This is a genomic window from Nocardioides sp. CER19 (assembly GCF_029846275.1).
Classification (GTDB): domain Bacteria; phylum Actinomycetota; class Actinomycetes; order Propionibacteriales; family Nocardioidaceae; genus Nocardioides.
In genome coordinates, this window is sequence record NZ_JARVWS010000001.1 from 1,064,687 (window position 1) to 1,177,453 (window position 112,767).

At 71.9% G+C, this 112,767-nt stretch carries 109 protein-coding genes and 1 pseudogene (2 of these 110 only partly in view); 69 read left to right on the forward strand and 41 right to left on the reverse strand.

What is annotated here, in order from left to right; genetic code table 11:
- Positions 1-355: the start of a trypsin-like peptidase domain-containing protein gene (locus tag QDS12_RS05245; protein WP_279877467.1), read on the reverse strand. It extends 1,037 nt beyond the left edge of the window; the window shows 355 of its 1,392 coding nt (coding positions 1-355); its start codon is at positions 353-355; the stop codon falls past the left edge of the window.
- A 64-nt stretch (positions 356-419) separates the two neighbouring features.
- Positions 420-926, reverse strand: a complete 507-nt coding sequence (locus QDS12_RS05250; protein WP_279877468.1) for a MarR family transcriptional regulator — start codon at positions 924-926, stop codon at positions 420-422.
- A gap of 59 nt (positions 927-985) precedes the next feature.
- Here QDS12_RS05250 and QDS12_RS05255 point away from each other — a divergent pair, with 59 nt between their 5' ends.
- A complete protein-coding gene (locus QDS12_RS05255; protein WP_279877469.1) occupies positions 986-3,808 on the forward strand; it encodes a long-chain-fatty-acid--CoA ligase in 2,823 nt (940 codons plus the stop codon).
- A gap of 106 nt (positions 3,809-3,914) precedes the next feature.
- Here the strand turns inward: QDS12_RS05255 and QDS12_RS05260 are convergent, their stop codons facing one another.
- Positions 3,915-5,204, reverse strand: coding sequence for a citrate synthase (locus QDS12_RS05260; protein ID WP_279877471.1), 1,290 nt, complete (start codon positions 5,202-5,204; stop codon positions 3,915-3,917).
- Between the two features lie 263 nt (positions 5,205-5,467).
- Between QDS12_RS05260 and rplM the strand changes: the two genes are divergently transcribed.
- Genes rplM through glmM form a run of 3 tightly spaced genes read left to right on the forward strand, consistent with a single transcriptional unit; the run spans position 5,468 to position 7,810 of the window.
- Positions 5,468-5,911, forward strand: a complete 444-nt coding sequence (rplM, locus tag QDS12_RS05265) for a 50S ribosomal protein L13 (RefSeq protein ID WP_279877472.1) — start codon at positions 5,468-5,470, stop codon at positions 5,909-5,911.
- Between the two features lie 24 nt (positions 5,912-5,935).
- A complete protein-coding gene (rpsI, locus tag QDS12_RS05270) occupies positions 5,936-6,436 on the forward strand; it encodes a 30S ribosomal protein S9 (protein ID WP_279877473.1) in 501 nt (166 codons plus the stop codon).
- Positions 6,437-6,448: 12 nt separating this feature from the next.
- Complete coding sequence (gene glmM, locus QDS12_RS05275; protein WP_279877474.1) at positions 6,449-7,810, forward strand: phosphoglucosamine mutase; 1,362 nt, start codon at positions 6,449-6,451, stop codon at positions 7,808-7,810.
- 119 nt (positions 7,811-7,929) lie between these two features.
- On the opposite strand, the gene coaA is transcribed toward glmM, so the two are convergent.
- A complete protein-coding gene (gene coaA / locus QDS12_RS05280) occupies positions 7,930-8,925 on the reverse strand; it encodes a type I pantothenate kinase (RefSeq protein ID WP_279877476.1) in 996 nt (331 codons plus the stop codon).
- 63 nt (positions 8,926-8,988) lie between these two features.
- Here coaA and glmS point away from each other — a divergent pair, with 63 nt between their 5' ends.
- From glmS to QDS12_RS05300, 4 genes are all read left to right on the forward strand, one after another.
- Positions 8,989-10,833 (forward strand): glutamine--fructose-6-phosphate transaminase (isomerizing), encoded by a 1,845-nt coding sequence (gene glmS, locus QDS12_RS05285; RefSeq protein ID WP_279877477.1) that lies wholly within the window; start codon positions 8,989-8,991, stop codon positions 10,831-10,833.
- The gene (locus QDS12_RS05290) at positions 10,834-11,187 is read left to right on the forward strand and encodes a holo-ACP synthase (RefSeq protein ID WP_279877478.1); all 354 of its coding nucleotides are present in this window, start codon (positions 10,834-10,836) and stop codon (positions 11,185-11,187) included.
- Between the two features lie 121 nt (positions 11,188-11,308).
- Positions 11,309-12,610, forward strand: coding sequence for an aspartate aminotransferase family protein (locus tag QDS12_RS05295; protein WP_279877479.1), 1,302 nt, complete (start codon positions 11,309-11,311; stop codon positions 12,608-12,610).
- Positions 12,611-12,622: 12 nt separating this feature from the next.
- On the forward strand, positions 12,623-14,122 hold the full coding sequence (locus QDS12_RS05300; RefSeq protein WP_279877480.1) for a CoA-acylating methylmalonate-semialdehyde dehydrogenase: 1,500 nt from the start codon (positions 12,623-12,625) through the stop codon (positions 14,120-14,122).
- A gap of 77 nt (positions 14,123-14,199) precedes the next feature.
- Here QDS12_RS05300 and QDS12_RS05305 read toward each other — a convergent pair whose 3' ends face one another.
- Positions 14,200-14,778: a TetR family transcriptional regulator gene (locus QDS12_RS05305; RefSeq protein WP_279877482.1), complete on the reverse strand. Its 579-nt coding sequence runs from the start codon at positions 14,776-14,778 to the stop codon at positions 14,200-14,202.
- A 77-nt stretch (positions 14,779-14,855) separates the two neighbouring features.
- Between QDS12_RS05305 and QDS12_RS05310 the strand changes: the two genes are divergently transcribed.
- The 7 genes from QDS12_RS05310 (at position 14,856) to rimI (ending at position 21,538) form a co-directional block, all read left to right on the forward strand.
- Positions 14,856-15,752, forward strand: coding sequence for an SDR family oxidoreductase (locus QDS12_RS05310; RefSeq protein ID WP_279877484.1), 897 nt, complete (start codon positions 14,856-14,858; stop codon positions 15,750-15,752).
- Positions 15,753-15,827: 75 nt separating this feature from the next.
- Positions 15,828-17,216, forward strand: a complete 1,389-nt coding sequence (locus tag QDS12_RS05315; RefSeq protein WP_279877486.1) for an NAD(P)H-hydrate dehydratase — start codon at positions 15,828-15,830, stop codon at positions 17,214-17,216.
- A 67-nt stretch (positions 17,217-17,283) separates the two neighbouring features.
- Entirely contained in the window at positions 17,284-18,420 is a 1,137-nt protein-coding gene (gene alr / locus QDS12_RS05320; RefSeq protein ID WP_279877488.1) for an alanine racemase, read from the forward strand.
- Between the two features lie 4 nt (positions 18,421-18,424).
- Positions 18,425-19,474 carry an alpha/beta hydrolase gene (locus tag QDS12_RS05325; RefSeq protein WP_279877490.1) on the forward strand — a complete coding sequence of 350 codons (1,050 nt, stop codon included), beginning with the start codon at positions 18,425-18,427 and terminating at the stop codon, positions 19,472-19,474.
- Positions 19,471-20,466, forward strand: a complete 996-nt coding sequence (gene tsaE / locus QDS12_RS05330; protein WP_279877491.1) for a tRNA (adenosine(37)-N6)-threonylcarbamoyltransferase complex ATPase subunit type 1 TsaE — start codon at positions 19,471-19,473, stop codon at positions 20,464-20,466. Before QDS12_RS05325 ends, tsaE begins: the two co-directional genes overlap by 4 nt.
- A complete protein-coding gene (gene tsaB, locus QDS12_RS05335) occupies positions 20,466-21,089 on the forward strand; it encodes a tRNA (adenosine(37)-N6)-threonylcarbamoyltransferase complex dimerization subunit type 1 TsaB (protein WP_279877492.1) in 624 nt (207 codons plus the stop codon). The genes tsaE and tsaB overlap by 1 nt, the downstream gene beginning before the upstream one ends.
- On the forward strand, positions 21,086-21,538 hold the full coding sequence (gene rimI, locus QDS12_RS05340) for a ribosomal protein S18-alanine N-acetyltransferase (protein WP_279877493.1): 453 nt from the start codon (positions 21,086-21,088) through the stop codon (positions 21,536-21,538). The genes tsaB and rimI overlap by 4 nt, the downstream gene beginning before the upstream one ends.
- On the opposite strand, the gene QDS12_RS05345 is transcribed toward rimI, so the two are convergent.
- Together QDS12_RS05345 and QDS12_RS05350 are read right to left on the reverse strand one after the other, a co-directional pair.
- A complete protein-coding gene (locus QDS12_RS05345; protein WP_279877494.1) occupies positions 21,526-23,457 on the reverse strand; it encodes an HAD family acid phosphatase in 1,932 nt (643 codons plus the stop codon). The two genes, rimI and QDS12_RS05345, sit on opposite strands and share 13 nt — an antisense overlap.
- Positions 23,458-23,539: 82 nt before the next feature.
- Positions 23,540-23,959, reverse strand: coding sequence for a DUF2000 domain-containing protein (locus tag QDS12_RS05350; protein WP_279877495.1), 420 nt, complete (start codon positions 23,957-23,959; stop codon positions 23,540-23,542).
- Positions 23,960-24,009: 50 nt separating this feature from the next.
- Here QDS12_RS05350 and QDS12_RS05355 point away from each other — a divergent pair.
- The 3 genes and pseudogenes from QDS12_RS05355 to tsaD form a co-directional block, all read left to right on the forward strand.
- Positions 24,010-24,324 (forward strand): annotated as a pseudogene (locus QDS12_RS05355) (AraC family ligand binding domain-containing protein); the annotation flags it as partial.
- Positions 24,325-24,400: 76 nt separating this feature from the next.
- Positions 24,401-24,826, forward strand: coding sequence for an AraC family transcriptional regulator (locus QDS12_RS05360; RefSeq protein ID WP_279877496.1), 426 nt, complete (start codon positions 24,401-24,403; stop codon positions 24,824-24,826).
- The gene (tsaD, locus tag QDS12_RS05365; RefSeq protein ID WP_279877498.1) at positions 24,823-25,866 is read left to right on the forward strand and encodes a tRNA (adenosine(37)-N6)-threonylcarbamoyltransferase complex transferase subunit TsaD; all 1,044 of its coding nucleotides are present in this window, start codon (positions 24,823-24,825) and stop codon (positions 25,864-25,866) included. The genes QDS12_RS05360 and tsaD overlap by 4 nt, the downstream gene beginning before the upstream one ends.
- A gap of 65 nt (positions 25,867-25,931) precedes the next feature.
- Here tsaD and QDS12_RS05370 read toward each other — a convergent pair whose 3' ends face one another.
- From QDS12_RS05370 to QDS12_RS05390, 5 genes are all read right to left on the reverse strand, one after another.
- Positions 25,932-28,250, reverse strand: coding sequence for an MMPL family transporter (locus tag QDS12_RS05370; RefSeq protein WP_279877500.1), 2,319 nt, complete (start codon positions 28,248-28,250; stop codon positions 25,932-25,934).
- Between the two features lie 99 nt (positions 28,251-28,349).
- Positions 28,350-29,525, reverse strand: a complete 1,176-nt coding sequence (locus tag QDS12_RS05375) for a hypothetical protein (RefSeq protein ID WP_279877501.1) — start codon at positions 29,523-29,525, stop codon at positions 28,350-28,352.
- Positions 29,522-30,034 (reverse strand): SigE family RNA polymerase sigma factor, encoded by a 513-nt coding sequence (locus tag QDS12_RS05380; RefSeq protein WP_279877503.1) that lies wholly within the window; start codon positions 30,032-30,034, stop codon positions 29,522-29,524. The genes QDS12_RS05375 and QDS12_RS05380 overlap by 4 nt, the downstream gene beginning before the upstream one ends.
- A gap of 126 nt (positions 30,035-30,160) precedes the next feature.
- Positions 30,161-31,048, reverse strand: a complete 888-nt coding sequence (locus QDS12_RS05385) for a hypothetical protein (protein ID WP_279877505.1) — start codon at positions 31,046-31,048, stop codon at positions 30,161-30,163.
- Complete coding sequence (locus tag QDS12_RS05390; RefSeq protein WP_279877507.1) at positions 31,045-32,232, reverse strand: SAM-dependent methyltransferase; 1,188 nt, start codon at positions 32,230-32,232, stop codon at positions 31,045-31,047. The genes QDS12_RS05385 and QDS12_RS05390 overlap by 4 nt, the downstream gene beginning before the upstream one ends.
- A 210-nt stretch (positions 32,233-32,442) precedes the next feature.
- Between QDS12_RS05390 and groES the strand changes: the two genes are divergently transcribed.
- From groES to QDS12_RS05405, 3 genes are all read left to right on the forward strand, one after another.
- Positions 32,443-32,736 carry a co-chaperone GroES gene (gene groES, locus QDS12_RS05395; RefSeq protein ID WP_279877509.1) on the forward strand — a complete coding sequence of 98 codons (294 nt, stop codon included), beginning with the start codon at positions 32,443-32,445 and terminating at the stop codon, positions 32,734-32,736.
- Positions 32,737-32,866: 130 nt separating this feature from the next.
- On the forward strand, positions 32,867-34,492 hold the full coding sequence (gene groL / locus QDS12_RS05400) for a chaperonin GroEL (RefSeq protein ID WP_279877511.1): 1,626 nt from the start codon (positions 32,867-32,869) through the stop codon (positions 34,490-34,492).
- Between the two features lie 255 nt (positions 34,493-34,747).
- A complete protein-coding gene (locus QDS12_RS05405; RefSeq protein WP_279877513.1) occupies positions 34,748-35,197 on the forward strand; it encodes a cysteine dioxygenase family protein in 450 nt (149 codons plus the stop codon).
- A 46-nt stretch (positions 35,198-35,243) separates the two neighbouring features.
- Here QDS12_RS05405 and QDS12_RS05410 read toward each other — a convergent pair whose 3' ends face one another.
- Genes QDS12_RS05410 through QDS12_RS05420 form a run of 3 tightly spaced genes read right to left on the reverse strand, consistent with a single transcriptional unit; the run spans position 35,244 to position 38,963 of the window.
- Positions 35,244-36,371 carry an LLM class flavin-dependent oxidoreductase gene (locus QDS12_RS05410; protein ID WP_279877515.1) on the reverse strand — a complete coding sequence of 376 codons (1,128 nt, stop codon included), beginning with the start codon at positions 36,369-36,371 and terminating at the stop codon, positions 35,244-35,246.
- On the reverse strand, positions 36,368-37,744 hold the full coding sequence (locus QDS12_RS05415) for an NtaA/DmoA family FMN-dependent monooxygenase (RefSeq protein WP_279877516.1): 1,377 nt from the start codon (positions 37,742-37,744) through the stop codon (positions 36,368-36,370). The genes QDS12_RS05410 and QDS12_RS05415 overlap by 4 nt, the downstream gene beginning before the upstream one ends.
- A gap of 7 nt (positions 37,745-37,751) precedes the next feature.
- The gene (locus QDS12_RS05420; RefSeq protein WP_279877517.1) at positions 37,752-38,963 is read right to left on the reverse strand and encodes an LLM class flavin-dependent oxidoreductase; all 1,212 of its coding nucleotides are present in this window, start codon (positions 38,961-38,963) and stop codon (positions 37,752-37,754) included.
- A 120-nt stretch (positions 38,964-39,083) separates the two neighbouring features.
- On the opposite strand from QDS12_RS05420, the gene QDS12_RS05425 reads away from it, so the two are divergent.
- Both QDS12_RS05425 and guaB read left to right on the forward strand, forming a co-directional pair.
- Positions 39,084-39,983, forward strand: coding sequence for a GNAT family N-acetyltransferase (locus tag QDS12_RS05425; RefSeq protein WP_279877519.1), 900 nt, complete (start codon positions 39,084-39,086; stop codon positions 39,981-39,983).
- Between the two features lie 139 nt (positions 39,984-40,122).
- Entirely contained in the window at positions 40,123-41,622 is a 1,500-nt protein-coding gene (guaB, locus tag QDS12_RS05430; RefSeq protein WP_279877520.1) for an IMP dehydrogenase, read from the forward strand.
- Between the two features lie 66 nt (positions 41,623-41,688).
- On the opposite strand, the gene QDS12_RS05435 is transcribed toward guaB, so the two are convergent.
- Positions 41,689-43,113, reverse strand: a complete 1,425-nt coding sequence (locus tag QDS12_RS05435) for an MFS transporter (protein WP_279877522.1) — start codon at positions 43,111-43,113, stop codon at positions 41,689-41,691.
- Positions 43,114-43,231: 118 nt separating this feature from the next.
- Between QDS12_RS05435 and QDS12_RS05440 the strand changes: the two genes are divergently transcribed.
- Both QDS12_RS05440 and QDS12_RS05445 read left to right on the forward strand, forming a co-directional pair.
- Positions 43,232-44,053: a helix-turn-helix transcriptional regulator gene (locus QDS12_RS05440; RefSeq protein WP_279877523.1), complete on the forward strand. Its 822-nt coding sequence runs from the start codon at positions 43,232-43,234 to the stop codon at positions 44,051-44,053.
- 17 nt (positions 44,054-44,070) lie between these two features.
- Positions 44,071-44,448, forward strand: coding sequence for an RNA-binding S4 domain-containing protein (locus QDS12_RS05445; RefSeq protein ID WP_279877525.1), 378 nt, complete (start codon positions 44,071-44,073; stop codon positions 44,446-44,448).
- Positions 44,449-44,461: 13 nt separating this feature from the next.
- Here QDS12_RS05445 and QDS12_RS05450 read toward each other — a convergent pair whose 3' ends face one another.
- Entirely contained in the window at positions 44,462-45,250 is a 789-nt protein-coding gene (locus QDS12_RS05450) for a helix-turn-helix domain-containing protein (RefSeq protein WP_279877527.1), read from the reverse strand.
- A gap of 230 nt (positions 45,251-45,480) precedes the next feature.
- On the opposite strand from QDS12_RS05450, the gene QDS12_RS05455 reads away from it, so the two are divergent.
- Positions 45,481-45,927 carry a DUF3224 domain-containing protein gene (locus QDS12_RS05455; RefSeq protein ID WP_279877529.1) on the forward strand — a complete coding sequence of 149 codons (447 nt, stop codon included), beginning with the start codon at positions 45,481-45,483 and terminating at the stop codon, positions 45,925-45,927.
- Here QDS12_RS05455 and QDS12_RS05460 read toward each other — a convergent pair.
- The gene (locus QDS12_RS05460) at positions 45,894-46,628 is read right to left on the reverse strand and encodes a helix-turn-helix domain-containing protein (RefSeq protein WP_279877531.1); all 735 of its coding nucleotides are present in this window, start codon (positions 46,626-46,628) and stop codon (positions 45,894-45,896) included. The two genes, QDS12_RS05455 and QDS12_RS05460, sit on opposite strands and share 34 nt — an antisense overlap.
- 184 nt (positions 46,629-46,812) lie before the next feature.
- On the opposite strand from QDS12_RS05460, the gene QDS12_RS05465 reads away from it, so the two are divergent.
- Positions 46,813-47,625, forward strand: coding sequence for a class I SAM-dependent methyltransferase (locus QDS12_RS05465; protein ID WP_279877533.1), 813 nt, complete (start codon positions 46,813-46,815; stop codon positions 47,623-47,625).
- Between the two features lie 61 nt (positions 47,626-47,686).
- Complete coding sequence (locus QDS12_RS05470) at positions 47,687-48,793, forward strand: GuaB3 family IMP dehydrogenase-related protein (RefSeq protein WP_279877535.1); 1,107 nt, start codon at positions 47,687-47,689, stop codon at positions 48,791-48,793.
- Positions 48,794-48,800: 7 nt separating this feature from the next.
- Here the strand turns inward: QDS12_RS05470 and QDS12_RS05475 are convergent, their stop codons facing one another.
- On the reverse strand, positions 48,801-49,403 hold the full coding sequence (locus QDS12_RS05475) for a TetR/AcrR family transcriptional regulator (RefSeq protein WP_279877537.1): 603 nt from the start codon (positions 49,401-49,403) through the stop codon (positions 48,801-48,803).
- A gap of 109 nt (positions 49,404-49,512) precedes the next feature.
- Between QDS12_RS05475 and QDS12_RS05480 the strand changes: the two genes are divergently transcribed.
- From QDS12_RS05480 to guaA, 14 genes are all read left to right on the forward strand, one after another.
- On the forward strand, positions 49,513-50,268 hold the full coding sequence (locus tag QDS12_RS05480; RefSeq protein ID WP_279877539.1) for an SDR family oxidoreductase: 756 nt from the start codon (positions 49,513-49,515) through the stop codon (positions 50,266-50,268).
- A gap of 5 nt (positions 50,269-50,273) precedes the next feature.
- Positions 50,274-51,056 (forward strand): SDR family NAD(P)-dependent oxidoreductase, encoded by a 783-nt coding sequence (locus QDS12_RS05485; RefSeq protein WP_279877541.1) that lies wholly within the window; start codon positions 50,274-50,276, stop codon positions 51,054-51,056.
- Positions 51,053-52,036 carry an NADPH:quinone oxidoreductase family protein gene (locus tag QDS12_RS05490; protein WP_279877544.1) on the forward strand — a complete coding sequence of 328 codons (984 nt, stop codon included), beginning with the start codon at positions 51,053-51,055 and terminating at the stop codon, positions 52,034-52,036. Before QDS12_RS05485 ends, QDS12_RS05490 begins: the two co-directional genes overlap by 4 nt.
- The gene (locus QDS12_RS05495; RefSeq protein ID WP_279877545.1) at positions 52,033-52,692 is read left to right on the forward strand and encodes an HAD family phosphatase; all 660 of its coding nucleotides are present in this window, start codon (positions 52,033-52,035) and stop codon (positions 52,690-52,692) included. The genes QDS12_RS05490 and QDS12_RS05495 overlap by 4 nt, the downstream gene beginning before the upstream one ends.
- Entirely contained in the window at positions 52,685-53,704 is a 1,020-nt protein-coding gene (locus QDS12_RS05500) for a phosphotransferase family protein (protein ID WP_279877547.1), read from the forward strand. Before QDS12_RS05495 ends, QDS12_RS05500 begins: the two co-directional genes overlap by 8 nt.
- Positions 53,704-54,924 (forward strand): acyl-CoA dehydrogenase family protein, encoded by a 1,221-nt coding sequence (locus QDS12_RS05505; RefSeq protein ID WP_279877549.1) that lies wholly within the window; start codon positions 53,704-53,706, stop codon positions 54,922-54,924. The genes QDS12_RS05500 and QDS12_RS05505 overlap by 1 nt, the downstream gene beginning before the upstream one ends.
- Complete coding sequence (locus tag QDS12_RS05510) at positions 54,921-56,108, forward strand: acyl-CoA dehydrogenase family protein (protein WP_279877550.1); 1,188 nt, start codon at positions 54,921-54,923, stop codon at positions 56,106-56,108. Before QDS12_RS05505 ends, QDS12_RS05510 begins: the two co-directional genes overlap by 4 nt.
- Positions 56,105-57,217, forward strand: a complete 1,113-nt coding sequence (locus QDS12_RS05515) for an acyl-CoA/acyl-ACP dehydrogenase (RefSeq protein WP_279877551.1) — start codon at positions 56,105-56,107, stop codon at positions 57,215-57,217. The genes QDS12_RS05510 and QDS12_RS05515 overlap by 4 nt, the downstream gene beginning before the upstream one ends.
- A gap of 62 nt (positions 57,218-57,279) precedes the next feature.
- Positions 57,280-59,031, forward strand: a complete 1,752-nt coding sequence (locus QDS12_RS05520; protein WP_279877552.1) for a glycerol-3-phosphate dehydrogenase/oxidase — start codon at positions 57,280-57,282, stop codon at positions 59,029-59,031.
- An 87-nt stretch (positions 59,032-59,118) separates the two neighbouring features.
- Complete coding sequence (locus tag QDS12_RS05525) at positions 59,119-60,609, forward strand: hypothetical protein (protein WP_279877554.1); 1,491 nt, start codon at positions 59,119-59,121, stop codon at positions 60,607-60,609.
- A gap of 102 nt (positions 60,610-60,711) precedes the next feature.
- The gene (locus QDS12_RS05530) at positions 60,712-62,328 is read left to right on the forward strand and encodes a succinic semialdehyde dehydrogenase (protein ID WP_279877556.1); all 1,617 of its coding nucleotides are present in this window, start codon (positions 60,712-60,714) and stop codon (positions 62,326-62,328) included.
- A complete protein-coding gene (locus QDS12_RS05535; protein WP_279877558.1) occupies positions 62,325-64,088 on the forward strand; it encodes a GMC family oxidoreductase in 1,764 nt (587 codons plus the stop codon). The genes QDS12_RS05530 and QDS12_RS05535 overlap by 4 nt, the downstream gene beginning before the upstream one ends.
- A 289-nt stretch (positions 64,089-64,377) precedes the next feature.
- Entirely contained in the window at positions 64,378-66,027 is a 1,650-nt protein-coding gene (locus QDS12_RS05540; protein ID WP_279877560.1) for a methyl-accepting chemotaxis protein, read from the forward strand.
- 107 nt (positions 66,028-66,134) lie between these two features.
- Positions 66,135-67,709, forward strand: coding sequence for a glutamine-hydrolyzing GMP synthase (gene guaA / locus QDS12_RS05545; RefSeq protein WP_279877562.1), 1,575 nt, complete (start codon positions 66,135-66,137; stop codon positions 67,707-67,709).
- Between the two features lie 19 nt (positions 67,710-67,728).
- Here the strand turns inward: guaA and QDS12_RS05550 are convergent, their stop codons facing one another.
- Entirely contained in the window at positions 67,729-68,547 is an 819-nt protein-coding gene (locus tag QDS12_RS05550; protein WP_279877563.1) for an ABC transporter permease, read from the reverse strand.
- Complete coding sequence (locus QDS12_RS05555) at positions 68,547-69,563, reverse strand: ATP-binding cassette domain-containing protein (RefSeq protein ID WP_279877564.1); 1,017 nt, start codon at positions 69,561-69,563, stop codon at positions 68,547-68,549. The genes QDS12_RS05550 and QDS12_RS05555 overlap by 1 nt, the downstream gene beginning before the upstream one ends.
- Before the next feature lie 200 nt (positions 69,564-69,763).
- Here QDS12_RS05555 and QDS12_RS05560 point away from each other — a divergent pair, with 200 nt between their 5' ends.
- From QDS12_RS05560 to QDS12_RS05595, 8 genes are all read left to right on the forward strand, one after another.
- Entirely contained in the window at positions 69,764-70,294 is a 531-nt protein-coding gene (locus tag QDS12_RS05560) for a DUF4334 domain-containing protein (RefSeq protein WP_279877566.1), read from the forward strand.
- An 80-nt stretch (positions 70,295-70,374) separates the two neighbouring features.
- Positions 70,375-70,548, forward strand: coding sequence for a CsbD family protein (locus QDS12_RS05565; protein WP_279877568.1), 174 nt, complete (start codon positions 70,375-70,377; stop codon positions 70,546-70,548).
- 66 nt (positions 70,549-70,614) lie between these two features.
- Complete coding sequence (locus tag QDS12_RS05570) at positions 70,615-71,175, forward strand: sugar O-acetyltransferase (protein WP_279877570.1); 561 nt, start codon at positions 70,615-70,617, stop codon at positions 71,173-71,175.
- Positions 71,176-71,191: 16 nt separating this feature from the next.
- Positions 71,192-71,749 carry a TetR family transcriptional regulator gene (locus QDS12_RS05575; RefSeq protein ID WP_279877572.1) on the forward strand — a complete coding sequence of 186 codons (558 nt, stop codon included), beginning with the start codon at positions 71,192-71,194 and terminating at the stop codon, positions 71,747-71,749.
- Between the two features lie 91 nt (positions 71,750-71,840).
- On the forward strand, positions 71,841-72,035 hold the full coding sequence (locus tag QDS12_RS05580; protein ID WP_279877573.1) for a hypothetical protein: 195 nt from the start codon (positions 71,841-71,843) through the stop codon (positions 72,033-72,035).
- A gap of 59 nt (positions 72,036-72,094) precedes the next feature.
- The gene (gene arr / locus QDS12_RS05585) at positions 72,095-72,505 is read left to right on the forward strand and encodes an NAD(+)--rifampin ADP-ribosyltransferase (RefSeq protein WP_279877575.1); all 411 of its coding nucleotides are present in this window, start codon (positions 72,095-72,097) and stop codon (positions 72,503-72,505) included.
- Between the two features lie 213 nt (positions 72,506-72,718).
- Entirely contained in the window at positions 72,719-73,621 is a 903-nt protein-coding gene (locus QDS12_RS05590; protein WP_279877576.1) for a GGDEF domain-containing protein, read from the forward strand.
- A gap of 142 nt (positions 73,622-73,763) precedes the next feature.
- On the forward strand, positions 73,764-74,597 hold the full coding sequence (locus QDS12_RS05595; protein ID WP_279877577.1) for a trypsin-like serine protease: 834 nt from the start codon (positions 73,764-73,766) through the stop codon (positions 74,595-74,597).
- A 38-nt stretch (positions 74,598-74,635) separates the two neighbouring features.
- Here the strand turns inward: QDS12_RS05595 and QDS12_RS05600 are convergent, their stop codons facing one another.
- Entirely contained in the window at positions 74,636-75,040 is a 405-nt protein-coding gene (locus QDS12_RS05600) for a hypothetical protein (protein ID WP_279877579.1), read from the reverse strand.
- A gap of 89 nt (positions 75,041-75,129) precedes the next feature.
- On the opposite strand from QDS12_RS05600, the gene QDS12_RS05605 reads away from it, so the two are divergent.
- The 3 genes from QDS12_RS05605 to QDS12_RS05615 all read left to right on the forward strand — a co-directional run bounded on the left by QDS12_RS05605 (position 75,130) and on the right by QDS12_RS05615 (position 77,876).
- Positions 75,130-75,435 (forward strand): hypothetical protein, encoded by a 306-nt coding sequence (locus tag QDS12_RS05605; protein WP_279877581.1) that lies wholly within the window; start codon positions 75,130-75,132, stop codon positions 75,433-75,435.
- A 362-nt stretch (positions 75,436-75,797) separates the two neighbouring features.
- A complete protein-coding gene (locus QDS12_RS05610) occupies positions 75,798-76,292 on the forward strand; it encodes a VOC family protein (RefSeq protein ID WP_279877583.1) in 495 nt (164 codons plus the stop codon).
- Positions 76,293-76,349: 57 nt separating this feature from the next.
- The gene (locus QDS12_RS05615) at positions 76,350-77,876 is read left to right on the forward strand and encodes an acyl-CoA synthetase (protein WP_279877584.1); all 1,527 of its coding nucleotides are present in this window, start codon (positions 76,350-76,352) and stop codon (positions 77,874-77,876) included.
- A gap of 9 nt (positions 77,877-77,885) precedes the next feature.
- On the opposite strand, the gene QDS12_RS05620 is transcribed toward QDS12_RS05615, so the two are convergent.
- Positions 77,886-78,512, reverse strand: coding sequence for an FMN-binding negative transcriptional regulator (locus QDS12_RS05620; RefSeq protein WP_279877586.1), 627 nt, complete (start codon positions 78,510-78,512; stop codon positions 77,886-77,888).
- Between the two features lie 42 nt (positions 78,513-78,554).
- Between QDS12_RS05620 and QDS12_RS05625 the strand changes: the two genes are divergently transcribed.
- Genes QDS12_RS05625 through QDS12_RS05635 form a run of 3 tightly spaced genes read left to right on the forward strand, consistent with a single transcriptional unit; the run spans position 78,555 to position 79,983 of the window.
- Positions 78,555-78,938 carry a RidA family protein gene (locus QDS12_RS05625; RefSeq protein ID WP_279877588.1) on the forward strand — a complete coding sequence of 128 codons (384 nt, stop codon included), beginning with the start codon at positions 78,555-78,557 and terminating at the stop codon, positions 78,936-78,938.
- A gap of 57 nt (positions 78,939-78,995) precedes the next feature.
- Positions 78,996-79,331 (forward strand): DUF3140 domain-containing protein, encoded by a 336-nt coding sequence (locus tag QDS12_RS05630; protein ID WP_279877590.1) that lies wholly within the window; start codon positions 78,996-78,998, stop codon positions 79,329-79,331.
- Positions 79,309-79,983, forward strand: coding sequence for a UdgX family uracil-DNA binding protein (locus tag QDS12_RS05635; protein ID WP_279877592.1), 675 nt, complete (start codon positions 79,309-79,311; stop codon positions 79,981-79,983). Before QDS12_RS05630 ends, QDS12_RS05635 begins: the two co-directional genes overlap by 23 nt.
- Positions 79,984-80,068: 85 nt before the next feature.
- On the opposite strand, the gene QDS12_RS05640 is transcribed toward QDS12_RS05635, so the two are convergent.
- The gene (locus QDS12_RS05640; RefSeq protein ID WP_279877594.1) at positions 80,069-80,212 is read right to left on the reverse strand and encodes a GPGG-motif small membrane protein; all 144 of its coding nucleotides are present in this window, start codon (positions 80,210-80,212) and stop codon (positions 80,069-80,071) included.
- Between the two features lie 88 nt (positions 80,213-80,300).
- Positions 80,301-80,726 (reverse strand): DUF5709 domain-containing protein, encoded by a 426-nt coding sequence (locus QDS12_RS05645; protein ID WP_279877596.1) that lies wholly within the window; start codon positions 80,724-80,726, stop codon positions 80,301-80,303.
- Between the two features lie 149 nt (positions 80,727-80,875).
- On the opposite strand from QDS12_RS05645, the gene xylB reads away from it, so the two are divergent.
- The 3 genes from xylB to QDS12_RS05660 are packed head-to-tail and all read left to right on the forward strand — an operon-like array spanning position 80,876 to position 84,655.
- Positions 80,876-82,240 carry a xylulokinase gene (gene xylB, locus QDS12_RS05650; RefSeq protein ID WP_279877597.1) on the forward strand — a complete coding sequence of 455 codons (1,365 nt, stop codon included), beginning with the start codon at positions 80,876-80,878 and terminating at the stop codon, positions 82,238-82,240.
- 47 nt (positions 82,241-82,287) lie between these two features.
- Positions 82,288-83,454 (forward strand): xylose isomerase, encoded by a 1,167-nt coding sequence (gene xylA / locus QDS12_RS05655; RefSeq protein ID WP_279877598.1) that lies wholly within the window; start codon positions 82,288-82,290, stop codon positions 83,452-83,454.
- A 16-nt stretch (positions 83,455-83,470) separates the two neighbouring features.
- Positions 83,471-84,655 carry an ROK family transcriptional regulator gene (locus tag QDS12_RS05660; RefSeq protein ID WP_279877599.1) on the forward strand — a complete coding sequence of 395 codons (1,185 nt, stop codon included), beginning with the start codon at positions 83,471-83,473 and terminating at the stop codon, positions 84,653-84,655.
- A 43-nt stretch (positions 84,656-84,698) separates the two neighbouring features.
- Here QDS12_RS05660 and QDS12_RS05665 read toward each other — a convergent pair whose 3' ends face one another.
- From QDS12_RS05665 to QDS12_RS05700, 8 genes are all read right to left on the reverse strand, one after another.
- Positions 84,699-85,934, reverse strand: a complete 1,236-nt coding sequence (locus QDS12_RS05665) for an ROK family transcriptional regulator (RefSeq protein ID WP_279877601.1) — start codon at positions 85,932-85,934, stop codon at positions 84,699-84,701.
- A 31-nt stretch (positions 85,935-85,965) separates the two neighbouring features.
- Positions 85,966-87,261 (reverse strand): ABC transporter permease, encoded by a 1,296-nt coding sequence (locus QDS12_RS05670; RefSeq protein WP_279877602.1) that lies wholly within the window; start codon positions 87,259-87,261, stop codon positions 85,966-85,968.
- 28 nt (positions 87,262-87,289) lie between these two features.
- Positions 87,290-88,066 (reverse strand): ATP-binding cassette domain-containing protein, encoded by a 777-nt coding sequence (locus QDS12_RS05675; protein WP_279877604.1) that lies wholly within the window; start codon positions 88,064-88,066, stop codon positions 87,290-87,292.
- Between the two features lie 124 nt (positions 88,067-88,190).
- Positions 88,191-89,270 carry a substrate-binding domain-containing protein gene (locus QDS12_RS05680; RefSeq protein ID WP_279878468.1) on the reverse strand — a complete coding sequence of 360 codons (1,080 nt, stop codon included), beginning with the start codon at positions 89,268-89,270 and terminating at the stop codon, positions 88,191-88,193.
- Positions 89,271-89,508: 238 nt separating this feature from the next.
- Positions 89,509-91,653: an MMPL family transporter gene (locus QDS12_RS05685; RefSeq protein ID WP_279877606.1), complete on the reverse strand. Its 2,145-nt coding sequence runs from the start codon at positions 91,651-91,653 to the stop codon at positions 89,509-89,511.
- Positions 91,654-91,748: 95 nt separating this feature from the next.
- Complete coding sequence (locus QDS12_RS05690; RefSeq protein ID WP_279877607.1) at positions 91,749-92,780, reverse strand: LLM class F420-dependent oxidoreductase; 1,032 nt, start codon at positions 92,778-92,780, stop codon at positions 91,749-91,751.
- A gap of 215 nt (positions 92,781-92,995) precedes the next feature.
- Positions 92,996-93,859, reverse strand: a complete 864-nt coding sequence (locus QDS12_RS05695) for a phosphotransferase (protein WP_279877608.1) — start codon at positions 93,857-93,859, stop codon at positions 92,996-92,998.
- A gap of 18 nt (positions 93,860-93,877) precedes the next feature.
- Complete coding sequence (locus QDS12_RS05700) at positions 93,878-94,369, reverse strand: DUF6328 family protein (protein WP_279877611.1); 492 nt, start codon at positions 94,367-94,369, stop codon at positions 93,878-93,880.
- Between the two features lie 39 nt (positions 94,370-94,408).
- On the opposite strand from QDS12_RS05700, the gene QDS12_RS05705 reads away from it, so the two are divergent.
- Complete coding sequence (locus tag QDS12_RS05705) at positions 94,409-95,146, forward strand: hypothetical protein (RefSeq protein ID WP_279877613.1); 738 nt, start codon at positions 94,409-94,411, stop codon at positions 95,144-95,146.
- A gap of 7 nt (positions 95,147-95,153) precedes the next feature.
- On the opposite strand, the gene QDS12_RS05710 is transcribed toward QDS12_RS05705, so the two are convergent.
- Complete coding sequence (locus QDS12_RS05710; RefSeq protein ID WP_279877614.1) at positions 95,154-95,696, reverse strand: YbaK/EbsC family protein; 543 nt, start codon at positions 95,694-95,696, stop codon at positions 95,154-95,156.
- 102 nt (positions 95,697-95,798) lie between these two features.
- Here QDS12_RS05710 and QDS12_RS05715 point away from each other — a divergent pair, with 102 nt between their 5' ends.
- Positions 95,799-96,635 carry a glycerophosphodiester phosphodiesterase family protein gene (locus QDS12_RS05715; protein ID WP_279877616.1) on the forward strand — a complete coding sequence of 279 codons (837 nt, stop codon included), beginning with the start codon at positions 95,799-95,801 and terminating at the stop codon, positions 96,633-96,635.
- On the opposite strand, the gene QDS12_RS05720 is transcribed toward QDS12_RS05715, so the two are convergent.
- Complete coding sequence (locus QDS12_RS05720) at positions 96,632-96,871, reverse strand: hypothetical protein (RefSeq protein ID WP_279877617.1); 240 nt, start codon at positions 96,869-96,871, stop codon at positions 96,632-96,634. The two genes, QDS12_RS05715 and QDS12_RS05720, sit on opposite strands and share 4 nt — an antisense overlap.
- A complete protein-coding gene (locus tag QDS12_RS05725) occupies positions 96,871-98,094 on the reverse strand; it encodes a PspC domain-containing protein (protein ID WP_279877619.1) in 1,224 nt (407 codons plus the stop codon). The genes QDS12_RS05720 and QDS12_RS05725 overlap by 1 nt, the downstream gene beginning before the upstream one ends.
- Positions 98,095-98,238: 144 nt before the next feature.
- Here QDS12_RS05725 and QDS12_RS05730 point away from each other — a divergent pair, with 144 nt between their 5' ends.
- Both QDS12_RS05730 and QDS12_RS05735 read left to right on the forward strand, forming a co-directional pair.
- Entirely contained in the window at positions 98,239-99,525 is a 1,287-nt protein-coding gene (locus QDS12_RS05730; protein ID WP_279877621.1) for an ATP-binding protein, read from the forward strand.
- On the forward strand, positions 99,522-100,160 hold the full coding sequence (locus tag QDS12_RS05735) for a response regulator transcription factor (protein ID WP_279877622.1): 639 nt from the start codon (positions 99,522-99,524) through the stop codon (positions 100,158-100,160). The genes QDS12_RS05730 and QDS12_RS05735 overlap by 4 nt, the downstream gene beginning before the upstream one ends.
- On the opposite strand, the gene QDS12_RS05740 is transcribed toward QDS12_RS05735, so the two are convergent.
- Positions 100,126-100,998: a LysR family transcriptional regulator ArgP gene (locus tag QDS12_RS05740; RefSeq protein WP_279877623.1), complete on the reverse strand. Its 873-nt coding sequence runs from the start codon at positions 100,996-100,998 to the stop codon at positions 100,126-100,128. The genes QDS12_RS05735 and QDS12_RS05740 overlap by 35 nt on opposite strands.
- 80 nt (positions 100,999-101,078) lie before the next feature.
- On the opposite strand from QDS12_RS05740, the gene QDS12_RS05745 reads away from it, so the two are divergent.
- Positions 101,079-101,669 (forward strand): LysE/ArgO family amino acid transporter, encoded by a 591-nt coding sequence (locus QDS12_RS05745; RefSeq protein WP_279877625.1) that lies wholly within the window; start codon positions 101,079-101,081, stop codon positions 101,667-101,669.
- A 9-nt stretch (positions 101,670-101,678) separates the two neighbouring features.
- Here QDS12_RS05745 and QDS12_RS05750 read toward each other — a convergent pair whose 3' ends face one another.
- Together QDS12_RS05750 and QDS12_RS05755 are read right to left on the reverse strand one after the other, a co-directional pair.
- Entirely contained in the window at positions 101,679-102,320 is a 642-nt protein-coding gene (locus tag QDS12_RS05750) for an NAD(P)H-binding protein (RefSeq protein ID WP_279877626.1), read from the reverse strand.
- Positions 102,321-102,339: 19 nt separating this feature from the next.
- Entirely contained in the window at positions 102,340-103,359 is a 1,020-nt protein-coding gene (locus QDS12_RS05755) for an LLM class flavin-dependent oxidoreductase (RefSeq protein WP_279877627.1), read from the reverse strand.
- A gap of 71 nt (positions 103,360-103,430) precedes the next feature.
- Here QDS12_RS05755 and pcrA point away from each other — a divergent pair, with 71 nt between their 5' ends.
- Entirely contained in the window at positions 103,431-105,833 is a 2,403-nt protein-coding gene (gene pcrA / locus QDS12_RS05760) for a DNA helicase PcrA (RefSeq protein WP_279877628.1), read from the forward strand.
- 4 nt (positions 105,834-105,837) lie between these two features.
- The gene (locus QDS12_RS05765) at positions 105,838-106,236 is read left to right on the forward strand and encodes a TIGR03668 family PPOX class F420-dependent oxidoreductase (RefSeq protein ID WP_279877630.1); all 399 of its coding nucleotides are present in this window, start codon (positions 105,838-105,840) and stop codon (positions 106,234-106,236) included.
- 204 nt (positions 106,237-106,440) lie between these two features.
- Here QDS12_RS05765 and QDS12_RS05770 read toward each other — a convergent pair whose 3' ends face one another.
- Positions 106,441-107,757: a M23 family metallopeptidase gene (locus tag QDS12_RS05770; protein ID WP_279877633.1), complete on the reverse strand. Its 1,317-nt coding sequence runs from the start codon at positions 107,755-107,757 to the stop codon at positions 106,441-106,443.
- Positions 107,758-108,111: 354 nt separating this feature from the next.
- Here QDS12_RS05770 and sucC point away from each other — a divergent pair, with 354 nt between their 5' ends.
- Positions 108,112-109,278: an ADP-forming succinate--CoA ligase subunit beta gene (gene sucC, locus QDS12_RS05775; RefSeq protein ID WP_279877634.1), complete on the forward strand. Its 1,167-nt coding sequence runs from the start codon at positions 108,112-108,114 to the stop codon at positions 109,276-109,278.
- A gap of 31 nt (positions 109,279-109,309) precedes the next feature.
- Positions 109,310-110,206, forward strand: coding sequence for a succinate--CoA ligase subunit alpha (gene sucD, locus QDS12_RS05780; RefSeq protein ID WP_279877635.1), 897 nt, complete (start codon positions 109,310-109,312; stop codon positions 110,204-110,206).
- A gap of 95 nt (positions 110,207-110,301) precedes the next feature.
- Here the strand turns inward: sucD and QDS12_RS05785 are convergent, their stop codons facing one another.
- Positions 110,302-112,116 (reverse strand): hypothetical protein, encoded by a 1,815-nt coding sequence (locus QDS12_RS05785; protein ID WP_279877636.1) that lies wholly within the window; start codon positions 112,114-112,116, stop codon positions 110,302-110,304.
- 113 nt (positions 112,117-112,229) lie between these two features.
- Here QDS12_RS05785 and QDS12_RS05790 point away from each other — a divergent pair, with 113 nt between their 5' ends.
- Positions 112,230-112,767 carry the start of a DUF6350 family protein gene (locus QDS12_RS05790; RefSeq protein ID WP_279877637.1) on the forward strand. 707 nt of this gene lie beyond the right edge of the window, so 538 of the gene's 1,245 nt are visible here — the first part of the coding sequence; it begins with the start codon at positions 112,230-112,232; its stop codon lies beyond the right edge, outside the window.

Below are 112,767 nucleotides of genomic sequence, written 5' to 3' on the forward strand. Positions count from 1 at the left end.
GGGCGGTCGCCTTGGTCGAGGTGCCCGAGCTGCCGGAGCCGGAGAAGATGCTCGACGTCGACGAGTCGTCGTGGGTGTTGTTCCAGAGCGCCGCGCCGCCGTAGCCGGCACCGCCGCCGACGACCAGCGCCAGCGCCGCGAGGCCACCGATCAGGCCGGCACGCCCGCGCCGGCGGGGAGTGGGCTCGCTGACCGGAGCGGTCGTCGTCTGGTCTCCGAAGAACCAGGGGTTGCCCGAGGGGGGCGGCCCTGAGGGGCCGGGGTAGCCGCCGGCCCCGGAGGAGGTGGGGTACGGCTGCGTGAACTGCTGCGTCGGCTCGGAGGCGCCGGCCGGCTGCTCGGGCTCGTTGGTCATGCCTTCACTGTGCCCGGCGACCCTGTGACCACGCTGAGACCTCTCTAGGTGCCCGGGAAGAGTGTCACTCCTCGAGACGGAGGGTGAGCTTCTTGAGCAGGCGGGCGAGCTCGGTGCGCTCCTGGGTGGAGAGCTCGCCGATGAGCTCGTCCTCCGCGCGGCCCCGCAGGTCCATCGCCCGGCGCCACACCTCGACGCCGGCCTTGGTCGCCTCGACCTGCACGCGGCGACGGTCCTCGGCCGACGTACGTCGCTGGATCCAGCCGGCCCGCTCGAGGGAGTCCAGCCGCCCGGTCATGCCGGCGTTGCTGATGCCGAGGTCCTCGGCGAGGTCGGACGGCGTGGCCTGTCCCGGGGTGTCGCGGATCAGCAGCAGGTGGAGGGTGTCGTACTCGGACTCCTGCAGCCCCGCCGCCTCGACAGCCTCCTGCTTGGACTTCCGGAAGTAGCGCACGATCCGGCTGATCCGCACGATGATCGCCTCGACGTCGTCGTCGAACGCGACGTCGATCCAGTGGTCGCGCCAGCGGGCGACGTGCCGGTCCGCCCAGTCGTCGCGCTCGGGTGCCATGCCCCCATCCTAGAGATAATTCGTTGACGAACCTTTCGCTGACGAACTAACTTGCCTCCGTGTCCATCAGCGCGACCACCACGGCGGCACGCCGGCCGGGGCCCCTGCGCCACCGCAACTTCCGCCTGCTCGTCGCCGGCGCCGCCGTCAGCGCGCTCGGCAACGCGATCACGCCGGTCGCCCTCGCGTTCGCCGTGCTCGACCTCGGCGGCTCCGCGTCGGAGCTCGGCATCGTCGAGGCGGCGTTCGCGGGAGCCGAGGTCGTCACGACGCTGCTCGGTGGCGTGCTGGGCGACCGGGTGTCGCGCAAGCTGATGATGGAGGGGTCGGCAGCAGCGAGCGCGGTCGTGCAGGTCGGCCTGGCGCTGACCCTCATCGGCGGCGTCGCCACCATCCCGCTGCTGACGGTGCTGGGAATGCTGACCGGTGTCCTCTCCGCGCTCAACCAGCCGTCCTCGCAGGCGATGACCCGGCTGACGGTGCCGCCGGAGGACCTCCCGGCCGCGGTCGCGCTCCGGCCGCTCGCGCAGCAGCTCGCCATGGTCGTCGGCGCCGTCGTCGGCGGTGTTCTGGTCGCCGGTGTCGGCACGGGCTGGGCGGTGCTGGTCGACGCCGCCACGTTCGCCTTCGCCGCGCTCTGCTTCTCCCGGCTGCGGATCGCCCACACGAGGCCCGACGGTCCCCGAGCGTCGATGCTGAGCGACCTCGGCGACGGCGCCCGCGAGGTCTTCCGCCACACGTGGCTGTGGTTCCTCATCGTCCAAGCACTCGTCTACCACCTGTTCTACGGCGGCGCTCAGGGCGTGCTCGGGCCCGTCGTCGTCGGCGACGGCATCAGCCGCAGCGCCTGGGGGGCCGCGCTCGGCTGCATGATGGCGGGCTTCGTCGTCGGCGGCCTGGTCTGCCTGCGCTGGCGGCCGCGCCGGGCGCTCTTCGCGGGAGCGATCCTGCTGACGATGACGTCCCTCTTCCCGCTGGCCATGGCGCTGTCGGACCAGCCGCCGGTCATCTGGGCCGGAGCCTTCCTGCACGGCTTCGGGCTGTCGATCTTCTCGGTCTTCTGGGACCTCTCGATCCAGCAGAACGTGCCTGAGGACAAGCTCTCGCGCGTCTACTCGTTCGACATCGTCGGCTCGTTCGTGGCACGCCCCATCGGCCTGGCGCTCACCGGACCGGTCGCTGAGGCCGTCGGCTTCCGCAACTGGCTGCTCGTCGTCGCCGGGGTCCTGTTCGTGGTCGAGGTCGCGGCCCTCTTCTCACGGGAGGTGCGGTCGCTCGAGGTGAGGACCTTGCGACGTCCGTGTGAGGTGGGCCACACTCGCGCCATGACAGCCCCCGAACCACAGTTCGTCGACGACCGGCTCGCCCACTGGGCGAGCGTCAACCCGGACGGAGACTGCCTCACCTACGGCCAGCGGACCTGGACCTGGGCGCAGTTCGACGACCGCGTACGGCGAGTGGCCGGCGGCCTGCGCGACCTCGGCGTCGGGCGGGGCGACGTGGTGGCCTTCCTCGACAAGAACCACCCGGCCTGCGTGGAGCTCAGCCTGGGCGCCGGCCTGCTCGGTGCCGCCAACGCGGTCGTCAACTGGCGACTCGCGGGCGAGGAGGTCGGGTTCACGCTCAACGACTGCGGCGCCACCGTCCTGGTCGTCGGCAGCGAGCTGATGCCGGCGATCGAGGCGATCCGCGGCGAGCTGCCGAAGGTCGAGGCGGTCCTCGAGGTGACCGTCGACGGGGCCGAGGGCGACCCCTACGAGACCTGGCTGGCCGCGTCGGTGCCGGTCGACCGCGACCCCGCCGTCACGCCTGACGACACCTGTCTGGTGCTCTACTCCAGCGGGACGACCGGGCGGCCGAAGGGCGTCATGCTGACGCACCGCAACTTCGTCCGGCACACGATCGCCTCCCACGACGGCTGGGAGTTCGAGCCCGGCGACAAGAACCTGGTCGCGATGCCGCTCTTCCACGTCGGCGGGTCGTCGTACGTCCTCTTCGGGCTGCACGACGGCATCCCCAGCATCATGACGCGCGAGCCGGACGGCCTCTCGCTCGCGACGGCGATCATGCAGGGCGCGAACCGGATGTTCCTGGTGCCCGCCGTGCTGGCCCAGGTCATCCAGTCGGGCCAGCAGGGGATCGACATGTTCGGCAAGCTCAAGAGCTTCACCTACGGCGCCTCGCCGATGCCGCCGCCGCTGCTGCGCGCCGCGATGAAGACCTGGCCGGACATGGACCTCATGCAGGTCTACGGGCTCACCGAGGTGTGCGGCGTCGCCACCCACCTGTTGCCCGACGAGCACCGTCAGGCCGAGGCCGAGGGGCACCCGGAGCGGCTGCTGAGCGCCGGGCGGGCGATCCCGGGCATGGAGGTCCGCATCGTCGACACGGTGACCCTCGAGGACGCTCCGACGGGGGAGCCGGGTGAGATCTGGCTTCGCTCCGAGCAGGTCATGAAGGGCTTCCTCGGACGGCCCGAGGAGACCGCGAAGGTGCTCACCGAGGACGGCTGGTTCCGGACGGGTGACATCGGGCGGATCGACGCGGACGGCTTCGTCTACGTGGAGGACCGGCTCAAGGACATGATCATCAGCGGCGGCGAGAACATCTACTCGCCCGAGGTCGAGCGCGTCCTGGCCGAGCACCCGGCCGTGCTCGAGTGCGCGGTGGTCGGCGTCCCCGACGAGCGGTGGGGCGAGACGGTACGGGCCTACGTCGCCCTCAAGCCGGACCTGGCCGCCACCGGGTCCGACATCATCGAGTTCTGCCGCGAGCGGCTGGCGCGCTACAAGTGCCCGAGCTCGGTGGTCGTCCTCGACGCGCTGCCGCGCAACCCGACCGGGAAGATCCTCAAGCGCGACCTGCGGTCCTCGGTCCTCTGAACGCGTCGAGACCCGGGTTCGCGCCCCTCGAGATCCGGATCGCCGCCCTCGTGGGGGCAGCAATCCGGGTCTCGACGGGCGAGAACCCGGGTCTCGATGAAGGAGGTCAGGCCCAGCGCTGCGAGGCCGGGGTGTAGGTGAGCTCGCGGGCGCCCGTGTAGATCTGCTTGGGGCGGGCGATCTTCTGCTCCTTGTCCTGGGTGAGCTCGAGCCACTGCGCGAGCCAGCCCGGGGTGCGGCCGATGGCGAAGAGCACGGTGAACATCTCCGGCGGGAACTGCAGCGCCTCGTAGATGAGGCCGGAGTAGAAGTCCACGTTGGGGTAGAGCTTGCGCTTGACGAAGTACTCGTCCTCGAGCGCGATCTTCTCCAGCTCCTGGGCGACCTCGAGGAGCGGGTTGACCCCGGTGACCTCGAAGACGTCGTCGCAGGCCTTCTTGATGATCTTGGCGCGCGGGTCGTAGTTCTTGTAGACCCGGTGACCGAAGCCCATCAGGCGCTCGTCGCCGTTCTTCACGCCCTCGATGAAGGCGGGGATCTCGGACTTCGAGCCGATGCGGCGCAGCATCCGGAGCACCGACTCGTTGGCGCCGCCGTGCAGCGGGCCGTAGAGCGCCCCGACGCCGGCCGCGACCGCCGAGTAGGGGTCGACCTGCGTCGAGCCGACGGAGCGGACCGCGTTGGCCGAGGCGTTCTGCTCGTGGTCGGCGTGCAGGATGAAGAGCGTGTCGAGCGCCTTGACGATGCGCTCGTCGGCGGCGTACTTCGGCTCGCTCATCTTGAAGAGCATGGAGAGGAAGTTCTCCGTGTAGGACAGCTCGTTGTCCGGGTAGACGTAGGGCTTGCCCTGCGCGTGCCGGAAGGACCAGGCGCCGAGGGTCGGCATCTTCGCGATCATGCGGATGATCTGGATCGTCCGGTTGTCGGCGTCGCTGATGTTGCGCGACTCGGGGTAGAACGTCGAGAGGGCCCCCACCGACGCCATCAGCATCCCCATCGGGTGCGCGTCGTAGCGGAAGCCCTCCATGAAGCCCTTGACGTTCTCGTGGACGAACGTGTGGTAGGTGATGTTGTGCACCCACTGGTCGTACTCGTCCTTCGACGGGAGCGACCCGTGCACGAGCAGGTAGGCGACCTCGAGGAAGTTCGACTGCTCGGCCAGCTGCTCGATCGGGTAGCCGCGGTACTCCAGGACGCCCTTGTCACCGTCGATGTAGGTGACCGAGCTCCGGCAGGAGGCGGTGTTGACGAACCCGGGGTCGTACACGGCCAGGCCCGGCTGGTCCTCGCCGGCCTTGATCTTGCCGATGTCGGCGGCCTTGATGGTGCCGTCGACGATCGGTACGTCGTACTCCTGTCCGGTGCGGTTGTCGCGGACGGTGAGAGAATCTGTCACGCCCTCACGTTAGCCGCCACGGTTTGCATCGGGTAAGCCGGTGCCCGTCAACTGAGAGGACCCAGGCGGCATCCGCCGTTTTGACCGGTCGTACGGCGGACCGTAGCCTTGTTCGGTCGTGACTCCTGCCGCTCCCCGGCCACCCACGGTCGAGGGGCAGTCCCGGACAGCTTGCTGAGCCGGGCCGTGTTCGTCAGAAGCCACGAGACGCACCACCTCCCCGGCAGCCGTCGGGGAGGACCAACGAACGAATGAGGCACATCGTGGGCACCTATGCTCCGAAGCCGGGCGACATCGAGCGCGCCTGGCACGTGATCGACGCGACCGACGTCCGTCTCGGCCGTCTGTCGGTTCAGGTCGCGAACCTGCTCCGCGGCAAGCACAAGGCGATCTTCGCCCCCAACGCCGACACCGGTGACTTCGTCATCGTCATCAACGCCGAGAAGGTCTCCCTCTCCGGCACCAAGCGGACCACCAAGTTCGCGTACCGCCACTCCGGTTACCCGGGCGGTCTGACGGCCACCCCGATCGGCGAGGTCCTCGACTCGGACGCTCGCAAGGCGATCGAGAAGGCCGTGTGGGGCATGCTCCCGAAGAACAAGCTCGGTCGGCAGATGCTGAAGAAGCTCAAGGTCTACTCCGGCCCGACGCACCCCCACCAGGCTCAGAAGGCCGTCCCGTTCGAGATCAAGCAGATCTCCCAGTAATCGCCGAGGCATAAGGAACTTTTCGTGTCTGAGAACAACGCTGAGGTCGAGGAGACCTTCACGACCGACGAGCAGGGCGTCGCTTACACCTCTGAGAGCGCCCCGTCCGCCGACACCCCGGCCCGCCCGGCGACCATCGCGCCGGCCGGCGCCACCGGTCGCCGCAAGGAGGCCGTCGCCCGCGTCCGCATCGTGCCGGGCACCGGCGTGTGGACCATCAACGGCCGTGCGCTCGAGGAGTACTTCCCGAACGCGCTGCACCGCCAGGTCGCTGCCGAGCCCTTCGCGGCGCTGCAGCTCGAGGGCCGCTTCGACGTCATCGCCCGCATCCACGGCGGCGGCATCACCGGCCAGGCCGGTGCGCTGCGCCTGGGCGTGGCCCGCGCGCTGAACGCGGTCGACGTCGAGGCCAACCGCCCGACCCTGAAGAAGGCCGGCCTGCTCACCCGCGACGCCCGCGTCGTGGAGCGCAAGAAGGCCGGTCTCAAGAAGGCCCGCAAGGCCTCGCAGTTCAGCAAGCGCTGATCTTCGGCCTGCATGGCTCGCCTTTTCGGCACGGACGGGGTCCGGGGCCTGGCGAACGGTGAGACGCTCACCGCTTCGCTGGCCCTGGACCTCGCCGTTTCAGCAGCTCGGGTGCTCGCCGACACCGGCCAGTTCGAGGGGCACCGTCCCTTCGCCGTGGTCGGCCGCGACCCCCGCATCTCGGGTCACTTCCTCGAGGCCGCCGTCGCGGCGGGCCTCGCCTCCGCCGGCGTCGACGTCGTCGACCTCGGCGTGATCCCGACGCCCGGCATCGCCTACCTCACCGGTGAGCTCGGCGCGGACCTCGGCGTCGTCATCACCGCCTCGCACAACCCGATGCCGGACAACGGCATCAAGTTCCTGGCGCGCGGTGGGCACAAGCTCGACGACGCGCTCGAGGACGCCATCGAGTCGCGTCTCGGCGAGGCGTTCGAGCGGCCGACCGGCGCCGCGGTGGGACGCATCAGCTTCCGCTCGACCGCCGTCGAGGAGTACGCCGCCCACCTGGCCACCACGCTCGAGCCCGGCTCTGGCGTCGGATCGCTGTCCGGCCTCACGGTCGTGCTCGACTGCGCCCAGGGCGCGGCCTCCGTCGCGGGTCCGCGCGCCTTCGAGAAGCTCGGCGCGACGGTCATCGCGATCAACAACACGCCGAGCGGCGACGACATCAACGACGGCTGCGGGTCCACGCACCCCGAGCAGCTCCAGAAGGCGGTCCTCGAGCACGACGCCGACGCCGGCTTCGCGTTCGACGGCGACGCCGACCGCTGCCTGGCCGTCGACGCCTTGGGCAGCCTCGTCGACGGGGACCAGATCATGGCGGTCCTCGCGCTCGCCATGCGCGACGCCGGCCGGCTGACCGCCTCGACCCTGGTCGCCACCGTCATGAGCAACCTCGGGCTCCGGCAGGCGATGGCGGCTGCGGGCATCGAGCTGCGGACCACGGCCGTCGGCGACCGCTACGTGCTCGAGGAGATGCGTGCCGGTGGGTTCTCGCTCGGCGGGGAGCAGTCCGGTCACGTGATCATGAGCGAGTTCGCGACCACTGGCGACGGCATCCTCACCGCCCTGCAGGTCGCCCACCGGATGATGGTGACCGGGCAGTCCCTGGAGTCGCTCGCGTCGGTCGTCACCCGCTTCCCGCAGGTGCTGGTCAACGTCCCGGGCGTCGACAAGAACCGCTGCGACGACGCCGAGCTCCTCGCCGCGGTCGCCGCCGAGGAGACCTCGCTCGGTGACGCCGGGCGGGTGCTGCTGCGACCGTCAGGCACCGAGCCGCTCGTCCGCGTGATGGTCGAGGCGCCGACCGTCGACCACGCGACCGCTGTCGCCGACCGGCTCGCGGCCGTCGTACGGGCTCGGCTGTCGCTGTAGGTCTCGCGACGGGTCTCGATACGCTCGCTGGCGCTCGCTACTCGACCGACGACTTCGCTGGTCGAGTAGCCCTCGCGAGGAACGAGCGAGGGCGTATCGAGACCAGCCCCTCCGCGGGGTCAGATCTTGCGCAACCGCACGTAGCGGACCGAGTGGTCCTTGTCCTTGCGCAGCACCAGCGTCGCGCGGGAGCGGGTGGGCAGGATGTTCTGCTGCAGGTTCGGGCCGTTGATGGAGTCCCAGATCCGTTCGGCCTCCGCGATCGCCTCGTCGTGGGTGAGCGCCGCGTACTTGCGGAAGTAGGAGTCCGGGTCGCGGAAGGCGGTCTCGCGCAGCCGCAGGAAGCGGTCGACGTACCACTGCCGGATGTGCGACGTGCCTGCGTCGACGTAGACGGAGAAGTCGAAGAAGTCGGACAGGCCCAGGCTGGTGCGGCCGTCGTCGCGGGCCCGCGCCGGCTGGAGCACGTTGAGTCCCTCGATGATGACGATGTCGGGGGACTTGATGACGACCTTCTCATCCGGCACGACGTCGTAGACGAGGTGCGAGTACGTCGGCGCCTCGACCTCCTCCTTGCCGGACTTGATGTCGACGACCAGCTTGAGCAGTGCGCGGCGGTCGTAGGACTCCGGGAAGCCCTTGCGCTCCATGAGGCCGCGGCGGGCGAGCTCCGCGTTGGGGTAGAGGAAGCCGTCGGTCGTGATCAGCGCGACGTTGGGGTGCTCCGGCCAGTGCGCGAGCATCTGCTGCAGCACCCGGGCGGTCGTCGACTTGCCCACGGCCACCGAGCCGGCGAGCCCGATCACGAACGGGGTGCGCGGGGGAGTGCGCTGGTGCAGGAAGGCCTCCTGCTCGCGGTGCAGCGTGCCGGCCGCCGAGACGTAGAGGGACAGCAGCCGGCTGAGCGGGAGGTAGACCTCGGCGACCTCGGTCAGGTCGATGTTGTCGCCCAGACCGCGCAGCCGCTCGAGCTCGTCGGCGGCGAGCGGGCTGACGGTCTCGTTCGCCAGCTCGGCCCAGGCCTCGCGGCTCAGCTCGAGATAGGGCGACGCCTCGCCGTCGTGGGTGCCGTTGCCGTGCGACGGTCCGTCGGGCTGGGCCTCGGTCGAGGTCATGAACGGTCATTGTTCCAGTCGTGATGCCAGGGCCGTGGTCGCCCCCCTCTACACTCGGCGACCATGTGCGGCATCGTGGGCTACGTCGGGAAGCAGCGGTCCGAAGGCACCGTGATCGACGGGCTGCGGCGGATGGAGTACCGCGGCTACGACTCCGCGGGCATCGCCGTCGTCGCGGACGGCGCCCTGAGTATCCGCAAGAAGGCGGGCAAGCTCGCCAACCTCGACAAGGTGCTGGCCGAGGAGCCGCTGCCCGCGTCGACGACCGGCATCGGGCACACCCGCTGGGCCACCCACGGCGGCCCCACCGACGACAACGCCCATCCGCACACCGGCGCGACCGGCCGGGTCGCGCTCGTGCACAACGGCATCATCGAGAACTTCGCCGAGCTCCGCACCGAGCTCGAGGCCGCGGGCCACACGCTGCTCTCGGAGACCGACACCGAGGTCGCCGTACACCTGCTCGAGGCGGCGGTCGAGGCGGGCGCCGACCTCACGACGGCCATGCAGGACGTCTGCCGGCGGCTCGAGGGCGCGTTCACGTTCGTCGCCGTCGACGCCCAGGACCCCGCGCGGATCGTCGGCGCGCGCCGCAACAGCCCGCTCGTCGTCGGCCTCGGTGACGGGGAGAACTTCCTCGGCTCCGACGTGGCGGCCTTCATCGAGCACACCCGCGACGCCCTCGAGCTCGGCCAGGACCAGGTCGTGACCATCACCGCCGGGTCGGTGGCGGTGACCGGCTTCGACGGTACGCCGACCGAGGGCCGTCGCTACCACGTCGACTGGGACCTCTCGGCCGCCCAGAAGGACGGCCACGACTGGTTCATGCGCAAGGAGATCTTCGAGCAGCCGCGCGCCGTCGCTGACGCGCTGCTCGGGCGCCGCGGCGTCGACGGCCGACTCCAGCTCGACGAGATGCGGCTCTCCGACCAGGAGCTGCGCGACATCGACAAGATCATCATCATCGCGGCCGGCACGTCGTTCTACGCCGGGATGGTGGCGAAGTACGCGATCGAGCACTGGTGCCGCATCCCGGTCGAGGTCGAGCTCTCCTCGGAGTTCCGCTACCGCGACCCGATCGTCGACTACTCGACGCTGGTCGTCGCCATCTCGCAGTCCGGGGAGACCGCCGACACGCTGCAGGCCATCCGGCACGCCCGGGCCCAGCGGTCGAAGGTGCTGGCGATCTGCAACACCAACGGGTCGACGATCCCGCGCGAGTCCGACGCTGTCATCTACATGCACGCCGGGCCCGAGATCGGCGTCGCCTCGACGAAGGGCTACGTCACCCAGCTCGTCGCCTGCTACCTGCTCGCGCTCTACCTCGCCCAGGTCAAGGGCACCCGCTTCGGCGACGAGATCACCCACATCGTCGAGCAGCTCGAGGGCATCCCCGCGCAGATCGAGAAGGTGCTCGCCAAGGCCGACGACATCTACGCGCTCGCCCGCCAGCACGTCGACAGCCGCTCGTTCCTGTTCCTCGGCCGGCACGCCGGCTACCCCGTCGCGCTGGAGGGCGCGCTCAAGCTCAAGGAGCTCGCCTACCTCCACGCCGAGGGCTTCGCCGCCGGCGAGCTCAAGCACGGTCCGATCGCCCTGGTCGACCACGGGCTCCCGGTGCTGTGCATCGTCCCGCCCCAGGGCCGCGACCAGCTGCACGACAAGATGCTCTCCGGCATCCAGGAGGTCCGCGCCCGTGGTGCGCGCACCATCGTGCTGGCCGAGGAGGGCGACGACCGGATCACGCCGTACGCCGACGAGCTGGTCGCCCTGCCGCGCGTGCCCGTCCTCCTGCAGCCGCTCGTCGCCGTCATCCCGCTGCAGCTGTTCGCGTGCGAGCTGGCCACCGCGATGGGCCACGACGTCGACCAGCCCCGCAACCTGGCGAAGTCAGTGACGGTCGAGTAGATGACCGTCATCGGGGTCGGGATCGACGTGTGCGACGTCGACCGGTTCGGCGCGACGCTCGAGCGCACGCCGCGACTCCGGCAGCGTCTCTTCACGCCCGCCGAGGCGGAGCGGCCGCTGGCCTCGCTCGCGGCACGGTTCGCCGCCAAGGAGGCGCTGGCCAAGGCGCTGGGCGCCCCGACCGGGCTCGCCTGGCACGACGCCGAGGTCGTCTCGGAGGCGTCGGGGCGACCCCGCTTCGAGCTGCGCGGGACGGTGCAGGACCGCGCCAAGGAGCTCGGCGTCACGAGCGTGCACCTGTCGCTCTCCCACGACGCCGGCATCGCCTCCGCGATGGTCGTCCTGGAGGGCTGACGCGGACGCGCCCTCCGCCGGTATAGTCGCGGAATGGTGCCCCGAAGCGGTCTTTCGCTGCGGAATCCGCACCTCTTGGCGGTCGACACCGCCGAATCCGTCACGATCGTTGGGGAGAGCGATGAGCGCCGACCTGGACCAGCAGACCCGGAGCCTGGACCGGGCCCACGTCTTCCACTCGTGGTCGGCGCAGGGCGCGCTCGACCCGCTCGTCATCGCGGGTGGGAAGGGCTGCCAGCTGTGGGACCACAGCGGCCGGCAGTACCTCGACTTCTCCAGCCAGCTCGTCAACACCAACATCGGCCACCTCCACCCGAAGGTCGTGGAGGCGATCCAGCAGCAGGCCGCGCTGCTCCCGACCGTCGCTCCGTCGACGGCGAACCTCACGCGTGGGGAGGCGGCCCAGCGGATCGTCGCCCGGGCTCCGGAGGGGTTCTCCAAGGTCTTCTTCACCAACGGCGGCGCCGACGCCAACGAGAACGCCATCCGGATGGCCCGCCTGACCACCGGCCGCGAGAAGGTCCTGTCGACCTACCGCAGCTATCACGGCAACACCGGCGCCGCGATCGTGTCGACGGGGGACTGGCGGCGCCAGCCGAACGAGTACGCCCGCGGCCACGTGCACTTCTTCGGGCCCTACCTCTACCGCTCCGAGTTCTGGGCGACCACGCCGGAGGAGGAGTCCGAGCGCGCTCTGCGGCACCTGCGCCGGGTGATCGAGTCGGAGGGGCCGGCCACGATCGCGGCGATCCTGCTCGAGACCATCCCCGGGACGGCCGGGGTCCTGGTGCCGCCGCCCGGCTACCTGGCCGACGTACGGGCGCTGGCTGACGAGTTCGGGCTCGTCCTGATCCTCGACGAGGTGATGGCCGGCTTCGGGCGCACCGGGGAGTGGCTGGCGCTCGACGCCTACGACGTCGTCCCCGACCTCATCACCTTCGCCAAGGGCGTGAACTCCGGCTACGTGCCGGTCGGCGGCGTGATCATCAGCGACCCCGTCGCGGCGCAGTTCGACGAGCGCGTCTTCCCGGGCGGGCTGACCTACTCGGGCCACCCGCTGGCCGCCGCCTCGGTCGTCGCGACCCTCGACGCGATGGAGGAGGAGGGCATCGTCGCGAACGCGAAGCGGGTCGGCGCCGACGTCCTCGGCCCCGGCCTGCGGGTGCTGGCCGACAAGCACGACGTCGTCGGCGAGGTGCGCGGCACCGGCGTCTTCTGGGCCGTCGAGCTGGTCAGCGACGCCGCGGCCCGGACGCCGCTCGACGGGCCCACGATGGGCCGCATCAAGGCGGGGCTCCTCGAGCGGGGCCTGATCCCGTTCGTCCAGGACAACCGCATCCACGTCGCACCGCCGTGCGTCGTGACCGACGACGAGGCCGCCCAGGCCCTCGCGATCTACGACGACGTGCTCGCGTCGCTCTGAAAGGACCCTGCCATGACCTCCGACCTCCCCGTCATCGACCACTGGATCGCCGGTGCCCCCTCCGCCGGCGGCGACCGGCTCGGCCCGGTCTTCGACCCCGCGCTGGGCGAGGTCGCCAAGCAGGTGCGGCTCGGCACCACCGCCGACGTCGACGCGGCCGTCGCGGCGGCGAAGGAGGCCTTCGCCTCCTGGTCGCAGACGTCGATCGCGAAGCGGACGCAGGTCCTCTTCGCGTTCCGTGAGCTGCTCAACGCCCGGGTCGGTGAGCTCGCCGAGATCGTCACCTCCGAGCACGGCAAGGTGCTGTCCGACGCCGCCGGTGAGATCGCCCGCGGGCTCGAGGTCGTCGAGTTCGCCTGCGGCATCGCACAGCTGCAGAAGGGCGCCTACTCCGAGCAGGCCTCGACCGGCGTCGACGTCTACTCGCTCCGGCAGCCGCTGGGCGTGGTCGGCATCATCAGCCCGTTCAACTTCCCCGTGATGGTCCCGATGTGGTTCTTCCCGATCGCGATCGCGCTCGGCAACACCGTCGTCGTGAAGCCGTCGGAGAAGGACCCGTCGGCGTCGCTCTGGCTGGCCCGGCTGTGGCAGGAGGCCGGCCTCCCCGACGGCGTCTTCAACGTCGTCAACGGCGACAAGGAGGCCGTCGACGCGCTGCTCGTGCACCCCGACGTCTCCTCGATCTCGTTCGTGGGCTCGACCCCGATCGCGCAGTACGTCTACGAGACCGGCACCAGGGCCGGGAAGCGGGTGCAGGCGCTCGGCGGCGCCAAGAACCACATGCTCGTGCTGCCCGACGCCGACCTCGACCTGGTCGCCGACTCGGCGGTCAACGCCGGCTTCGGCTCGGCCGGCGAGCGGTGCATGGCGATCTCCGTGGTCGTCGCCGTCGACTCAGTCGCCGACGCGCTCGTCGAGAAGGTGACCGAGCGGATGGCGACCCTCCGCATCGGCGACGGCCGACGCGGCTGCGACATGGGGCCGCTCATCACCCGCGAGCACCGCGACAAGGTGGCGGCGTACGTCGACCAGGCGAGCGCCGACGGCGCGACCGTCGTCGTCGACGGCCGCAAGGGCGAGTTCGACGGGGCGGCCGACGGCTTCTGGCTCGGCCCGACGCTGGTCGACCGCGTCCCGACGTCGTCGGCGGTCTACACCGACGAGATCTTCGGCCCGGTGCTGTCGATCGTCCGCGTGGCCGGCTACGAGGAGGGCCTGGCCCTCATCAACTCCGGCGCCTTCGGCAACGGCACGGCGATCTTCACCAACGACGGCGGCGCCGCCCGGCGCTTCCAGCACGAGGTCGAGGTCGGCATGGTCGGCATCAACGTGCCGATCCCGGTGCCGGTCGCCTACCACTCCTTCGGCGGCTGGAAGCAGTCGCTGTTCGGCGACACCAAGGCCTACGGCACCCACGGGGTCGACTTCTTCACCCGCGAGAAGGCGGTCACCGCGCGCTGGCTCGACCCGTCGCACGGGGGCATCAACCTGGGGTTCCCGCAGAACTCCTAGCCCGGCCGGGCGGAGTACCCGGTTCACCGGGTACTCCGTCACTCCCGGGGTGCCATGCCACCCCGGGAGTTCCGCTTTCACCGGTGAACCGGGTACTCCGCCGCCACCGCCCGCAGCTCCCCGGCCGCCTCGCGCACGCAGGCGGCGAGGTCGGGTGTGCCGGGCGCGGCGACCCAGCGCTCGAAGGCGACCCTGAAGAGCGCGACGCCGGTCTCGGCGAGCAGGCCGGCGGCGGCCTCCGCCACCCCGCGCTCGCGCAGGGCCTGCGCCGCGGCGGCGCTCAGGGCGGCGAGCTTGAGCAGCTCGCGCTCCTGGAGGCTGGCGTGAGAGGCGATCGCGGCGGCGCGCTGCCGGGCGAACTCGCGGCGCTCCTCCAGCACGTCCCCGCCGGCGGCCATCGCGTCGACCACGACGTCGTACGGCGCCTGCTCCTCGGGCGCCTCGGTGATCGCCGCGACGATGCGGTCCTGCAGCTGGTTGGCGCCTGCGAACAGGACCTCGCGCTTGTCCGTGAAGTAGCGGAAGAACGTGCGCTCGGTGACGCCCGCCCGGCCGGCGATGTCGGCCACCGTCGTCTGCTCGTAGCCGCGCTCCACGAAGAGGTCGAGCGCGGCCTGGCGCAGCCGGCCCGCGGCGTCAGGCTCCCAGCGTCCCATGACGGCCATCCTAGGTGATGACAGTTCCTGACATCACGGCGTATGCTGATGTCAGAAACTGACATCAAGGAGGAACCATGCGCATCTTTCTCACCGGCGCCTCGGGCTGGATCGGGTCCGCCGTCGTCCCGGAGCTCCAGGCGGGCGGCCACCAGGTCGTCGGCCTCGCCCGCTCGGCGGAGTCGGCGGCCGCCCTGTCGGCCGCCGGCGTCGAGCCGCTCTCGGGCAGCCTCGACGACCTCGACAGCCTGCGCGCCGGCGCCGAGGACGCCGACGCCGTCATCCATCTCGCGTTCAAGCACGACTTCTCCGACTACGCGGGCGCCGGCCGGACCGAGCGCGCCGCGGTGGAGGCACTCGGCGACACGCTCGCGGGGTCGGACCGCGCGCTGCTGATCGCGTCGGGCCTCGGCGGCCTGGCCGTCGGGCGCGTCGCCACCGAGGACGACGCCACCCAGCACGTCGACGCGACCTCGCCGCGTGGTGCCAGCGAGCACCTCGCCCTGTCGTACGCCGACCGCGGGGTGCGTGCCGTTGCCCTCCGCTTCGCCGCGAGCGTCCACGGCGACCGCGACCACGGCTTCGTCGCCGAGCTGGTCCGCGTCGCGCAGGAGCGGGGCGTCGCCGGCTACGTCGGCGACGGCGCCAACCGGTGGCCTGCCGTCCACCGCAGCGACGCCGCCCGACTCGTCGCCCTCGCGCTCGAGAAGTCACCCGCGGGGTCGGTCGTCCACGCCGCGGGCGAGGAGGGCATCGCGGCCCGCGACATCGCCGCTGCGATCGGTCGCCGCTTCGACCTGCCGACCGGGTCGATCGAGCCCGAGCGGGCCGACGAGCACTTCGGCTGGATCGGCCGGTTCTTCGGGATCGACATCCCGGCGTCGAGCCGGCTGACGCAGGAGCGCCTCGGCTGGACACCGACCGGGCCCGGCCTGCTCGACGACATCGCGTCCGGGGCGTACGGCCCGCGCTGACGGGTGGGTCGTCGGGCCCGCGGGGTCGGAGACGTCGCGGACCACCCGACCCCGCCGCCCGCTAGCGTGGCCCTCGTGAGGTCAGCCCACACCGTCGAGCAGGTGCGTGCCGCCGAGGCGACGCTGATGGCCAGGCTCCCCGAAGGGGCGCTCATGCAACGGGCGGCCGCCGGCCTTGCGGCGGCGGTCGGCGACTTCCTCGGCGGTGTCTACGGGCGTCGGGTCGTGCTGCTGGTCGGCTCCGGGGACAACGGCGGCGACGCCCTCCACGCCGGTGCGCTCCTGGCCCGTCGAGGGGCGAGCGTCGAGGCGTGGCTGCTCGGCGACCGGACGCACGAGACGGGCCTGGCCGCGCTCCGACGGGCCGGCGGCCGGGTGGCCGCGCCGCGACCGCTCGGCGCAGGAGCCGTGGACGTGGTCGTCGACGGCATCGTGGGGATCGGCGGCCGCCCTGGGCTGCCCGCCCGCGTCGCCGAGGTGGTCATCCCGATCAACCAGGCCATCCCGTTCGTGGCGGTCGACGTCCCGAGCGGCGTCGCCGTCGACTCCGGCGAGGTCGCCGGGATGCACCTGCGCGCCGACCTGACCGTCACCTTCGGCACGCACAAGATCGCGCACCTCGTGGACCCGGCCGCCCGCGCCTGCGGCGCCGTGGAGCTCGTCGACCTCGGCCTCGACCTGCCGCCGGCGCCCGTGGAGGCGCTCGGCGAGGCGGACGTCGCGGCGCTGCTGCCGCGGCCGCGTCCGGACGCGCAGAAGTACGCCCGCGGCGTCGTCGGGGTCCGAGCCGGCAGCACGACGTACCCCGGGGCCGCGCTGCTCGCGGTCGCCGGCGCGAACACGGGGCTGGCCGGGATGGTCAGGTACGTCGGCAGCGCCGCCGACACCGTCAAGCAGCACCACCCCGAGGTGGTCGGCGCCGGCCGTGTGCAGGCGTGGGTGGTCGGGCCGGGCGGCGGCGACGAGGCGGAGCGACACCTGGCGGAGGCGCTGGCGGACGAGGTGCCGCTCGTGGTCGACGCCGACGCGCTCCGGCACGTCACCGACCGGGTGCCGCAGGCCGTGCTCACGCCGCACGCCGGCGAGCTCGCCGGGCTGCTGGGCGTCGAGCGGGCGGAGGTCGAGGCGGCGCCGCTCCGGCACGCGTCCGACGCCGCCCAGCGGTTCGGCTGTGTCGTGCTGCTCAAGGGCCGTCGGACGGTCATCTCCGGTCCCCGGGTCCGGATCACGACCACCGGCAACCCCTGGCTGGCGACCGCCGGTGCCGGCGACGTGCTGTCCGGTCTCATCGGCTCGCTGCTCGCCGCGGGGCTCTCGCCGCTCGATGCAGCGAGCGTCGGATCCTGGCTGCACGGTGCCGCCGCCACGCTCGCATCGGGCGGCGGCCCGATCACCGCGACCGACGTGGCGCGGGCGATCCCGGCGGTCGTCACCAACCTCGCGGTGAGACACTGGGCTCCATGACCACCCCACAGATTCGCGCGGGCGGCTCGCTCCGCCCGCGGCGGGCGCGAGTCTGCGGGGACCCCGGATGAGCCGCGCGGAGCTCGTCGTCGACGTCGCCGCGATCCGCCACAACATCCGCCGTCTGGGGGAGTTCACGGCGACGCCCGTCATGGCGGTGGTCAAGGCCGACGGCTACGGCCACGGCATGCTGCCCGCCGCCCGCGCGGCCCGGGAGGCCGGTGTTCCGTGGCTGGGGGTGGCGACGGTCGACGAGGCGCTCGCGCTGCGCGACGACGGCGACGCCGGCCGCGTGCTGTGCTGGCTGACGGTTCCCGGTGACGACCTGATGCCGCCGGTCGCCCGGGGCATCGACATCACCGCCTACACGGTCGACGAGCTGGACCGGATCGCCGAGGCGACCCAGCGCGCCGGCCGCAAGGCACGCGTCCAGCTCAAGATCGACACCGGCCTGTCCCGCGGCGGGTCCACGCTGGCGAGCTGGCCCGACCTCGTCGCCCGCGCCCGAGCCGGCGAGGAGACCGGCACGTGGACCGTCACCGGCATCTGGTCACACTTCTCGAGCAGCGAGGTGCCCGACGACCCGGCCAACGCGACCCAGGAGAAGCTCTTCCGTGAGGCGCTCGACCTCGCCGACGAGGCCGGTCTGCGCCCGGAGGTGCGCCACCTCGCCAACAGCGCCGCCGCCATCCTGCGGCCGAGCGCCCGCTTCGACCTGGTCAGGTGCGGCATCGCGGCGTACGGGCTCGACCCGGCGCCGGGCCTCACCCCGCCGGAGCTCGACCTGCGGCCCGCGATGACCGCCCGGGCCGACCTCGCGCTGGTCAAGCACGTCGACGCCGGCGCCGCGGTCTCCTACAACGGCCGCTGGGTCGCGCCGGAGGCGACCACGCTCGGCCTCGTGCCCGTCGGGTACGCCGACGGCATCCTGCGCAGCGCCGGCAACCGCGGCGAGGTACTGGTCGCCGGCCGTCGACGCCCGATCAGGGGCAGCGTGTGCATGGACCAGGTCGTCGTCGACCTGTCGGGGGACGAGCCGACCCCGGGCGACCCGGTGATCGTCCTCGGCCCCGGCACCTCCGGTGAGCCGACGGCACAGGACTGGGCCGAGGCGACCGGGACCATCAGCTACGAGATCGTCACCCGGCTGGGCGGACGCTTCGCACGCCGGGTCGTCGACAGCGAGAGTGACAGGGAGATCTAGGTCTATGGGCCTCACCGGACGCATCGCCGGGACCGTCGCGGGCGCGGCCGGCCTCGCCGCCGCCGGCACCGCGCTGAGAGTGGCGCAGCGGCGTCGCGGCATCTCTCGACGCGACGGCGACTCGGCGCCCTTCGGGTCGCTGCACTCGCCCGCGCACACGGTGATCGCCGACGACGGCGTACCGCTGCACGTCGAGGTCGACGAGCCCGACGACGCCGGTTCGTCGCTGACCGTCGTGTTCATCCACGGCTACGCGCTCAACCTCGACTGCTGGCACTTCCAGCGGGCGGCGTTCCGCGGCCTGGTCCGGACGGTCTACTACGACCAGCGCTCCCACGGGCGCTCCGGCCGGGGCAGCATCACCGAGGGCACGATCGACCAGCTCGGCCACGACCTCAAGAGCGTCATCGACGCGGTCGTGCCGGACGGCCCGGTCGTCCTCGTCGGCCACTCGATGGGTGGCATGACGATCGTCGCGTTCGCCGAGCTCTATCCCGAGCTCATCGGCGACAAGGTCGCCGGCGCGGCCCTCATCTCCACCACCGCAGGTGGCCTCGACCCGTCCCGGATGCTGTTCCCGATGGTGCCGAGCCGGCTCACGTCCGGCCTCACCGGGGGCACCATGCGCACCCTCGCCCGCGGGCACCGCGCGATCGACGGCGTACGCCGCCTCGGCCGGTCCATCGCGACGGTCGTCACCGACGCGTTCGCCTTCGGCGACGAGGTGCCGGCCGGCTACGTGGAGTTCGTGGACGACATGCTGTCGGCCACGCCGTTCCAGGTGGTCGCCGAGTTCTTCCCGGGCTTCCGGGAGTTCGACAGGTTCGACCTCGTCGGCGTGCTCGGCGAGGTGCCGACGACGATCATCGGCGGGACCGCCGACAAGCTGACGTCGATCGGGCACAGCCGCAAGCTGCACAGCCGCATCCCGGGCTCCACCCTCGTGGAGTGCGAGGGAGCCGGGCACATGGTCATCCTGGAGCGGCACGGTCAGGTCAACGCGTCCCTCGACCAGCTGCTCGCGGCCGCGTCCTCGGCGGCGGGAACCCGGTGAGCGCGATCGAGCTGGGGCCCGACTTCGCCGGCGTCGAGGTCAGGCGCGTGGGCGCCGAGGACGCCGCGACGGTCCTCGACATCGTCCGCGAGGCTTTCGGGGCACGACCGCCCCTCGACCCGCCGGCGGACGCCCTGCTCGAGACCGAGGAGACGATGGCCGCCCGGCTCGCCCCGTACGGCGGCCTGGTGGCGCGTGTCGACGGTCGCCCGGTCGGCGCGCTGGTGATGGACCCGGTCGGCCGGACCGTCTTCCTGCGCCGCTTCGCGGTCCGCCCCGACTTCCAGCAGCACGGCGTCGCCCATGCCATGGTGGCGGCCGCCGTCGAGCAGGCCGACGGCTTCGAGGACCTCACCGTGATCGCTCGCGAGGAGCTCCCCAGCAACATCCGGTTCTGGGAGAAGCAGGGCTTCCACGAGATCACCCGCCGGTCCCCGAACATCGAGCTGCGCCGGCCGCTGCGGACCCACGTGGTCGACGTACCCGAGCCCGAGGACATGCGCGCGCTCGGGCAGCGGCTCGCGGCCCAGCTGCAGGCCGGCGACCTCCTCGTGCTGACCGGTGAGCTGGGCGCCGGCAAGACCACGTTCACGCAGGGCCTCGGGGAGGGGCTCGGCGTGCGCGGCGCGGTCACGTCGCCGACGTTCGTCATCGCGCGCGTGCATCCCTCCGAGGTCGGCGGCCCTGAGCTGGTGCACGTCGACGCCTACCGGCTCGGTGGCGGCGCCGACCCCCGGGCCGAGCTCGACGACCTCGACCTCGACGCCGACCTCGACCGAGCGGTGACGGTCGTCGAGTGGGGCGAGGGGCTCGCGGAGGGTCTCGCGGAGTCGCGCCTGGAGGTGCGGATCCTGCGTGCGCTCACCGTCGACGAGCTCGCCGGTGATCTCGACCCGCGACGCGTCGAGATCACTCCTGTCGGCCCGCGCTGGCACGACGTCGACTGGGCGGCGGTCGATGCGACCCTCCACCACCAAGGAGCCACCCACTGATGCTGCTGGCCTTCGACACCGCGACCCCGCAGGTGACGGTCGCGCTCTACGACGAGACCGACGTCGTCGCAGAGCTGGTCTCCGACCGCACGATGAAGCACGGCGAGCAGCTGGCCCCGCTCATCGACCGGGTGCTCGCCGAGGCCTCGGCCCAGCGGCAGGACGTCACGGCCGTCGCCGTCGGCGCCGGCCCGGGTCCGTTCACCGGGCTCCGCGTGGGACTGGTGACGGCCCGGACGCTCGGCTACGCGCTCGAGGTCCCCGTCTACGCCGTGTGCACCCTCGACGTGCTGGCCGTCGAGGCCGTCGACACCGGCGCCGTCACGGGCCCGTTCGCCGTGGCCACCGACGCCCGCCGCAAGGAGGTCTACCTCGCGACCTACTCCGCCGGCGGCGAGCGGCTGACCGGTCCGGTGGTCGACAAGCCGGACGCGCTGTCCACGACGGACCCCGTCGTCGGGGAGGGCGCGCTGCTCTACCCGTCCGCGTTCCCCACCGCCGTCGGCCCCGCTCGCCCGAGCGCCGGCTGGCTGGCCCGCACCGTGGCCGAGGAGCGCGCGGAGCTGCTCGATCCGGAGCCGCTGTACCTGCGCCGCCCCGACGCGGTCGCCCAGCGACCGTGACCGTCCGCCCGGCGACCACCGCGGACGTCGAGGAGATCGCGCAGCTCGAGCTGGAGAGCTTCCCGGGCGACGCCTGGACGGCTGACTACCTGCGGATCGCCGCCGAGGGCGGCATGCCGACGGTGCTCCTGCTGGTCGCGGAGCACGACGGCGCGATCGTCGGGCACGCCATCGTCAGCATCGTCTACGAGATCGCCGAGCTGCAGCGGATCGCGGTCGGGTCGGCGTACCGCCGGCAGGGGCACGCGCGCGCCCTCCTCGACCACGCCGTGGCCACCGCCACGGACGAGGGCGCCGAACGGCTGCTCCTCGAGGTCCGGGAGACGAACGAGCCCGCGCTCGCCTTCTATGCGAGCGCGGGCTTCGTCGAGATCGACCGGCGGCCCCGCTACTACCGTGACGGGACCGCCGGCATCATCCTCGTGCTACCGCTGGATCAGGGCAGGTAGTAGGTCGGGTTCGGCAGCTTGTAGGTCGTGTTCGCGTACCCGCCGTGCAGGTCGGAGAACTGGTCGCCCAGGTTGGCCACGATGTCGAGGCCCTTCTGCGTCTCCAGGTACTCCCGCGTGCCGGACTTGTACTCGATGGTCGAGCAGACCTTGTCGTCGCCGCAGTCCATGTAGGCCGGCGGCGTCCCGGTGCTCAGCCACTTCGTGTAGTAGTTCGCGGCCGTGAAGAGCGGCTTGCCCGCGGCGTCGACGTAGCCGACCTTGGTCAGGTTGTCGATCGTCGCCTTCTGCTGCTCGGTGTTGCGGCCGGTGAGGCCGACGATCGTGCAGCCGGCCGCCTTGACGGCCTTGACCAGTGCGGGCATGCCGGGCGTCGCCGGGAACCACTCGTTCTGCACCCAGGTGTTCTGCAGGGTGGGGTTGAAGTTGAACTGCATCCCCGCGTGCTCGGCGCTGGGGGAGCCCTCCTCCATGTCGTAGGTCCAGAGGGTGGTGTCGTCGGCGTCGAAGACGGCGGCCGGCGACTTCGGGACGGTGATGCCTGCCGCGGTCCGCTGGTCGCGGGCGAGCTTCCGCTGCGCCGCTGCCAGAGCCCGCTTCGCCGCCTTGAGCCGCTTCTGGGCCGCACGCTTCGCCGTCCCGTGGGACCGCTTGACCGCCTTCCGGGCCTTCTGCACGGCCTTGGTCGCCGTGGCCACCGCTGCGTGGTCCGCGACCACCGCGGCGCGAGCGTTGGCGAGCGAGGTCTGCGCCGCGGCCACCTTCGCGGCGCCCCGCTGGCAGTCGGTGACGATCTGCGTCGTCCAGGTCTTCTCCAGCGAGGTGAGCTGGCTGATGTAGGGAGACGTGGTCTTGTCGGCCACACCGCCGCTGGCGCCGTAGTAGGCCCGGATCAGCGCGACGACGTTGCCCTCGTTGGGGATCGTGTCACCGTCGGTGGTCGCGGCGCCCGTGGAGCCGTCGGGAGCCATCGTGTAGTGGGTCGGCGGCACCATCGCGGCGTCGCGGGCCGGGGCACCAGGGATGTCCGGGCTGCCCAGGAAGTAGCTCGGGTTCGGGACCTTCTGGGTGGCGTCGGCGTAGCCGCCCTCCAGGTCGCTCCACTGGTCGCCGACGTTCATCACGATGTCGGCGCCGTCGTCCACGAGGTGCTTGCGCGTCAGCGCCTTGTACTGCACCGTCGTGCACTTCGACAGGGTGGTGGTCGCGACGATCGCGCAGCCGGTGATGTAGGTCGGCTGCGAGTCGTTGTCGGCCGGCTTGGTGTAGAGGTTGTCGTTGTCGAACAGCGCCCCGCCCGAACCGGTGAACCCGACCTTGGTGAGGTTCGCGATCGTCGCGTCCTCCTGGCCTGCCGGGCGGCCCGTGATGCCGTAGATCGCGTACCCCTGGGCGGCCAGCGTCTTCACTGCGTCGACCATGCCCGGCACAGCGGGCATGAGCTCGTTGTTGACCCAGGTGGCGTTGAGGGCGCCGGAGTAGTTGTAGTTCATCTCCTCCTCGTTGGCGTAGTCCGAGAGGAGGGTCGAGTCGACGTCGAAGACCACGGCGGCGCCGGCGGCCGGGGTGTCCGGGAGCGCGTCGAGGAGGCCCTGGGCGACCGCCTTGGTGTTCTTGGCGTAGGCCGAGGTCGACAGGTTCGGCAGGTAGATCGTGGCCGGGGCCGTCGGGTCGACGGCGTGAGCGGGGTTGTCACCCTTCGCCGCACCGTAGTAGGCGCGGATCGTCGACTTCACCGAGTCGATGTTGGGGATGGCGCCGCCGTCGGTCGGCGCCACCACGGTGCCGTCCTGGTTGACCGTGTAGCTGAAGCTCGTCGCGGGGTTGAGCTGGCCCGCGGCATGCGCCGCGAGTCCGGTGGCCACCAGTGCGGCCGAGGCGGCGACGGTGGTCGCGGCCTTGATGGGGGTGAGTCTCAATGCGCTCTCCGGAGTAAAGACGATAGGAGTTCGGAACCTAATGCATCCGCGTTCACCTGGGGAGGGCAAATGTTCATCTGACTCACGGGTGGCGCCGCGCACCCTTCGTGATGCGGTCGACGGCGTTCGCCGGCCCGTGCACCGCCAGGCCGACGAGGTCCAGATCGGCCGCCGGCACCGCGCGTACGGCGGCCCGGTTGTGCTCGTCGTTGCCGGTCCGGAACAGGTCGCCCGTGAAGACGGCGACGACCAGGTCGCGGCGTACCGCTCGCTCGTGCGCGGCCCGGAGCTCCTCCTTGCCGGCCTCGAAGACGTGGACCGGCTGTCCGAACATCGCCTGGTAGGCGGTCCCGTCGGCGTCCTCGTAGGGCTCGCCGATCAGCGCGGGGAAGCCGTGGGCGATCCCGCTGCTGAGGAATGCGGTGACGTTGACCCGCTGCCAGGGGGCCAGGTCCTCGCGCAGGAGGACGGCGATCTTGGTGTCGAAGGGATAGCTGGTCATGCCGACGAGGATCCGTCGCCGGGCCCGCCGCGGTCTTGTACGTTCGTGACATGGCTCCGGCCCCGTCGATCGTCGCCTGGCGCCCGCAGGTCGCCGGCGTCGCCGAGGTGCTGCACGCCCACTTCCCGTCGCACGCCTACCCCTCGCACACCCACGACACGTGGACGTTGCTGCTCGTCGACGACGGCGTCGTCCGCTTCGACCTCGACCGCCACGAGCACGGCGCCGTGCCGCGGCTCGTCACGCTCCTCCCGCCGGGTGTGCCGCACGACGGGCGCTCGGTCACGGCGACCGGCTTCCGCAAGCGCGTGGTCTACCTGGAGCAGGACGTGATCGGTGCCGACCGGATGGGTGCGGCCGTCGACCATCCGGGCTGGCGCGATCCCGTGCTCGTGGCCGGCATCGACCGGCTGCACCGCGCGCTGGGGCACCCGGGGGGACGTGTTCGAGGCGGAGTCCTCGGTGGCCGTGCTGGCCGACGCGCTGCGCACGCGGCTCGCCGGCCCGCCGGCCGAGCCGTGGTCGGAGCCGCGGGCCGACGCCCCGCTGGCCCGGCGGCTGCGGGGGCTGCTCGACGACCACGTCACCGAGGGCGTCGTACTCGCGGAGGTGGCCGGTGAGCTCGGCGCACACCCGAGCCACCTCGTGCGCAGCTTCACGCGGGAGTACGGCATCGCGCCGCACCGCTACCTCACCGGCCGTCGGCTCGACGTGGCCCGCCGGCTGCTGCTCGCCGGCGTCGCGGCCGCCGAGGCCGCGGGGCTCGCCGGCTTCTACGACCAGGCCCACCTGACGCGGCACTTCCGGCGGTTCCTCGGCACCACCCCTGCGGCGTACGCCCGGAGCGCTGAGAGGATGTCGGCATGACTGAGCCCCTCGTCCTCGGGATCGAGACCTCCTGCGACGAGACGGGGGTCGGCATCGTCCGTGGCCACACCCTGCTCGCGGACGCGGTCGCGAGCAGCGTCGACGAGCACGCCCGCTTCGGTGGCGTCGTGCCCGAGGTCGCGTCGCGCGCGCACCTGGAGGCGATGGTCCCGACGATCGAGCGGGCCTGCGAGACCGCGGGCATCAGGCCGTACGACGTCGACGCGATCGCCGTCACCAGCGGACCCGGCCTCGCCGGCGCGCTCCTGGTCGGCGTCGCGGCCGCCAAGGCGCTCGCCTTCGCGCTCGGCAAGCCGATCTACGGCGTCAACCACCTCGCCGCGCACGTCGCGGTCGACCAGCTCGAGCACGGCCCCCTTCCGGAGCCGGCCATCGCGATGCTGGTGAGCGGCGGCCACTCGTCGCTGCTGCGGGTCACCGACCTGACGGCGGGCGTCGACCCGATGGGCGCGACCATCGACGACGCCGCCGGCGAGGCGTTCGACAAGGTCGCGCGGCTGCTCGGCCTCGGGTTCCCCGGCGGTCCCGTGATCGACCGCGAGGCGCGGTCGGGCTCCTCGGTGGCGATCGACTTCCCGCGCGGACTCACGGCCCGGCACGACCTGGAGCGGCACCGCTTCGACTTCTCCTTCTCCGGCCTGAAGACGGCCGTCGCGCGCTGGGTCGAGGCCCGGGAGCGGTCGGGGGAGCCGGTGCCGGTCGCCGACGTGGCCGCGTCGTTCCAGGAGGCGGTCTGCGACGTGCTCGTCCGCAAGGCGCTCGACGCCGCCTCGTCCGAGGGCATCGAGGACCTGGTCATCGGCGGCGGCGTCGCCGCGAACTCCCGCCTGCGCGTCATGGCCGAGGAGCGCGCGGCCGGCCTGGGGATCCGGGTGCGGGTCCCGCGCCCCGGCCTGTGCACCGACAATGGTGCGATGGTCGCCGCGCTCGGCGCCGAGATGGTGGCACGCGGGCGCACCCCCTCGGCGCTCGACCTGCCGGCCGACTCGTCGCAGCCGATCACCAGCGTGCTGGTCTGAGCCGCCCCGTCGGAAGCGAGACAGGGGCGGCCGGCGTACCGCCGACCGCCCCCGTCACCAGAGCCTCAGGCCCCGGTCAGCTGGTGGGTGTCCTCCGGCTCGGGCGCCTTCTCGTCCCCGTGGCCGGGCCACCAGGCGGCGTGGCCGATGAGCGCGGTGAGGGACGGGGTGAACACCATCGCCATGACGAAGGCGGCGATGCAGATACCGAAGGCGACGGAGAAGCCCATCGTCAGCATGAAGCTGTTGCCGGCCAGCATGAGCGAGGCGAAGGTGCCCGCGAGGATCACGCCCGCCGCGGCGACGGTCGGACCGGCGTGCCTGATCGCCCAGGCGGCGGCCTCCCGCGGCGACCTGCCCGCGCGGGCCTCCTCGCGCAGCCGGGTCACCATCAAGATGTTGTAGTCGGTGCCGAGCGCGACCACGAACAGGTAGATGAGGATCGGCAGCATGAACAGCAGGCCGTCGTCGCCCTTGAGGTCCTGGAAGACCAGCGTCGTCGCTCCGAGGGTGGCGGTGAAGCCCAGGCCGACCGAGACCATCAGGTACCACGGCGCCACGAGCGAGCGCAGCACCAGCATCAGGATGACGAGCGTGATCAGGCCGGCGACCGGGAAGACGACCGAGTAGTCGCGGTTCATGGCCGCCTTGAAGTCGACGAAGACCGAGGTCAGGCCGCCGACGTACGCCGTCGTGCCCTCCGGCGCCGCTTCATGGACCGCCGGGCGGACCTTGTCCTTGACCGCGGCGATCGCCGCGTCGGAGGACGGGTCGTCGTCGAGCAGCAGCTGGGCGATCGCGGTGCTCGGGTCGTCGGGCGACGGGATGACGGCAGGGAGCGACGGGTCGCCCGAGGCCAGCGTCGTGCCGGGGATCGAGCCGAGCCTCGCTCCGAACTCGGCCAGCTGGTCCTTGCTGAGCGGGCCGGAGTCGGAGTGGAGCAGGACTAGCGTCGGCTGGGTGGCGCCGGCACTGAAGCCCTTGTCCTCCATGCGCTGCTGGGTCTGGACCGACTCCACGCCCTGCGACGAGCTGGACTGGTCGATGTTGAAGAGCGGCTGGAAGCTGAGCGCGAAGAGCGACAGCAGGACCAGCACGGCACCCGAGGCCAGGGCGTACCGGCCGGGCCTCGCGGCCACCGCGTTGCCGAGGCGGGCGAGGCCTCCGTACTCCTTCTCGACGGCCGGGGTCGCGGCACCACGGCGGCGGGCCCGTGCCGGCCAGCCGAAGAGCCAGATGATCCCGCCGATGATGAGGCTCAGCACGACGTACGGGATGAAGAGCACGGCGAACACGATGTTGGACGCGAGACGGCCCTTGCCGCCCGCGGCGGAGTCGCGGATCTCGCGCCACCCGAGCGACGGCCAGAGGACCTTCGGGCCGATGAGGGAGACGAACGCCGGCACCAGCGTGATCGAGCCGACCAGCGTGACGGCGACGCCGATGGCGAGCGTCGGGCCGATGGAGCGGAACATGCCGAGCGAGGACAGGATCAGCGTCATGAACGCCACGAACACGGCGCCACCGGCCGAGGCGATGGCCTCACCGGACCGCTCGACGGCGTAGGCCACCGCCTCGCGGTGCTCGATGCCCTCCCGCACGCGCTCGCGGTAGCGGTAGAGGAAGAACAGGATGTAGTCGGTGCCGACGCCGAAGAGCACCACGATCATGATGACGCTGGTGCTGTCGTCGGCCTGGAGGCCGAACCACTTCGTCGCGAAGTCGACCAGGCCGGTCGCCATCTGGGAGAAGAAGAAGCCGATGATGAAGATCGGCAGGGCCGTGATCGGGCCGCTGCGGAAGATCAGCGAGAGCAGGACGACGATCAGCAGCACGGTCGACAGCCCGACGATCGCCTCGGCCGCGCTGCCGGACTGGGACTGGTCGTAGGCCTGGGCCAGCGTGCCGGTCACGCCGCTGCGCAGGCCGGTGCCCTCGGTCAGCGTGTCGAGCTGGTCGCGCAGGTCCTTCACCTGGTCGAGGTCGGACTGCTTCTGGCCGGTGACGCCCTTGCCGAGGTCGATGTTGACGATCATCGCCTCGTTGCCCTTGCCGGCGATCGGGTCCTCGATCGTGCTGAACGCCGAGCCGACCTGGAGGCTCTTGGCGATCTCCCGGACCTTGGCGACGTCCGCCTCGCTCAGGGTCGAGCCGTCCTCGTGGTCGAACACGACCGTCGCGCCCACGTCCTGCTTGGACGGGAAGGCGTCGGACGTCAGCGTCGCCGCCTTGATCGACTCGTAGTGGTCGGGCAGGAAGTCGGCCTGGTCGGTCACCGACTCGACCTTGGGGTGGAAGGCCACGACGAGGACCGTCAGGACGATCCACGCGGCGATGACGTACCACGGACGACGAGAGGCCAAGCGGCCCAGCGCAGCGAACATGGTTAAGAACCTATCCGTCGCGCCGGGCCGCCCAGGTAGTGATTAACGAGGTCCGGACGAAGATCACGTGACACCCCTGACGGATGTCACGGGCGTCCTTTACTCAGCCCCGAAGACGTACGCCGGCTCCTCGCCGCGCCCCGGCTTCGTCGTGCCTCGAACGACCGTGACGCCGTCCGCCGAGAGCCGCACGAGGGACCACTGGCCCTTGACGAACACCGTCGCGAGCAGCTGGTCGCCGTCCCAGGTCCAGCTCCAGAAGTAGCCGCCCTCGGGTGCCGTGAACGCGGCCACCGGCAGCAGGTCGGCCGCGGTCCGGATCCAGAGCGTGCTCGTGGCGTGCTCCGAGTCCCAGTCGGCGCTGCCCGTGATGCGGTGCTGCCGGTCGCCGACCAGGGCGACGTACCGACCATCGGGGCTGAACGAGTTCACGCCCGCCCAGTCCAGGGTCCAGTGCGTCGAGCCGTCCTCGTCCTTCGCCCGCCAGGTGCCGTCGTTCATGCCGTAGGCCGTCAGCCCTGTCGGCAGCGAGGTCACCGCCGCCGCGGTGTCCGGCACCGCCTCCACCCGGTCGGCGTCGAGGTGCGCGATGGCGACGCCGCCCTCGGCGTCATGGAAGAGGACGTCGCCGTTCGGCAGGACGCCGTGGATCTGCGTCCAGTCCAGGGCGCCGAGGTCCATCGAGCGGTCACCTTCGGTGAGGACCTCGTGGCCGCCGTGCTGGGTGACGATCGCCAGATCACCGCGCGGCCCCACGGCGAGACCGTGCTCGAAGCTCGGCACGGTGTCGCCGACGTGGCCGTCGACCGTGACGCGGACGAGCTCGGCGTTCGCCTCTCCGGCCCGGATGACGTCCCACCCGCCCGTCTGCGGGTCCTTGGCGAACGTGAACGGGCGGTCCGGGAAGGGGGTGGCCGTCCCGTCGGTGTCGATGATCTGCCCGTCGGACCAGTACGGCACCTGCGGCTCGCCGCCGGACGTCTGCTCGACAGGTACGTCGAGCCGCACCGGGAACACCGGACCGAGCGCGTGGGGGTCCGCCGCGGTGGTCGGGGTGTGGGTCGCGGGCGGCACGCTGCCGTCGCCGGACCTCGACGGGCTCACCGCGATGCCGATGCCGGCGATCGCGGCGACCGCCGCGGCGGAGCCGACGATCGCCGTCACCGTACGACGGCGCCGGATCTGCCGGGCACGGCCGCGCACGTGCTCGAGGGAGAGCGGGGCGGGTGCCGTGGTGTCGGCGACCCGGGTCAGGGCGTCCTTGATGTCGTTCATCGCTCCTCCAGCCCGATGGCGAGGTCGGGGTTGCTCGTGCGCAGGGTGGCCAGCGCTCGGCTGGCCTGGGACTTCACCGTCCCCGGTGAGACGCCGAGGACGTCGGCGATCTCCGCCTCGCTCAGCTCCTCGTAGTAGCGGAGCACGACCACGGCGCGCTGCCGGGGCGGCAGCGACGAGACCGCCCGCCAGACGGCCGCACCGCGGCCCTCGTCGTATGTGTCCTCGCGGCCGAGCTCGGGAAGCACCTCGGCAGCGACCTCACGTCGTCGCCACGGGCGCCGCCACAGCGACGTCGTCTCGTTGGCGATGATCCGGCGGACGTAGCCGTCGAGCGACTCGCGGTCGCGGACCTTGTCCCAGGCGAGGTAGAGCTTCGCGAGCGCCGTGGCGACGACGTCCTCGGCGGCGTGCGGGTCGCCGGTCAGCAGCACCGCGGTGCGGAGCAGGGCGGCCTGCCGCGCCTGCATGTACGCCGCGAACTCGGCGTCCCGCGTGCCGACTGCCACGCCTCCACCTCGATCCACTCCTGGGGCGAGTCCCGTGCGGTTCATCCTGTCCTCCTCGTGCTCCGAACCGGCGGCGGCGCGGCCGGTTCGGGCGCTGCCTGTGACAGGAGGACGCGATCGGGCGGCTCAGGGTTGCACGGCGCCCGAGATGCTCGTCATCGGGAGCACCAGGACCGGCCGGGCGCGGCCGCTCGCGCCGCGGACCGGGGCGATGAGGTCCTCGGACCTGCCCAGCGTGCTGACGCGCATCAGGTGGGCCTCGTCGCCGATGTCCATCACGACGAGCAGGTGGGCGGCGTCCTCCCAGACCGCATCGCGCACGGTGCCGAGGAAGGCGGTCGAGGTGCCGCCGGTGATGTCGTCGCGCGGTGCCAGCGTCACCGACTGGCCGCCGATCGAGGCGAAGTAGCGGCCGTCGGGGCTCAGCAGTCCGCCGTCGCGGTCGCAGGTCTGCCAACCCGGCAGCACCCGGCCGCCGGCGCGCAGCCCACGGCAGGCGGGCGTCAGCTGCCGCGCCCCGCGTACGACGACCGGGTCGGGGTGGCCGGAGTCGAGCCGCCGGACCCGGCCGTCGCGGCCGGTCCAGGCCGCGCCGGTGCCGTCCGGGCGGGCGGTGAGCCCGCTGGTGTGCTCGAAGCTGCGCTGCTGCCCGGTGGTGCCGAGCACCGTGAGGCTCGCTCGCTGCACCAGCACCACACGGCCGTCGGCCAACGTCGCGAAGTCGGTCCACGAGCCGTCCGGGATGCCACGCGCCTGCTCCGCCGGGGGGATGAGCGTCCCCGACCGCAGGTAGGGGACCGCCGGCGGCTCATGGGCGATGGACCCCGTCTGGGTGCTCGTCGGAGCGGGCGGCGACGGCTTGGCCGCCGGGTCGTGCGTCACGCCTCGCCACACGGCCCAGACGACCAGGCCGAGGATGATCACCGCGAGCGCGATCCTCGGGCCGCGCCCGACCCAGCGCCCTCGCCGCGGCGGCCGCGGTGGGCGGCCCAGGACGAGGAACTCCTCGGTCATCCGAACGGCTTCACCAGCAGGCAGGTCCCCTCGCCGGCGACCCGCGTCATCACGATTGTCGCCTCGTTCGGCCCCTGGAGCGAGAGGGAGCGGCGCAGCTGTTCCGGAACGACGGCGACGCCGCGCTTCTTGATGGTCAGCCGGCCCACGCCGCGCTCGCGCAGCGCCGCCCGCAGCGCGCGCTCCCGGTAGGGGAGCTCCTCGACCACCTGGTAGCCGCTCGCGAACGGAGTCAGGAACGCCTCGTCGGACGTCACGTAGGCGATGTGCTCGTCGACCAGCCCGCCGTTGACGCCGGCGGCCACCGCCGTCACGAGCCCGGCGCGGATGACGGCACCGTCGGGCTCGTAGAGGAACCCTCCGACGGCGCGCACCCTGGCCGGGTCCGACCCCGCCGGTGGTGCGTCCTCGTCGGTCAGCGTCGCCAGCCCACCGTCGCCGATCACGGTCGCCCGTCGGCGTACGGTCGCGAGGCCGCCGGCCCACAGGGCCGCCTCCTTGACGTCACCGTGGTCACTGACCCACTCGGCCTCGACCCCCGCGGGGACGAGGTCGTGCGGGATGCCGGGCGCGACCTTCACGCAGGCGTCGCGGGCCAGCAGGGACTCCACGAACGACCACGGCGGCGTCCACCCTTCCGCGTCGAAGACCCGTCCCCGGGCCCCCCTCCGGGCGGGATCGGCGAAGGCGACGTCGAAGGGGGAGTGGTCCACGACCGTCGCGTCCGCGACCTGCACCGCGCCGGCCAGCCCGAGCGCGTCGAGGTTCGCCTGCGCGACGACGACCCGCTCCGGGTCGAGGTCGATCCCCGCGACGATCAGGCCGGCGCGGGAGGCGGCGATCAGGTCGCCGCCGATCCCGCATCCCAGGTCGATCATCGTCCGCGCGCCGTAGGCGGCCAGCCGCGCGGCCCGGTGCTCGGCGACCGGCAGCCGGGTGGCCTGCTCGAGCCCGTCCGGCGTGAAGTACATCCGTTCGGCGAGCGCTCCGAACTTCGCGGCCGCCTTCGCCCGCAGCTCCGCCTGGGTCAACGCGACGGCGACCTGCGCCGGCTCGGCGTCGGGCGCCTCCTTGCGGAGCAGCGTCTGGGCCCGCAGTGCGTCGGTCCCGCGCAGCTCGGTCGCGCGCGCGAGGAGCCACTGCCCCGACTCGGTCAGCAGCCAGGAGAAGGCGTCGAGCTCCATCCGGGGATTGTTTCAGGTGGCTGTGCGCGGCGGGCGAACGCCGCCTCCCTAGCACTCCAGCGACGTGAGTGCTAACGTCTCGCTTGGCACTCTCGACGTGAGTGTGCCAACTGCCTGCCGGCCACGGCGACCCCCGCGACGGCGCTGGAGCCCAGCAGGCGAAGACGTCCACTGATTCGCCCATCGAAGTGTGAAGGGGAGGTCGACACCGTGTCGATCAACATCAAGCCTCTCGAGGACCGCATCGTCATCAAGCAGGTCGAGGCTGAGCAGACCACCGCCTCCGGCCTGGTCATCCCGGACACCGCCAAGGAGAAGCCCCAGGAGGGCGAGGTCCTGGCGGTCGGCCCCGGTCGCATCGACGACAACGGCAACCGCGTCCCGCTCGACGTCAGCGTCGGCGACAAGGTCATCTACAGCAAGTACGGCGGCACCGAGGTCAAGTTCGGCGGCGACGAGTACCTCATCCTGTCCGCCCGCGACGTCCTCGCGGTCGTTTCCTGACGCACCTGGCATCCCGCCTGGCTGCGCCGGGGGCGCTCGACGGCCGCCTCGCTCGTGAGGTCGCCGTCGCGCCCCCGGCTTGCCAGCCGGGCGCCAGGCACGTCAGGCCTTTGTGCTTTTAAGGAGAGTCATGCCGAAGATCCTGGAGTTCGACGAGAACGCCCGCCGCGCGCTCGAGCGCGGCGTCGACGCGCTCGCCAACGCGGTCAAGGTGACGCTGGGCCCGAAGGGCCGCTACGTCGTCCTCGACAAGAAGTGGGGCGCCCCGACCATCACCAACGACGGCGTGACCGTCGCCCGTGAGGTCGAGCTGGACGACCCGTTCGAGAACCTCGGTGCCCAGCTGACGAAGGAGGTCGCGACCAAGACCAACGACGTCGCCGGTGACGGCACCACCACCGCCACCGTGCTCGCCCAGGCGATGGTCCACGAGGGCCTTCGCGCGGTCGCCGCCGGGGCCAACCCGATGGGCCTCAAGCGCGGCATGGACGCCGCTGCCGGCGCCGTGAGCGACGCGCTGCGCGCCGCCGCCCGCGACGTCGACAGCAAGGAGGACATGGCCGCCGTCGCGACCATCTCCAGCCGCGACAGCCACATCGGCTCCCTGCTCGCCGACGCGTTCGACAAGGTCGGCAAGGACGGCGTCATCACCGTCGAGGAGTCCAACACGACGGGCACCGAGCTCGAGTTCACCGAGGGCATGCAGTTCGACAAGGGCTACATCTCGGCGTACTTCGTCACCGACCCGGAGCGCATGGAGGCCGTCCTCGACGACCCCTACATCCTTCTGCACCAGGGCAAGATCTCCTCGATCCAGGAGCTCCTGCCGCTGCTCGAGAAGGTCATCCAGGCCGGCCGGCCGCTCTTCATCCTCGCCGAGGACGTGGACGGCGAGGCGCTCTCCACCCTGGTCGTCAACAAGATCCGCGGCACGTTCAACGCCGTCGCGGTCAAGAGCCCGGCCTTCGGTGACCGCCGCAAGGCGATGATGCAGGACATCGCGACGCTGACCGGTGGTCAGGTCATCGCCCCCGAGGTCGGCCTCAAGCTCGACCAGGTCGGCCTCGAGGTGCTCGGCCAGGCGCGCCGTGTCGTCATCACCAAGGACAACACGACGATCGTCGAGGGCGCGGGCGACGCGGCCGAGGTCGAGGGCCGCGTCAACCAGATCAAGGCCGAGATCGAGTCCACCGACTCCGACTGGGACCGCGAGAAGCTCCAGGAGCGCCTCGCCAAGCTGGCCGGCGGCGTCTGCGTCATCAAGGTCGGCGCGCACACCGAGGTGGAGCTCAAGGAGAAGAAGCACCGCATCGAGGACGCGGTCTCCGCGACCCGCGCGGCCATCGAGGAGGGCATCGTCCCCGGCGGTGGCTCCGCCCTCATCCACGCCGTGTCGGTGCTGGAGAAGGACCTCGGCCTGACGGGCGACGAGGCGGTCGGCGTACGCATCGTGCGCAAGTCCGCCGACGAGCCGCTGCGCTGGATCGCCGAGAACGGTGGCGAGAACGGCTACGTCATCACCACCAAGGTCCGCGAGCTCGGCGTCGGCAACGGCTACAACGCCGCCACCGGCGAGTACGGCGACCTGGTCGGCCAGGGTGTCATCGACCCGGTCAAGGTCACCCGCTCGGCCCTCGTCAACGCCACCTCGATCGCGGGCATGCTGCTCACGACCGAGACCCTGGTCGTCGACAAGCCCGAGGAGGAGGAGCCCGCTGCCGCGGGTCACGGCCACGGGCACGGCCACGGCCACTGATCAACCGGCCCGGCGCGTCCTGACGCGCTGAGGCTCGAGTCGGCGCATCCTCGCGAGCATCGCGAGGGTGCGCCGACTCGGCATTTCGGGCCAGCACCGGCGGCCGCCGACCCCGAACGACGGTCCGCGATGCGAGAGGCGCGTCGATCGCCACGGGCTCGACCTAGGGTGGAGGCATGCCCTTCGAGTGCCGGTGTTGTCGTCGCTGATCACGCTCAGCCGACCCCACCTCTCTCTCGCTCCGAAGGACCCCTCATGCCTGCGCTCACCGTGCTGCCCCTGCTCGAGGCACTGCGCGACCACGCCGACGACCCCGACCTCCACGGCCTGCTCGACCCGCCGGCGGAGGGGCGCACGTTCTATCTCCTGACGCGGACCGACGACCTCGAGCTGTGGCTCATCGCCTGGGCGCCCGGCGCCAGCACGGGCTACCACGACCACGGCACCGCCACCGGCGCGCACACCGTCCTCGAAGGCGCGCTGGTGGAGCACAGCTTCGACGGCGGGCTGCAGCTCGTCGACGCGACGCCGGGTGATGCTCGTGCCTACGCGGCCGGCCGCGTGCACGACATGCGCAACCCGGGTTCGGAGCCCGCGCTCTCCCTGCACGCCTACTCGCCACGGCTCGACGCGATGAACCACTACCGGTTCCTCGGCGACCGGATGGCCCTGATCGGCGCGGAGCCCGGTCGCTCGCCGAGGTGAAGGAGGCCGGTAGCGCGGCGCTCGCAGAGGGATGGACCCGGCCGGGTCAGGACCGGCTCGCCCACTCCTGGGCGAGGAGCTCGTACGACCGCGCCCGGTCGGCGTGGTCGTGGGTGATGGTCGTGACGACGAGCTCGTCGGCGCCGACGGCGCGCTGCAGGATCTCGAGCTGGTCGGCGACCTGGGCAGGTGTGCCGACGAACCGGGTGTCGATGCGGTCCTGGACGAGGGCACGGTCCTCGTCCGACCAGTGCCACGCCCGTGCCTGCTCCGGAGTCGGGAACGGGATGGCGCCCTCCGCCGTGCGAATGCTGCGGACCCAGAGGCCGTAGCCGGTCGCCAGCTCGCGGGCGGTGGGCTCGTCCTCGGCGACGACGACGTCCGCGGACACGGCCACGTAGGGCCGGGTGAGGTCGTCGGACGGCTCGAACGCGGCGCGGTAGGCGAGCGTGGCCTCGACGACCCCGGACGGGTTGACGTGGTAGTTCGTCGCGAAGCGCAGCCCGCGCTTGCCGGCGACGTGCGCGCTCTCGCCGCCGCTGCTCCCGAGCACCCAGAGCTGCAGGTCCGCGCCCTCGCCCGGGAGCGCCTGCGCGTGCACCCCGTCGACGGAACGGTAGGTGCCGGCGATGAGGGCGAGGATGTCGTCGACCTGCTCGCCGTAGTCCGCGGGCTCAGCGCCCGGCAGCTGGAGGAGCTCGCGCTGGACCCGGAAGCGTGGCGAGTCGAGCAGGTGGGCGATCGGCGCCTTCGGGGGTACCAGCAGCCCCTCCGCGGTCCGACCGTCGACGAGCGGGACCGGCGGGACCTCGCCCTGGTCGGAGCCCGGTGGCCTGCCCCCGGAGCGTCCGAGGCCGAGGTCGATGCGGCCGGGGTACGCCGCGTCGAGCAGCCCGAACTCCTCGACCGTGCTCAGCGCCGTCCGGTGGCCGAGCAGCACCGCGCCCGAACCGATGCGGATCGTGGCGGTGGCGGCGCCCAGCAGCGCCAGGACGACCGCCGGTGAGGTTCCCGCGACCCCGGGGTTGAGGTGATGCTCGGCGACCCAGTAGCGGGCGTAGCCCAGCCGCTCGGCGTGCCGAGCGAGGTCGACACTGTTGCGAAGCGCGTCAGCGCCGCTCTGGCCGGAGACGATCGGCACCAGGTCGAGGACCGAGAGCGGTGCGCGGGTCACGACGCCGCCTCGACCCGCTTGCCGCCGGCACCGGACGGCGCCACGGGGAGTCCGAGGTTCTCGCGAAGCGTGGCGCCTGCATAGGCGGTGCGGTGGACCCCGCGCTCCTGCAGCAGGGGTACGACCTCATCGACGAAGCGGCCGAGGCCGCCGGGCGTGACGTGGGGGACCAGGATGAAGCCGTCGCTCGCGTCGGCCTGGACGAACTCGTCGAGCTCGGCCGCGACGGAGGCGGGGGACCCGACGAACGCCTGGCGCCCGGTGACGTCGATGACGAGCTCCCGGGTCGACCAACGGTTGGCCTGCGCGCGCTCGCGCCACTCGCGCGCGACCTCGACCGGGTTGCGGTTCATCCGCACCGAGGCCCTGCCCTTCGAGAAGAGCTCGTCGGACACGACCGGGTCGAACGCAGGCAGCGGGCCGTCGGGGTCGTGGTCGGACAGGTCGGTGTTCCACAGCTGTTCGAGGAACTTGATCGCGGTGGCCGGCGACACCTGCGCGAGCCGCACCTCGTGTGCCAGGTCGGCCGCCTCGGCGTCGGTGTCGCCGAGCACGAAGGTGGCGGCGGGCAGGATCAGGAGGTCCTCCGGGCGACGGCCGTGGCGGGCCAGCCGGCCCTTCATGTCCGAGTAGAACGTCCGGCCTTCGTCCAGCCTGCTGTAGCGCGAGAAGATCGCGTCGGCGCTGGCGGCCGCGAACTCGCGGCCCTCATCGGAGTCGCCGGCCTGGAAGATCACGGGCCTGCCCTGCGGGCTGCGCGGGACGTTGAACTGGCCCTCGATCTCGAAGTGGGCGTCCTGGTGCGCGAACCTGCCCGGGCGCGGCGTCGTGAGGAATCGTCCGGTCCGCTTGTCGGCCAGGATCTCGTCGCCGTTCCAGGAGCTCCAGATCTCGGTGGCGGTCTCGAGGAACGTCCGGGCGCGCTCGTAGCGCTGGTCCTGCGGCAGGTAGCCGCCGCGTCGGAAGTTCTCGCCGGTGAACGCGTCCCAGCTGGTGACGACGTTCCAGGCGGCCCGCCCGCCGGAGAGGTGGTCGAGGGTGGCGAACTGGCGTGCGACCTCGAGCGGCTCGTTGAACGTCGAGTTGATCGTGCCGGTCAGTCCCAGGCGCTCGGTCACCGCCGCGAGCGCCGCGAGCACGGTGAAGGTGTCGGGGCGGCCGACCACGTCGAGGTCGTAGATCCGACCGCCCTGCTCGCGCAGCCGGAGGCCCTCGGCGAGGAAGAGGAAGTCGAACAGGCCGCGCTCGGCGGTCTGTGCGAACTCGACGAACGAGGCAAACTCGATGTGGCTCCCCGACGTGGGGTCGCTCCAGACGGTGGTGTTGTTGACGCCGGGGAAGTGGGCGGCGAGGTGGACCTGCTTCTTCGTCATCGGGGCCTCAGGCGGTCGCGTAGCGGTTGGCGGGACGGGGGAGGCCGAGCAGGCCCCGCAGGGTGCTCGCCTCGTAGTGGTCGTGGAAGAGACCGCGACGCTGCAGCTCTGGCACCAGGCGGCGGGTGATCGCCTGCAGGTCGTCGGGCAGGACGGCCGGGCGCAGACGGACCCCCGTCAGCCCGGCAGCACGCCAGTCCGCGAGCAGGTCCGCGAGCTCGGCGGCGGACCCGGTGAAGATGCGGGCGTCGGAGCGGTACGTCGCCCCTGCGGCCTCGTCCAGCCCTGCCAACCGGTCGTGGGCGGCCGGCTCGCTCTCGGCGAGCACGACCACCAGGTCACCGAAGACGTGCACGGTCTCGCCCTCGCGACCGGCGCTCGCCTGCGCCTCGCGGATCTCCGCGACGATCGGGGCGATGTCGCCCGTGCCGCGTGGGGTCACGAAGCCGATGTCCGTCGACCGGCCGACCAGGCGGTGCGGGATCGACCGATCGGCCAGTGCCGCGACGACGGGCTGTCCCTGCGGTGGGCGAGGCGTGATCGAGGGGCCCTTCACGTTGAACCAGCGGCCCTCGAAGTCGATGTGGTGGAGCTTGTCGCGGTCGATGAAGCGCCCGGTCGCCACGTCGCGGATCTCCGCGTCGTCCTCCCAGCTGTCCCACAGCCGCCGGAGGACCTCGACGTAGTCGGCGGCCTCGTCGAACGCATCGTGGAGCAGGAGCTGTCCCGCGGGGGAGTCGAGGTCGCCGTTCGGCACGGGCGCGAACGTCCGCCGCCCGATCAGTGCGGCGTCCCGCTGCCGGGGTGCCACCTGGACGTGGACGCCGGCTCGTCCCCTGCTGACGTGGTCGAGCGTCGCGATCGCCTTCGACACGTGGAACGGCTCGGTGTGGGTGACGGTGGCGGTCGGCAGCAGTCCGATGTGCCGGGTGAGCGGAGCGACGCGCGCCGCGACGAGCACGGCGTCGAGTCGACCCCGCACGTGGTCGGTGCGGTCGTCCCCGAAGTCGCCGAACCGGTCAGAGGTCTGCAGCGTCAGGCTGTCCTCGAGGGTGACGAGATCGACGAGCCCGGCCTCGGCCTCGGTCACCAGGTCGGCCCAGTAGCGCGGCGAGAACAGCTCGGCGGGGCGCGCGGCCGGCTCGCGCCATGCGGCGGGATGCCAGCCGGCTCCCTCCAGCGCGACGGCGAGGCGGAGACGATCGGCACGGGCGGACATGGTTTAAACATAGCAAATTACTAGACTTTAAGGGCGTGGCGGGGCGAAGGCGCCGATGCGTTCTCGCGGGCGACACCGGCGTTAACAGCGCTGCAACATCGGATCCGCCAGACTGTGCGCATGCTGTGGAGAGTGCGCACGACGCTGCCCGACAAGCCCGGCACCCTCGCGGCGCTGGCCCAGCGCTGCGGCGCCGCGGGGGTCAACATCCTCGGTCTCCAGATCTTCCCCGGGCTCGACGACGTCACCGACGAGATCGTCCTGAGCACCGCTGACGACTGGACCGTCGAGCAGGTCACCCGCCTGGTCAGCGACGCGGGCGGCGCGGAGGTGGTGGCCCAGCCGAGCACCGAGGCGGCGCTCGATGACCAGCCCACCCGCTACGTCAGGGCGGCCCGCGCGATCCTCGAGCGGCCCATGTCCTTCCCGGAGGTCGTCGCCCGGCTCTTCGACGCCGAGGCGGAGCCGACCGACCCCGAGGTCGTCCACGACGTCATGGAGATGGTCGTCGGCGACGTGCAGGTGCAGGTGCACCGGACCGCGCCGTTCACCGACACCGAGCGGGCCCGCGGCGCCGCGATGGCCGACCTGGTCAACGACGTGCTCGGCCGCACCGGCGAGGCGCCGGTCGCGACGACGGGCACGCGCCGCCTCGGCACCGGCGCGACACCCGAGTACGTCGCCCGCGGCGACTCCGTCACGGCGTACGTCGACGGCGTGGTCGTGGGGACCGCGACCGTGGGCGCCGAGAGCCGCGAGGACGGAGCCGGCGTGCGGCCCGTCGACCTCGCGGTCGACCCGAGCTGGCAGCGCCGCGGCATCGGTACCCGCCTGCTCCTCGACGCCGCCCGGGTCGCCAACTCCCTCGGCGCCGACGAGATCCTGCTGACCACCCGCTCCGACAACCAGGCGGTGCTGCCGATGGTGCTCGGCGCCGGGCTGCGCGGCCGGATCCGGATGGCGGCCGACCGGCTGACCGTCCGCGTCCCCGTGCGCGAGCTGAAGCCCCTCGCGAGCTGACCCGCCCGTTCGGTCGAGCATCCTCCCCCACCACTGCGTCATGCTCTTCCCGCGTGGTCACGCGGAGATGGGGTGCAGACCAGAGGGCAGGAGTCTCCCCGATTCGGGCTCCAGGCGCCGCGCGCCGTAACATTTCGTCATGGAGCTCCCCGAGAAGTTCGCCGACCTCGGTCTGACCTACGACGACGTCCTGCTGCTGCCGGGCTACTCCGATCTCGCCCCGAGCGACATCGACACCACCAGTCGGCTGACGCGGGAGCTCTTCCTCAAGACGCCGCTGATCTCGGCCGCGATGGACACCGTCACCGAGTCCCGCATGGCCATCGCGATGGCCCGCCAGGGCGGCATCGGCGTGCTCCACCGCAACCTCTCCATCGAGGACCAGGCCTACCAGGTCGACCTCGTCAAGCGGACCCAGACCGGGATCATCTCCAATCCGGTCACGATCGGCCCCGACGCGACGCTCGAGCAGCTCGACCGGCTGGCCGGCGAGTACCGCATCTCCGGCTTCCCGGTCGTCGACAGCGACAACCGCCTCATCGGCATGATCACCAACCGCGACCTGCGCTTCACGCCCGTCGCGGAGTGGGCGACCACCAAGGTCGACGAGGTCATGACGCAGCAGCCGCTGATCACCGGGCCCTCCGACATCTCCCGCGAGGACGCCACCGCGCTGCTGCGCAGCCACAAGCGCGAGCGGCTCCCGCTGGTCGACGCCGACGGTCGCCTGACCGGGCTGATCACCGTCAAGGACTTCGTCAAGGGCGAGCAGTTCCCCGACGCGTCGTACGACGCCCAGGGACGGCTGCTGGTCGGCGCCGCGATCGGCTACTTCGGCGATGCGTGGGAGCGGGCCACGACGCTGATCGACGCCGGCGTCGACGTGCTCGTCGCCGACACCGCGCACGGCAACGTGCGGATGCTGATCGACATGGTCCGCCGGCTCAAGACCGACCCGGCCACCAAGCACGTCCAGGTCATCGGCGGCAACGTCGCCACCAAGGCGGGTGCCCAGAGCTTCGTCGACGCGGGCGCCGACGCGGTCAAGGTGGGCGTGGGCCCGGGCTCGATCTGCACGACGCGGGTCGTCACCGGCGTCGGCGTACCCCAGATCTCCGCCGTCTACGAGGCCAGCCTCGCCTGCCGGGCGGCCGGTGTCCCGGTCATCGCCGACGGTGGCCTGCGCTACTCCGGCGAGATCGGCAAGGCGATCGTCGCCGGCGCCGACACCGTCATGCTGGGCTCGATGCTGGCCGGCACCGAGGAGACCCCGGGCGACCTGATCCTCGTCAACGGCAAGCAGTACAAGGCCTACCGCGGCATGGGCTCGATGGGCGCCATGTCGAGCCGGGGCAAGAAGTCCTACTCCAAGGACCGCTACTTCCAGGCCGAGGTCACCAGCGACGACATGATCGTGCCCGAGGGCGTCGAGGGCCAGGTGCCCTACAAGGGCACGCTCGCCACCGTCGCGCACCAGCTCGTCGGCGGCCTCCACCAGACGATGTTCTACGTCGGCGCGCGGACGATCCCCGAGCTGCAGGAGAACGGCCGCTTCGTGCGGATCACCTCCGCATCGCTCAAGGAGAGCCACCCCCACGACGTCCAGGTCACCGTCGAGGCGCCGAACTACCGCGCCTGACGAGCAACGCGAGGGATCGGCCGGCGCCCTGGCGCCGGCCGATCCATCGTCTCGGTCGGGTTCGGCTCAGGCCGAGCCGACCTCAGGCGCGCGGGGACGCAGGCCGCCGGCGACGAGCAGCGCGCCGACCAGGACCAGTCCCGCGTCGATCCCGACGGCCGCTCGGAGTGCGGTGAGGGAGTCGATGCCGCCGGCAGCGGTGGCGATCGCGCTCACGAGGGGGACGCCGACCGCGATGGCGACCTGCTGGGTCATCGTCGCGATGCCGGTGGCGAGGCCCTGCTCGCGGTCGGGCAGCCCGGAGGTCGCGGCCACCATGAACGCGACGATGGCGCACACGTGACCGATCGCCCCGACGAACGTGACGATGCCGTAGAGCGGCAGGGACGCGTGCGCCGAGTGGCCGAGCAGGATCAGCAGGCCGGTCGTCACCGCCTGGATCGTGAGTCCCCCGGCCGCCGCCCCGCGCACGCCGACGACGCCGATCACCCGCGGGCCGACGGTGCCGCCGATGAGTGCGCCGGCACCCATGGTGCCGAGCATGAGTCCGGTCTGCAGCGGGTCGAGGCCGAGGACGTTCTGGAAGTAGAGCGTCGAGAGGAAGACCAGGCCGGGCTCCATCGAGAAGGTGACGAAGCCGGCCACGTTGCCCCAGAAGATCGTGCGCCGGCGCAGGATCGGGAGCGGCACCAGCGGGTGGGTGTGCCGACCCTCGGCGCGGACGAAGCCGGCCAGCAGGACGATCGCGAGGAGGAGTGCCGCCAGCCCCCAGGGGTCCGAGACGCCCTGTTCGCCGAGCCGCGTGGCGGCGTACACGAGGGAGAGGAGGCCGCCCGTGACCAGCGCCGCTCCCGGCGCGTCGAGGCGCGAGCGCTCGCGGTCGGGGGAGTCGGCGAGGACGAACGGCGCGACCGCGACGACGGCGACCGTGATCGGCACGTTGACGAGGAACGCCCAGCGCCAGCTGAGCAGGTCGGTGAGGACGCCCCCGAGGATCGCTCCGCCGGTGAAGCCGGCCGACATGACGACGCTGTTGAGGCCGAGCGCACGCCGGCGCAGCGGGCCCTCCGGGAATGCGACGGTGAGGAGCGAGAGCGCGGCGGGGGTGACGGCCGCCGTGGCGAGGCCCTGGATCACCCGCGCCGTCAGCAGGACGGCCGGGGACGTCGCGAGACCGCCGAGGAGGGAAGCGAGGCCGAGCGCGACCATGCCGGCCAGGAAGATCCGACGTCGGCCGAGGTAGTCGCCGACGCGACCGAACAGCAGGGTGAAGCCGGCGGCGCAGAGGGCGAAGGACGTGGCGATCCACTGCACGTCGGCCGACGAGAAGCCGAGGCCTGCCCCCACCGTCGGGAGGGCGACGTTGAGGATCGAGAAGTCGACGGTCAGGGTGAACTGCGACGCCAGCAGGAGCGCAAGGACCAGCAGCTGGCGGCGGCTCATCGCAGCTGGCCCCGCAGCTGACGCGTCGATCGTGAGCGTGGTTGTCATACCGATCACGGTGCTGGGTCCGCACGGTCCCAGCGAGACCCCTGGTCCGCCACCCCGCCGCCTGCCTAGCACTGACAGGGGCAGGAACCCGGTGGACAGGCGGGCCAGGATGGGTCCCATGACGACCGAGCTCGGGGAGTTCCTCCGTACCCGCCGTGCAGCGATCAGCCCCGACGACGCCGGGCTGATCTCCTACGGCGCCCGCCGCGTCCCGGGCCTGCGCCGCGAAGAGCTCGCGATGCTGGCCGGGGTGAGTCCGACCTACTACACACGGCTGGAGCAGGCCGACCAGCACAACGCCTCCGACAGCGTCATCGACGCGTTGGCCCGGGCGCTTCGGCTCAGCCCCGAGGAGCACGCCCACCTGCGGCGGCTCGCGCGGCCGGTCGTCGACCCGTCGCGCCCGCCGGCCGAGCAGGCCAGGCCGTCGGCGCGGGCGCTGGTCCACGCCTCGCCCGGACCCGCGCTGATCGTCGACCACTCGAACGACATCCTCGCGTGGAACCACCTCGGGCACCGGCTGCTCGCCCCGGACCTGCCCGCCGAGGCTCCCGACCGCTCGGCGGACCGGCCCAACCAGGCACGCATGCTCTTCCTCGAGCCCGGTGGCTCCGAGCTCTACGTCGACCCCGACGCGATGGCGCGCGCCATGGTCGGCTTCCTGCGCTACTCCTCCGGGCTCTTCCCCGACGACCGCAAGCTGAGCCTGCTCGTCGGTGAGCTGGTCCAGCGCAGCACCTGGTTCGCGTCCCTGTGGGCGGAGCACCCCGTCTTCGACTGCGGCTACGGCGTCAAGAGCTTCCGGCACCCCCTCGTCGGACGGCTCGACCTCTCCTACGAGGCGCTTGTGCTCGCGGAGACCACCCAACGGATGGTGCTCTACACCGCCGAGCCCGGCTCGTCCTCCGCGGACGGCCTGGAGCTGCTCGGTCGGGACTGAGCACTACCCTTGGGCGGGTGACGGCGCGGATCGACGTGCGCATCGACGTCTGGTGCTGGGCGGTGCGGCTCTACAAGTCGCGCTCCCAGGCGACGGCCGGCGCGAAGGCCGGGCACATCCGGATCAACGGAGTGCGGGCCAAGCCCGCGCAACCGGTCAAGGTCGGCGACGAGGTCAGGGTCTTCACCGACCGCGAGCACGTCGTGGTCGTCAAGGAGCTGCTGGCCAAGCGCGTGGGCGCCCCCCTGGCCCAGGCGGCGTACGACGACCGCACGCCCGCGCTGCCCCCCAAGGAGGAGCGGGCCGCGCCGGTGTTCTCGCGCGAGCGCGGCGCCGGTCGCCCGACCAAGCGCGACCGGCGGCTGCTCGACCAGCTGCGCCAGATGGGTCGCTGACCCCGGAGATCGCTCAGAGGTCCTGCGCGTAGGCAGCCGGCGGGCGCCCGACCACGTCCCGGAACGTGCGCACCAGGTGCGCCTGGTCGCTGAAGTCGAGATCCGCGGCGACGGCCGCCCAGTCGACGTCGCCGCCCGCGTGCGCCCGGGCCGCGACCTCGAGCACGCGGAACCGCTGCACGACCCATTTCGGGCCGATGCCGACGTAGTCACCGAAGAGGCGCTGCAGCGACCGGAGGCTGGTCCCGGCGCGGTCGGCCAGCTGGTCGGCCCGGGTGATCGTCCGGTCCGACTCGGCCAGCGCCACGAGGCCGCTCACCTCGGTGGCGGTGGCGTCCTCGGGCAGCCCGACCTCGGTCAGGTAGCGCTCCAGTGCCGCCACCATCTCCGCAGGCTCCTCGATGGCGAGCACGGCCGCGGCCGCCGCCCGGTCGTCAACCCCCAGGAGATCGCCCGCGGGCACGACCCGATCGCCCAGCGCCGCTACCCGGCTGCCCAGGACGGGCCGGAACATCCCGGGCAGGAACGACGCGCCGAGCGTGTGGCCGCGTCCCGAGACGACCCGGACGAACGTGCGGCGCAGGACGCCGTGCACCAGCAGCCGCCCGTCCTCGGCCGCGATGTGCACGCGCGGCTGCGGGATGACCTGCTGCTCGTGCGGCTCGGACAGGTCCCAGCCGACGTACCAGTGGTAGTCCACGTGCCCGGCCACCGCCGGCGAGGGCGTGAACCGGTCCACGGTGATCGCGCGCGACGCCGTCTCCGGTCGGACGATCGCGTCCGGGTAGCCCTCGGCCGCCATGGCATCGAGCCTAGGTGACCCGTCAGGTCCGGCGTGAAGGTGTCGTCACCTGCACCGCCCGTGCGGTGTCGCCGTCATCGCACCTCGTGCTCGGGCATCCGGAGGATCGCCGGTCCCGGCACGCCGTCCCATCCGACGTCCTGTTCTCTCATCTGCGCCACCCGAGCACGTCCGACGAGTGTGTCGCGTTCCTTCAAGACCGCCCTGCCGCGGCTCGCGAGAGTGGGGTCATGAGCACCTACACGCACCAGGCGACGGGCCGGCTGACGGTCGCGTCATGGCAGGAGTCGGCGTACGTCGACGTGGACGGCGAGGGCACCACGATGGGGTCCGTCTACTACCCGAACCGCGGGCTGACCCAGGCGGAGATCGGCTACGGCTACAGCGGCGAGGTCGAGGGGAGCTCGGTCGGGCGGATGCTGGGCGCCTACACCGGCGGCGGCCGCGCGGTCTTCGAGGCCTACGAGCAGTTCAGCGGCTCGATCGCCGGCCACGAGGGCAGCTGCGTCTGGCACGTCACCGGCACGCACGCCGACAACGCGGTCACCGCGCGGCTCGAGGTCGTGGCCGGGCTCGGCACCGGCGGTCTCGAGGGGCTGCGCGGCAGCGCCGACCTGGTCCTCGCGGGGCAGCCCGAGGACGGCTACGAGTTCGTCCTGGCGTACGACTGGGAGTGACCGTTCCCGGCGTACGCCGGGATCTCGGGCCGCGGGCGCGGGACGTGCGCCGCGATGCTCTGCCCGATCCAACGGGGCAGCGCCCGGCGCATCTCGGTCGGCCCGAGCAGGTCCACGACGCCGCTGTCGAGGACGCTCGCCCAGCTGCGGTCGCCGCGCCACACCTCGGTCAGCACCCGCAACCGCGCCTGGATGAGCGCGTCGACGCCGTAGCCCGGGTCGAAGTCGCACACGTCGGCTCCGGTGTGGGTCACCACGAGCCACCAGCGCGACACCTTCGGCTCGACGTCGGTGAGCCGGAACTCCACGACCGTACGGCGGCGCGGCCACTCCTGGAGCGGGAGGGTCCGCTGCACGTCCCAGAAGAGCAGGTGCGGGTCGAGATCCTCCTGGCCCAGGCCGCCGACCCAGCGGGTGCCCCAGGTCTGCAGGGCCCGCACCACCGGCTCGAGCTCGCGGCCGCTCCGCGTCAGGTGGTAGGACGTCCGCTGACCCGAGCCCTCCCGGGTGATCACGCCGGCCCGCTCCAGCGTGCGCAGCCGCTTGGAGAGCAGGGCGGGGGACATCTTCGGGACGCCCCGGCGCAGCTCGTTGAAGTGCACGCTGCCGAGGAGCAGCTCGCGGACGACGAGCAGGGTCCAGCGCTCGTCGAGCACCTCCATCGCCTTCGCCATCGGGCAGAACTGGCCGTACGACGCCATCGGTCCTCCCAGGGACGTGCCGAGCCCGTGCAGCGGTCCGGACCCGCTCCCAGCAGTAGACGCCGAGGCGGCCGCGGCGGCAAGTACAGATCGTGAACCGCTGTCGGTACAGATCGCGCACTATCCGCTCTCCTGGCGCCGCCCGACGATCGTGGTCCCAGACAGCACTCACCGTGGAGGAACCATGACCACCACCGCCACCCCCGAGCTGAAGGCCCGCCACCGCGCCATGTGGGCGCTCGGCGACTACGCCCGCGTCGCCGACGAGCTCGTGCCGGATGTCGGGCAGTCGGTCGTCGACGCCTGCCGGATCAGGCCCGGCGAGCGTGTCCTGGACGTCGCCGCCGGCACCGGCAACGCGGCCATCCCGGCGGCGCTCGCCGGCGGCGTGGCCACCGCCAGCGACCTGACGCCCGAGCTGCTCGCCATCGGCGAGCGCCGCGCGGCCGACGCCGGCGTGAGCATCACCTGGGACACGGCCGACGCCGAGGCGCTGCCCTACGTCGACGCCGCGTTCGACGTCGTCGTCTCCGCGATCGGCGTGATGTTCGCGCCCTGTCACGACGCCGCCGCGGTGGAGATGCTGCGTGTCACCCGGCCGGGCGGCCGCATCGGCGTCGCGAGCTGGACGCCGGCTGGCTTCATCGGCCAGATGTTCGCTGCGATGAAGCCGTTCGCGCCGCCGCCGCCCGAGGGCGCCCAGCCCCCACCGCTGTGGGGCGACGAGGCGCACGTCCGGGACCTCTTCGACGCGGGGGTGCGCGACCTCGCCGTCGAGGCGCGCACCGTCATGGTGGACGCCTTCGCCTCCGGCGCGGAGTTTCGCGACTACTTCAAGGCCTGCTACGGCCCGACGATCGTCGCCTACCGCTCGCTCGGTGACGACGCCGAGCGGGTCGCTGCACTCGACCGGGCGCTCGCCGAGCTCGGGGACGGCGCGATCGTCGACCACCGGATGGAGTGGGAGTACCTCGTGGTGACTGCGACCCGCCGGTGACCGCGAAGCCCGCGAGCCACCAGCGAACGGGTCGGTGGCGTGGGGATGAGAGAATCACCGCGTGACTGACATCGAGATCGGCCGGGCCAAGCGGGCGCGACGCGCCTACGCGTTCGACGACGTTGCGATCGTGCCTAGCCGGAGGACGCGCGACCCCGAGGAGGTCAGCACCGACTGGCAGATCGACGCCTACCGGTTCGAGCTGCCCGTGCTGGCCGCGCCGATGGACTCGGTCATGTCACCGGCCACGGCCATCAAGCTGGGTCGGCTCGGCGGCCTGGGCGTGCTCAACCTCGAGGGCATCTGGACGCGGTACGCCGACCCGGAGCCGCTGCTCGAGGAGGTCGCCGGCCTGCGCGGTGCCGACGCGACCCGTCGCCTGCAGGAGATCTACAGCGCGCCGGTGAAGGCCGAGCTGATCACCGAGCGACTGCGCGAGATCCGGGACGCCGGCGTCACGGTCGCCGGCGCGCTGAGCCCGCAGCGGACCAAGGAGTTCGCGAAGACCGTCACCGACGCGGGCGTCGACCTGTTCGTCATCCGCGGCACGACCGTCTCGGCCGAGCACGTGAGCAGCCAGGCCGAGCCGCTCAACCTCAAGGAGTTCATCTACGAGCTCGACGTCCCGGTCATCGTCGGTGGCTGTGCGACCCACCAGGCCGCGCTCCACCTGATGCGCACCGGCGCGGCCGGCGTACTCGTGGGCTTCGGCGGTGGCGCCGCCCACACCACGCGCACCGTCCTCGGCGTGGCCGTGCCGATGGCCAGCGCGGTCGCCGACGTGGCCGCAGCCCGCCGCGACTACCTCGACGAGTCCGGCGGCCGCTACGTGCACGTCATCGCCGACGGCTCGATCGGCAAGTCCGGCGACATCGCCAAGGCCATCGCCTGCGGCGCCGACGCCGTCATGGTGGGCAGCCCGTTCGCGCGGGCCACCGACGCGCCCGGCCGCGGCTTCCACTGGGGTGGCGAGGCGCACCACGCGACGCTGCCGCGCGGTCAACGCGTGGAGTTCGAGCCAGTCGGCAGCTTCGAGGAGATCCTCCTCGGGCCCAGCCACGTCGCCGACGGCACCATGAACCTCATCGGCGCTCTCAAGCGCAGCATGGCGACGACCGGCTACACCGACGTCAAGGAGTTCCAGCGCGTCGAGATCGTCGCCGGCTGACGCTCGCTCACGCGCCCGCGCCTACGATGCGCAGGGCGAGTCCGGCCATGTGGTCGCCGACGTCGTCGGGGGTCCAGCGGCCGTCGTCGCGGTACCACCGGGCGATGTCGATGCCGAGCGACAGCACGGCGGTGGTCGTCATCCCGGGGTCGGCGACGTCGAAGTCCCCGCTCGCGACGCCGGCCTCGATCGTCGCCCGCACCTCCTGCTCGATGCCGATGCGCAGCGCGCGGATCTCCTCGAGGTGGGCGGGGGACAGGGCGCCGAGCTCGTAGTTCACGATCCGCGCCCAGGTGTGCCCCTCGGCGTGGTGCCTGCCGAACTCGCGCGCGATCGCGGCCAGTCGCTCGCGCGGGGAGCCCGCCGAGGCCGCCGCCTCGCGGACCAGGTCCAGCGTCCGCTGGTGGCCCTCGCGCGAGATCACGTAGAGCAGCTCCTCCTTGGAGCGGTGGTGCACGTAGACGGCCGCGGGGCTCATGCCGGCCCCGGCGGCGATGTCGCGCGTCGTCGTGCCGTGGAACCCCTTGGCGGCGAACGCCTGCACCGCGGCCTCGAGCAGACGGGCGCGCGTGAGGTCGCCGCGAGCCGTGCCCTCCGGCAGCACGCTCATGGACACCTCCTCCCCAGACGGGGATTGACCCGGTCGACGCCGTACGGCATCGTGGCCATCATAAGCAAGCGCTTAGTCAGATGACCATCATCGGGTAGAGGAGGCCGCGTTGGCCGGACGGTTCGAGGGCAGGACGGCGATCGTGACGGGTGCGAGCCGCGGCATCGGCCTGGCGATCGCGCAGCGTCTGGTGGACGACGGGGCACGCGTCGTGATCACGGCCCGCAAGCCCGACGCGCTGGAGCAGGCGGTCGCCGAGCTGGGCGGACCCGAGCACGCGACCTTCGTGGCCGGGCACGCCGACGACGCCGAGCACCAGGCCGAGACGGTCGCGACCGCGATCGAGACGTTCGGCAGCCTCGACCTCCTGGTCAACAACACCGGCATCAACCCGACCTACGGCCCGCTCATGGGCCTCGACCTGGCCGCTGCGCGCAAGATGGTCGAGGTCAACTGCCTCTCGCCGATCGCGTGGATCCAGCAGGCCCACCGGGCCTGGATGGGGGAGCACGGCGGCGCGGTCGTCAATGTCGCCTCGGTCGGCGGGCTGCGGCCGGCGCCGGGGATCGCGATGTACGGCGGCACCAAGGCGATGCTCATCCACCTCACCGAGGAGCTCGCGGTCGAGCTCGGGCCGACGATCCGCGTCAACGCGGTGGCGCCGGCGGTCGTCAAGACGAAGTTCGCGACCGCGCTCTACGAGGGACGCGAGGAGCAGGTCGCGGCGACGTACCCGCTCAAGCGGCTGGGCGTGCCCGACGACGTGGGCTCGGTCGTGGCCTTCCTGCTGTCGGGCGACGCGGGCTGGATGACCGGCCAGACGCTGGTCATCGACGGCGGCCTCCTGCTCGCCGGCGGCGTCTAGTGGCCATGCCGGACCTGCACGGCAAGGGCGTCGTCGTCACCGGCGCCGGCCACGGCATCGGCCGGGCCCTCGCGCGCCGGATGGCCGCGGCTGGCGCTCGGGTCGTCGTCAACGACCTCGACGCCGCCGCCGCCGAGGCGGTTGCCGACGAGATCGGCGGGTACGCCGCGGGCGGCGACGCGGCCTCGGCGGACGGCGTCGCCGCGCTGGTCGAGCGCGCCCGCGCCGAGCTCGGCGAGGTCGACGTCTGGTTCGGCAACGCCGGGATCGAGCGCGGTCACGGGCTCGACGCGACGGAGGAGGACTGGGCGGCCGCGCTCGACGTCAACGTCATGGCGCACGTGCGGGCGGCCCGCCTGCTCGTGCCCCGGTGGATCGAGCGCGGAGGCGGCCGGTTCGTCGTCACCGCCTCGGCGGCCGGCCTGCTCACGATGCTGGGCAGCCCGACGTACTCGGTCTCCAAGCACGGCGCCGTCGCGTTCGCCGAGTGGCTCTCGGCGACCTACCGCCACCGCGGCGTCGTGGTCCAGGCGATCTGCCCGCAGGGCGTGCGGACGCGGATGTACGAGGAGGCCGGCGCGCTCAAGGAGGTGCTCAGCCACGACGCGGTGCTGAGCCCCGAGGAGGTGGCCCAGACCGCGTGGTCCGCGCTCGAGGACGACCGCTTCCTGGTGCTCCCGCACCCGCAGGTCGGCGGCTACTACACGGCCCGGGCCTCCGACACCGACCGGTGGCTGGCCGGCATGAACAAGGTGCAGCAGCATCTCGACGGAGAGGTTTCTCGATGAGGGCGTGGCGGGTCGCCGAGCTGGGGGAGCCGTCCGCGGTGATGCGGCTCGAGGACGTGGACGCACCGACGCCGGCGCCCCGGCAGCTCGCCGTGAGGGTGCTGGCCACGCCGGCGAACTTCCCCGACGCCCTGATGTGCCGCGGGCTCTACCAGGTGCGGCCGGAGCTGCCGTTCACGCCCGGCGTCGAGCTGTGCGGCGAGGTGGTCGCCCTCGGTGACGAGGTGACCGGCTTCGCGGTCGGCGACCGTGTCGTGGGCGCCTCCGTGCTGCCGTACGGCGGCTTCGCCGACGTCGCGCTCATGGACGTCGCGACCACCTTCCCCGCGCCCGCGTCCCTCGACGACGCCCAGGCGGCGTCCCTCTACATCGGCTACCAGACCGGCTGGTTCGGCCTGCACCGGCGAGCCGGCCTGCGCGCCGGTGAGACGCTGCTCGTCCATGCCGCGGCGGGCGGTGTCGGCAGCGCGGCCGTCCAGCTCGGCAAGGCGGCGGGCGCGACGGTGATCGGGGTCGTCGGCGGCCCCGAGAAGGCGGCGGTCGCCCGCGAGCTCGGCTCCGACGTCGTGGTCGACCGGCACACCGAGGACTTCGTCCAGGTGGTCAAGGAGCACACCGGCGGCCGCGGCGCCGACGTCGTCTACGACCCGGTCGGCGGTGACACCTACCAGCGGTCCACCAAGTGCGTGGCGTTCGAGGGCCGCATCCTCGTGATCGGCTTCGCCGGCGGCGAGATCCAGTCGGCCGCGCTCAACCACGCGCTGATCAAGAACTACTCGATCGTCGGGCTGCACTGGGGCCTCTACAACGTCGTCGACCCGGCCGCCGTGGCGGAGTGCCACCGGGCGCTCACCGACCTCGCCGACCGGGGCCTGGTGCGACCGCTGGTGAGCGAGCGGATCTCCCTCGAGCGCGCGGCGGACGGCGTACAGCGGCTTGCCGACGGGGCCACGGTCGGTCGCGTGGTGGTCACGCCGTGAGCGAGGTCGAGGCGGTCGTCTTCGACTACGGCGGCGTGATGACGACCCCGGTCCGCGACTCGATCGCCGCGTGGCTCGCGGCCGACGGCATCGACCCGGAGTCGTTCAGCCGCACGCTCAAGGCGTGGCTGTCCCGGGGCGCGCCGGCCGGCACGCCGGTCCACCGGCTGGAGACCGGTGAGCTGACACCGGACGAGTTCGGCACGCTGCTCGCCGCCGAGCTGGTGACCCACCACGGCGACCCGGTCGTCGCCGACGGCGTCGTGGCCCGGCTCTTCGCGGGCATGCGCGCGGAGCCGGCCATGTTCGACCTGGTCACCGAGCTGCGCGGTCTCGGGGTGCGGACCGCGATGCTGTCCAACAGCTGGGGCAACACCTACCCGCGCGAGCGGATCGCCGAGGTCTTCGACGAGATCGTGATCTCCGGCGAGGTCGGGCTCCGCAAGCCGCAGGCCGAGATCTACCGGCTCGTCCTCGACGGCCTGGAGGTCGCGCCGGAGCGCGCCGTCTTCGTCGACGACGCCGAGCCGAACCTCGCGGGCGCGCGCGACGTCGGGCTCCGCACCGTCCTGCACACCGACCCGGCCGGCACCCGCGCGGCGCTCGCCGCGCTCGTCCCGGGCCTGCGCGCCCATCTGGAGGGAAACGATGACTGACGTCCCCGGCCTCGACCTGCCCCGGCTCGGCGCCTGGTTCGCCGGGCACGTGGTCCCGACCGGCGAGGTACGCCTGACCGCCCGGCACATCAGCGGCGGCAAGTCCAACCTCACCTACGAGGTGTCCGACGGCACCCGCGCGTGGATCGTACGGCGGCCCCCGCTCGGCCACGTCCTGGCGACCGCGCACGACATGGCCCGCGAGTACCGCGTGATGACCGCGCTCCGGAACACCGCCGTTCCCGTCCCGCTCACCTACGCGCTGTGCGAGGACGCCGAGGTCGTCGGGGCGCCGTTCTACGTGATGGAGCTGGTCGACGGCGTGCCCTACCGCCGGCGCTCGGAGCTCGAGGCGCTCGGGCCCGACCGGACCCGCGCCATCAGCGAGCGCCTGGTCGACACGCTGGTCGCGCTGCACGCCGTGGACCCGGTCGCGGTCGGGCTGGCCGACTTCGGACGCCCCGAGGGCTTCCTGGCCCGTCAGGTCGGCCGCTGGAAGAAGCAGATGGACGCGTCGTACCACCGCGACCTCCCGGCCGCCGGCGAGCTGCACGCCCGCCTCGCCGAGAGCGTGCCGGCGGAGGGCGCCGCCGGCATCGTGCACGGCGACTTCCGGCTCGACAACGTGCTGGTCGGCGCCGAGACCGACCGGATCAACGCCGTCGTCGACTGGGAGATGGCCACGCTCGGCGACCCGCTCACCGACCTGGCGCTGATGCTGCTCTACCAGCGGCTCGCCGCCTTCGGTGGCTCCGTCGTGAGCGACGTCAGCACCGCACCCGGCTACCTGTCGGAGTCGGAGATCCTGGCGCGCTACGACGCGGCGAGCCACCGCGACCTCGGTCGGTTCGGCTTCTACCTGGGACTCGCGGCCTACAAGCTCGCCGCGATCCTCGAAGGCATCCACTACCGCTACCTCCAGGGCCAGACGGTCGGGGAGGGCTTCGACACCATCGGCGACGCCATCCACCCGCTGCTGGAGGCCGGGCTGAAGGCACTCAAGGAGGACTGATGGACTTCTCGTTCGACGAGCGCACCGAGGAGCTGCGCGCCACCCTGCTCGACTTCATGAAGACCCAGGTCGAGCCCGCCGAGGCGGTCTTCTCCGACCAGCTCGGGTCCTCGGGCGACCGATGGGCCTGGGACGCGGTGCCTGTGATGGCGCAGCTGCGCGAGGAGGCCCGCCGCCGCGGGCTCTGGAACCTCTTCCTGCCCGGGGACGCGGGCGCCGGGCTGACGAACCTGCAGTACGCCCCGCTCGCGGAGATCAGCGGGCGCAGCCACCTCGCGCCGGCGGCGATGAACTGCGCCGCGCCCGACACCGGCAACATGGAGGTGCTGCACCAGTTCGGGAGCGAGGACCACCAGAAGGAGTGGCTCCAGCCGCTCCTCGACGGCCGGATCCGCTCGGCCTTCGCGATGACCGAGCCCGACGTGGCCTCCTCGGACGCGACCAACATCCAGCTCAGCATCGTCCGCGACGGCGACTCCTACGTGCTCAACGGGCGCAAGTGGTGGATCACCGGCGCGATGAACCCGAACTGCCGCGTCTTCATCGTGATGGGGAAGACCGACCCGTCCGCCGAGCGGCACCGCCAGCAGTCGATGATCCTCGTCCCGCGCGACGCCCCCGGGCTCGAGGTCGTGCGCGCCATGCACGTCCTCGGGTACGACGACCACGACCACGGCGGCCACGCCGAGCTGTCCTTCACCGACGTCCGCGTGCCGGTCAGCAACCTGATCGGCGAGGAGGGCGCCGGCTTCGCGATCGCCCAGGCCCGGCTCGGCCCTGGCCGCATCCACCACTGCATGCGGTCGATCGGCGTTGCCGAGCGCGCGATCGAGCTGATGTGTGCGCGGGCGGCGAGCCGGGTGGCGTTCGGTCGACCGATCGCCGACCAGGGCGTCGTACGCGACTGGATCGCGGAGTCCCGGGTGCGCATCGAGCAGCTCCGGCTGCTGGTCCTCAAGACCGCGTGGCTGATGGACACCGTCGGCAACCGCGGCGCGCACACCGAGATCCAGGCGATCAAGATCGCCACGCCGGCCACGGTGCAGTGGATCCTCGACAAGGCCATCCAGGTGCACGGCGCCGGGGGTCTCTCACAGGACTTCCCGCTGGCCGCCGCGTACGCCGGCATCCGCACGCTGCGCTTCGCCGACGGTCCCGACGAGGTGCACAAGAACGCGCTCGCCAAGGCCGAGCTGCGCCGCCAGGAGGCCGCCCGATGACGCCCGCGGAGCTCCGCGGCCGGGTCGAGGCGTTCCTCGCCGAGCACCCGCCCGCCACCACGGAGCGCAGCGTGTTCCTCCACGCCCGCTACGCCGCCGGGCTGGCCTGGGTCCACTTCCCGGAGGGCCACGGCGGCCTCGGGCTGTCGCGCGGCCTGCACCCGATGGTCGAGGCACTGTTCGCGGCGGCCGGTGCCCCGGACAACAACCCGCGCGCCAACGGCATCGGGCTGGGCATGGTGGCGCCGACGCTGCTCGCTTACGGCAGCGAGGAGCAGTGCCGCCGCTACCTGGAGCCGCTGTGGTGCGGCGAGGAGATCTGGTGCCAGCTCTTCTCCGAGCCGGGCGCCGGCTCGGACCTGGCCGGGCTCGCCACCCGGGCGGTCCCCGACGGCGACTCGTGGGTCGTCAACGGGCAGAAGGTGTGGACCTCCGGCGCCCACAACGCCGACCTCGCGATCCTGGTCGCCCGCACCGATCCCGACGTACCCAAGCACCGCGGCATCACCTACTTCCTGGTGGACATGAAGGAGCCGGGCGTCGACGTCCGGCCGCTGCGCCAGATCACCGGCGAGGCGGAGTTCAACGAGGTGTTCCTGACCGACGTACGCATCCCGGACGCGATGCGGGTGGGCGACGTCGGGGACGGCTGGCGGGTCGCCAACGGCACCCTCAACAACGAGCGGGTCGCCATCGGCGGCCATGCGGTGCCGCGCGAGGGCGGCATGCTCGGCGTGGTGGCGCGGTCGTGGCGCGACCGCCCCGAGCAGCACACCCCCGAGCTGCACGACCGGCTGATGCGGTTGTGGGTCGAGACCGAGGTCGCCCGGCTCACCGGTCAGCGGCTCCGCCAGCAGCTCGCCGCGGGCCAGCCCGGCCCGGCCGGCGCGGCCATGAAGCTCACCTTCGCGCGGCTCCACCAGCAGCTCACCGGCCTCGACCTGGAGATCCGGGGCGAGGAGGGGCTGCGCTACGAGAGCGAACCCGGCTGGGACATGGTCCGGCCATCGCACGTCGACTTCACCGGTCGCGACGCCGTCTACCGCTACCTGCGCGCCAAGGGGAACTCCATCGAGGGCGGCACCTCGGAGATCCTCCGCAACATCGTGGCCGAGCGGGTGCTGGGCCTTCCGGCCGAGCCCCGCGTCGACAAGGACGTCCCCTGGAAGGAGGTGCCGCGATGAACGACGCGACCACCGGTGCCGACCTCGACGAGCTCGAGCTGCTCGACTCCGACGACGACCGCGACCTGCGCGCCGCGGTCGCCGGCTTCCTCGCCGACCGGTGCCCGTCGGGCGGCGTCGCCGCGATCTACGACGGGGACCGCGCCCTGGTCGAGCCGCTGTGGCGCGGGCTCGCCACGGAGCTCGGGCTGGCGGGCCTGCTCGTCCCGGAGGAGTACGGCGGCGCCGGTGCCGGCTCGCGAGACGCCGCCGTGGTCCTCGAGGAGCTCGGCCGGTCCGTGGCGCCGGTGCCGTTCCTGACGAGTGCCGTCGTCGCGACCACCGTGCTGGCGCAGGCGCCGACCGACGCCGGCCGCGAGCTGCTCGCCGATCTCGCCGAGGGCCGGCGCACCGCCGCGCTCGTGGTCCCGCTCTCCACGAGCCTGTCGGGCGCGCGCCCGGTCGCTGGCACCGTCCGCAGCGTGGCCGGAGCGCTCGAGGCCGACACCCTGCTGGTGCCGGTCGCGTCCGCCGTCGGGCTCGAGCTGCGCGCCGTCCCGGCGGCCGAGGCCACCACGGACCCGGTGGTCTCGCTCGACATGAGCCGACAGCTCGCGGACGTCACCGCCGACCCGGCGGCCGGAACGGTCGTCGTCACGGGGGACGCGACGGCCGCCGTACGGGCCGGGCTGCTCGCGGGCACCGCCCTGCTCGCCTCCGAGCAGCTCGGGGTCGCGCAGTGGTGCCTGGCGACGACCGTCGGCTACCTCAAGGAGCGACGTCAGTTCGGCCGCGTCGTGGGCGGCTTCCAGGCGCTCAAGCACCGCCTCGCCGACCTCTACACCTCGGTGGAGGGCGCGACCGCGGCGGCGCGCTACGCCGCGGCCGTGCTGGCCGTCGACCCGGCGGGCGACGAGACGGAGATCGCGACGCGCATCGCGGCGGCGTGGTGCTCCGACCTGGCGGTGCTGGCCGCGGAGGAGGCGGTCCAGCTGCACGGCGGCATCGGCATGACGTGGGAGCACCCCGCCCACCTCTACCTCAAGCGCGCCAAGGCCGACCAGCTCGCGCTGGGCCTGCCGGGTCATCACCGGGCGCGGCTGGGGGAGCTGGTCGGGCTCGTGCCGTGAGTGGGAGCGCGCACTGGTCCCCGTAGGCCCGCACTCACGACCCGCCCTGACAGACTGGCGGTATGAGCCAGCCCCCGCTGACGCCCGGTGTGCTCGGACCCGCCGCCCGTGACGCCGCCCTCGCGGCGATGAGCGGGGCCGCGGGCGAGGCCGAGCTCGACGTCCTCGTCGTGGGCGGCGGTGTCGTCGGTGCCGGCGTCGCGCTCGACGCGGTCACCCGCGGGCTGTCCACGGGGCTGCTCGAGCAGCGCGACCTCGCCTCCGGCACCAGCAGTCGCAGCAGCAAGCTGATCCATGGCGGCCTGCGCTACCTCGAGATGATGGACTTCGCGCTGGTCCGCGAGGCCCTCACCGAGCGCGGTCTGCTGCTCACCCGCCTGGCGCCGCACCTCGTGCGGCCGGTGCCGTTCCTCTACCCGCTCACCCACAAGGGCTGGGAGCGTCCCTACGTCGGGGCCGGCCTCGCCCTCTACGACGGCATGGCGGCCGTCGGCGGCATGAAGGCGGGCGGGGGCTCGGGGCTGCCCCGCCACCGCCACCTCACGCGGCGCGGCGTCGCCCGGATCGCTCCTGACTTCAGGTCCGAGACGGTCTCGGGTGCGATCAAGTACTACGACTGCCAGGTCGACGACGCCCGCCTGGTCACCACGATCGCCCGGACGGCCGCCCGGCACGGTGCCCACGTCGCCACCCGCGTCCGGGTCACCGGCTTCCTCCGCGAGGGCGAGCGGGTGGTCGGCGTGACGGCGCGCGACCTGGAGCACGGCCGTGACCTCGAGGTGAGGGCACGCGTGGTCGTCAACGCGGCCGGCGTCTGGACCGACGAGATCCAGGAGATGGTCGGCGGCCGCGGCGCCCTGCACGTGCAGGCGTCGAAGGGCGTCCACCTCGTCGTACCCCGCGACCGGATCCGCAGCGACTCCGGCTTCATCGTGCGCACCGAGACGTCGGTGCTCTTCGTGATCCCGTGGGGCCGGCACTGGATCATCGGCACCACCGACACCGACTGGAACCTCGACAAGGCGCACCCGGCCGCCTCGAAGGCCGACATCGACTACATCCTCACCCACGTCAACGCGATCCTGCGCGAGCCGCTCGACCACGAAGACGTCGAGGGTGTGTACGCCGGCCTGCGACCGCTGCTGGCCGGGGAGTCGGAGCCGAGCAGCAAGATCAGCCGCGAGCACACCGTCGTCACCCCCGTGCCGGGCCTGGTGATGATCGCGGGCGGCAAGCTGACGACCTACCGCGTCATGGCGAAGGACGCCGTCGACGCCGCCGCGCACAGCCTGCGCGCCATCGCGAACCTGAGCCTGCGCGAGTCGATCACTGACAAGGTGCGGCTGCTAGGCGCCGACGCCTACGAGACCCGCGCCAACCAGCGCGTCCTGCTGGCCCGGCGCTCCGGGCTGCACGTCGCGCGGATCGACCACCTGCTCGGGCGCTACGGCGGCCTCGTCGACGACATCCTCGACCTCGTCGCGGAGCGCCGCTCGCTCGGCGCACCGCTCCAGGGCGCCGAGGACTACCTCGCCGCCGAGGTGGTCTACGCGGTCACCCACGAGGGTGCGCGCCACCTCGACGACGTGCTCACCCGCCGGACCCGGATCTCGATCGAGACCTTCGACCGCGGCGTCACGGCGGCACCCTGCGCCGCCCGGTTGATGGCGGCCGAGCTCGGCTGGTCGACGGAGACCGTGCGCGAGGAGGTCGACCACTACCTGCGCCGGGTCGAGGCGGAGCGTCAGTCGCAGCTGATGCCGACCGACCAGGAGGCCGACGAGGCGCGGATCCAGGTCACCGACATCGTGTGACGCCAGCGTCTCCGGCGTTCGCCTGACGAGCACGAGATCCGCCTCTAGGGTGTGCCGGTGCGCACGTCCCGGTGGTCAAGGGGACCGTTGTCTCCCGACACCTGGGCACGCCGGTGTGTCGCCCTGCTGATGCTGGTCGGCACGCTGATCCGGCTGCCGCAGCTGAGCCACTCGCTCAACGAGATGCACGGCTTCCGGCAGGCGCAGACCGCCTACGTCGTCAGGGAGTACGCCGCGCACGGGATCGACCTGCGGCACACGCCCTTGCCGATCTTCGGGCCGCGGAGCGACGTTCCTCTCGAGCTTCCCCTCCCGCAGGCGCTCGCGGCGCTGATCGCCCGGCTGGGAGTGGCGCCGGAGGCCGCCATGCGGGTCGTCGGACTGGTCGGCTTCCAGTGCGCCGCGCTGTTCCTGTTCCTCCTCGCCGTGCGCTGGCACGGGCGACGCGTCGCGCTCATCGGCCTGGTGCTGTTCGAGTTCCTCCCGTTCGGTCTCGCCTGGGGTGCGGCGTCGCTGATCGAGTTCCCGGCCGCCGCCGCCGGGCTGGGGATGGTCGTCGCTCTCGAGCGGTGGTGGCGCGGCGGCAGCGCATGGTGGCTCGCGGTGGCGGGTGTCGCCGCCGTCCTGCTGGGCGCTGTCAAGGCCACCACGGCTCCCGGCTACCTGGTGCTGGCCGGCTTCGCCGCGATCGGCTGCGTGGTCGAGCGGGGTCGGGGCGGTGCCGGGCGCGCGCTGTCAGGCCTACTCGTCAGCGGGGCCGCCGGCCTGGTCGCGGCCCTCACCTGGACGTCGTACGCCGACTCCGTCAAGGCGCGCGAGCCGCTGGTCCGCTTCCTGCTCAGCAAGAACCTGACGGCGTGGAACTTCGGGACGGGGGAGCAGCGACGCGACCCAGTCACGTACGCGCGGATCCTCACGCGCGTCGGTGAGGAGATCGCCGCGCCCTTAGGGCTCCTCCTGCTGCTCGGTGCGGTGTTCGCGTTGCTCTGCTCGCGTGGCAGGGCCGACCTCGTCCGCCGCGGCGGCTGGACGGCCGCCGCGGTGACCTCGCCGCTCATCTGCCTCAACCTCTACTTCGTCCACAACTACTACCTCTGCGCGGTCTTCCCGCTCCTGGCCATGGTCGTTGCGCTCGGCGTCGACGCCGTGGTCCAGGCCGTCGCCCCGCTCCTCCGCCACCGACCGATCGGGAAGGCGGCACTGGGAGCGCTCCTCGCCACCGGTGTGGTCGTCGCCTGCTGCGCCACGACGCTCGGACGCATCGACGTGCACCAGTGGGGGCACGACGGCGGCGTCCCGCCGAGCGCCCAGGCGATCCGGGCGGCCACGCGACCGACGGACCGGATCGTCACCGTGGGCTGCGACTGGGACCCGCTCATGCCCTACTACGTGCATCGCAGCGTCTTGATGCTGCGACCGGACGAAGAGGCCGCGGCCTGGGCTGAGGTGGGTGGTCTGGCGGGCTACTCATACGTGTACCGCTGCGATCCGAGCGCTGACCCGCTCCACTACCTGCCGACCGGCATCGCGCTGACCCCCTCGGATGTCGACGGGCTGTGGCGCGTAGACGGGGCCTGATGCGCTGTCTCTGCGGCGTCGCCGAGTTTCTGCGACACGTGTGACGGATAAATCGCTACCAACGGGTAGCAACTGGAGACGGCGGTCACATACCCTCGGTACATGCCCGCTTCGAACCCCGAGAACCGCCCGCTCGTCGACGGTCCCCGCGACCCCGAGCACGACGCCACGGCGTCGTACGCCCTGGAGCCGGGGTACGTCTCGGCGCTGACCGACCGCGTGACCGCCTCGTCGGGTCAGGCCGCCGAAGTCCGCTCTCCGATCGACGGCGCGCCGCTGGCGCACATCCCACAGTCGAGCGAGGAGGACGTGGTCGACGCGTTCGCGCGGGCGCGTCGCGCGCAGGAGCGGTGGGCGCGGACGTCGTACGCCCAGCGGCAGACAGCGCTGCTGCGCCTGCACGACCTCGTCCTCGACCGGCAGGACGAGATCATGGACCTGATCGTCCTCGAGTCGGGCAAGGCGCGGAAGCACGCCTTCGACGAGCCGCTGCACATCGCGCTGACCGCCCGCTACTACGGCCGCACGCTCGCAACGTACCTCGCGACCGAGCGCAAGCCGGGCGTGCTGCCCGGCCTGACCCGGATCGACGTCAACCACGTGCCGAAGGGCGTCGTCGGCGTCATCTCGCCGTGGAACTACCCGTTCACGATGGCCCTGTGTGACGGGCTCGCCGCGATCGCGGCCGGCAACGCGGTCGTCGCCAAGCCCGACGCACAGACCATGCTCAGCGCCCTCCTGGGCGCACAGCTGCTCGAGGAGGCGGGCTTCCCGCGCGACCTGTGGCAGGTCGTCGCCGGTCCCGGGTCGCGGGTCGGCACCAGCATCATCGAGAAGGCCGACTACATCTGCTTCACCGGCTCCACCGCGACCGGCAAGCTCGTCGCCCAGGGCTGCGCGGATCGGCTGATCGGCTGCTCGCTCGAGCTCGGCGGAAAGAACCCGATGCTCGTCCTCGCCGACGCCGACATCGAGCGCGCGGCCGAGGGCGCGGTCCGCGCCGTCTACTCCAACGGCGGCCAGCTGTGCGTCTCGATCGAGCGGATGTACGTCGCCGACGCGATCTACGACCGCTTCGTCGAGCGCTTCGTCTCGCGGGTGCAGGCGCTGTCGCTGGGCGCCGGCCTGTCGTGGGACATCGACATGGGCACGCTGATCAGCCAGGACCAGGTCGACACCGCGGCGGCGCACGTCGACGACGCCGTCGCCAAGGGCGCGCGGCTGCTCACCGGCGGCAACGCGAGGCCCGACCTGGCGCCGTACTTCTTCGAGCCGACGGTGCTCGAGGGCGTCACCCCGGACATGACCTGCTTCGGCAACGAGACCTTCGGCCCGGTGGTCAGCCTCTACCGCTTCCACGACGAGGCCGACGCGATCTCGCGGGCCAACGAGGGGCAGTACGGCCTCAACGCGTCGATCTACAGCCGGGACGGCCACCGCGCCCGGGCGATCGCGCGGTACATCAAGGCCGGCACGGTGAACATCAACGAGGCGTTCGGCGCGACCTTCGCCAGTCTCGCCGCGCCGATGGGGGGCATGCGCTCCTCCGGCATGGGCCGCCGCCAGGGCCCGGAGGGTCTCCTGCGCTACACCGAGACCCAGGCGGTCGCGACCCAGCGCGTCATGCGGCTGGCGCCCATGCTCGGCATGTCGGACCGCGCCTACGCGACGTCGATGACGGCCGGCCTGCGCCTGCTGAAGAAGCTCGGTCGGGCATGAGCCGCACCCACTACGACGTGCTCGTCGTCGGTTCGGGGTTCGGTGGCTCGGTCAGCGCGCTGCGGCTGACGGAGAAGGGCTACCAGGTGGGCGTCCTGGAGGCCGGCGCGCGGCTGGCCGACAGCGACTTCGCCGACACCTCGTGGGACCTCAAGCGGTTCCTCTTCAACCCGGCCCTCGGCTGCTACGGCATCCAGCGGATCGACATGGTCAGGGACTGCCTGATCCTCGCCGGGGCCGGTGTGGGCGGTGGATCGCTGGTCTACGCCAACACGCTGTACGAGCCGCTCGACCCGTTCTACGACGACCATTCCTGGTCGCACATCACCGACTGGAAGTCGGAGCTGGCGCCCTACTACGACCAGGCGAAGCGGATGCTCGGCGTCGTCGAGAACCCGTTCGTCACGCCCGCCGACGAGGTGATGAAGCGGGTCGCCGAGGACATGGGCGTCGGTGACACCTACCACCAGGCTCCGGTCGGCGTCTTCTTCGGCACCGACGGCGTCGCGCCCGGCACCGCCGTGCCCGACCCCTACTTCGGCGGGGTCGGGCCGACCCGCAACGCGTGCACGCAGTGCGGCGAGTGCATGGTGGGTTGCCGTCACAACGCCAAGAACACCCTCGTCAAGAACTACCTCTACCTCGCCGAGCAGAACGGGGCCGACGTACATCCGCTCACCACGGTGACGCGGGTGATCCCGCGCGCCGGTGGCGGCTACGAGGTGCACGCCCGCTGGACGAAGGCGAAGCTGCGGCGCCGGTCGGCGACCAAGGTGTTCACCGCCGACCAGGTCGTCTTCAGCGCCGCCGCGATCGGCACCCAGAAGCTGCTGCACAAGCTCAAGGCCACCGGCGACCTCCCGGCGATCTCCGACCGGCTCGGCGAGCTGACGCGCACGAACTCGGAGGCGATCCTCGGCGCGATCGCCCCCGACCTCAGCATCGACTACACCGAGGGCGTCGCGATCACCTCCTCGATCCACCCGGACGAGAGCACCCACTTCGAGCCGGTCCGCTACGGCAAGGGCTCGAACTCGATGTCGCTGCTGCAGACGGTGCTCACCGATGGCGGCCCTGACCGCAAGAAGCGGTGGCTCAAGGAGCTGTGGGCCCAGCGCGCCAACATCACCAGGCTCTACGACTTCAAGCACTGGTCGGAGCGCATGGTCGTGCTGCTGGTCATGCAGGCGCTCGACAACTCGATCACCGTCTTCCCGAAGAAGACGCCGTTCGGCTGGCGGCTCTCGTCCAAGCAGGGCCACGGCCGGCCGAACCCGTCGTGGATCCCCGCCGCCAACGACGGCGCGCGGCTGATGGCGAAGGCCATGTCCAACGAGTCGGGGGAGGGGTACGCCGGCGGCACCATCGGCGAGCCGTTCGACGTCCCGATGACGGCGCACTTCATCGGCGGCTGTGCGATCGGCGACTCGCCCGAGACCGGCGTGGTCGACCCCTACCAGCGCCTCTACGGCTACGACGGCCTGCACGTCGTCGACGGGTCGGCGATCTCCGCCAACCTGGGTGTGAACCCGTCGCTGACGATCACCGCCCAGGCCGAGCGCGCCATGGCCTTCTGGCCCAACAAGGGCCAGCCCGACGCTCGGCCGCGGATGGGGTCGACGTACGTGCCCGTCGCGCCCGTCAAGCCGCTCCGGCCGGCCGTCCCGGAGGCCGCTCCGGGTGCCCTCCGGCTGCCCGTCGTGGGCGTCACCCAGGGCGGGTCGGGAAAAAGCAAAAGAACTTCAGAGATTTCTTCCTGACTCGCGTAACCGGGTCCGAGCGCCTTCGTTGAGGAGGGCGGACCCGGGACTTGCTCCCTCCCTTTGATTTCCGGGTCTTCTCGGTCCGTGCGATGCGCGGACGATCAGGGCCCGGCCACCCTCCCTCCCCGGCCGGGCCCTGGTGCATTTCGGGGCCGGTGGTGCACGCCGAGGGACGATCCGATCAGGACGGTGTGAGCAGCGCCACCTCGGTGGTCGGGCCTTGACCTTTTAGGCGCGCCCCGGGGCAGTCGATGGGCAGGGTCCTGCCCACTCGAGAGGACCCCGCGTGACCGCCGTACCCGTCTCTTCAACCTCTGCTGCGCCGACCGTGGTTCCTGCCGCGCTGAGCCGCTGGTGGTCCGACCGCGGGCTGCGCACCAAGGTCATGGTCCCCGCCTCGCTGGCCGCGGTCGTGGCGCTCGTCGTGGGCCTGGTGGGCCTCAACAGCCTGTCCGAGACGGCGGCGTCCAGTCAGCGGATCTACGACAACAACCTGCGCGCGGTGAAGGTGCTCGGCCAGATCGCCGTGACGCGCAAGAGCATCTCGCTGAGCATCCGCGACATCCTGCTGGTCGGGGACGGGCCCGACCGCCAGGCGACCATCGACGAGTACAAGGGCCTCCAGGACACCTTCCGCCAGCAGCTCGACGCCTACGCGGCGACCGGCATGACGCCCGCGGACGAGGCCCGTGTCACCAAGATCCGCGCCGACTTCGAGAGCTACCTGGCCGCCGTCGACAAGCTCGCGACGCCGTATGTCGCCCGCGGCGACATGGCGGGCTGGCTGACGATGAACAACACCCGGCTCGCACCGATCGCGGAAGGCATCAGCGCCGACCTGAGCAAGATCGCGGACAGCGAGGACGCCCAGGCGGCGGCCGCCGCACGGGAGGCCGAGACCTCCTACCGTGCCGACCGCCGGCTCTCGCTGATCCTGCTGGTCGTCGGCCTGCTCGTCGCACTCGGCTTCGCCCTGGTGGTGGCCCGCGGTGTGCGCGTGTCGATCGGACGGCTTCAGGCGGGCCTGCGTGCCCTCGCCGTCGGCGACCTGACCGTCGGGGCCGGGGTCACCTCCCGTGACGAGGTCGGACAGATGGCCGCGGACCTCGAGACGGCTCGCGAGAGCCTGCGGACCTCGCTCGCGGCGATCGGGGACAACTCCGTCGTGCTGGCCTCGGCCGCCGCGGAGATGTCCGCCGTGTCGACCCAGCTCGGGGCCTCCGCCCTGCAGTCGTCCTCCCAGGCCCACCTGGTCTCGACGGCGGCCGAGGAGGTCTCGGTCAACGTGCAGACCGTGGCCGCCGGGACCGAGCAGATGGGCGCGTCGATCCGCGAGATCGCCCAGAACGCCTCCAACGCCGCCGGGGTGGCGAGCCGGGCCGTCGGGAGCGCCAGGAGCACCACCGCGACCGTCTCCAAGCTGGGGGAGTCCTCGGCCGAGATCGGCAGCGTCGTCAAGACGATCACCTCCATCGCCGAGCAGACCAACCTCCTCGCCCTCAACGCCACCATCGAGGCTGCCCGCGCGGGTGACGCCGGCAAGGGGTTCGCCGTCGTCGCGAGCGAGGTCAAGGAGCTCGCTGTCCAGACCTCCAAGGCCACGGAGGACATCGCCCGGCGGGTGGAGACGATCCAGACCGACACCGCCGGCGCGGTCACCGCGATCGGCGAGATCGTCGAGATCATCGACCGGATCAGCGACTTCCAGCAGACCATCGCCGCCGCCGTGGAGGAGCAGACGGCGGCGACCAACGAGATCGCGCGCAACGTCGCCGACGCCGCCACCGGCGCAACCGACATCGCCCGCAACGTGGGTGCGGTGTCCTCGGCCGCGGAGCAGACCACCACGGCGGCCGACAACACGACCGCCGCCGCGGGCGACCTCAGCAGGATGGCGACCCAGATGCGCGACCTCGTCGGCCACTTCCGCCTCTGACGTCTCGACCCCTTCGGGCGCGCGGCGACGGAGGGGCGTGGAGCGGCGGTGGTCCACGCGTGCCCGCCGATCGAGGGCGGGCGGACCAGCGCCGATAGACTCCCGCCATGACCGAAACCCCCGAGCACGACCTGGTCCTCGTCGTCGACTTCGGGGCGCAGTACGCGCAGCTGATCGCCCGCCGCGTGCGCGAGGCGCGGGTCTACTCCGAGATCGTTCCGCACTCGATGCCGGTCGAGGAGATGCTGGCCAAGGGACCGAAGGCGATCATCCTGTCCGGCGGCCCGTCGTCGGTCTACGAGGCCGGTGCTCCGAGCATCGACACCACCATCTTCCGCGCCGGGACGCCGGTCTTCGGCATGTGCTACGGCTTCCAGCTCATGGCCCAGGGCCTCGGCGGCACCGTCGCCGCGACCGGTGCGCGTGAGTACGGCCGCACCCCCGTCAACGTCGGTCACGCCGGTACGCTCCTGGGCGGCATCCCGACCCAGCACAGCGTGTGGATGTCGCACGGCGACTCGGTGACCGCGGCCCCTGAGGGCTTCGAGGTGCTCGCCTCGACCGAGGGCACGCCGGTGGCCGCTTTCGAGAACGTCGACGCCGGCATGGCGGGCGTCCAGTGGCACCCCGAGGTGCTCCACTCCGAGCACGGCCAGCGCGTCCTGGAGCACTTCCTGTGGGACATCGCCGGCTGCCGGCAGACCTGGACGATCGGCAACATCGCCGAGGAGCAGATCGAGCGCATCCGCGAGCAGATCGGTGAGGACGGCCGCGCGATCTGCGGGCTCTCCGGTGGCGTGGACTCCGCCGTCGCTGCGGCGATCGTGCAGAAGGCGATCGGCGACCGGCTCACCTGCGTGTACGTCGACCACGGGCTGATGCGCAAGAACGAGACCGAGCAGATCGAGCGTGACTTCGTGGCCGCCACCGGAACCCGCCTGGTGGTCGTGGACGCCGAGAAGCAGTTCCTCGACGCGCTCGCCGGCGTCACCGAGCCGGAGACCAAGCGCAAGGTCATCGGCCGTGAGTTCATCAGGACCTTCGAGGCCGCCGAGGCCGACATCATCAAGAACGCGCCCGCGGGCACGGCGGTGAAGTTCCTGGTGCAGGGCACGCTCTACCCCGACGTCGTCGAGTCCGGCGGTGGTGCGGGCACCTCCAACATCAAGTCCCACCACAACGTCGGCGGCCTGCCGGAGGACCTCGAGTTCGAGCTGGTCGAGCCGCTCCGCACGCTCTTCAAGGACGAGGTCCGACTCGTCGGCGAGCAGCTCGGTCTGCCGCCGGAGATCGTCTGGCGCCACCCGTTCCCGGGCCCCGGGCTCGGCATCCGGATCATCGGCGAGGTGACCCGCGAGCGGCTCGACATCCTTCGCGACGCCGACGCGATCGCCCGCGAGGAGCTCACCCGCGCCGGTCTCGACCGCGACATCTGGCAGTTCCCGGTCGTGCTGCTGGCCGACGTACGGTCCGTGGGCGTGCAGGGCGACGGCCGCACCTACGGCCACCCGATCGTGCTGCGGCCGGTCACCTCCGAGGACGCGATGACCGCCGACTGGGCGCGGCTGCCCTACGACGTGCTCGAGCGCATCTCCACCCGCATCACCAACGAGGTGCGCGAGGTCAACCGGGTCACCGTCGACATCACGAGCAAGCCGCCGGGCACCATCGAGTGGGAGTGAGCGCCCGCCGCTGGGTCGATCAGCGGCTGGCGGCGCGCTGGTAGAGCCTGATCGAGAGCGGCACGAACACGATCAGGATGATCGCCACCCAGATCAGGGTGTAGATCACCGGGTGCTGGATCGACCACGCGTCGGCGACCGGCGCCTGCGGGTCGACGTTGCCGAAGAGCTCGCGAGCGGCCTGGGTCACCGACGAGACCGGGTTCCAGTTGGCGAACGTCTCGAGCGGACCGGGCAGGGTGCTGGTCGACACGAACGTGTTGGCGATGAAGGTCAGCGGGAAGATGACGACGAACGAGGCGTTGTTGACGACCTCCGGCGTGCGCACGGTGAGCGCGACCGCGGCCATGATCCAGGAGATCGCGAACGCGAAGAGCAGGATCAGCAGGTAGGCGCCGATCGCCTCCAGCACCGACGACCGGATCCGCCACCCGACCACGAGCCCGGTCAGGCTCATCACGCACAGGCTCACCACGTTGATGCCGATGTCGGCGACCGTGCGCCCGACGACGACCGACGACGTCGACATGGGGAGCGAGCGGAACCGGTCGACGATGCCCTTCTGGAGGTCCTCCGCGAGGCTGTAGCCGGTGAACGTGGCGCCGAAGACGACGGTCTGGACGAACACCCCGGCGATGAGGAACTCCCGGTAGTCGATGCCGGTGTCCTGGGTGCCGATCGCCCCGCCGAACACGTAGGCGAACAGCAGCACGAACATGATCGGCGACAGCGTCGTGAACACCAGCACGTCGGGGACCCGGAGGATCTTGCGCAGGTTGCGGCGGGTGATGACGGCGGAGTCGCTCACAGCCTCCGAGAACGCGGTCATCGCGGCCATCAGGCCACCCCTTCCTGATCATCGGGATCCTGACCGTCGGGATCCCGGTCGTCGGGATCCCGGGCGGCTGACTTCGCCTCGGCATGGTGTCCGGTGAGGGACATGAACACGTCGTCGAGCGTCGGCCGCCGCAGCCCTGCCTCGAGCACCTCGATGCCTGCGGCGTCGAGACGGCCGAGCAGCGCCACGAGATCCTTGGTGCCGCCCTTCACCGGCACCGTGACGCGGCGGTCGCGCTGGTCGACGGATGGCTCCTCGATGCAGAGCAGCGCGGCCTCGCGCCGCGTGGGCTCGAGATCGGCCGCCGTCGGTACGACGACCTCGATCCGCTCCCCACCGACCTGCGACTTGAGCTCGTCGGCGGTGCCGATCGCGATCACCCGGCCGTGGTCGATGACCGCGATCCGGTCGGCCAGCCGGTCCGCCTCCTCGAGGTACTGCGTCGTGAGCAGCAGCGTCGTGCCCTCGCGCACCAAGTCCTCGATCACGTCCCACATGCCGACCCTCCCGCGCGGGTCGAGCCCCGTGGTCGGCTCGTCGAGGAACAGCACCGGTGGGCGCGCGACCAGCGCCCCGGCGAGGTCGAGCCGCCGACGCATCCCGCCGGACCAGCCCTTCACGACGCGATCGGCCGCGTGCGCCAGGTCGAACTGCGCAAGCAGCTCGCGGGCCCGGGACCGGCTCGCCTCCGCACCGAGGTGGTAGAGACGACCGACCATGTCGAGGTTCTCGAATCCGGTGAGGTGCTCGTCGACCGCGGCGTACTGCCCCGACGCACCGATGCGCCGGCGCAGCTCGCGCGGCTGGCGCAGCACGTCGACGCCCGCGACCTCCGCGCTGCCCGCATCGGGCTTGATCAGCGTGGTCAGCACCCGAACCGTCGTCGTCTTGCCGGCGCCGTTGGGGCCCAGCAGGCCCATCACGGTGCCGCCCTCGACCTCGAGGTCCAGGCCGTCGAGGGCGGTCACCTGGCCGTACCTCTTCGTCAGGCCGGTGGCTCGGATCGCGGGCGGCATGAGACCACTGTGACTCAGGTCACCGACAATCGCGACCGGGTTAGCCGCTCGCCAGGACAACCGCCAGGACAGCCGCCAGGACAGCCGCCAGGACAGCCGCCAGCACGGTGCGCGACGCGCGCGGGCCTGGCCGGGGCGAGCGCGGACGTGCATCATGGCTGACCGGTCGACACTGCTCGGGCGTCGACGAGAGGAGAGCCATGACCGTGGACGCGCTCGCAGCGCTGGAGCCGGCGTGTACGTCGGCCGAGGCCCTCGCCTTCTACGACGGTCTCGACCCGCTGCTGGCCGAGCACCTCACCGGGCGCTGGCGCGGCCGGGAGCTCGCGACCGGGCATCCCCTGGACGGCCGGCTGGCGGCCTCCGGGTGGTACGGCAAGCAGTTCGACGACGTCGACCACGTCCATCCGCTGCTCTTCTCCACGCCCGACGGCGAGATCTTCCCCGTGGACCCGAGGCGCGTCCCGCTGGGGCTCGTCGACAAGATCCCGCCCGCGGTGGTCAGCCGGGGGCGGGAGGCGCTCGGCGTGCTGAGGCCCGCGCTGCGCACGAGCAAGCACCGGGCCCGGTTGCGGGAGGTGCGGCACCGCGGCGTGGTGACAGCGGCGATGGTCTACGACCACCTGCCGATCATCGACGTGTTCCGTCGCGTGGACGACAGCACGGTGCTCGGCATGATGGACCTGCGGGGCGTTCCGCAGCCCTACTTCTTCATCCTGCAGCGGGACTGACCCCGTATGCCGCCTCCCGCGGCTGGGTACGGAACGCACAGGAGGTCGCCGTACCTCCGCACAGGTGAGGGAGGCCCACGATGGGTGCTGGAGACAAGGCCCGCCACGCCGCCGAGAAGGCGAAGGGCAAGGCGGAGGAGGCCGTCGGGAAGGCGACCGACAACCCGACCAGGACCGGACACGGTCAGCGCAAGCAGACCAAGGCCGACCTGAAGCAGGCCGCCGAGAAGACGAAGGACGCCTTCAAGGACTGAGGCGCGCTGACGCCGCGGCCGTCCCCGGAGGGCGGCTGCGGGCTCCTCATGCGTACATTTGTACACATGAGGGACAAGACGATGCGCGACCGGATGCTCGCGGGTGAGCTCTACATCGCCGACGACGCGGAGCTGGCCGCGGAGTCCGGCCGCGCGCAGCGCCTGACCCACCGCATCAACTCCGTGGATCCGACCTCCACGGAGGAGCTGCGGGCGCTCTTCGGCGAGTTGCTCGGAGAGTTCGGCGACGGGGCGGAGATCCGCCCGCCCTTCCGCTGCGACTATGGCTACCAGACCCGGTTCGGCGCGCGCTCGTTCGCCAACTTCGGCCTCGTCGTCCTCGATGTCGCCCAGGTCTTGATCGGCGAGGACGTCCAGATCGGGCCCCACGTCCAGCTCCTCACCGCGACGCACCCGCTCGAGCCGGGGCCGCGCCGCGACAAGTGGGAGGCCGCTGAGCCCATCACCATCGGCGACAACGTGTGGCTCGGGGGCGGGGTCATCGTGTGCCCGGGCGTGACCATCGGCGAGAACACCGTGGTCGGCGCCGGATCCGTCGTCACGCGCAGCCTGCCTGCGGACGTCGTCGCGGTCGGCAGCCCGGCCCGCGTCGTCCGCGAGCTCTGAGCGCGGGACAGAGGTCGTGACGGCAGCGCGCCCTCGGCGCTTCGACCCCCAACGGCGACAGCGGATCATCGACGCCGCCCTCGCCGTCATCGCGGAGCACGGTCTGGCCCACACCACGCATCGCCTGATCGCGGCCCGGGCCGACGTACCGCTCGGCTCCCTCACCTACCACTTCACGGGTCTCGACGACCTGTGCCGGCAGGCGTTCGAGCAGCATGCGTCGCGGCTCTCGGAGGTGTACGCCGCACACTTCGCCCGCGTCTCCGGCCACGACGGGTTCGTCGACGCGGTCACCGACCTCATCACCGGGAACGCCGGAGCGGACCAGGACGACTGGGCCGTCGCCCTGGAGCTCTATCTCGCCGCGCTCCGCGACCCCAGCCTGCGCGAGCTCACCCAACGGTGGATGGAGGCGAGCCGGGACACCCTGCAGCGCTTCGTCAGCCCCGGCGCGGCGGTCGGGCTCGATGCGCTCGTGGAAGGAATGGTCATCCATCGCTTGCTGGGCACGGACGCTCCGAGCGGTGACCACGTACGCGAGCTCGTCGACCGACTCTGCCCGTCCGGCGAGTGACGCCGGCTCGCGACGGCCGCAGCTGCACGACCTGAAGCCCCGGAGGGGGACGTCCTGTGCGGCGCGTGCGCCGGACGGGTACCGCCCCGGAATGAACGACACCCCTGACGACGAGCACGTGACCTCGCGCGCCGAGCTGCTGCCCGAGGAGGTCGCCGCCGGCAGCGACGACCCCCGGGAGCAGGCCGAGGCGATCCTGGAGGAGTCCGAGGAGCGAACGGACGACCCGGCCGGCACCGGCGCGGAGTCCGAGCAGACCAGCACCCCCGACCAACGGCCGTCCTGACGCCGTACGTCGACCGTCGGCTGAGACCCGACGCGGTCCTCTCCCCGTAGGCTGTGGCCATGCCTGATGTGCCGGACGAGGGGCCGTTCTTCCACGGCACCAAGGCCGATCTCCGGGTGGGCGACTTCCTGACGGCGGGCTTCCGGTCGAACTACCGGCCCGAGGTCGTGATGAACCACATCTACTTCACGGCGCTGCCCGACGGTGCCGGGCTCGCTGCAGAGCTCGCCCCGGGCGACGGGGCGCCGCGGGTCTACCTCGTGAGGCCGACGGGCGTGTTCGAGGACGACCCGAATGTGACCGACAAGAAGTTCCCGGGCAACCCCACCCGGTCCTACCGCAGCACGGAGCCGCTCGAGGTCGTCGGCGAGGTGACCGACTGGACACGGCTGAGTCCCGACGCGCTCCAGGCCTGGCGTGACCGGTTGGCGGCGATTCGCGCGGACGAGCGGGCCGAGATCATCAACTGAGCGGCACCGGAGTGCCGGCCGCGGACTCCGCCGTTCTCCTTCGCTGCGGCGCTCGCCCCTCTAGCATGGAGCGGCGATGGCGGACTCGGCAGCAGTCATCGAGACGGTCGAGATCGAGTTGCGGGTGTGGTGAGGGCGTTGCAGGCTGGCTGGGCGCCCGCTGCACCGGTCGGACGCACGTCACCGTGGGGCAGGCCGACCGCCCTGGTGGCGGTGACGGCGCTGATCTACCTCATCGACGCGGTCGCCCTGACGTGCGGTGCTCTCCTGCGCACGCCCGGAACCAACGCACCGCAGAAGCTCGGCGCGCTCGCCGTGCTCGCAGTGGCGATGGCGGCGTACACCGTCGCCCGCGGACCCCGCTTCCGCCAGCCGGAGGCGACGGTCATGCTCGCCGTCCAGCTGCTCGGCATCGCCTCGATGACTCGGACCACGCACCTGGACCTCGCGGCCCTGAGCAACGGCTTCGGGCTGTCGATGCTGGGCGCGTACGCGAGCTGGCTGCTCGCCCGGCCCGCGGTGGCGGTGTTCTATGCCGGCCTGTCGCTCTGGGTCACCGCGATCGTCTGGCGCGACAACCTCTACCTGACCGTCGCCGCCGTGCTCCTCGCCGGGCAGGCGATGGTGACCGCGGAGATCGTGCACACCTTGCGCCGACGGGTGCGGCGACTCACTGACGTCGACCCGCTCACCGACGTCCTGAACCGCCGGGGCGTCGAGGACGCCGCCCGCGAGCTGATGGCACGCCAGGGCGAGCGCGGCGCCCCGATCTGCGTCGCCCTGATCGACCTCGACGACCTGAGACAGGTCAACAACGCGCACGGTCACCGCGCCGGTGACGCGCTGCTGGTGGCCGCGGCGGACGAGTGGCGCCTGGCCTTCAGGCGTACGCCGGTCAAGGTCGGCCGGATCGGCGGCGATGAGTTCGTGCTGCTCTTCGACGGCGTCGACGAGGTCGCCGCGCGGGACACGGTGGCAGCGCTCAGGGCGACCTCCGGGGTGAGCTGGACCGCCGGTCTGACCCAGCTGCGGCCGCGCGAGACCTTCAGCGAGGCGCTCGCCAGAGCCGACGCCGAGATGTACGCCAACAAGGAGTACAAGGCGTCCCGCGCCTGAGCCAACAGGGTCCGGGCGGGGGCGGAGGCTCGCGGGTCTTCGGTGCGGCTGCGTGCGGCAGGACTTCACCGGTCCTGGCGATTGTCAGTGGCCGATCGCCGTGGTGGACTGCCCGAACCACCAACGGGGAGGGATGTTCTCGATGCAGAAGATTCGACCGGCTCGCGTGGGCGCCGTGCTCACCGGCCTCTTTCTCGTCACCGCACTCCTGGCGACCGCACCGTCGGCGTCGGCGATCACCGCCGGTCAGCGCGACGAGGTGCACACCAACGTCGGCGTCATCCGCTTCACCACGTCCGAGGGACGGTTCCGCTGCTCCGGCACGCTGATCTCGCCCACCGTCGTCCTGACGGCGGGGCACTGCACCGGCGATGACGGGGCCCACCCCGCGACCAACGTCTACGTCTCCTTCGACACCGACCTGCCCGGTGATCCGTTGGCCGCCAACATCAGCGCCGCGGAGCGTGCCGCGCGTGCCACCCACTACATCACCGGCACCGCCCACCCCGACCCCGGATGGACGGGCAAGCTGGGCATCTCGAAGCAGCACGACCAAGGTGTCGTCGTGCTGGATGCGCCGGCGACGACCAAGTGGCCGGCGATCTCTCCCGCCCCGCTGCTCCCGGTCGGCACCCTCGACGCCAACCAGGGCGCGCTCAAGAGGGAGACCTTCACCTTGGTGGGCTACGGCGTCGAGATCGGTGACAAGAAGGCCCAGGTCGTCATCACCGAGCGGCGCTCGACCACGTCGTTCCTCAAGAACGTCCAGACCGAGGTGGTCGTCTTCCAGATCAACGACCGCGACTCGAAGGCCGGCGGCGGATCCTGCTTCGGAGACTCCGGCGGAGGGGCGTTCCTCGGACCGTACGTGATCGGCGATGCGTCGTACGTGAACTCGTTGACGTGCAACGCGACCGGTAGCTACCAGCGCGTCGATACGGCCTACTCGCGGGCGTTCCTGAACCAGTTCATCTGAGACCGCGGTCGCCACGACGGCGCCACGGCCCGCTGACCTCAGCAGCGCCGGTGGATGCGAAGGCGTCCGGGCCGCAGTCGTCCGACCTGGAAGTCGGGATGGTCGGCGTACGTGTGGTGGCGCTGGCACAGGAGCACGCCGTGGGTCAGGTCGGTCGGCCCGTCCTTGCTCCAGGCGGTGAGGTGGTGAGCCTCGCCCCAGGACGCCGATCGGGTCGGCAGGCCGGTGGAGGGGACGCGGTCGAGAAGCTCGATGAAGGCCTGGCCGCGTCGCTCGTCGCCGGAGAGGCGGGCGCCGGTGTGCGGGTCGTCCGTGGGGATGGGGTCGGTTCGGTCGGGGTTGAGCAGTGACTCCAGCATCCGCTGCAGCTTGACCCCGGAGAGCAGCGGCAGGCGGAAGACGCCCTCGGTCGTGGCGGTCGGCTCGTCGTGCCACAGGTGCACGAACGCGGCCCGCTGCGCCTTCGCTTCGGCGCGGGCGAGCTGGGCGGCGAGTCGGGCGTCCGCCCCTCGGGGTTGCTCACCTCCTCGAGGTGGTCGGCGAGGCGGCGCAGCGCCTGGGTGTCGTGGGCGTGGGCCTCGCCGGTGAGGTACTGCTCGGCCTGCTCGCCCAGGGCGGGGTCCAGGTCGGCGGGCAGCGCGTCGAGTGCGCGGGTGACGACTGCGGCCGAGGCGGCCCGGATGCCGCCCGCCGCGAGCGCGACCCGGGTGAGCGGATGGTCGGCCAACGCGCGTGCGAGGGCGACCTGGCGCTTGCCCTCGGCCGGCGCCAGCCGCACTCGGTCACGCAGCGAGGCGACCAGGTCGGCCGCCGTCATCAGGTCTCCACGGATGCGTGACAGGAGGTCAGCAGATCGACGTGGAGGGGCCGCGAGATCCGGCGCGTGGAGACGACTTACGATCTACCCCCGATAGTACACCTGTTCGAATATCACTGCAAGGCTGCTTCGGGTCCGGCCGGCGTACGTCGCCCCGTTGACAGCGCCACCGGGGCGAGGACCATGATTTCGCATGCAACCACCCCGGCTGCAGGCTGTGCATCGATCGGGTCGGGAGGCCGCGATGAGCGCATGGAGCTTCATGGACTTCGCCAGCAAGGCGAACCGGCTGGACGCGGTGAGACGGCGGCACGATCCACGGCGACCGCGACCTCGCGCACCGCTTCCTGGCCAGCTTCTCGCGGATCTGAGGTGATGACGTCATGACCCTCGACCTCGCCGGGATCGCCGCGGAGCGGGAGCGGATCCGCGCCGAGTACCTCCGGCCGCCTGGCGACCGGGCCGCCACCAGCGGCAGCGGACTGCACCACTTCGCGCTCCTCTGCTCCGACGTGCGGCGCACGATCGACTTCTACCAGGGGGTCCTCGAGTTCCCGCTCACCGAGATCTTCGAGAACCGCGACTATGCCGGCTCCAACCACTTCTTCTTCGACATCGGCAACGGCAACCTGCTCGCGTTCTTCGACCTCCCCGGCCTCGACCTCGGCCCGTACGCCGAGGTGCTGGGTGGTCTGCACCACCTGGCCATCTCCGTGACGCCCGACCGGTGGCGGCACCTGCAGGAGAAGCTCGACGAGGCGGGCGTCGACTACCTGGTCGAGAGCGGGACGTCGCTCTACTTCCGCGACCCGGACGGTGCCCGCCTGGAGCTCCTCGCCGATCCGCTGGGGGAGATGTACGGCGCCACGGTGCTCTGAGCTCCGCGCTGCGCCCGACCCCTTCCGCACGACCGACCGCGCTGGCAGGCTCCTGGCATGTACCCGGGAACCTGGGCGCTCCAGACGCCCGACAAGCCAGCGCTGGTCATGGCGGGGAGCGGCCGCACGCTCACCTACGCCGAGCTCGACGACCGCAGCCTGCGGCTCGCTCGGCACCTGCGGGCCGCCGGGCTGCGGGTCGGCGACGTGGTCGCGATGATCAGCGACAACCGCCCCGAGACCTACGAGGTCTACTGGGCGGTCATGCGCTCGGGGCTCTACGTCACCGCCGTCAACAGTCACCTGTCAGCGGCCGAGGCGTCCTACATCGTGCGCGACTGCGGCGCCAAGGCGCTGGTCGTCTCCGCCGCGCTCGCCGACACCGTGGCCGGTCTCGACGTCGACGTCGCCGAGCGGCTCGCGTACGGCGGCGAGGTCCCCGGGTACGCCGACTACGGGGCGGCGCTCGCCGCCGCCGGCGACGAGCCGCTGCCCGAGCAGCCGCACGGCGACGACCTGCTCTACTCCAGCGGCACGACCGGCCGCCCGAAGGGCATCAAGCCACCGCTGCCGGCGATCGCCGTCGACGAGCCCGGCTACCTCTACCCGGCCGTGTTCGGCAAGGTCTACGGCTTCGGCCAGGACACGGTCTACCTCTCGCCGGCGCCGGTCTACCACGCCGCGCCGCTGCGGTTCATGGGCGCTGTCCACTCGGCCGGTGGGACCGTGGTGATGATGGAGCGCTTCGACGCCGAGGGCGCCCTGGCCGCGATCGAGAGGTACGGCGCGACCCATGCCCAGATGGTGCCGACGATGTTCGTCCGGATGCTCAAGCTGCCCGACGACGTGCGCGAGCGCTACGACGTCTCGACGCTGCGGTGCGTGGTGCACGCCGCCGCGCCCTGTCCGGTCGACGTGAAGCGCCGGATGATCGACTGGATGGGCCCGGTCATCGAGGAGTACTACGCCTCCACCGAGGCCAACGGCTCGACGATGATCGACTCCACCACCTGGCTCGAGCACCCGGGATCGGTCGGGCGGCCGCTGCTCGGCATCCCGCACATCGTGGCGGAGGACGGGCGCGAGCTGCCGCCCGGCGAGGTCGGCGCCATCTACTTCGAGCGCGAGGTCCGCAACTTCAGCTATCACAACGACGACGCCAAGACGTCGGCCGCCGAGCACCCGGACCACCCGAACTGGACCACCGTCGGCGACCTCGGCTACCTCGACGAGGAGGGCTTCCTCTACCTCACGGACCGCAAGGCCTTCGTGATCATCAGCGGTGGCGTGAACATCTACCCGCAGGAGATCGAGGACCTCTTCACGCTCCACCCGGCCGTCGGCGACATCGCCGTGATCGGTGTACCGGACGAGGACATGGGGGAGCGGGTGGTCGCCTTCGTCGAGCCCGCGCCGGGCGCCGAGCCGGGGGAGGGGCTTGCGGCCGAGCTGACGGCGTACGCCCGCGAGCGGATCGCCCACTTCAAGGTGCCGCAGGAGTTCCACTTCCGCGACGACCTGCCGCGTACGCCGACCGGGAAGATGGTCAAGGGCCGGCTGCGCGACCTCTACGCGACCCTCTGACCGCGTCCCTCAGTCGCCGGCCAGCCGATCCATCGCGTCGGCGACCTGGAGGTCGCGGGGCCGGCCGGTGGCGCGCAACCCGGCGACGACGCCGGCCTGGTCGGCCGCGGAGCGGTTCTGGCTGAGCTTCGCCTTGCCCGCGACCTGCTCGACGGCGAGCTCGAGGCCGACGATCGCCTTCAGCTGCTGGTCGACGTACGTCGCCGGGGCGTCGTCGACCGCCCACGGCTCCGTGCGTCCGGCCTCCATCGTGTCGGTGAGCAGCGCGACCTGTGCGCGCTTCCACGCCGGGTCGGTGTGCACGGTGAGCCGCCCGGCGATCTGCACCGCGCTGTAGTTCCAGGTCGGGACCACGCGCCCGTGCTCCGCCTTGGACGGGTAGAAGGCGGGGGAGACGTAGGCCTCGGGGGCCGTCACGACGAGCAGAGCCGGGCTGTCCGGCTCCACCGAGCGCCAGTGCGGGTTGGCCAGCGCCATGTGGAGCAGCACCCGGTCGCCGTCCCAGACCAGCGGCAGGCGGGTCGCCAGCGGATAGCCGTCAGGGCCGGTGGTGATCAGCTCGCCGGCGCCGACGGTGGCCACCAGCCGCCGGATCTCGGCGTCGTCGGCGACCGCGTTGAACCGGGGCACGTACACGACCCCGATCCTCGCACGCCGGATCTCGCTACGCTCGCCCGCGTGACGAGGCAGACGATCTCCAGCGGCTCTCCGTTCGAGGAGCAGATCGGCTACGCCCGCGCCGTCGTCGACGGCGGCTGGGTGCACGTGTCGGGCACCACCGGGTTCGACTACGCGACGATGACGATCCCGGACGGCGTCGTCGCGCAGGCCGAGCAGGCGCTGCGCAACGTGGCCGCCGCCCTGGCCGAGGCCGGCTGCGGGTTCGCGGACGTCGTCCGGGTGCGCTACCTGCTGCCCGACCGCGACGACTTCGAGCCGTGCTGGCCGGTGCTGCGCGAGGCCTTCGGGGCCCATCCGCCGGCGGCGACGATGCAGATGTGCGAGCTGCTCGACCCGCGGATGCTCATCGAGATCGAGGTGACGGCGCGCCGGCCGGGGTGAGCCCTCGCGCGCGGTGGGTACGGGAGCAGTCCACCCGACCGACGAGAGGGGACAGGCATGGCCGACACCGTCGTCGACGAGATCACCTGGGAGAACTTCCACCGCGTCGTCAACATGACGTCGCGCGAGCTGCAGGAGTGGCTCGCGGTCGAGGGCGCCGGTGAGGAGACCGAGGCATTGCCCGACCAGGCCGGGCCGCCGCTCGGCCACCGGGTCCTGGAGATCCTGGGCAAGCGCAAGGCCGACCTGACCCACGACGACGTGGCCGTGATGCGCCGCGTCGTCGACAAGGTCGTCGGCAAGCGCGGCGAGGAGCTGGACGCACCGGTCGCGGACGACCGTGGCCGGCGCCGGCTGATGGACCTGGGGCATGACCCGCTCAGGCCGGAGTGACCCCGAGGGTGCCGAGGAGCGTCCGGGCGCCGAGCAGTGGGTCCCCGCCCGGCCCACGCTCGGCGCTCTGCGTGACGCCCTGCCGGCCTGCCGCGGCTGCGAGCTCTACGCACCCGCGACGCAGGCCGTCATGGGCGAGGGTGCTGCTCACGCCGACCTCATGCTGGTCGGCGAGCAGCCCGGCGATCGCGAGGACCGCGAGGGCCGTCCTTTCGTCGGGCCCGCCGGTGGCGTGCTCGAGCGGGCGCTGGCCGACGCCGGCATCGATCCGGGCCGGGTCTACACGACCAACGTGGTCAAGCACTTCCGCTTCACCACCCGTGGCAAGCGGCGCATCCACGAGTCGCCGGGGCGCGAGCACGTCGTCGCGTGCCTGCCCTGGCTGGAGGCGGAGCTGACGGTCGTGCGGCCGGACGGGGTCGTCCTGCTCGGCGGCACCGCCGGCAAGGCGCTCTACGGCTCCGGGTTCAAGGTGGGCGAGCGTCGGGGCGTGCTGGACAGCTGGCCTCGGGAGTCCGAGGCCGCGCCCGCCTGGGTGCTCGCCACGACCCATCCGTCGGCGGTGCTGCGGGCGCGTGAGGCGCGGGGGGCCACGTACGACGGACTCGTCGCCGACCTGCGAGTGGCGGCGTCGTCCCTCACCGGCCCATGACACTGTCCCGACACGGGGGACGCCCCCGGCGTCCACCGTTGCCAGTGGTCGCCGGGGGCGTCCCCGTCGTGTCGATCCGCGCGGTCTAGGTGAAGATGCTGACTCCACCCGGGCCGACCAGCAGGCCGACGATGATCAGCACGATGCCCCACAGGATCTGCCCGCGAACGAGGCTCACGATGCCTGCGATCACGAGGATGACCGCCAGGATCCACAACAGAAACTCCATGGTTCCCTCCATGTCCAGGCCCCGCCAGGAAGCGGGGCTCCGTTGCGCTTAGGTAACCGAGCGCAGGAGCGGACATGCGCGCTGTGAGCTACTGCTCCCACTCGTCGTCCGGCACGACGTGCACCGCCGCCTCCTCGGCAGAGGCGCCTGCACCGTCGATGCCGACGTCCTCGCCGACCATGTCCTTCTCGGTGTCCTCGCCGGACCCCTGGTCCGGATCGACCAGGCGCCCGGCGCGCTGGTCGCCGACCTCGCCGTCGTCGACGTCCTCGTCGTTCCAGCCGTCGTCGTAGGGGTCCTTCTCCGGGACCTCCTGCCGCATGCGCTGGTCGATGGTCTCGCGGTGCTCCTCCTCCCACGGCGTGTTGCCGTAGTCGGTCGAGTAGCGCTCCGGCGGGGAGTAGCCGCGATCCAGCTCGTCCTCGACGTCGTCGGGCGTGCCGTCGTCCTCGGCGCCCGGCTGGTCCTCGTCGTCGACGCTGTAGTCGCCGTACGACTCGCGCTCTTCGGTCATCACGGTGTCCTCTCGTCATCAGTTGCGTCGGGGTCTTCTCGTGCGGTCCCCATCATGGCCTGCCGCATGCACCGTGTCGCGGGTCGGGCCTCGGGTCTGTGCGTGGCCACCAGTTGACTTTCGTTTGAGACTCGTACTTAATAGTGATTGTGACGCACGTCCTAGGCGTGGACTCCTCCACGCAGTCCACCAAGGCCCTCCTCGTCGACGCCTCCGACGGCACCGTCGTCGAGCAGCGCAGCGCCCCCCACCCGGCCGGCACCGAGGTCGACCCGCGGGCCTGGCTGGCCGCGTTCGACGAGGCCGCCGGGCCCCTGCTCGGCCGCGCCGCGGCGATCTCCGTCGGCGGCCAGCAGCACGGCATGGTCGCTCTCGACGCCGCCGGCGAGCCGGTGCGCGACGCGCTCCTCTGGAACGACACCCGCTCCGCCCAGGAGGCCCGTGACCTCATCGAGGAGCTGGGCGGCCCGCAGGCCTGCGCCGACGTGATCGGCAGCGTCATGGTCGCGTCGTTCACGGCGAGCAAGCTGCGCTGGGTGCGCGACCACGAGCAGGACAACGCTGCACGTGTCACCGAGGTGCTGCTCCCGCACGACTACGTCTCGCGTCACGTCGCGGCGCCGGGTACGACGGCGTTCACCGACCGCGGTGACGCCTCGGGCACCGGCTACTTCGCGACCGCCAAGGGCGAGTGGCGCCCCGACCTCGCGGCCGCCGCGATCGGCCACGAGATCGACCTCCCGCGGCTGGTCGAGCCGGGCACGGCCGGCGCCGAGATGGCCGGCGGCGCTCCGATCGCGGGCGGAACCGGCGACAACGCCGCCGCCGCGCTCGGGATGGGCCTCGAGCCCGGCGACGTGCTGATCTCGATCGGGACCTCGGGCGTCGCGTCCACCATCAGCGCCGTCCCGGTCGCCGACGGCAGCGGCGCGATCACCGGCTTCGCCGACGCCGCGTTCGGCTACCTCCCCATGGCCACGACCATCAACGCCGCGCAGATCCTCGACCTCCAGGCGAAGTGGCTCGGGGTGGACCACGACGAGCTCGCCCGCCTCGCGCTCCAGGCGCCGGCCGGGTCCCGCGGGGTGACCTTCCTGCCCTACTACGGCGGCGAGCGCACCCCCAACCGTCCCGACGCCACCGGAACCTGGGTCGGCCTCACGCCGCGCACCACGCGCGAGGACCTCGCCCGGGCTGCCTTCGAGGCGCTGCTCTGCTCCCTCGCCGACGCCGTCGACCTCGTCGTCGGCGCGACCGGGCAGGAGCCGCGGCGGATCCTCATGGTCGGTGGCGCCACCAAGTCGGCCGCCGTACGTGCCCTCGCACCGGCGATCCTCGGCCGTCCCGTCGTCCTTCCGCCGTCGGGGGAGTACGTCGCCCTCGGCGCCGCCCGCCAGGCCGCGTGGGCGCTCACCGGGTCGCTGCCGCAGTGGCAGCTGCCCGACACCGAGACCCTCGAGGCCGACCCGACTCCCGGCGTGCGCGAGGCCTACGCGGCGCTGCGCGACGCCTGACCCAGCTCCAGATCTACGCAAGACCCACCACAAGAGAGGCACCCACGATGAGCATCGAGATCCCCGCTCCGACCAAGGAAGACAAGTTCTCCTTCGGTCTCTGGACCGTCGGCTGGCAGGGCGTCGACCCGTTCGGCACCGCCACCCGCCCGCACATGGACACCGTCCACGCGCTGGAGAAGCTGGCCGAGATCGGCACCTACGGCGTCAACTTCCACGACGACGACGTCATCCCGTTCGGCTCCTCCAACGCTGAGCGCGACGCCATCATCGAGCGGTTCAAGAAGGGCCTGGCCGACACCGGCCTGGTCGTCACCACCGCGACCACCAACCTCTTCTCGCAGCCGATCTTCAAGGCCGGCGCGATGAGCAACAACAACCGCGACATCCGTCGCTACGCGCTCCGCAAGGTCATGCGCAACATCGACCTGGCCGCCGAGCTCGGCGCCGAGGTCTACGTCGCGTGGGGCGGTCGTGAGGGTGCCGAGTACGGCGCCTCGCAGGACACCCGCGTCGCCCTGGACCGGATGAAGGAGGCCTTCGACATCCTGGGCCAGTACGTCACCGACAAGGGCTACAACATGCGCTTCGCCATCGAGCCGAAGCCCAACGAGCCCCGCGGCGACATCCTGCTCCCGACGATCGGCCACGCCCTCGCGTTCATCAACGAGCTCGAGCGTCCCGAGCTGGTCGGCGTCAACCCGGAGATCGGCCACGAGGAGATGGCCGGCCTCAACGCCGCCGCCGGCTACGCCCAGGCGCTGTGGTCCGGCAAGCTCTACCACATCGACCTCAACGGCCAGAACGGTCCGAAGTACGACCAGGACCTGCGCTTCGGCGCCGGCAACGTCCGCGGCGCCTTCTGGGTCGTCGACACCCTGCTCGCCGGTGGCTACGACGGCGTCGTCCACTTCGACTACAAGCCGTCGCGCGTCGAGGACGAGGACGGCGTCTGGGTGACCGCCGAGGCGAACATCCGCAACTACCTCATCCTGCGCGAGAAGGTGAAGGCGTTCCGCGCCGACCCCGAGGTCCAGGCCGCGCTCGAGGCCGCCAAGCTGCCCGAGCTCGCCCAGCCGACCCTCGCCGCCGGCGAGGGCTGGGAGCAGTTCCTCGAGTGGGAGCTCCCCGACCCGGAGGTCCTCGGCGCCCAGGGCGCGGCGGTCGAGAAGCTCGACCAGCTCGCGCTCGAGCACCTCTACGGCGTTCGCTGAGCCGTACCCTCCGCCCATGACGACGACGGCTGACCGCGCTGGCAGTCCGAGCTCCACCGAGGGGCTGCGGCGGCGCAACACGTCGATCGTCCTGCGCAGTCTGCGCCAGCTCGGCCCGGCCACCCGGGCCGAGCTGGCCAAGCGCACCGGCCTCGCGAAGGCCACCGTCGGGGTCATCGTCGCCGGCCTGGAGGCCGTGGGCGCGGTCTCCGAGTCCGAGTCGGTCGTCACCGGTCGCGGCCGCCCCGGCACTCCCGTCGCGCTCTCGGGCGAGCGCTACCTCGGCCTCGGTCTGGAGCTGAACGTCGACTACGTCGCTGTCGCCGTGCTCGACCTCGCCGGCGAGGTCCGGCTCAGCGCCACCCGACCCGTCGACTCCTCCGGTGACGTCGAGGCCCTCCTCGCGCTCGCCGCGTGGGCGCGCCGCGAGGTCACCGGGCACGGTGAGGTGCTCGTCTCCGGCACCGTCGCCGTCCCCGGGCTCGTCCGCGGCGACAACCGCACCATCGACTGGGCCCCCAACATCGGCCTCTCGGGCGACGGTCTCGTCGCCGACGTGGAGCGGGTCCTCGGCTGCCCGGTCCGTGTCCTCAACGACGCCAACTGCGCGGCGTACGCCGAGGCCCACCACGGTGCCGCCACCGACACCGACCACGCGCTCTACCTGACCGGAACCGTCGGCATCGGCGCCGGCATCGTCGACGGCGGCGAGCTGATGCGCGGTGCCGTCGGCTTCGCCGGCGAGGTCGGCCACATGCCGATCGGCGACTCCACGGCCCTGTGCGGCTGCGGCCGTCGCGGATGCTGGGAGGCCTCGATCGGTCTCCACGCGGTGCTCGCCAAGGTCGGCCTGCCGGAGCTCGACACGCCGCTGGCCACGGCCACCTCGGTCGCCGCTGCGGCCGCGTTCGACGCCCGCGTCGCCGGCGCCCTCGACACCGTGGGGCGCGACGTCGGCCTCGGGCTGGCCATGCTCACGTCCGTGCTCGACCCGGCCGTGGTCGTGCTCGGCGGCTACTTCGTCCCGCTCGGGGAGCTCGTCCTCGGCCCCGCGCGCGAGGCCCTCGACGCCCGGCTCGCCTCGCCCTCGCAGCACCGCCCCGAGCTGCGCCTCTCCACCCTCGGCATCGAGGCCGCCGCGATCGGCGCAGCCGAGCAGTCGTTCAGCGACGTGTTCTCCGGGGCGCTCGACCTGGCGTGAGCGCGCCGTACTACTCGACCACCGTCGACCGGCGCGCCGCCGGTCAGCCCGCGAGCCGGGCCGGGACGTCGAGCAGTGCCGCGCCGACGGATCCGACCGGGTCGACGAGGAGCGGCTCGAGCGCGGCCTCGGCGGCACCGAGCAGCACCGAGTCGTCGCCGAGGCAGGGGAGTGAGACGGTGACGGACTCGACGGTCGCCGTCATCGCCGCGCCGGACAGCCCGCTCATGATGTCGTCTCGCACGAGGGGGAACAGCGAGCTGAAGTAGCCACCGAGGACCACCAGCTGCGGGTTGAACGCGTTGACGATGGAGGCCAGACCCCGTCCGATGTCGCTGCCGATCAGACGCAGCTCCGGTGGGGCCGAGGTGAGCGCCATCAGGTGCTCGGGAAGCTGGGCGACCTTCTCGGCCGAGCAGCCGATCGCCTCGGCGATGGCGTGACCACCGACCGCCGTCTCCCAGCAGCCCACGCTGCCACAGTGGCAAGGACGTCCGGAGGGGTCGAAGCGGAGGTGGCCGATCTCGCCGGCGTACCCGCCGACGCCCTCGAGCGGGTGGCCGCCGGCGATGATGCCGGCGCCGACGCCGACCTGGCCGGAGATGTAGACGAGGTCGTCGATGCCGACGCCCGCACCGCGCTCGTGCTCGGCCAGCGCGCCGAGGTCGGCGTCGTTGGCGACGACGATCGGGATGTCGACGCCGAGGGCGGCCAGGACCACCGAGCTGAACGACACGTCGTGCCACTCGAGGTTGGGCGCGAGCCGGATCAGCCCGTCGCTACGACGGACCAGGCCGGGCACCGCGATGCCGATGCCCACCAGGGGAGCGGCGGGGGCGGCGTCGGCGACGACCTGCCGGATCAGCGTCGCGACGGCTGCGCCGACCTGCCAGGCCTCGGCGAGGCCGGCGGTGGTCGCGTGCGCCCGCTGCTGGATCCGGCCGCCGAGGCCGACGCGGGCGACGGTCGCGTGGTCGACCGTGAGGTCGACGGCGATGACGTAGGGGCCGGTCTCGGCCAGCCGTACGCCGGTCGAGGGGCGTCCGGCGCCCTGCCGCTCCCCGGGTTCCTGGGCCGGGCCGGTGCGCTCGGTGATGCCGAGCGTCTCCAGCTCCCCGGTGAGAGCGGCGATGGTGGAGCGGTTCAGGCCCATCCGGCGGGTCAGCTCCGCACGCGAGAGCTGACCCGACCGGTGGACGTGGCGCAGCACCGTCCCGAGATTGTGACGGCGGACGGCCTCCTGGTTGGTACCCGTCCCGACCCGCCGCGGCGCGCGCATCGTGGTCGTCCTGTGCGTCTCCGCCGGCGCCTCAGACGCCCGACGCCGAGCGGCGGCGGCGAGAGATGGCGTCGACGCTCGCGGCGAGCAGGAGCACGCCACCGGTGACGAGGAAGTTGATGTAGGCCGCCTGGTTGAGCAGGCCCAGCCCGTTGGCGATCGTCGCGATCACCACGCCACCGATGACGGCGTCCACGGCCCGACCGCGACCACCGAAGAGCGAGGTGCCGCCGATGACCGCCGCCGCGACGGCGTACAGCAGGGTGTTGCCGCCACCGGAGGAGGGCGAGACCTTGCCCGCGTAGGACGCGGCCATGATTCCGCTGACGGCAGCCATCGAGGACGCGATCACGAAGGCGCTGATCTTCATGAGGCCGACGTTGATACCGGCACGGCGGGCCGCCTCGGCGTTGCCGCCGACGGCGTAGAGGTGACGACCGTACGACGTCCTGGTGAGGACGAACGTCCAGAAGATCAGGAGCACGGCGACGACCGGCAGCACCCACGGGATGCCCTCGATCGGGAAGACCGGGTTGAGCGAGCGGTTGGCGTTGAGCAGCGCGGTGACGCCGAGGATGATGGCCGCGAAGACGACGATCTTGATGATGACCAGCACGAACGGGTCGTGGGCGAGGTTCTTGGCCACCTGGACGCGGTGCCGGTTGAGCGAGATGCCGGCGAAGACGAGGACGAGCAGGACCGCGAGGATCCAGCCCAGCGTGACGGGCACGTTCTTGATGGTCATGCCGCGGATCACGTTGTCGTCGATGCCGATCGCGCCGCCCTGCCCGATGAGCTTGAGGATGACGCCCTGGAGGGCCAGGAAGAACGCCAGCGTCACCACGAAGGACGGGATGCCCAGCTTGGAGACCAGGGTGCCGATCACGAGGCCGATGACGGCGCCGGCTGCGATGCCGATGATGACGCCGAAGTACCACGGCTGGCCGTGGTCGGTCATCATCAGGCCGGTGATCGACGCGGCGACACCGCCTGCGACACCCGCGGAGAGGTCGATCTCTCCGAGCAGCAGCACGAAGACGAGGCCCATGGCGAGCACGCAGATGGAGCCCGACTGGGTGATGAGGTTGGCGAGGTTCAGCGTCGAGAGGAACTTGTCGTTGGCGAAGCTGAAGATGATGAAGAGCACGACGAGCCCGAGGATCGCGGGCAGCGAGCCGATGTCACCGCCACGTACGCGGTTCCGGTAGTCGCGCAGCGCGTCGCCGAGCGTGGCGGCCTGGCGGTTGTCGCCGGCGAAGTCGGTGTCGGCGAGGCTGCCGCCGGTCGGCCGCGGCGTCGGGGTCGTGTCGTTGGAGTCGACGGTCATGGAAGTCTCCTGCGTGTGTCGCGGGTGGTCAGACGGCGGCGGTGTCGGCGCTCTCGGCGATGCCGAGGTTGCCGGAGCGTCCGGCCGTGATGAGCTCGACCACCTGCTGGTGGGTGACGTCCTTCGCCGGGACGTCGGCTGCGACGCGGCCGAGGTAGAGCGCCGTGATCCGGTCGGCCACCTCGAAGACGTCGGTCATGTTGTGGGAGATCAGGACGACGCCGAGGCCGTGGTCGGCCAGCCGTCGTACGAGGTCGAGGACCTGGCGGGTCTGGGCGACGCCCAGGGCGGCGGTCGGCTCGTCGAGCAGGACGATCCGCGAGTTCCACAGCACCGCCTTGGCGATGGCCACCGTCTGGCGCTGGCCGCCGGAGAGGCTGGCCACGCTCTGGCGCACCGACTTGACGGTGCGGACGGACAGCGAGGCGAGGGTCTCGCGGGCGCGGGACTCCATGGTGACCTCGTCGAGCGCCACGCCCTTCTTGGCCTCGCGGCCGAGGAACATGTTCTGGACGATGTCGAGGTTGTCGCACAGCGCGAGGTCCTGGTAGACGACCTCGACGCCGAGGTCGGCGACGTCCTTCGGGCTGTGCACCGTGACGGGCTTGCCGTCGAAGAGGAAGTCCCCGCTGTCGCGGCCGTAGATGCCCGCGATGATCTTCACGAGGGTGGACTTGCCCGCGCCGTTGTCACCGACGAGCGCGGTGACCTGACCGGGGTAGACGGCGAAGTCGACGTCGTGGAGGACGTGGACCACACCGAAGCTCTTGTTGACACCGCGGAGCTCGAGCAGCGGCTGCGTCATGGGAGACCTCTTCGGAGTTGTTGGAAAACGTTTTAGTTGTTCGGGACAACGAATCAGCTGTCCTGCCATGCCGACACCCGGGCCGCCGTCACCGACGGCCCGGGTGCCCTGCATGTGGCGTGGGTCAGCTGATGCCGGCCTTCTGGCACAGCGAGGCGTACTTGCCGGCGCAGACGTCGGCGGCCTTCTGGCCACCGTCGTCGATGACGGCCTTGACGTTGTCCTTCGTGATCGACTGCGGGTCGAGGAGGATCGACGGGACCTCACGGCCACTGGTCGAGTCCTTCGTGGTGCCCGTGGTCTGAGCCTTCTGGCCCTTGGTGAGCGCGATGGCGGCGTCGGCCAGTGCGCCGGCCTCCTGCTTGGCGGACTTGTAGACCGTCATGCACTGGGTGCCCGCGAGGACGTTCTGCAGACCGGTGACGGTCGCGTCCTGGCCGGTGACCGGAACCTTGCCCGCGCGGCCGTTCTTCTCGAGGATCGAGATGGCCGCGCCGCCCAGGCCGTCGTTGGCGGCGAGAACGCCGTCGACCTTGCCGCCGGCAGCGGTGTAGAGCTGCTCGAAGATCGTGACGGCCTTGTCGTTGTCCCAGTCCGGGACGGCCTGCTCGCCGACGTTCTTGTAGGTCGAGACCTTGTCCAGGACGCTGTGCGCGCCCTGCGCGAACAGGGTGGCGTTGTTGTCCGTGGGCGAGCCGTTGAGGAAGATGATGTTCTTGTTGCCGGCACCGAGGCAGGTCTGCAGACCCTGGCCCTGCAGCTCGCCGACCTTGGTGTTGTCGAACGAGACGTAGTAGTCAGCCGAGCCGCCGAGGGTGAGGCGGTCGTAGTCGATCGTCTTGACGCCCTGCGAGGCCGCCTTCTGCTCGATGGCCTTGCCCGACGCGGAGTCGAGGTTGACGATCGCGAGAACCGTGACGCCCGACGTGATCATGCTGTCGGCGATCTGCGTCATCTTGTCCGCGTCGCCCTCGGCGTTCTGGATCTCGTACTTGACGCCGGCGGCCTTGAACGCGGCCGCGAGCGCCGGCCGGTCAGCCGTCTCCCAACGCACCGAGGACTGCGTGTCGGGCAGGATGACGCCGATCTTGCCGGCCTTGGACGAGTCGCCGCCACTGGCCTTGCTTCCGTCGCTGTCGCTGGAGCCACAGGCGCTCAGCGAAAGAGCGGCACCGAGGGCGCCGACGAGTACCAAGCTGTGCATTCGCTTCACGCGAACCGCCTCCTTGCGGGTGGGGCCCAGCCGTGCATCCGCGGTAGCGCCGCCCGTTCGGCACGCTGAGGTCACGGTGGGGTCCGTTTGTTGTCCGCGGCAACTTATCGAGTGATCGCGGTCACGTCTAGTACCGCATCAGGGTGATTTCCGAATCGTTACCAGCGGGTATGCGCGAGGCCCGGGATCCGTCGGATCCCGGGCCTCGGTCAGGAGGTCGACCAGCCGGCTAGACGATCTCCCGGGCCGGCTCCTTCGGGGTCGGTTCGACTGCTTCCGACCGGTCGAGCTTGCTCGGCCACCAGATCACGCCACCTAGGTCGAGGTTGATCGCGGTGACCAGCACCGAGCGGACGATCAGCGTGTCGATGAGGACGCCGAGCGCGACGGCCGTGGCCAGCTCGGCGAGGAACACCAGTGGCAGCGTGCCCAGCACCGCGAAGGTGCCGGCCAGCACCAGCCCGGCCGACGTGATCACGCCACCGGTCGATGCCAGCGCCACGAGCGAGCCGGTGCGGGTGCCCTTCGTCGCCGTCTCCTCGCGGACCCGCGTCATCAGGAAGATGTTGTAGTCGATCCCGAGTGCGACCAGGAAGACGAAGACGAACAGCGGGAACGACGAGTCGGCCATGTCGAACCCGTAGATGTAGCGCGAGATCAGCGTCGCGATGCCCAGGGCGGCGCCGAAGGACAGCACCACGGTGAGCACGAGGATCACCGGCGACAGCACCGCCCGCAACAGCACGAGCAGGATCATCAGGACCACGAGCAGGATCAGCGGGATGATCACGAGGTTGTCCCGTTGGGACGCCTTCGACGTGTCGAGGTAGATCGCCGCCGAGCCACCGACGAGGGCGTCGGCCCCTGGCACCTTGTGGACGGCGGCGCGCAGGGCCCGCACTTGGTCGGCCGCCTTAGCGGTGGCCGGGTCGAGCCCTTGCTCGATCTCGATGTACTTCACGCCCCCGACCGCCGGGATGGCGGTGTTGACGGTCCCGAGGCCGGGCACCGTCTTGATCGCGGCGACGACCGCATCGGTCTCCGAGTCGTTGGCCACCACCTGCAGGGGCGTCGAGTTGTCGACCAGGCCGTGGTCGATGAGCATCTGCTGGCCCGTGGTCGAGTCGACCGTCTTGGTGTACTGCTCGTCGCTCGGGATGTTGCCGGTGTTGAGCGCCAGCAGCCCCAGGCAGGCGACGGCGAGCACGCCGGCCGTGAAGGTCCACACCCGGCGCGGCTTGGGCGCGATCCGGTTGCCGACCTTGGCCCAGAACCCCGTCGACGTGGGCTCGGCCGAGCCGTACGACGGCCGGGCCGGCCAGAAGATCCACCGGCCGAAGATGACCAGCAGCGCCGGGAGCAGCGTCAGCATGACGACGAGCGTCACGACGATGCCGATCGCGGCGACCGGTCCGAGGCCGGCCGTGGAGTTCATCTGGGCGAACAGCAGCACGAGCATGCCGATCGCGACGGTCGACGCGCTGGCGATGATGGCCGGCGCGGCGCGGTGGAGCGCGAACGCCATCGCCTCGTGGCGGTTCTCGTGGCGGCGCAGCTCCTCGCGGTAGCGGGCGACCAGCAGCAGCGCGTAGTCCGTGCCGGCACCGATGACGAGCACGCTGAGGATCGCCTGACTCTGGCCGTTGACCGTCAGGTCGGCGTACTTGGCGAGGAAGTAGATGATCGCCTCGGCCGTCTGCAGGGACACCACCGCCGAGAAGATCGGGAGGATCCACAGCACGGGACTGCGGTAGGTGAACAGCAGGATCACGATGACGACGGCGAGCGCTGAGAACAGCAGCGTCCCGTCGATGCCGCCGAAGACCTCGGCCGCATCGGCGGCCTGCCCGCCGGGTCCGGCGAGGTGGACGTCGACGCCGTCGATCGTGGCGATCGCGCGCATCTTGTCGGCGACGTCCGGCAGCTTGTTCCAGCCGTCCGCGCCGAAGTTGAACGTCAGCGCGGTGGTGGCCACGGTCCCGTCGGAGGACACCAGGCCCGCCTGCTGGCCGCTGGCGACGTCGGTCGGGAAGGCGACCGTGGGCCGGCCGTTGGTGCCCGGCACGACGCCGTTGATGTCGCCGAGCCGGTTGGCCTGGTCGGCGATGGCGGAGAAGTCGGCGGCGGTCAGCCCGCTCGCCCGGTGGTAGACGACGATGGTGGGGATGTCGTTCTGGTCCTGGAAGGGGGCCAGCTTGGCGAGCGCCTTCGTCGATTCCGCGGTGTCGGGGAGCCACGACGAGGCCTCGTTGTTCTGGACGTCGGTCAGCTTCATCGCGAAGCCCGACGCCACGGCAACGATCAGCAGCCAGGCCGCGAGGACCAGCCACTTCGTGATGGGGCCGGTGAGCTTTCCGGCGACGGCTCGGTGCATGTCTAAACTCCAGCACTTTTTGCACTCGAAGTGCATCGGGGTTTTCCCCGATGCCCATCGGACACCGCCGCCGGGGTGCGTGTGACGCCTCCGGGCTAGGAGATCCACTCCTTGACCTGCTCGACGATCGCCGCCGGGTTCTCGCCCACGGGCAGGATCTGGAGCGAGGTCACGCCCGCCTCCTTGAACGCAGCGATCCGTTCCTTGACGTAGGACGCCGGTCCGACGAGGTTGCCCTTGTCGAGCCACTCGAGCGGCACCTTGGCCTCCGCGTCGCGCTTGTTGCCGCCGAGGTAGAGGTCCTGGATCTCCTGGGCCTCCTGCTCGAAGCCGTAGTCCCGGGCGAGCTGGTTGTAGAAGTTCTTGCCGCGCGCGCCCATGCCGCCGACATAGAGCGCGTACGTCGGCCGGGCGAAGTCGAGCAGGCCCTTGACGTCCTCGCCGATGGCCACCATGCCGCCCGCGCTGATCTCGAGGGGCTTCAGGTCCGCGCTCCGCTTGGCCGCACCGCGGGCGAGGGCCGCGCCCCAGACGTCGGTCGCCTTCTCCGGGAGGAAGAGGAACGGCAGCCAGCCGTCGGCGATCTCGGCGGTCATCGCGACGTTGTTGTCGCCGAGGGCGGCCACGTAGAGCGGCAGGTCGGCGCGCTCGGGCTTGTTGAGCAGCTTGAGCGGCTTGCCGAGGCCGAGCCCCTGGTCGTCCGGGAGTGGCAGGGTGAAGATCTTGCCGTCGTACTTCAGGGTCTCGCGACGCAGGCCCATCCGCAGGATCTCGATGAGCTCCCGAGTGCGGGCGAGCGGCTTGTCGTAGGGCATGCCGTGGAAGCCCTCGATCACCTGCGGCCCGCTCGCCCCGAGACCGAGGATCGCGCGTCCGCTCGAGACGTTGTCGAGTCCGGCCGCGGTCTGCAGCAGCGCACCAGGGGTGCGGCTGTAGACGTTGAGGATGCCGGCGCCGATCTCGACGGTCTCGGTCTTCGCCGCGAGGTAGCCCATGAGGCTCACGGCGTCGAAGCCGTACGGCTCGGCGACCCAGACCTGGTCGAGCCCGGCCTTCTCGAGCGTCGCGACCTGGTCGGCCGTCTCGCGCGGGTTGCCGGCGTACTGCAGGGGCATCGAGAGCTTCATGGGCGCGAACCTATCGTCCGGTGCCGGCGCATCCCGGCAGGGGAACGCCGACGGGAGCTGCGGCTGGAGGCCCCCGGGCGACCGACGGTCTCGGTCTCCGTACCGTTGTCGTCGGACGGGCCCCTTGTCGTCCACGGGGGCGGCGCCGGCAAGGGTCGTGCACAGGCTGTGGCGCGCGCGGCCGGGTGTCGGAGCCGACCCGCCGGGCCACGAGCTCAGCCGCCGCCGACCTCCGCCAGCACGTCGGCGACCATCCGGTGCCCCTGCCGCTCGAAGGCCTCGTCGCCGACCTTGTAGGCCCACCCGGCGGTGGCGACGGCCTCCCGGACGCGCAGGCGCAGCCAGGCGGAGGGTTCGCGCGGGTCGCGGCCGTAGCCGGAGAGGAACGCCTGCTCGAGGGCGGGGTCGGTGCGGAACTGCTGGACAGAGAGCCGGCCGAGGTCGGTGTGCGCCGGGCGGAGGTCGGCGCGGCCGAAGTCGATGACGCTCACGACGCCGTCCTCCATGAGCCAGTTCCGCGGTTGCCAGTCCCCGTGGGTGGGGACGAGGACCGACGGTGGAGTCGGCCACGCCTCCGCCACGTCGGTCAGGACGGCGACCGCCTCGGGTCGGATCCGGTGCCGTGCCTGCAGCCACGCGAGGGTCTCCTGCTTCTGCCGACTCTCGAACTCGCCCTCGTCCGCCAGCGCCGACTGACCGTGCAGGAGGGCCAGCAGCTCGCCGGCCTGCCGGTAGGTCTCGACCGCTGCCTCGGCGCCGGTCCCCTCGACCAGGCGCCCGGGCAGCCAGCGCGTCACGAGGAGCTTGGCCGCTTCGTCCGCCTCGACGAGCTCGGGTGCCCGGCCGAGCGACGTCAACGGCTGCAGCCATCGGCGGTGGGCGTTGATCTCGCGGGCCAGCTGGTGGTCCGCGTCGTCGCCGGCCTTCGCGACGTACGACGCGCCGTCGGGTGTCCGGAGCTCGAGCACCGTGGTGCCGACCAGTCCCCAGCTGTGGTCGCCGACCACCACGGCGCCGGGAAGCCACGACCCGAGCAGGTCCCGCTGGTGTGGAGTGAGCTGGTCGGGCAGCGCGGACACCGGGTCAGCGTAGGAGCCTCACCCGAGCCGCCGCAGCCGCTCGGGAACCACGAGCAGCAGCGTGGCCAGGACCACCGCGGCGACGATGCCGGCGATGATGGCCGGCGCACGGTCCAGGACCACGTCGAAGACGAACACGGTGATGCCGACGAGGATGAGCGCGAGCATCAGGAGCACGAGCCGGATGACGCCGCGGCCCATGGCCACGACACGGTCCTTCACGTGGCGGCCGGTCAGCCTCTGGTGGGTGGCGACGGCGGTCATCACCAGGGCCGTGGTGACGACGGTGAGGGCGACGAGCGTGAGGTAGAGCGTCTTGCCGAAGCCGTCGAGGTCCTTGAACGTGCTCTGGAACGGCAGCGTCAGCAGGAAGCCGGAGAGCAGCTGCGCACCGGTCTGCATCACCCGGAGCTCCTGCAGGATGTCGCCCCACAGCCGGTCCATCCGCTCGGCGGCCGTCTCGTCGCGTCCGTTGCCGCCCGAGGACTGCGGCACGTCATCCAGGGTCATGGAGGAACCTGTACCACCCTCGACTGGTAGAAACACTCCATGCCCGCCCAGCCCTGGTCCCTCGGTGGTCCGCTCGCCGAGGACCACCGGACCCGGCTCCGGGCGCTCGGAGTCCCGGCGGAAGCCCTCGACGCGCTCGACCTGCGGGCCGTGAGCGGCGGGCCGCTGCCCGAGTGGTGGGAGGACTACGGCAACGCCCTCTATGCCCGGCCCGGGTTCGCGATCCCCGAGAAGCTGCTCGAGACGATGGTCTACTACCCGTTCTCCGGGGCGCTGATCGTCCTCGGGACCGACATCTCCGCCGTGTCGTCGTTCCTGCTCGGCGGCGACGATGCGACGGTCTTCATCGGCCCGGACTCGTTCATGTCGTGCGCCGAGCTCTACTGCGGCCCCGCGTCGTCGATCGTCCTGGTGGGCGGCGTCGTCGCCACCTCCCGCGCGGTCGTCGACGCGCGCAACGGCGGCTCGGTCTTCGCCGAGCGGGACCAGCTCTGGGCCGCCGACGTCTACATCGCGACCGACGACATGCACCGGCTCGAGGACCTGGAGACGGGGGAGCGGCTCAACCCGTACGGCGCCCACATCCGTCTCGGCTCGCACGTCTGGCTCTGCCGTGACGCCGTCGTCGCCGGGCACGCCGAGATCGGCGACGGCTGCGTGGTCGGCCTCCGCTCGGTCGTCCGCGGCCAGAAGGTGCCGCCGCACACCGCCGTGGCCGGCACGCCGGCGCGGGTCATCCGCGAGGGGATCACCTGGCGCGGGGAGGACACCCCGTAGGCGCGAGCTAGCCCGCGAGCCCCTCGACGACCTCGGCCCGCGGCAGCTCGGCGAGCAGCTGCCCCGGCACCAGCAGCTTCGAGCGCCGTACGCCGGACCCGATGACCGCGACGTCGATGTCGGTCACCCGGGCGTCGACGAGCAGCCGCCACTCCGCGGGCAGCCCGAGCGGCGTGATACCGCCGTACTCCATCCCCGACTCCGCGGTCGCCCGGTCCGTCGACAAGAACGACGCCTTGCGCACGTCGAGCAGCCGCTTGACGACGTTGTTGACGTCGAGCCTGGTGTCGGCCCGCACCAGGCAGGCGGCGATCCGCTCGACGCCGTCGCGGCGGCCCGCCACCACGATGCAGTTGGCGCCGGTCTCGAGCGAGAGCCCGTAGGCCTCGCTCATCGCCGCCGTGTCGGCGATCGCCGGGTCGATCTCGACGACAGCGACGTCGTCGGCGTGCGGCCAGTCCGCGAGCGCGGCCGCCACGGGAGGGGCCAGGAGGTCCGGCCGATCGGACGGCGGCAGTGACTGGAGAGAGGCGAGGGACGGCAGTGTCACCCCCGCAGTGTCGCAGGAGTCCGCACAAGGCTTGCCGGAAGCGTCACCGGGGGTTCAGGTCGAGGGGGCCGTCTGGTCACCCCGGATGCGGACGGTGTGGCCATGAGCCCCCTCGTCATCGGACACCGTGGCGCACCCAGCCACCTGCCCGAGAACACGCTCGCGTCCTTCCGCCTCGCCGCCCGGCTCGGCGCGGACGCCCTCGAGGCCGACCTCGTCATGAGCCGGGACGGCGTCCTGGTCGTGAGCCACGACCCGGAGCTCAGCCGGACGACCGACGTACCGTTCCGGGCGGAGTTCGCCGACCGGCGTACGCGCAAGGTGATCGACGGGCGGCTGATGGAGGGCTGGTTCGTCGACGACTTCACCCTCGCCGAGCTCCACACGCTCCACGCGCCGGCGTTCGGCGACCGGATCCCGACCTTCGACGAGCTGCTCCTCCTGGTCGCCGAGGAGTCGGCCCGGGCCGGCCGCCGGCTCGGCCTGCACATCGAGATCAAGCACCCGTCCTACTTCGCCTCTGTCGGCCTCCCGATGGCGGCCCAGGTGCTCGGCACGCTCGCCGACCACGGGATCGACCGGCCGGGTCAGCGGGTGTGGCTGCAGTCGTTCGACGACTCCTTCGTGCGGGCGATCTCGCCGATGACCGTGCTGCCGCTGGTGCAGCTCGTCGACGTCGGACAGGCCTTCACCTGCCACGGCGTCGCGGCGTACGCCGACGCGATCGGCCCGGCCCGTCAGATGGTGCTCGAGAGCGACACGACCGCGACCGGCCTGGTGGCCGAGGCGCACCGGGCCGGTCTCCAGGTCTTCGTCTGGACCCTGCGGGGGAGCGTCGCGCAGGCCCGCGCCTTCCTCGACGCCGGGGTCGACGGGGTCTTCAGCGACGACCCGTCGGTCGGCGTCGAGGCGCGGGCCATGCTCGCGCCGATCGCCTAGCGGCGGACCCCGTGCCGCCGGGCGCCGGTGATCGCGACGGCGCCGAGCCCGACTACGCCGGCGACCAGCCAGGGGATCGGCAGCAGCCACCGGATGTCGTCGCCCGTGACGACGTCGGCCTGCACCAGCGCCCAGCCTCCGACGAAGCACAGGAACGCCAGCCCCATCACCAGGTGGCCGATGTTGATCGGGTGCCACCCGGACTCGATCTTGTGCTCCAGCGTCTCGTCGGTCATCACTCGCTCCTCACGGCGATCTTGCCGACGCCGAGCTCGGCGTCGATGGTCAGGGTGGGTGCGTCGGGACCGGCGACGCGGGTGCGGTCCATCGTGGTGTCGATGCCGCCGTGGCCGTCGCCGAAGAACTCGATCTGGCCGGGGCCGTGGACGTCTCCGTTGAAGCTCACGGTCACGTCGTCGGGGATCGTCACCAGGATGGTGCCGACTCCGCCGTTGAGGTCGAGGCGGCGTCCGTCGAGGTTCTGGAGGTCGCTCACCCGGGTCAGGTCGACCTTCAGCTCGCCGGCGCCCATCTTGTAGCTGTCGTGCAGGTCGGCCGCCACGACGGGGACCGCGTGGATGTGGTCGCCGTCGCCGTCGTACTCCTGCGCACCGACGCTCCCGACGAGCGTGAGGGTGGACAGCAGGCCGACCAGGATGAGGCCGCCGGCGCGGCCCCAGAACGCCCCGAGAACGAGCATCGCGCCGCTGATGCCGACCGCAACGGCCGGGTAGGCCGAGCCGGGGATCGAGGCGCCGGCACCGTCGACGATGCCGAGCGTGCCGAGGGAGAGGGCGATGAGCCCCAGCGTGAACCAGAAGAGGATCGGGCCGCGGCGACGCGGGTTCGGCGGCGGCACGTACGCCGGCGGCGCGGGCGCCCAGGGCGGGACGACCGACGCCTCGGGAGCGGCCGGTGCTTCGTGGCCGGGCGCCGTGGTCGCGTACGTCGTCGTCCCGTACGTCGTCGTCGGCTGCTCGGTCGGCGACCCGGAGAACGGCCGCCAGTCCGACGCCTTCACCCGGTCACGACTGCCGAGGACGGCCAGCAGCACCAGGACGATGATCGCGAGCGGCCACGGGAAGTGGAAGCTGCCGATCGTGTCGCCCAGCAGGGCGAGGGCGGCGAGGCCGGCGGCGACGTAGAGCGCGAGGGACCGGTTCCGCTCGTCGAGTGGGATGGTGCTCTGCTCGGAGCCCTCCTCCGGGATGAACAGCCAACCCGCGCCGTAGATGAGCAGGCCGGCGCCACCGAAGAACACCAGCACGGCCAGCAGCACCCGGACCACCACCGGGTCGATGTCGAAGTGGCGCGCCAGGCCGCCGGCGACGCCGGCGATGTAGCGGCCCTCGGGGCTGGCCTTGGTCGTGCGGCGCAGGCCGCGCAGGTCGCGGGCCTCCTGACCAGAGATCCGTGGGCCCTGGTCGGTGGGAGGCGGAGGGGAGTCGGTCGTGCTCATGGCAACAACTCTGGCCGTCGGGCGCCCGCTGCACCATCGGGGACAGCCCTGATTCGGTGCGCACCCACCCGGGTGTGGTTCAGGGTCGCGTCGGGGTCGAACCTCATGGCCCGCGCGCATCCCGCATGTGACGATTGACCTGTCATGACAAGCACCACTCCTCATCCGGCGCCCCGGGTCTCGCCCGCCGTACGCAGGGCCGTCCGCGACACCGAGAGCCCCGCCCTCGGTGGCGTCGCCGCCGGCCTGGCGCGCCATCTCGGGCTGCCGGTGCTGTGGGTGCGCGCCGCGTTCGTGCTCGGCGCCTGCCTGCACGGCTTCGGCTTCTTCGTCTACGCCGGCCTCTGGCTGATGCTGCCCGGCGACTCCGCCTTCGAGACGTCCACGCCGGGCGGGGAGAGCGCCACCCGCGGAGGCCGCCGGCCACGCCGGATCAGGCGGCTGGCCGACGCGGGACCGGCCGTCGCGCTGGCCGCGCTCGGGTTCGGCGGGCTGCTCGTCGTCGAGGCGATCTTCGGGCAGGGCTTCGTGCTGGTCCCGATCGCCCTCGGCGTCGCGGGTGTGACGCTGCTGTGGCGGCAGGCCGACGAGTCCCAGCGCGAGCGCTGGCTCGACACGACGGGGCGGATCGACCCCCGCCGGGTCGTCTTCGGCAGCGGCGGCTGGGCGTCGTACGCGCGGGTCGCCGCCGGCGTCGTGCTGGTCGTCTCGGCCTTCGGCTTCTTCGCCCTGCGCGGCGGGTCGCTCAACATGGCGCGCGACCTCACGGTGGCGGGCCTGCTCGGCGTGGCCGGCCTGGTGGTCGTGATCGGGCCGTGGATCCACCGGCTCGGGTCGGACCTGGCCGCCGAGCGCGCGGAGCGGGTGCGCAGCCAGGAGCGGGCGGACGTCGCCGCGCACCTGCACGACTCGGTGCTGCAGACCCTCGCGCTGATCCAGAAGAACTCCACCGACGGCCCGACCGTCGCGCGCCTGGCCCGGTCGCAGGAGCGCGACCTGCGCGCCTGGCTCTACGCCGGCGAGTCGACCACCGCCGACACGGTGGCGGCCGCCCTGCGGGCCGCCGCGGCGGAGGTCGAGGACAGCCACGGCGTCGCCGTCGACGTCGTGGTGGTCGGCGACCATCCCTACGCCGACTCCGCCCGTCCGGTCGTCGCGGCCGCGCGCGAGGCGATCGTCAACGCCGCCAAGCACGCAGGCGTGGACCGGGTCGACGTCTATGCGGAGATCATGCCGTCGGTCGTGGAGGTCTTCGTCCGTGACCGCGGCGTCGGGTTCGACCCTGACGACATCCCCGGCGACCGGCACGGGGTCGCCGACTCGATCGTCGACCGCATGAAGCGACACGGCGGCTCGGCCGACGTACGCTCCACCCCCGGCGAGGGCACCGAGGTGCGCCTCTCCCTTCCCCTCCAGGAGGACGAGCAATGACCGAGCCCGTCAAGGTGCTGATCGTCGACGACCACGCCATGTTCCGCCGCGGCGTGCGTGCCGAGCTCGACGCCGACCCGACCGTCACCGTCGTCGCCGACGCGGAGGACGTCGACACGGCCGTGGCCGCGATCGGTGCGGGTACGCCGGACGTGGTGCTGCTCGACGTGCACCTGCCCGGCGGAGGTGGTGTGGAGGTGATGCGCCGGGCGCCCGGGCCGCTGTTCCTCGCCCTCTCGGTCTCGGATGCGGCGGAGGACGTCATCGGGACCATCCGGGGCGGCGCGCGCGGCTACGTCACCAAGACCATCACCGGGCCCGAGCTCGTCGCGGCGATCCACCGCGTCGCGACCGGCGACGCGGTCTTCAGCCCGCGGCTGGCCGGCTTCGTGCTCGACGCCTTCGCCGGCGCGATCGACGTCGCCAGCGTCGACGAGGACCTCGACCGGCTCACCGAGCGGGAGCGCGAGGTCATGCGGTTGATCGCCCGCGGCTACTCCTACAAGGAGGTCGCCCGCGAGCTCTTCATCTCGATCAAGACCGTCGAGACCCACATGTCGAGCGTGCTGCGCAAGCTGCAGCTCTCCTCGCGGCACGAGCTCACCCGCTGGGCGAGCGACCGGCGACTGCTCTGAGCCCCGTCCGGGCCGCCGACCGGACCGCCTCGGTGACGCGCCCCAAGAGCTCCGAGTCGAGGCGCCACCGCTGCCAGTGCAGGGGTACGTCGACGTGCTCGCGGCCCAGCCGCACCAGCTCGCCCGACGCCAGTCCGGGCGCCGCCTGGGCCTCCGGGAGCAGCGCCCAGCCGAGACCCAGCCGGACCGCCTCGGCGAAGTCGGCCGAGGTCGGCACCCGGTGGACGACCGCTGGTGCTGAGGTGCCGCGGCGCTCGAGCAGGTCGTGCTGGAGCCGGTCCTTCTCGTTGAAGACGACCATCGGCCGGCGCGCCCAGGGCACCGCGGCGAGCGCCGGCACCGCCACCGCCACGTAGCGCATCGCACCGAGCGGCTCGACGGTGCAGCCCTGCACCGGCTCCGGATCGCTGGTGACCGCTGCGAGCACCTCACCGCTGCGCAGCAGGCCCTGCGACCACGCCTGGTCCTCGACGCGCAGCTGCAGCGCGCTGAGCTCCCACGTGGCCGCGGCCGCGAGCACACCCCGGAACCACGTCGCCAGCGAGTCGGCGTTGACGGCGACGCGCACGTCGACGGGAACACCGGTCGTGAGCTCGCGGCGGGCCTCGTCGTAGACCAGCCGGAGCTGTCGGCCCAGCCGCACGAGCGGCTCACCGGCCGGGGTCGGGCGGCACGGCGTCCCTCGGCTGACCAGGACCTGCCCCGCGGTCCGCTCGAGGGCGCGGATCCGTTGGCTGATCGCGCTGGCCGTCACGTGCAGCTCGCGGGCGGCGGCCTCGAAGCTCCCCAGCTCGGCGATCGCGACGAGAGCGGCCAGCTGCGCGGGATCCGGCTCCATGGCTCCAGTTAAGCATCGCTTCACGATCCTGAGGAAGATTCGTTGGGCTACGCGGCGCTGAGCCTCTACCGTCTCCCCACGTGAGTGCCGTCCTCCCCGGCCTGCTGACCGGGCTGTCGCTGATCGTCGCCATCGGGGCGCAGAACGCGTTCGTGCTGCGCCAGGGTCTGCGCCGCGACCGCGTGGGCGCGGTCGTGCTGGTCTGCGCGCTGTCCGACCTCGTGCTCATCGCCGCCGGCGTGGCCGGCATCGGCGTGATCGTCGACCGGGCGGGCTTCGTGCTCGACGTGGTGCGCTGGCTCGGCGTCGCCTTCCTGCTCTGGTACGGCGTCGGCTCGCTGCGTCGCGCCGCCCACCCGGGCGCCCTGGCCGCGGAGGAGCGCGGCTCGCGGCGGGTCGTCATGACAGCGGTGCTGCTCACCTGGCTCAACCCGCACGTCTACCTCGACACCGTCCTCCTGCTGGGCTCGATCGCCAACACGCACGGTGCGGGCGGCCGCTGGTGGTTCGCCCTCGGCGCCGGCATCGCGAGCGTCGTCTGGTTTACCGGTCTCGGCTACGGCGCCCGCCTGGCCGGGCCGCTGCTCTCGCGGCCGGCGGCCTGGCGGGTGCTCGACGTGCTGATCGGGCTGACCATGCTCGCCATCGCCGCGCGCCTCGCGCTCGGCTGAGCGGCACCGTCAGTAGGCGACCGACAGGTGCGTCCGGTGGTGCTCGGGGTGCTCGATCTCGTTGACGATCGCATCGGCGAAGTCGGGACCGGAGATCTCCGACCTGCCCTCCGCGTCGAAGAGGGCGACCTCGCCGCCCACCCGGTAGACGCCTGCCTTCTCGCCGGCCGCCCAGGAGCCGTAGCCGCCGGCCGGGCTGACGAAGACCCAGTCCAGCCCCTCCGGCGCCGAGCCGGCCAGCCAGGCGCGGATCGACTCACCCTCGAGCGCCTCCTCGCGGAACTGCTCCGGGATCTCGCCCTCGGCGAAGCGCGGCTCGTCCGGGGCCGGCCGCAGCGACGAGAAGCCGCCCACCACGATCAGTCGGGCGCCGGTCTCGGCCGCGCTGGCGGCGTACTCCTGGTAGAGGCCCAGCTGCGTGCCCTTGCCGGCGAGCTCGCCGCGCGGCGAGAGGGTGAGCACGACGACGTCGGCGCCGGGGATGATCGCGGCGGCGTCGGCGGCGGCGCCGGTCTCGTAGCGGACCCCGCCGACGGGCGCGGCCGGCAGGTGGCGGCTCCACGACACGACACCGTGGCCCCGGGAGGCCGCCTCCCGGGCGATGTTGGTGCCGGTGTAGCCGGTGCCTCCGATGACTGCGATGGTGGACACGCGATGACTCCTTCCAGGATCAGCGCCAGCCGAGCCCGGGCGCGACGTGCTTGACGATGTTCTCCAGCAGCTGGGCGTTGTAGTCGACGCCGAGCTGGTTCGGGACGGTCAGCAGGACCGTGTCGGACGCCGCGATGGCCTCGTCCTCGCGGAGCTGCTCGATGAGCTGGTCGGGCTCGGCCGCGTAGGTGCGCCCGAAGATCGCCCGGTAGTCGTCGAGGTGGCCGACCTGGTCGCGCGACTCGCCCTCGCCGCCGAAGTACATCGCATCGACGTCGCTCACGATCGGCATGATCGAGCGGCTCACCGAGACCCGCGGCTCGCGGTCGTGGCCGGCCGCCTTCCAGGCCTCGCGGAAGACCTCGATCTGCTTGCGTTGCTGGACGTGGAACGGCTCGCCCGACTCGTCCTCCTTGAGGGTGGAGGACATCAGGTTCATGCCCAGCTCGGCGGCCCAGCGGGCCGTCGAGTCGGACCCGGCGCCCCACCAGATGCGGTCGCGCAGGCCCTCGGAGTGCGGCTCGATCCGCAGCAGCCCCGGCGGGTTGGCGAACATCGGGCGCGGGTTCGGCCGTGCGAAGCCCTCGCCCTTCAGCACCTCGAGGAGGACCTCCGTGTGGCGGCGGCCCATGTCGGCGTCGGTCTCGCCCTCGGCGGGGGAGTAGCCGAAGTAGCGCCAGCCGTCGATGACCTGCTCCGGGCTGCCCCGGCTCACGCCGAGCTGCAGCCTGCCGCCGGCGATGAGGTCGGCGGCGCCGGCGTCCTCGGCCATGTACATCGGGTTCTCATAGCGCATGTCGATCACGCCGGTCCCGATCTCGATCCGCGAGGTGCGCGCGCCGATCGCCGCCAGCAGCGGGAACGGGCTCGACAGCTGCCGCGCGTAGTGGTGCACCCGGAAGTAGGCGCCGTCGGCACCGACCTCCTCGGCCGCGACGGCCAGGTCGATCGACTGCGCGAGTACGTCGGCCGCCGACCGCGTCTGGGAGTGCGGTGACGGCGTCCAGTGACCGAAGGACAGGAACCCGATCTTCTTCACGGCTGTTGAACCTTCAATCTCCTACGGGCATTCCCCGGGGGTCGGTCCGGCCACCTAGGCTGGAGACCAGCATGAGCATCATCCCCGGTCTCGAGTCCTTCGCCACCCAGCGCCCGGAGCCGCCTGCCCGCAAGGGGCCGACCCCGGAGGAGCTGCTCGAGGGTCTCAACGAGCCCCAGCGAGCGGCCGTCGTCCACGAGGGCGCGCCGCTGCTCGTCGTGGCGGGCGCCGGCTCCGGCAAGACCCGGGTGCTGACGCGTCGCATCGCCTGGCTGATCAGCCAGCGCAAGGCCCATCCCGGCAGCATCCTCGCGATCACGTTCACGAACAAGGCCGCCGCCGAGATGAAGGAGCGCGTCGAGCAGCTCGTCGGGGGCCGGGCCCGGATCATGTGGGTGTCGACGTTCCACTCCGCGTGCGTGCGCATCCTGCGCAAGGAGGTCGAGCGGATCGGCTACAAGTCGAGCTTCACGATCTACGACGCGGCCGACTCCAAGCGCCTGATGACACTGGTGTGCGGCGACCTCGACCTCGACCCGAAGCGCTACCAGCCGGCGCAGGTCCTCAACTGGGTGAGCGACCAGAAGAACGAGCTGCGCGACCCCGACGACGCCGAGAAGGACGCGCGCAACGGGCTCGAGGAGACCTACGCGGCGGCCTACAAGCTCTATCAGCGGCGGCTGCGTGAGGCCAACGCCTTCGACTTCGACGACCTGATCATGACGACCGTGCACCTGATGCGGCAGTTCCCCGAGGTCCGGGAGACCTACCGGCGGCGGTTCCGGCACGTGCTCGTCGACGAGTACCAGGACACCAACCACGCGCAGTACGCGCTGGTCCACGAGCTGTGCGCCGACAACCCGGAGGACCTCGACGGCGAGCGGGTCGAGCCGGCCGAGCTGATGGTGGTCGGCGACGCCGACCAGTCGATCTACGCCTTCCGCGGCGCCAACATCCGCAACATCCTCGACTTCGAGCAGGACTTCCCCAACGCGACGACGATCCTCCTCGAGCAGAACTACCGGTCGACCCAGACGATCCTCACCGCGGCCAACGCGGTCATCGACCACAACAAGGGCCGCCCGCCCAAGCGGCTCTGGAGCGACGCCGGGCAGGGCGACCGGATCGTCGGCTACGTCGCCGACGACGAGCACGACGAGGCGCGGTTCGTCTCCGACGAGATCGACAAGCTGGTCGACGGCGGCCGGGCCGCCTCGGACGTCGCGGTGTTCTACCGGACGAACGCCCAGTCGCGTGTCTACGAGGAGGTGTTCATCCGGACCGGCCAGCCCTACAAGGTCGTCGGCGGGGTGCGCTTCTACGAGCGGCGCGAGGTCCGCGACGCGCTCGCCTACCTGCGCGCGCTGGCCAACCCGGCCGACCAGGTCTCGCTGCGCCGGATCGTCAACACCCCCAAGCGCGGCATCGGCGACCGCGCCGTCGCCTGCGTCAACGCGCTCGCCGAGCGCGACGGACTGACGTTCTGGGAGGGCCTGCGCCACGCCGAGGAGGCCCCCGGCCTCGCGACCCGGTCGCTCACCAACATCCGCGGCTTCGTCGCGATGATGGAGGAGCTGATGTCGATGGTCGACGCGGGCGAGCGCGCCGACGTCATCCTCGAGTCGGTGCTGGCCCGGTCGGGCTACCTCGAGGAGCTCGAGGCCTCCGACGACCCGCAGGACGCCACCCGCGTCGAGAACCTCGCCGAGCTCGTCGCCGTCGCCCGCGAGTTCTCCGACGACCCGGTCGCCGGACCGTCGGCCGACCCCGCCGACGTCGACGCCGGCACCGTGGCGCCCGGCCTGACCGACTTCCTCGAGCGGGTCGCCCTGGTGGCCGACTCCGACCAGATCCCCGAGGACGGCGAAGGTGTCGTCACCCTGATGACATTGCACACCGCGAAGGGGCTGGAGTTCCCGGTCGTCTTCCTCACCGGCCTCGAGGACGGTGTGTTCCCGCACTCGCGGGCGCTCGGCGACGGCACGGAGCTCGAGGAGGAGCGTCGCCTGGCGTACGTCGGCATCACCCGCGCCCGGGAGCGGCTCTTCCTCTCCCACGCGCTGGTGCGCTCGGCGTGGGGCGCGCCGATGCACAACCCGCCCAGCCGCTTCCTCAACGAGCTGCCGGTCGACCTGGTCGACTGGAAGCGCACGGCGGCCGACCAGACCCGCTGGTCGCGGCCCGACGTGTCGTCCTCGTCCTCGTGGTCGTCCGGCGGCCTGGGTACTCCCACCGACCGTGGCCGACGCAACTTCTCGTCGGCCGCGCTCCGCGCCGACGCGGCGGCCAAGTCGAAGCCGTCGCGCGAGGTCCCGTCGCTGGAGCCGGGCGACCGGGTCACCCACAACTCCTTCGGCCTCGGCACGGTCGTGACCGTGGAGGGTGTCGCCGACAAGGCGGTCGCCTCGATCGACTTCGGCTCCTCGGGCGTCAAGCGGCTGCTGCTGCGCTACGCGCCGGTCGAGAAGCTCTGACACCGTGCGCCGCGGGCCGGAGTGGGCGCGGGAGCGCTTCGCCACGGCCCGGGTCGCCCGGCTGGCCACCGTCGCACCCGACGGGTCGCCGTACGTCGTCCCGGTGGTCTTCGCCGTCGACGGCGACGCCCTCCTCACCGCCGTCGACCACAAGCCGAAGTCGACGACGCGCCTGCGCCGCCTGGCGAACATCGCCGCGAACCCCCGCGTCAGCCTGCTCGTCGACGTCTACGACGACGACTGGTCGCAGCTCTGGTGGGCCCGCGCCGACGGGACCGCGCAGGTGCACGAGTCCTACGACCTCGCCCCGCTCGTCGCGAGGTACGACGCCTACCGAGCCACTCCGCCGACCGGGCCGGTGATCGTGGTCAGCGTCGAGCGTTGGTCGGGCTGGTCCTTCTAGCGCCGAGATCGGTGTTGTTGCCCATTGAGATCGGAGTTCCGGCCTCAGCGAGCGCGGTCGAGCCGCGGGTGCGGGGCCAGAACCCGGATGTCGAAGGGCAGAAACGGCGATCTCGACGGGTCTCGAAACGCCGTTCGCGACTTCACCTCAGTCGCGCCCGGCTACTCGACCACCGACGAGCCGATCCGCTGGCGCGGTCTCGGCTCAGGGCTGGAGGCCGTGGGCGACGAGAGCGGGGTAGGGGTCCACCGGGTCACCGCCACCGGGGCGGACCTCGACGTGGACGTGGGGGCCGGTGACGTGACCGGTCGAGCCGACGTAGCCGATGATGTCGCCGGCGTGGACCTCCTGGCCCGGGCTGACGCCGAACCGGACCTGGTGGCAGTACCAGAGCTCGGTGCCGTCCTCGAGCGTCTCGACGGTCTTGTTGCCGTAGGCGCCGTCGTAGGGGGTCGTCGAGGCGATCACGCCGTTGGAGATGGCGTGGATCGGGGTGCCGGTCGGGGCGGCGAAGTCGAGGCCGGTGTGGCAGTGCGCCCACAGGCCGCAGTCGCCGAAGCGCGCGGTGAGGTGGTAGACGCCGGCCGTGACGGGCAGCTGCCACTGGTTCTTCTTGAGAACGCTGGCCCAGCCCGAGGCCTTCTTGTTGATCGCGGCGAGCGCGCTCTCGTGGGCCTGCGCGGCCGTGTTGGCGTCGCTGCGACCGCCGCCGCGGCTCACGGCGACGCCGCGCTGTCCGACGGACGCGACGGCGCTGCTGCCGGTGAGAGCGCCGGCCTGGCGCAGCTGAGCCGCGTCCGCGCGGACCATGTCGGACTTGCCGCCGGTCAGCGCACCGAAGCCGGCGATGGCGAGCGCGGCCACGCCGACCAGAGCCGGCAACGACGGCAGGACGCTGCGGCGCGGGCGACGAGCCGCGCGCGCCCGTTTGCCGGGGGTGACCTTCGGCAGGGTCGCGGTCGTGTCGAACGTGAAGTCGGTGCCCGGCTCGGCGTCGATCCGCGGCAGGCTGCCGGTGAAGGCCTCGGTGAGCGCGAACGGGAGCTGGCCGGTGTCCTCGGGGGACTCCGCGGCGAAGATGTTCCAGTCGTTCCACTCCGGCGCGGGTCGCGGCTCGTCGAGCAGGGCGACCGGTACGACGGGCTTCACGAACGCGACGGCGGGCTCGATGACGGGCCGTACGACGGGCTGCACGACCGGCTCGACGACCTGCTCCACCACCGTCGGCACGACCTGCTCGACGACCGGCATGGTCGGCGTCTCGGCGGGCGTCTCCACGACGTCGCGGCGGGCGCGCTTGCCGACGTAGGGCGTGGTGGGTGCAGGGACGTGCACGACCGGAGCGGCATCGGCGGCGGGGCGGGCGGCACGGCGGCCGACGTACGGCTGGGTCGGCTGGGCCTGCTGGATCGGCTGCTCGTCGGCGGCGACGTCGCGGCGGGCCCGCTTGCCGACGTACGGGGTCACCGACTCCGAGGGGTGTCGGTCACGACCGACGATGTCCTCTCGGGGGTCACTCACGTTTCATCGCTCCGCTGCTCGGGGTTCAGACGGCGAGGCCCGACATTAGCGGAAGTCCTGGGACCCCTGTAAATCGGTACCGGGTGTCGATTGTGGAAGAAGGGCACCAGATCGGGAACGGGATCAGGTCGATTCAGGACGTAGGGCCCAGGCAAACCGAAGCCGCGGGCGCAATATGGCGTGCGTCACCTCGAGGGCCCCAGCACTCGTCCTACCGAGCAGCGACGTCTAGTGTGCCTCGAGGACATCCCACCGCCAGAGCCTGATGCCGCCGGGCCTCACCCGGGCGCGCCCCGGCTCCGACGTAGGACCGACCACGGACAATCAACGACGTCTAGAAGCATTGGTGGATCAGTGGATCTGATGGAGTTCCAGGCGAAGCAGCTCTTCGCCAAGCATGGTGTCGCGACCACCCTCGGCGTGGTCGTCGAGACCGCCGAGGCGGCGAAGGCTGCGGCCGAGGAGATCGGCGGCGTGACCGTCATCAAGGCCCAGGTCAAGGCCGGTGGCCGCGGCAAGGCTGGCGGCGTCAAGATCGCCAAGACCGCTGACGACGCCTTCGAGCACGCCAGCAACATCCTCGGCATGGAGATCAAGGGCCTCACGGTCAACCGTGTCCTGGTCACGCCGGCGACCCCGCCGGAGGAGGAGTACTACTTCTCCTTCCTGCTGGACCGCTCGAACCGCCAGTACCTCTGCATCGCGTCCGTCGAGGGTGGTGTCGAGATCGAGGAGGTCGCGAAGACCAACCCCGACGCCGTCAAGCAGATCGGCATCGACCCGGGCACCGGCGTCGACGAGGCCAAGGCCCGCGAGATCGCCGCCGAGGCCAAGTTCCCGGAGGCCGTCTTCGAGCAGGCCGTGGAGATGATCCAGGCGCTCTACAAGACGTTCGTCGAGGAGGACGCCACCCTCGTCGAGGTCAACCCGCTGGCCCGTCTGGCCGGCGACAAGCTCGAGGCCCTCGACGGCAAGGTGTCGCTCGACGACAACGCCTCCGAGGTGCGCCACCCGGAGCACGCGGAGTTCGAGATCCGCGAGGAGGCCGACGCGCTCGAGTCCAAGGCCAAGGACCTCGGCCTCAACTACGTCAAGCTCGACGGCCAGGTCGGCATCATCGGCAACGGCGCGGGCCTCGTCATGAGCACCCTCGACGTCGTCGCGTACGCCGGCGAGAAGCACGGCAACGTCAAGCCGGCCAACTTCCTCGACATCGGCGGCGGCGCCAACGCGCAGGTCATGGCCAACGGCCTCGACGTCATCCTCAACGACGACCAGGTCGCGTCCGTCTTCGTCAACGTCTTCGGCGGCATCACCGCCTGCGACGAGGTCGCGAAGGGCATCGTCGGCGCACTGGACATCCTCGGCGACGAGGCGAGCAAGCCGCTCGTCGTACGTCTCGACGGCAACAACGTCGCGCTCGGCCGCCAGATCCTCAACGAGCGCAACCACCCGCTCGTGACCGTTGTCGACACCATGGACGGCGGCGCCGACAAGGCCGCCGAGCTGGCCAACGCCTGAGGCCCGGGCCAAGAAGAGGACTGAGAAACAAGTGAGCATCTACCTCAACAAGGACAGCAAGATCATCGTCCAGGGCATCACCGGCGGCATGGGTGCGAAGCACACCGCTCTGATGCTCGACTCGGGCGCCCAGATCGTCGGCGGCGTCAACGCCCGCAAGGCCGGCACGACCGTCACCCACCAGGACCACGAGGGCAACGACGTCACCCTGCCGGTGTTCGGCACGGTCAAGGAGGCGATGGCCGAGACCGGTGCCGACGTCTCCGTCGTGTTCGTGCCGCCGGCGTTCACCAAGGACGCCTGCGTGGAGGCGATCGACGCCGGCATCGGCCTGCTCGTCGTCATCACCGAGGGCGTGCCGGTGCAGGACACCGCCGAGGTGTGGTCCTACCTGCAGGGCAAGTCGACCCGCATGATCGGTCCCAACTGCCCCGGCATCATCACGCCCGGGGAGTCGCTGGCCGGCATCACGCCGCACACGATCACCGGCAAGGGCCCGGTCGGCCTGGTGTCGAAGTCCGGCACCCTGACCTACCAGATGATGTACGAGCTGCGTGACTTCGGCTTCTCGACCGCCATCGGCATCGGCGGCGACCCGATCGTCGGCACGACGCACATCGACGCGCTGCAGGCCTTCGAGGACGACCCGGAGACCAAGGCGATCGTGATGATCGGCGAGATCGGCGGCGACGCCGAGGAGCGTGCGGCCGCCTACATCAAGGAGCACATCACCAAGCCCGTCGTCGGGTACGTCGCGGGCTTCACCGCTCCCGAGGGCAAGACGATGGGCCACGCCGGTGCGATCGTGTCCGGCTCGGCCGGCACCGCCCAGGCGAAGAAGGACGCGCTCGAGGCTGTCGGCGTCAGGGTCGGCAAGACGCCGTCCGAGACTGCGGCGCTCATGCGGGAGATCCTGCAGAGCCTCTGATCGGCTCCCTGGTCGAGCCCGTCGCGACCACGACCCAGACGCCCCGGCTGCTTCGGCAGCCGGGGCGTCTGACGTCTTCGCGGTGGAGGCGCCGCTCAGCCGAGGCGGCGCAGCCGCTCGGCGGCGCGGTGGGTGAGCGCGTCGAAGGCGTCGTCGGAGATGGTGGCCGAGCCGGAGGGCACGAAGCCGACCTGGGCCACGTTGTCGCCCTCGCGGATGATCGCCATGAGGAACGTGACCGACGACTTGTCGGAGATCTCGATCCGCAGCCGCCAGGCAGTGAGCTCGCGCGCGGGCGTCACGGTGTTCTCGATCTGGCTGACCTTGGTGCCGAGGTCCTTCTTGGGGCAGGCGGCGAGGGCGGTCCGGGTGCCGGCGACGACCCGGGCGGCGGCCTTGGCGGTGCCGAATGACCCGACGGTCTCGGTGAGGCCGAACTGCGGCGGCAGCTTCGCCGACGGGATGACGAAGGACCGGGTGAGGTCGGCCGTCGCCCCCTTGCGGTGGAAGACCGTCTGGTCGCAGCGGGTCGCCGCCGGGTTCGTCGCGGCGGCCTTCGGGGCGGTCGCCATCCAGCCCTGCGCGACGCCGGCGACCGGGGGCAGGTCCACCAGGTCGAGCATGGCCGGGTGCTCGCCGACGGGGATCGGGGCGACCTCGCGCAGCGCCGAGCGACCGGCGCACGCGCCGCCGTCGGGGAGCCGGCACAGCTGCCCGACCGCCTGGCCGAGCAGGCCGGTGTTGGTGCGGAGCGGCTGCTTGTCAGGGGTCGGCTGGGCGCTGACGACGGTGGTGGTCAGTACGCCGGTCCGGGCGATGCTGGCCACGACCGAGCGCTCCGGGTCGTTCCAGTCGTGCAGCTCGACGAGGGTCGCCTCGTCGCCGATGCCGGTGACCTGGCGGGTCGAGATCAGCTGGAGCCGCGACTCGCGGCAGCCGGCGTACCACGCGAGCGAGGCGGCGTAGGCCGCGTGCGCCGCGGCCGGTGTCGCCGACACCTCGGTCGACTGTCCGACGGAGAGGGTGTCGCCGGACACGAGCGTGCGCATCAGCGCGGCCCGGGACGCGCTGTCCGCGAACCGCTGCTGCTGGCAGGGGAGGACCAGCCCGTCGCCGTCGGTGTTGTCCGACGTCATCTCGGTGGTCCACACCCCGCCGAGCGCGGCACGCGCTTGGGCCGGGCTGATGAGGTCGTCGGTCGTGAGTGGGTAGCCCGCCGCGGGGCCGGGGGGAGCCGGGGTGGTGTGCAGGCTGAGTGCGCTCAGCTTCGGCCGTACGCCGTCCGCGTCGGTCACCAGCAGCCCGGAGCCCACGAAGGCGGCCAGTGCGACCGCGCCACCGACGGCGGTGTGCATCCGGCGTCGCGCCGCGCCGGCGCGGGTGATGATGGACGCTCGCGGCCAGCGCAGGTCGCGCAGCTCGGCGGCCATGGGCTCGAAGAGGCTGAGGATGCTCGTCGTCGGCACGTCGCGCGACAGGGCGAAGGCGGCGGTGGCCGCCTGCAGCTCCTGCTCAGCCCGGGCCTGGGTGATCCCGGCCTCGCGCGCGAGCTGGTCGAGCGGCAGCGTGGTGAGGTGCGCGAGAAGCAGCACCTTCCGCTGCATGGTCGGCAGCTTCGCCAGCGACGCGAGCGTGGCGCGGATGCCCTCGTCGAAGCCCCGCTCGCGGTGGAAGGGCCGGGCCGTGTGCCGGCGCAGGGCGTGCGACCAGGCCTGCGGCCGGACGAAGCTCTCCGGGTCCTCCAACCGGCTGATCTTGCGCCAGTGGTGCCAGCCGATGACGAGCGCGTCGCGCACGGCCTTCTGGGCGGCGGGCAGGTCGCCGGTCAGTGACCAGGTCTGGAGGAGGAGGCGGCCGCGGACGTCCTTGTAGAACGTCTCGAACGCGTCGGGGTCTGGCTTCTTCCTCATGAGCATCGACAGGCTACCCGCCGGTTCCAGGTCACGGCGGATCCTCGCGCGATCCGGACCAGCTCCGGCGCGCCGCCCGAGCCGGGCCGACCCGCGCGGTGAAGATGGTCGGGATGTCTTCTCTGCTCTCGCCACCGGCCCGCACCTCGGACCAGGTCAGCGCCGACCTGCGCCACCGTCGGCCGCTGGTCGTCGTCGCGACCCTGGGCGGCATCGGGGCGGCCGCGGCGACGCTCGTCGTCTGCCTCGCGGTCGGCGTCGTCGGCTGGTTCCTCACCGACGCGGGGGCGCACGGCGCGCCGCGCGACGCGCTGCGGACCGGCGCCCTGGCCTGGCTGATGGCCCACGGCTCCGGCGTGCACGTGAGCGGCACGGCCGTCACCGTCGTACCCCTCGGCCTGACCCTCGTCGTCGGGTGGGCGCTGTGGCGCATCGGCAACCGGGTCGGCGACTCCATCTCCGGCCACGGGCCCGACGCGGACCGGATCGGTGACGGTGAGCGGGACTGGACGGTTCCCCTGGCGACCGGCCTGTTCACCCTCGGGTACGTCGTCACCACGATCGTGACCGCCTCGGTGGCCGGCACCGCGGCGACCGCGCCCAGCGTCCCGCGGGCGACGTTCTGGGCGATCCTGCTGTCGGTCGCGGTGG

Bases quoted from the DNA above. Each gene is read 5' to 3' on its own strand.
- alr (WP_279877488.1), top strand. From the start codon at position 17,284: ATGAGCCGCGCGGAGCTCGTCGTCGACGTCGCCGCGATCCGCCACAAC.
- QDS12_RS05520 (WP_279877552.1), top strand. From the start codon at position 57,280: ATGAGCCAGCCCCCGCTGACGCCCGGTGTGCTCGGACCCGCCGCCCGT.
- QDS12_RS05505 (WP_279877549.1), top strand. From the start codon at position 53,704: ATGGACTTCTCGTTCGACGAGCGCACCGAGGAGCTGCGCGCCACCCTG.
- QDS12_RS05595 (WP_279877577.1), top strand. From the start codon at position 73,764: ATGCAGAAGATTCGACCGGCTCGCGTGGGCGCCGTGCTCACCGGCCTC.
- QDS12_RS05485 (WP_279877541.1), top strand. From the start codon at position 50,274: ATGCCGGACCTGCACGGCAAGGGCGTCGTCGTCACCGGCGCCGGCCAC.
- QDS12_RS05420 (WP_279877517.1), bottom strand. From the start codon at position 38,963: ATGTCCGCCCGTGCCGATCGTCTCCGCCTCGCCGTCGCGCTGGAGGGA.
- QDS12_RS05370 (WP_279877500.1), bottom strand. From the start codon at position 28,250: ATGTTCGCTGCGCTGGGCCGCTTGGCCTCTCGTCGTCCGTGGTACGTC.
- QDS12_RS05535 (WP_279877558.1), top strand. From the start codon at position 62,325: ATGAGCCGCACCCACTACGACGTGCTCGTCGTCGGTTCGGGGTTCGGT.
- QDS12_RS05415 (WP_279877516.1), bottom strand. From the start codon at position 37,744: ATGACGAAGAAGCAGGTCCACCTCGCCGCCCACTTCCCCGGCGTCAAC.
- QDS12_RS05685 (WP_279877606.1), bottom strand. From the start codon at position 91,653: ATGCACCGAGCCGTCGCCGGAAAGCTCACCGGCCCCATCACGAAGTGG.
- QDS12_RS05500 (WP_279877547.1), top strand. From the start codon at position 52,685: ATGACTGACGTCCCCGGCCTCGACCTGCCCCGGCTCGGCGCCTGGTTC.
- glmM (WP_279877474.1), top strand. From the start codon at position 6,449: ATGGCTCGCCTTTTCGGCACGGACGGGGTCCGGGGCCTGGCGAACGGT.
- QDS12_RS05490 (WP_279877544.1), top strand. From the start codon at position 51,053: ATGAGGGCGTGGCGGGTCGCCGAGCTGGGGGAGCCGTCCGCGGTGATG.
- QDS12_RS05325 (WP_279877490.1), top strand. From the start codon at position 18,425: ATGGGCCTCACCGGACGCATCGCCGGGACCGTCGCGGGCGCGGCCGGC.
- QDS12_RS05385 (WP_279877505.1), bottom strand. From the start codon at position 31,048: ATGACCGAGGAGTTCCTCGTCCTGGGCCGCCCACCGCGGCCGCCGCGG.
- QDS12_RS05475 (WP_279877537.1), bottom strand. From the start codon at position 49,403: ATGAGCGTGCTGCCGGAGGGCACGGCTCGCGGCGACCTCACGCGCGCC.
- QDS12_RS05725 (WP_279877619.1), bottom strand. From the start codon at position 98,094: ATGAGCACGACCGACTCCCCTCCGCCTCCCACCGACCAGGGCCCACGG.
- xylA (WP_279877598.1), top strand. From the start codon at position 82,288: ATGAGCATCGAGATCCCCGCTCCGACCAAGGAAGACAAGTTCTCCTTC.
- QDS12_RS05460 (WP_279877531.1), bottom strand. From the start codon at position 46,628: ATGGCGTCGTACGGCCAGTTCTGCCCGATGGCGAAGGCGATGGAGGTG.
- guaB (WP_279877520.1), top strand. From the start codon at position 40,123: ATGGAGCTCCCCGAGAAGTTCGCCGACCTCGGTCTGACCTACGACGAC.
- QDS12_RS05555 (WP_279877564.1), bottom strand. From the start codon at position 69,563: ATGCCGCCCGCGATCCGAGCCACCGGCCTGACGAAGAGGTACGGCCAG.
- QDS12_RS05515 (WP_279877551.1), top strand. From the start codon at position 56,105: ATGAACGACGCGACCACCGGTGCCGACCTCGACGAGCTCGAGCTGCTC.
- pcrA (WP_279877628.1), top strand. From the start codon at position 103,431: ATGAGCATCATCCCCGGTCTCGAGTCCTTCGCCACCCAGCGCCCGGAG.
- QDS12_RS05630 (WP_279877590.1), top strand. From the start codon at position 78,996: ATGGCCGACACCGTCGTCGACGAGATCACCTGGGAGAACTTCCACCGC.
- QDS12_RS05705 (WP_279877613.1), top strand. From the start codon at position 94,409: ATGCCCGCCCAGCCCTGGTCCCTCGGTGGTCCGCTCGCCGAGGACCAC.
- QDS12_RS05715 (WP_279877616.1), top strand. From the start codon at position 95,799: ATGAGCCCCCTCGTCATCGGACACCGTGGCGCACCCAGCCACCTGCCC.
- QDS12_RS05435 (WP_279877522.1), bottom strand. From the start codon at position 43,113: ATGACAACCACGCTCACGATCGACGCGTCAGCTGCGGGGCCAGCTGCG.
- tsaB (WP_279877492.1), top strand. From the start codon at position 20,466: ATGCTGCTGGCCTTCGACACCGCGACCCCGCAGGTGACGGTCGCGCTC.
- QDS12_RS05640 (WP_279877594.1), bottom strand. From the start codon at position 80,212: ATGGAGTTTCTGTTGTGGATCCTGGCGGTCATCCTCGTGATCGCAGGC.
- QDS12_RS05565 (WP_279877568.1), top strand. From the start codon at position 70,375: ATGGGTGCTGGAGACAAGGCCCGCCACGCCGCCGAGAAGGCGAAGGGC.
- QDS12_RS05530 (WP_279877556.1), top strand. From the start codon at position 60,712: ATGCCCGCTTCGAACCCCGAGAACCGCCCGCTCGTCGACGGTCCCCGC.
- QDS12_RS05675 (WP_279877604.1), bottom strand. From the start codon at position 88,066: ATGACGCAGCCGCTGCTCGAGCTCCGCGGTGTCAACAAGAGCTTCGGT.
- QDS12_RS05250 (WP_279877468.1), bottom strand. From the start codon at position 926: ATGGCACCCGAGCGCGACGACTGGGCGGACCGGCACGTCGCCCGCTGG.
- glmS (WP_279877477.1), top strand. From the start codon at position 8,989: ATGTGCGGCATCGTGGGCTACGTCGGGAAGCAGCGGTCCGAAGGCACC.
- QDS12_RS05425 (WP_279877519.1), top strand. From the start codon at position 39,084: ATGCTGTGGAGAGTGCGCACGACGCTGCCCGACAAGCCCGGCACCCTC.
- QDS12_RS05670 (WP_279877602.1), bottom strand. From the start codon at position 87,261: ATGACCGTCGACTCCAACGACACGACCCCGACGCCGCGGCCGACCGGC.
- QDS12_RS05735 (WP_279877622.1), top strand. From the start codon at position 99,522: ATGACCGAGCCCGTCAAGGTGCTGATCGTCGACGACCACGCCATGTTC.
- QDS12_RS05305 (WP_279877482.1), bottom strand. From the start codon at position 14,778: ATGGGACGCTGGGAGCCTGACGCCGCGGGCCGGCTGCGCCAGGCCGCG.
- QDS12_RS05455 (WP_279877529.1), top strand. From the start codon at position 45,481: ATGAGCACCTACACGCACCAGGCGACGGGCCGGCTGACGGTCGCGTCA.
- QDS12_RS05550 (WP_279877563.1), bottom strand. From the start codon at position 68,547: ATGGCCGCGATGACCGCGTTCTCGGAGGCTGTGAGCGACTCCGCCGTC.
- QDS12_RS05680 (WP_279878468.1), bottom strand. From the start codon at position 89,270: ATGCACAGCTTGGTACTCGTCGGCGCCCTCGGTGCCGCTCTTTCGCTG.
- QDS12_RS05660 (WP_279877599.1), top strand. From the start codon at position 83,471: ATGACGACGACGGCTGACCGCGCTGGCAGTCCGAGCTCCACCGAGGGG.
- QDS12_RS05465 (WP_279877533.1), top strand. From the start codon at position 46,813: ATGACCACCACCGCCACCCCCGAGCTGAAGGCCCGCCACCGCGCCATG.
- QDS12_RS05730 (WP_279877621.1), top strand. From the start codon at position 98,239: ATGACAAGCACCACTCCTCATCCGGCGCCCCGGGTCTCGCCCGCCGTA.
- arr (WP_279877575.1), top strand. From the start codon at position 72,095: ATGCCTGATGTGCCGGACGAGGGGCCGTTCTTCCACGGCACCAAGGCC.
- QDS12_RS05615 (WP_279877584.1), top strand. From the start codon at position 76,350: ATGTACCCGGGAACCTGGGCGCTCCAGACGCCCGACAAGCCAGCGCTG.
- QDS12_RS05290 (WP_279877478.1), top strand. From the start codon at position 10,834: ATGACCGTCATCGGGGTCGGGATCGACGTGTGCGACGTCGACCGGTTC.
- QDS12_RS05390 (WP_279877507.1), bottom strand. From the start codon at position 32,232: ATGGAGCTCGACGCCTTCTCCTGGCTGCTGACCGAGTCGGGGCAGTGG.
- QDS12_RS05440 (WP_279877523.1), top strand. From the start codon at position 43,232: ATGACGACCGAGCTCGGGGAGTTCCTCCGTACCCGCCGTGCAGCGATC.
- guaA (WP_279877562.1), top strand. From the start codon at position 66,135: ATGACCGAAACCCCCGAGCACGACCTGGTCCTCGTCGTCGACTTCGGG.
- QDS12_RS05700 (WP_279877611.1), bottom strand. From the start codon at position 94,369: ATGACCCTGGATGACGTGCCGCAGTCCTCGGGCGGCAACGGACGCGAC.
- QDS12_RS05580 (WP_279877573.1), top strand. From the start codon at position 71,841: ATGAACGACACCCCTGACGACGAGCACGTGACCTCGCGCGCCGAGCTG.
- coaA (WP_279877476.1), bottom strand. From the start codon at position 8,925: ATGACCTCGACCGAGGCCCAGCCCGACGGACCGTCGCACGGCAACGGC.
- QDS12_RS05350 (WP_279877495.1), bottom strand. From the start codon at position 23,959: ATGACCAGCTATCCCTTCGACACCAAGATCGCCGTCCTCCTGCGCGAG.
- QDS12_RS05375 (WP_279877501.1), bottom strand. From the start codon at position 29,525: ATGAACGACATCAAGGACGCCCTGACCCGGGTCGCCGACACCACGGCA.
- QDS12_RS05740 (WP_279877623.1), bottom strand. From the start codon at position 100,998: ATGGAGCCGGATCCCGCGCAGCTGGCCGCTCTCGTCGCGATCGCCGAG.
- QDS12_RS05635 (WP_279877592.1), top strand. From the start codon at position 79,309: ATGACCCGCTCAGGCCGGAGTGACCCCGAGGGTGCCGAGGAGCGTCCG.
- QDS12_RS05510 (WP_279877550.1), top strand. From the start codon at position 54,921: ATGACGCCCGCGGAGCTCCGCGGCCGGGTCGAGGCGTTCCTCGCCGAG.
- QDS12_RS05610 (WP_279877583.1), top strand. From the start codon at position 75,798: ATGACCCTCGACCTCGCCGGGATCGCCGCGGAGCGGGAGCGGATCCGC.
- groL (WP_279877511.1), top strand. From the start codon at position 32,867: ATGCCGAAGATCCTGGAGTTCGACGAGAACGCCCGCCGCGCGCTCGAG.
- QDS12_RS05785 (WP_279877636.1), bottom strand. From the start codon at position 112,116: ATGAGGAAGAAGCCAGACCCCGACGCGTTCGAGACGTTCTACAAGGAC.
- QDS12_RS05295 (WP_279877479.1), top strand. From the start codon at position 11,309: ATGAGCGCCGACCTGGACCAGCAGACCCGGAGCCTGGACCGGGCCCAC.
- QDS12_RS05310 (WP_279877484.1), top strand. From the start codon at position 14,856: ATGCGCATCTTTCTCACCGGCGCCTCGGGCTGGATCGGGTCCGCCGTC.
- QDS12_RS05450 (WP_279877527.1), bottom strand. From the start codon at position 45,250: ATGGCGGCCGAGGGCTACCCGGACGCGATCGTCCGACCGGAGACGGCG.
- QDS12_RS05720 (WP_279877617.1), bottom strand. From the start codon at position 96,871: ATGACCGACGAGACGCTGGAGCACAAGATCGAGTCCGGGTGGCACCCG.
- QDS12_RS05405 (WP_279877513.1), top strand. From the start codon at position 34,748: ATGCCTGCGCTCACCGTGCTGCCCCTGCTCGAGGCACTGCGCGACCAC.
- QDS12_RS05560 (WP_279877566.1), top strand. From the start codon at position 69,764: ATGACCGTGGACGCGCTCGCAGCGCTGGAGCCGGCGTGTACGTCGGCC.
- tsaD (WP_279877498.1), top strand. From the start codon at position 24,823: ATGACTGAGCCCCTCGTCCTCGGGATCGAGACCTCCTGCGACGAGACG.
- QDS12_RS05570 (WP_279877570.1), top strand. From the start codon at position 70,615: ATGAGGGACAAGACGATGCGCGACCGGATGCTCGCGGGTGAGCTCTAC.
- QDS12_RS05665 (WP_279877601.1), bottom strand. From the start codon at position 85,934: ATGCGCGCGCCGCGGCGGGTCGGGACGGGTACCAACCAGGAGGCCGTC.
- QDS12_RS05690 (WP_279877607.1), bottom strand. From the start codon at position 92,780: ATGAAGCTCTCGATGCCCCTGCAGTACGCCGGCAACCCGCGCGAGACG.
- QDS12_RS05645 (WP_279877596.1), bottom strand. From the start codon at position 80,726: ATGACCGAAGAGCGCGAGTCGTACGGCGACTACAGCGTCGACGACGAG.
- QDS12_RS05300 (WP_279877480.1), top strand. From the start codon at position 12,623: ATGACCTCCGACCTCCCCGTCATCGACCACTGGATCGCCGGTGCCCCC.